The organism is Mesorhizobium ciceri WSM4083, assembly GCF_000519305.1.
GTDB classification, from domain to species: Bacteria; Pseudomonadota; Alphaproteobacteria; order Rhizobiales; family Rhizobiaceae; genus Mesorhizobium; species Mesorhizobium ciceri_B.
Genome location: NZ_JAFG01000004.1, coordinates 227,131 through 336,406, shown reverse-complemented (window position 1 = coordinate 336,406; position 109,276 = coordinate 227,131). Strand labels below are relative to the sequence as shown.

Sequence of the window (109,276 nt, the reverse complement as noted above, 5' to 3'; positions counted from 1 at the left end):
CTTCACGGCTTCGTGGCGCCGGTCGAGCTCGTCGAAGAAGCGCTGGTCGCGCAGCGGCCACGCCCGCTCGATGGCCAGCTCGTCCATCACCTTGTTGAACGAATAGGCATCGTCGATGTCCTTTGCCGTGACCTCGATGACGAAGGTGCCGGCATAGGGGATGCTGGTCAGGATGCCTTCCTGCACCAGTTCGCGCATCGCCTCGCGCAGCGGCGCGCGGCTGACGCGCATCTGTTCGGAAATCCGCAGCTCGTTGAGCTTCTGGCCGGGTGCGAGCTGGCCGGTCAGGATCGCGCGGCGCAGCAGCGCGACGATCTCGGCGCGGCGCGTCGTGTCCGCGATCGGACTGAAATCCGCTTTCGCCATTCGGCCACTCCCAAGGAAACCGAAATCAAGACAAGCAGATTGTCGACAATCTAACAAGAGGTCATCTTCGGATTCTTGGAGCCGCTGGCATATTGCCCTCTTCGGTCTCAGGCGGCGCGGCCGTAGAAGCCGAAGCGCTCCTCGGGGCTGAACATCACGCCGGGCTTCTCGTAGTATGAAAACACCGCGATCATGCGCTCGCGCTCGCCTTCGACCGTGGTGACGCGATGCGCGGTGTTCTTGCCGCGGAAGACATTCAGCGTGCCGGGCTTCATGCGCAGGATCCTTGCGTCGGGGTCGCGCCCTTCGAGCAATCTGGCGACGCCGTCATAATTGGGATTGTCGTCCGACCTCAGATCGGTGCGGTATTCGAGGTCGCCGCCACGCTCCGCCGCCTGCAGCAGCAGCGTCGTCGTGAATTCGGAACGGTCGAAATGCCAGTTCAGCGCCTCGCCGGCGCGATAGGCCATGACGTTGGTGCGCGCCAACGGATCCTGCATGACATGCAGCCTGGTCTTGCCCATCGTCGCGGCCAGGAAGCGCAGCAGCGGCTCGTATTCATAGATGGCGAGCACGACGCTGCCCGGAATCTGGTCGGCACAGACGGTATGGCTGATGGTCTCCACCTTGCGTAGCGCCGGATGGTCGGGTGCAAGCTCGGGAATGTCGGGCTTGAAGTAGATGTTGTGCATGCGCTTGTGCACATGCGATCGCGCGGCCATCACCGGCTGGATCTCGCGCACGGCTTTTTCAGCCATGCCGGGGCGTAAAAACCCTTCGAGATTGAACATGCCGTCGGCTTCGAGCGCGGCGACGGATTGTTCGACAAGGCGCTGCCATGCGGCGCTGCCTTCGCGGTCGAGCGGATAGCGGTCGAGATCGAGGATGTCTTTCATCGTCATGGCTCCGAAGGTTTCGAGCCTATGAGAAGGCAAAAAAATCTTTCTCTCAACGCGGAAAATAATTAGGATTGAGCAAGAAAAACTTATGGAGCCTGGTTTGGAACGGTTGCCACCGCTGAATGCGATCAAGGCTTTTGAAGTCGCCGCCCGCGCCGGCAGTTTCACTTTGGCTGCCTCTGAACTCGGCGTGTCCTCAGCGGCGGTCAGCCAGCAGATCCGCAATCTCGAAACCTGGTTCGGCAAACAGCTGTTCGTGCGCAGCGGCAACCGCATCGCGCTCACCGACGCCGGCCACGCCATCTATCCGCAGACGGCGAAGGCTTTGGGCGACATCGCCGCCATAGGCCAGCGCATGCTGGAGGGGGGAGTCCGGCCGCGTCTGGTCGTCAGCGTGCCGTTCTCGCTGGCCGAACTGTGGTTGGCGCCGAGGCTGGCGGTACTTCTCGATGCCTTTCCGCAGATGGCGATCGACGTCCGGGTCGAGGACGATCCGGTCGACCTGATGCGCCAGAACATCGACCTGCGCATCAGCTATGGCGACTATCACTATCCCGGATTGAAACTCGTCCGTCTCGTCCATGACGACGTCCTGCCGGTCTGCGCACCGGAATTCTGGCACCGGCACGGCAATGGCGATCCCAGTCTGGAGGATTTGCACGAGAGCCAGTTCATCCACACCAATTGGGGACCGAACTATGCCTCGCACCCAACCTGGGCGGACTGGTTCGCGGCCTCCGGCGGCAGCCGCTCACCCGACCCGTCGCACGGGCGGCGCGTCGGCCTGTCCAGCCTGGCGATCGCCTCGGCAAGGCTGGGTCTGGGTATCGCCCTTGGCCAGCGGGTCATGGCGCGCGCCGATCTGGAGGCCGGGCGGCTCATAGCGCTCTCCTCAGTCTCGGTGGGCCTCGGCCATCCCTATTGCGCGTTCATGCCGCTAGCCAAGGCCAACCGCAGCGATGTCGCCAGTCTGGTGGACCTGCTCATGAAAGCGGCGCCCGCGACCTGTGGAAGGCCGGGGCGCCGCGCTGAAGCCGGATCCTGACGGGGGTGTTCAGGTGGCCGGCTTTTCCGGTATCGGCGATACAGGCGCTCCTGGTCCGATCTTCTGCAGATTGCCGGTGATCACCTGGTCGCCCTCGGCGACGCCGCTGAGGATGGCGACCTGATCGCCGCTCGTCGGTCCGAGCGAAACCAGCCGCTGGTCGACCGTGTTGCCCTTGCCGACGACATAGAGATATTTGCCGAGCTGGCTCGAGCCCAGCGCCGTCTGCGGCACCATCAGCGCGTCGGCCTGCTCTCTCACATGCAGCCGGACACGAACATATTGGCCCGGCAGCAGCGTGAACTTGCCATTGCCGATTGTCGCGCGCGCCGTGATCGTGCCGGTCGAGCGGTCGACCGAATTGTCGATGAAGGTAAGCTCGCCCTTTTGGCTTGCCTCGGTCTGGCCGGGGAGCAGGACCTCCACTTCGATCGGGCCGTTGGCACGGGCTTGCTCGATCTCGGCCAGATCCGTCTCGCTCGGGTTGAAGGTGACGTAGATCGGGTCGAGCTGCACCAGCGTGTTGAGCACCGTGCCGGCAACGCTGACCAGCGTTCCGACCGAAGCCTGGTTGCGGCCGAGGCGCCCGCCAAACGGGGCCCGGATTTCAGCGTAGCTCAGATTGAGCTCTGCCGTGCGGACCGCCGCCTGGTTGACCGCCAGCGACGCCTGTGCTTCGCGCAAGGTGCTGGTGCGCTGGTCGAAGCCGTCCTTGGCGAGGTAGCCGCTCTTGGCAAGCTCGGTGCCGCGGCCGAGATTGGACCGGGCATAGTCGAGCGTCGCCGTATCGCGCTGCACTTGCGCCTTGGCCTGGTCGAGAGCCGCCTGGAAGTCGTCAGGCGAGATCTTGTAGAGAAGATCGCCTTGCCGGACGTCGACGCCGTCAGAAGCGGTCTGCTCTTGCAGGTAACCAGGAATCCTGGCCTGCAAGGTGATGCTGCGGATCGGTTCCGTCCGCGCGGCATAGTCCAGGTAGATCGGGATCGTCTTCTTGACGACACTGACCACCGGCACCGGCATGACGAATGCCGCCGGAGCAGGCGTCGCCGCGGCCGTGCCGGCATTGAGGCTGAGATTGCCCATGTCGAGCAGATGGACGCTGGCCACCGAGATCGCTCCCAGCGCGACAGCCGTTCCCAACGCGATTTTCCATTTACGCATGATCAGTCTCCAATCTTATTCGGCCGCTTCCGCCAGGGGACGGAATGCGGGCTCAGTCGTTGGTTCATTGTCTTGAGAGGCGGGCTTGTCATTGCCGCGGCGTTCGCGCAGCTGTTCGATGACCGCGTAGAACACCGGCACGAACACCAGCGACAGGATGGTCGCCGCGACCATGCCGCCGAATACGGTGGTGCCGATCGACTGCCGGCTTGCCGCGCCCGCACCCGTCGCAAACATCAGCGGCAGTACGCCGAGGATGAAGGCGAAGGCCGTCATCAGGATCGGCCGCAGCCTCAGCCGTGCCGCCTCCATCGCCGCGTCGACGATGCTGAGGCCTTCCTCGCGCCGTCGCCTTGCGAACTCGACGATCAGGATCGCGTTCTTGGCCGCCAGGCCGATCAGCATGACGAAACCGATCTGCGAGTAGACGTCGATCTGCATGCCACGCAGCAACAAGGCCACGAAGGCGCCGAACAGGGCCAGTGGCACCGCCAGCAGCACCATGAACGGCATCGCCCAGCTCTCATACTGCATCGCCAGGATCAGGAAGACGAAGACGATGGCGAGGCCGAAGACGACGGACGCGATCGATCCTGCCTTGAGCTCCTGGAAGGTGATGCCGGTCCATTCGAAACCGAAATCCCTTGGCAGTGCGGTGGCGGCGGCCCGTTCCATCGCGGCAACCGCCTGGCCCGAGGAAAAGCCGGGTGCGGCACCGCCATTGATCGAGGCCGAGGCATTGTTGTTGTAGTGCGGCACGGTCTCGGGGCCGACGAAGGGCACGAGTTTGCCCAGCGTCGAGAGCGGCACCATGCCGCCGGAGGCATTGCGCACATAGAGCCGCGAAATGTCGGCTGCACCCGCACGTGCATCCTTGTCGGCCTGGATGGTCACCCGGAAGGTGCGGCCGAACAGGTTGAAGTCATTCACGTACAGCGAGCCGAGATAGATCTGCAGCGTGTTGAAGACGTCGGGCAGGTTAAGGCCGAGGAGTTTCGCCTTGCTGCGGTCGAGGTCGTAGTTGAACTGCGGCGTCGAGGTCGAGAACGGCGAGAACAGCTGCTGCGGGTTGATCTCCGGCTGCTTGCGCGCCTCGGCGATCACGGCTTGCGTGGCATCGTTGAGGGCTGAACTGCCGCGGCCGGTGAGATCCTCGACGACGAATTCGAAGCCGCCCGTGGTGCCGATACCCGGTATCGACGGCGGATCGAAGCTCAGCGCAAAGGCTTCCGGGATTTGCATCAGCTTGCCGCGCACGTCGGCGACGAGCTTCGACGCGCTCTGGTCGGGGCCGCGTTCTTCCCAGGGTTTGAGGATGGCGAATTCGACCGCCGAGTTCGACTGCGCCGCACTGGTCAGGAAGTTCAGGCCGCTGATCGAGCCGACGATCTCGACGCCGGGCGTCGCCTGCAGGATATCGCGCGCCTTCTGCGCCACCGCGTCGGTGCGTTCCAGCGACGCGCCGTCGGGCAACTGGATGACGACGAAGAAATAGCCCTGGTCCTCGACCGGAAGGAAGGTCGAGGGCAGGCGCTGCCAGACGAAGTAGGTGGCGACCAGTCCGGCCGCGAACAGGCCTAGCATGATCCAGCGCAAGCGGATGAGGATGCGTACGCCATTGGCGTAGGCGTGCGACAGCCTGTCGAAGCCGGTGTTGAACCAGCGGAACGGGGCGAACTGCGTCTCGCCGCGATGCCGCAGGAAGGCCGCACTGAGCGCGGGACTGAGCGTCAGCGAGTTGAAGGCCGAGATGCCGACGGAAATCGCCACCGTCAGCGCGAACTGGTTGTAGAGCTTGCCGGAGACGCCGGGAATGAAGGCGACCGGCACGAACACCGCCATCAGCACGGCGGTGGTGGCGATGATCGGTCCGGTGACCTCGCGCATCGCGGCCTTGGTCGCCGCAAGCGGCTTGAGCCCGGCCTCCAGCTGTCGTTCGACATTTTCAACCACGACGATGGCATCGTCGACGACCAGGCCGATCGCCAGCACCATGCCGAGCAGGGAGAGCATGTTGAGCGAGAAGCCGAGCATCTCCATGACGACCAGCGTCGCCACCAGCGACACCGGAATGGCGATGGTCGGGATGATCGTCGTGCGCCAGCTTTGCAGGAAGAGGAACACCACGGCGACGACCAGCACCAGCGCTTCGCCGAGCGTGATCAGCACGTCATGCATCGACGCCGAGACGAAGCGCGTCGTGTCGTAGTGCATCGCATAGGAGACGCCCTTCGGGAACCGGCCCGACAGCTCCTGCATCTTGTCCTTGACGCGTTGCTGCAGATCGAGCGCGTTGGATCCAGGCATCTGGTAGACGGCAAGCACCACGGTCGGGTCCTTGCCGAAGAAGGCAGACGACGAATATTGCAGCGCGCCAAGCTCGATGCGGGCGACGTCGCGCAGCCTGACCAGCGAGCCGGTATCGGTGTTGGCGCGCACGACGATGTCGCCGAATTCCTTGGGATCGCTCAACCGGCCGACGGCGTTGACCTGCATTTCGAAGGCGGTGCCGGCGGGTGCCGGCGACTGGCCGATCTTGCCGGCCGCCACCTGGACGTTCTGTTCGGCGATGGCATTTTGCACATCGACGGCGGTGATGCCGAGATTGGCGAGCTTGTCGGGATCGAGCCAGACGCGCATCGAATAGCGCCGTTCGCCGAAGATCTGCACATCGCCGACGCCGGGCAGGCGCTTCAGCGGATCGACGACCTGCAGGTAGGCAAGGTTGCTCAGCGCTACCGGATCGACCGAACCGTCGGGCGAGGTCAGGTTGACGATGAGGACGAAGTTCGGATTCTGTTTCTTGATCGTCACGCCGCCCTGGTTGACGATCGCCGGCAGCGACGAAGCCGCCTGCGAGACGCGGTTCTGGACGTCGACGGCGGCGGTGCTCAGCGAATAGCCGACATCGAAGGTGATGGTGATGGTCGAGGAGCCGTCATTGGAGCTCGTCGACGACATGTAGGTCATGCCTTGCACGCCGTTGATCTGTTGTTCCAGCGGCGTCGTCACCGTGTCGGCCACCACTTGCGCGCTGGCGCCCGGATAATGGGCGCTGACCACGACCTGCGGCGGTGTGATGTCGGGAAACTGCGAGACGGGCAGCAGGAAATAACAAATCGACCCGGCGAGCACCATGATGATGGCGATCGCCGAGGCGAAGATCGGACGGTGGATGAAGAAATTTACCATGAGATGCAAGCCTCCCCGGCTGCTCTTGCCCGCCCGAAGGCGCTGGCAACCCTGGACAGCCTTTGGCCGGGCTTGTCACCGAGGCCGTCCCGCGAACGCAGCAACGGCACCTCGTGGCGCTGCGCATCGGCGAGCGAGCGCAGCATCGTCTCGAAGGCGCGCGGGTCGACGCCGTCGGCTTTCATGACCAGCCGGATCATCGGATCCCGGACGGCCTCATCTATGGTAAGATCGCGGCGCTGTGGCATGGCCGGCTCCTTGTCTGTCGATTCGCAGCCCGTGCTCGCGAACCGTTTTCATCTCTTCACCGGCCGAGGCCGCATGATTGGCAGTTTCTTGTCCCTCTCGTCCGGCAGGGCCAGTTCACGGCCTTGTTATTGACGGTGGACGATATAGGTGTTACCAGTAAGTAACATTCTGGAAGTTACAGACCGGTAACACCCTAGTCAAGAGGTGGCCGAGGGTTTTTTGGAAACGAAAGGAGATCATGATGACAGACGGCATCGTGGAGCGCCCTCGTCCCCGGGATCGGATCCTGGAGACGGCACGCGACATGTTCCACAAGCATGGCATCAAGGGCGTCGGCGTCGACGCCATCACCGAAGCTGCCGGCACGAACAAGATGACGCTCTATCGTCACTTCGAATCCAAGGACGAACTGATCGTCGAATGCCTGCGCGCCAATGCGGCCAAGGCTGGCGCCATGTGGAATGCATTCGAGGCTGAATTTCCTGGTGACAAGCTTGCCCAGCTGCATGCCTGGGTTCGCAAGGCGGCTGCCATGCTCAATGCTGACGGCCGCGGCTGCGACATGGCCAATGCCGCTGCTGAGCTGACCGAGCCGGACCATCCGGCCAGGCTGGTGATCAAGGAGCTCAAGGAAGCCCAGCGCGCGCGCCTTGTGACGCTATGTCGGGATGCCGGCATTGGTCAGGCTGAACTGCTTGCCGATACGCTGTCGCTGCTGTTCGAGGGCGCGCGTGTCAGCGTGCAGACCGTGGGTACCGAAGGTCCGAGCACGCAGTTCGTGCGCATGGCCGAAGGGCTGATCGTTTCGTTCCGGGGCGCTGCCGCCGGTTGAGATCTGCTACGATTGTTGGCGGTTTACGGCTCTATGAAGGAGGGCCGCCCACGCATTTACCCAGGCGGCATGGGAATTCCGACGGCTGAACGAAAAAAGCCCGCTGCCGGGAGGAGGTGGCAGCGGGCTCGATTTTCGAATGTGGCGCGGGAGGAGGTGCACCCCATTCAGCGTCGGCATCGCATCTGGGAGGAGTAGATGGCCGACAACCAGAACCTACGAGTTGCCCAACGATTCGGCAACAAAGAAACTTGCATAGCTGCTGTGCAGATTTGCGGCAGCTACCCCGGCTTGTCGTACAAATAGGAAGAAAATTGTTCCATGCGAGATGGAGCCATCGGTCCTGACGAAGCGGGGCGAGCCCTCGCCGGGCGCTCAAATGTCCGGCTCGATCGCCTGCAAAATTTTTGCGATCGTGATCTGCGCATCACCGCGCTCCGACTTGATCACGGCCGCGTTTGATACGACCCCTCCCAGCACCGCCAGTGCACGCTCCGTAGCCCGCCGGGCCGACACTGTGTTCGCCAGCAATTCCAGGAGACCAAGGCCCGGCGACAATGTCTGCGGCTGCCACCGCGCGCCAGCCTTATATTGGCTCATGACGACAAGGCCGACAGGCAATGGTTCCTCGCCCACATGTCCTCCTATGTCCTCGACTGCTACATCATGCTGGCGTGCCGTCGGACTGGCGCGCATCGATAGCGGCTTGGCGAACGGGTGGACACGGCCGGTTTCGTCAAGTACCGCGAACTCGTCCGAATAATAACTGGCCCCGGCCTTGACGAGTGCTGCGACCAGGCTGGATTTGCCGCTTTGCGTCTTGCCGGGAATGAGGATCGCACGGCCTTTCCAACCAACGACGCCGGCATGGACGAAGATGCGCGTCGGCGCGAATTCGGCGACCGACAGCCGGCTCCATGATTCAAACGCATCGAGCATGTCGTCCACCCTGTGTGAGCGGGCAGCCTGCGAATGGTCGAGATAGAGCATATTGAAAGCACGAATCCGCGATCCGGGCTTGGTGCCCCCGAGGATCATTGAAAAATACCGTTCGACGACATCGGCATCGGACGGCTCGGCGTCGCGCGGCAACCGGGATCGTAACATTGGCAGCAAGGCCGGATCGCTGACGCGCACGCCGAGAGTGACGCCGTAGCTGGTGAAGGCAAAGCCGTCGACCCACGTCAATTTGTTGAGATTGTCCCAGCACGGCGTCAGCGCCTGGCTTGCAAGGCGTGGCAAGGTCGAGACATCAGACATGAACGCTAAACCTTGTCATCTTCCACCAATGTAGCTGCCGGACCAAAGGTTCGCGCAACGCGTCCCCAGGCCGACGCTGTGAAACTCGCCAGTTGATAGGGCAGACGTGTAGACGCGTCGAACGGGCCGTCGCGATCGGCGGTCGCCCGGATCGCGTTCGGCCAGCGCTGAACAAGCTCACCTGGAAAAAGCCTCGGATCGGCGATCGCGTCGCCGAGCGGCCGCACCGCCTGTCGCGCGGCGAATGGCGCCCGCCATTCGTTGAGCACGGTCTTCGCGATCCAGCGCGGCATATCGGCGATGCGGGATGAGGTCGGGACGTGCTCAATACGGGCGCCAAGCAGATCGCCTGCAAGCTGCAGGACGCAGGCGATCCACCGCCTTACATGCGGCTCCTCGCCAAGGCACAGATCCCAGTTGAAATCGCCGGTCGCGCTCTCCAGCATCGCCGCTATGTCGGTGAGCCACAACGGCCGCCAGCCGCCGTGGCGCAGAAAATGCAGGATGGCCAAGCGCAGATGGTCCTCCAGCGCCGGCACACGCACCGTGCCACCCGAAAGCCTGACGGGGATCGAGCGCCCGTAGACGGCCGCAAGCGAAGGACAGCGATACTTCTTGAGGTCCGCGTGCAGGTCGACCGTTGCAGCGAGACCCGACGACATCTCCACCTGAAAATTGTTGGGCAGGTGCACGAGGCCTTGATTGTCGTGGCGCAAGGTGCCGGAAATGTGCTTGCCGAGCAGCGCGGCGGCTTCTGCATGACGGCCGGGCGGCGCGCAAAGATCCAGATCGCCGAACGGCCGCAAATGGGGCGCGGCGTAATATCGGGCGATGGCCCAGCCCTTGAAGACCAGGGGTTCGAGCCCCGCGGCAGAAAATTCTGTGGCCAGCGCGTCGAGCGATTCGCCCTTGACCGATGCCTGGATGGCGAAATGGTGATGGGCATTGCGCAATTCGGATGCGCCTTCGGCTGCTTTCAACGCCGCATCGCGCGATATGCTGCGCCACACGAAACCCGCTGTGCCCGACCCGATCAGCAACGGCGCCAATCGCGACAATTGTTCGGCTGCAATGGCCGGCGAGGGCGGTTCCTCGCGCCATGTGCCAGCAAGAACCGTTGCCAGCAAAGCGCCGTCATGGAGGCGAGGGCTGGAGTTCTTCTGCGAAACGATCATCGAAGCCGGTTCTTGGAGGGGCGCCCGCTTGCCTTTCCATGCAATGCAGGTTCTATTAGTATCACTTTATACAGGGGGAACATCCATGCAACTGCCAAAGAGCCGTACGCAGGATATCGTCGTTCGCAAGCTGGCGGACGAAACGCTTGTTTATGATCGCAAAACTCTTCAGGCGAGCTGTCTGAATTCTTTGGCCGCCGAGGTCTGGGAACGTTGCGACGGAGAGACTTCGGTTGTGGCCATCGCGACGTCGATTTCATCCGGTCGCGACGAACCTGTGGAGGAGAGTGCGGTCTGGGCCGCGCTGGAGCGACTGAGCGGCTCCAACCTCCTGGAGCATCCCATTGCCGCCCCGACCTTTGTTGATGGCAGAACAAGCCGAAGGGGAGCCTTGAGGGCGATCGGTCTCGGCACGGCCGCTGCGATCCCTGCGGTGACGACCATTATGCTGCCGTCAATGGCTGAAGCAGCCTCCTGCGTTCCAAGCGGCGGACCCTGCGATCTGAACAACCCTGGCGCCTGCTGTTCACTGACCTGCGTCAATCATCAGGACGGCCCCACCTGCCAATAGCGGAAGAGGCGCAGCGGGCATTTGCCCTTGTCACTGCACCGGCACGTTCTCCTTGAAAATCAGCCGCGGTTCGATGAACTTCTTGGTCAGATAGGGCGCTGCCGACGCGATCGAGCCGAGCAGTCTGATGACCGACTGTTCCGCGATCAGCCTGGCATTCTGGTCGATGACGACATCGAGCAGGTCGTCGACGAGATGACCGCGCGTGTCCTTGGTCAAGTCGTGGCAGATGAACACCGGCTTGCGGTTCGGCCTGGCCTCCCGGATCGCCTTTGCAACGCCCGAATGTCCAGCTCCGACGCAATAGATGCCGAGCGGTTCCGGCTCGTCGTGCAGCGCCTTCATGGTCTCGGTGTAGCTGGCATCGGGCTCGTCGTTGACCTCGACGGCGCTGCTGACGGTCAGATTGGGAAACTCCTCGTTGAGCACCGAGCGGAAGCCCATTTCGCGTTCCTCGTGGCCGCGATAGGAACGTGAGCCGACGACCATCGCCAGATGGCCGGTGCGGCCGCCAAGGAAGCGTCCCATCAGCAGCGCCGCCGTTCGTCCCGCCACCCGGTTGTCGATGCCGACATAGGCCGCGCGCGGCGCCGCCGGAACATCGGACACCAGCGTCACCAGGCGCATGCCGGCGTCGACGATGTCGCGCAGGATGTTGCGCGTACGCGGATGATCGACAGCGATCACACCGACGCCATTGGCCCTGAGCGACAGGTTTTCGACAGCGCTCTGCAGTGCGTTCGGCGAGATACCGGCGAGGTTGTGGATCCGGCACGAGGCGACAAGCGGCAGACGCGCGGCGTAGTCCTCGATGTGCCCCGCGAGATCGCGCATGAAGGCATTGCTGCCGATCGGCAGCAGGAATTCGAGGTGGGCGGGCCGCGAGGGTAGCGTCACCTGATCGGCGACCGGCAGGTAGCCGAGTTGCTTGGCCGCCTCCATGACGCGCTGGCGGTTGGCCGCACTGGCACCCGGCCGGTTATTCAGCACCCTGTCGACCGTTGCGGTCGACAGCCCGCAATTGCGGGCGATATCCGAGACGGTGGCTTTCATGCCGCTAACCTATACGCCCTGCAATGCCGCGCCGGACAAGCGATGCGATCTGAGGCAACGGGTGATTGCCGCCCATCACCCGACAATCAGTGCGATGGCTTGCCGTCGGCGATGGCATCGCGGATTTCCTTGTCCGACATGCCGGTGATGATCCGTTCGACCTCCGCCACGCTGGTCTTCTTCGGGTCGATGTCGTCGGCGACCACCTTGCCCCGGCGCATGACGACGATGCGGTCGACCACCTGGAAGACATGGTGGATGTTGTGGGCGATGAAAATGCAGGAATGGCCGGAATCGCGGGCGTTGCGCACGAAGCTCAGCACACCCTGTGTTTCGGCGACGCCGAGATTGTTGGTAGGCTCGTCCAAGATGATCAGGTCGCTGTCGAAATGCATGGCGCGTGCGATCGCCACCGCCTGGCGCTCGCCGCCTGACAGCGAGCCGATCGGCGTCGTCGGCGGGATGTTCTTGGAGATGCCGACCTGCTTGAGCAGGTCGCGAGCGACCGTGTTCATCGCGTCCTGGTCCATCCGGTTGAGGAAGCGCGGCGGCTTGATCGGCTCGCGTCCGAGGAACAGATTGCGGGCGATCGACAGTTGCGTGACCAGTGCGGAGTCCTGGTAGATCGTCTCGATGCCGTGGGCGATGGCGTCGCTGGTGCTGCGCAGGCTCACCTTCTTGCCACGGATGAAGATATCGCCGCTGGTCAGCGGAACGGCACCTGAAAGCACCTTGATCAGCGTCGACTTGCCTGCGCCATTGTCGCCGAGCAACCCGACGATCTCCCGTTCATTGACATGGAAATTGGCATCCTCCAGCGCCTGCACACGGCCGTAGGACTTGCGGATGTTCGTCATGCGGATCAGTGGCTCGGCCATGATTCAAGTCCCCGCCTGATGCCGGCGTTCCAGCCATGAATGCAGGGCCATCATGCCAAGGATGATGGCACCGATGAAGATGTTGTAGGCAAGACCGGGCACGCCGATCAGCACGATGCCGTTGCGCATCACGCGCAAGATCAGGATGCCGAGCACGGTGCCGATGATCGTGCCCCGCCCGCCGGTCAGGGCGGTGCCGCCGATCACCACCATGGCGATGACTTCCAACTCATAGCCGGTACCGCTGTTGGGGTTGGCGGCGGAAGTGCGCAGCGAAGAGATGACGCCGGCAAGCGAGGCCATGACCGACGACAGCACGAACAGGCCGATCTTGACGCCGCTGACATTGACGCCGCGCGCCCTTGCAGCGTTCGGGTTGCCGCCGGCCGCCTGGATCCAGTTGCCGGTGCGGCTTTGCGTCAGCACATAGCCGAGCCCGATCGCCGCGGCAATGAACCAGAACAGCGACATGTAGATGCGAAACGAGCCGATGAAGAAATCGCCAACCAGCACTTCCGCCAGCCAGCTGCCTTCCGCGCTCCAGGTGCGCTGCGGAAAACCATCGGTGACGAAAAGCGCGGTACCGCGCACCACCAGCAGCATGCCGAGCGTCACCAGGAAGGATGGGATCTTGAGCTGCGTCACGAACCAGCCATTGACCAGCCCGATGAAGGCGGCGACCAGCAGCGCGGCGACAAAGCCGACCTCCAGCGAGGTCAGGCCGCTGTTGAACAGGGTCCACATCAAGACCGGCGAGAAGCCGAACAGGGAACCGACCGAGAGGTCGAACTCGCCCGATGTCATCAACAGCGTCATCGCCAGCGCGATCAGGCCGAGCTCGACCGTGAAGGCCAGCGTGTTGGAGATGTTCTGCGGCGACAGGAAGTCGTGGTTGAAACTCCAGAAAACGGCGATCTCGACGACGAGCAGCACGAAAGGGCCGAATTCCGGCCGTGCGATCAGGCGTTGGACGAGCGAATGATTTTCCACAGGCAATCCGCGACATGAGTGGAAGGCTGAGCGTTGCACATCGCGTGCGAAGGGCTCGGCGAAATGGAGAGCCAGTCGCGACCGTTGGGCGGCCGCGACTGCTAGGATTGGATGTTATTTGCCGGACAGGATGTCGTCGTAGATCTGCGCGGTGTCTTTTTCGTAGAGCGCGCCGGTGATGACGTTGAAGCCCGGAGGAATGCCGCCGGCGGCCATATTGGCCAGCGAAAGCGCGACATAGCTGGTCGCCTGCGGGTCCTGCCACTGGCCGGCATTGACGTAGCCGTTCAGCACTTCCTGGGTGGTGTCGAGCGAGTTGCCCCAGCCGACAACCGGGATTTCGCCCGGCTTGATGCCGACCTGGTCGAACACCCGCTTGATCGAGCCGGTGACGAGATCGCCGAGGCCGATGATCGCCTTGACCTTGGCCTTGTTGGCCGTGAGGTAGTCGACCATGCGGTTGATCACTTCAGCCTGATCAAGCGTGGCTTCCGTGATTTCATAGGTGATGCCGAGCGGCTCGAAGACGCTCTTGATGCCTTCTTCTTCCTGCACGCCATAGGTGGCGCCGGGGATTTCGACCGGCATCCAGACGAAGTCGCCTTTCTTCACCAGGCCTTTGTCGACCAGATACTGCGCCCAATGCTTGCCGAAGGTGACATTGTCGCCGCCGACATAGGCGTTGAAGTCGGCTTTCGGATCAGGCGTGTTGAAATTGATGATCGGCACTTTCGCCGCACGCGCTTCCTTGACGATCTCGATCAGGCTGCCCGGATCGGGGCTCGTCGTGACGATGCCATCGGCCTTGGCGGAGAGGGCGGCGCGAACCGCTTCCTGCTGCGAGGCGACATCGCCGTTGTGGAACGAGGTGTTGACCGTGTTGCCGGTGTCCTTGGCCCACTGCTTGGCGCCGGCCAGGAAGTAGGTCCAGACCGGATCGGCCGGACCGCCATGCGAAATCCAGTAGAACGTCTTGGCCTGTGCCGCTGCTGGTACCACCATCAGCGCCACCAACAGGCCGTATAGAACGAGTCTTAGCCGTGTCAGCATTTGATTTCCTCCCGTTTGTAGATCGTCAGTTCAAAATCCGTCCCTTGTCCGCGTCTTTTGCCAGCGCCGGTTGAATGCGTCAGAGCATCCCCTTTTTCGACGGATGGCAAGCCTCCATCTGACAAGCCTCCATCTGCAGGTGTAGTGGGCGCCTGACGGGGCGTCATCAGCGGTCCCATCAGATTGCATCAGTTGAGGTGATTTTCCGACTGTCGGATAATTGGCCTGATTGTTTCGGGTCGCGCGAACGCGGCCTGCGCCGACAAGGGTCACGCCGGCGACCATCCTACGCCCACGGGACCAGGTCCGCAGCGCTTGGCAGGGCGTCGACGACACCAGTTGCTAGATCAGATCGGCTCTGGCCAGCTCCCGCATCAGATGGCTGGCGCCATAGGTCCAGTGCGGACAGTCGGGCGAGAGCCGCACCCGGTTGACCAGCGCACCGAATTTCTCCGACGAGATGGTGACGATGTCGCCGACCTTGTGGGTAAACCCCTTCCCCTTCTCGCCGCGATCCTTGGACGGAACGAACATGGTGCCGAGATAGAGCGCCAGCCCGTCCGGATACTGGTGGTGCGGCCCCATGGCCGCGGCGACCAGTTCCTCCGGCGAGCGGCTGATCTCCGCCATCGAGCTTGCGCCCTCCAGCGAGAACCCGTCCTCGCCCTCGACCTTCAGGCGCACGACGGCGCGCTTGACGTCATTGATGGAGAATGTGTCGTCGAACAGGCGGATGAAGGGGCCGAGCGAGGCCGAGGCATTGTTGTCCTTGGCCTTGCCGAGCAGCAGCGCCGAACGCCCTTCGACGTCGCGCAGATTGACGTCGTTGCCGATGGTCGCGCCGACGATCCTGCCGCTGGAGGCGGCGATCATGGCGATCTCGGGTTCCGGATTGTTCCAGGTCGACACCGGGTGCAGCCCGACATCGGCGCCGAAGCCCACCGAGGCCATCGGCTGGCACTTGGTGAAAATCTCGGCATCGGGGCCGATGCCCACTTCCAGATATTGCGACCAGGCGCCGCGCGAAATCAGCTTGGCCTTGATCTCCATCGCTTCGGGCGAACCGGGCTTCAGCTTCGACAGATCGTGGCCGATCAGTCCTGCGATGTCGGCGCGGATGGCATCGGCTTTTTCAGCCGAACCGCGCGCCTGTTCCTCGATCACCCGTTCCAGCAGGCTGACGACGAAGGTGACGCCCGATGCCTTGACCGCCTGCAGGTCGACCGGGGAGAGCAGGTAGGGTTTTGCTGGATCGCGCCCGGTTTCAAAACTGTTGGCGGCGATGTCATCGAGCGATCCGATCGGTCTGCCCTCGGCCGAGCGGACATGCGCAGCCGGGTCAGCCATCTCGCAAAGGTCGCGCATGGTTGGTGCCGTTCGCGACGTGATGTCGAAAACTGTGCCATCGCGCACCGCGACGACCAGCGGGTATGCGGTATCGCTGCTTCTGGCGCGTCCGACAAAAAGGCCCTCGGTGGGAAGGTGGGTCGGGTTCGTCATAGCGCTCTATCCTCTGAGTGATCGACAATGTGGCGAAGTGGTCGTCAATGTGAGCTGGCCGGATCGGCGCGGCACTTTCACCGGATTCCCGTCAAAGGTCTATCCCGTCGCGGGCGATCGGAACTCGGGTCTCCGATCGTGTCGGCGGCAGTCCACAGACGAAAGCCGGAGTGCTCTTTCAAAATTGTGAAATTCTGACTAGGATTTTCACCAATCGCAGCGCATCCAGGTGACCTTTGGCGACAGCATTCTCCGATCCGATCTGGCGCAAGCCACAGGCAGCTTCCACGTTTCAATCGCTTCCCAATGGCGAACGTGTCGATCTCGCCATCGTTGGCGGTGGCATCATGGGCTTGTCGACCGCCTTGCATGCCGCCCGGCTTGGCATGTCGGTGCAGGTGCTGGAGGCCGGCGAGATCGGCCAGGGCGCATCGGGCCTCAATGGCGGCCAGGTCATTCCCGGCCTGAAATATGATCCGGAATGGTTGCTGGAGCACTTTGGTCCGGAGCGCGGCGAGGCGCTCGTCAATTTCGCGGCGTCGACCGCCGATGCGGTGTTCGAGTTGATCCGCGACGAGAAACTGGCGGTGCCGTTCGTTCGCAATGGCTGGATCCAGGCTGCGCACACCGAGGCCGCACTGAAGGCGGCGGTAAACCGTGATCGGCAATGGCGGGCGCGTGGTGCCGACGTCCGGTTGCTCGATGCGGCGGAGATCGCGGCCAAGACCGGTGCACAGGGTTATCTCGGTGGCTGGCTCGACCGCCGCGCCGGTGTGATCGATCCGCTCGCCTACACGTCGGAACTCGCCCGTGTCGCGACCGCGGCTGGAGTGAGGATAGCCGAGCGCCAAAGGGTCGTGCGGCTCGCCAATGCCGCCGGTGTTTGGCGCATTTTGACCGAAAATGGCTTGGAACTCCAGGCAAAGGTGGTCGTGCTGGCGACAAACGCCTACACGGACAGTCTGATCCCCGGTCTCGCCCAGACGATCGTGCCGCTGCATTCCTTTCAGATCGCCACGGCGCCGTTGCCGCCCAACCTGGCGGCCACGATCCTGCCGGAAGGGCAGGCGGTGTCGGACTCCAGGCGCATCCTCGTCTATTACCGCAAGAGCGCCGACGGCCGGCTGGTGCTTGGCGGACGGGGTCGCATGGCGCTGCCGACGAGCGCCAGCGACTGGGCGCATCTCGAGCATGCGCTGGTACGGCTCTATCCCTCGCTGTCCGGTGTCGCCATCGAGAAGCGCTGGTTCGGCCGGGTGGCGATGACGCCGGACCACCTGCCGCACGTTCACGAGCCGGAGAAAGGCCTGCTCGCCGTGGTCGGCTGCCAGGGGCGTGGTGTCGGCCTGATGACCGCGCTTGGCGAGCGCATCGCCGGCTATCTCCAAAGTGGCGACGCCAGGCAATTGCCCTTCCCGGTCTCGCCGATCCGGCCGATCCCGTTTCACGCCTTCCGCCAGATCGGCGTCGCCGCGACCATCGCCTGGTACCGGCTGCTCGATGCGTTGGAGCGCTGACCAAAGCAATTCCTGTCAATGGGGTTCCGTTTGGGATTCCGCTTGACAGTTTCATGAATATGAAAAAATCTAGGCTAATTTCAAATTTCCGATAGGCAGGTCGATGTCGACCCTAGTTGCAACATCAGCGCCAGAGGCCCGGTCTTCTCAGGGCTTCCGGGTCGCCATGCTGCTGCCGGGCGCTCTGGTCACCTTCCTGCTGATCCTGTTTGCGCTTGGCCTAGTTCTTTTTCTCGCCTTCCGCGGCAATGACGGGTCGCTGCTCGGCGCCGGCTTCACCGTGGCGAATTTTGTCACCGTGGCGTCCGATCCGCTGTACTGGACGGTGACGCTACGCTCGCTGATCATTGCCGGCTTGGTGACGCTGGCGACCGTCGTCACCGCTTATCCCGTCGCCTACTACCTTGCCTTCCACGCCGGCCGGCGGCGCGGCCTGCTGCTGTTCCTGGTGACGCTGCCATTCTGGACCAGCTATCTCCTGCGCGTCTTCGCCTGGAAGATCGTGCTCGCCTACAATGGCGTTTTGAACTCGGCGCTGATCGAAAGCGGCATCTGGTCCGAGCCGACATTGGCCTTTCTCAACACGCCGGCCGCCGTCGTCGTCACGCTGGCGCACGCCTATGCGCCTTTCGCCATCCTACCGATCTACGTGGCGCTGGACACCATCCCGAAATCGCTGATCGAGGCCGCTTCCGATCTCGGCGCGCGTCCATTCACCTCTTTCCGCCGGGTCGTGCTGCCCAATTCGATGCCGGGCGTGCTGGCGGCAGCCCTTGTCGTCTTCGTGCCGACGGTCGGCGACTATGTCACGCCCGCTCTCGTCGGCGGTCCGGCCAGCACCATGATCGGCACGCTGATTCAGGCGCAATTCGGCAAGGCCAATGACTGGCCGTTTGGCGCCGCACTCTCCGTCGCCGTCATGCTGGTCATCCTGTGCGTGGTGCTGGTCGCGCGCTTCGCCGACCGCAGATTTGGCAGCCGCACATGAGCATTGCACGCACGCAAGGAGGCGGCCGCTGGCTCGGCGTCTACGTCGTCGCCTATCTGGTCTTTCTCTATCTGCCGGTGCTGCTGATCCCGCTGTTTTCCTTCAACAACTCGATCCAGGCAGCGTTTCCGCTGCAAGGCTTCACCTTGCAATGGTACGCGACTTTGTTCGGCAATTCGGCGCTGACCGGCGCGCTCTTGAACAGCCTCGTCATCGGCGCCATTGCCGCCACGGGTGCGACGCTGTGCGGCATCACCGTATCCTACATGGACCTCTATGGCCGCTCGCCGCTGGCCGCCACCATCAGCGCCATCGCGCGGCTGCCGATCCTGATCCCGGGCGTCATCGTCGGCATATCGCTGCTGATCCTCATCAACCTCATTGGTCTGGGGCCATCGCGCATCGCCATCGTTCTCGGCCACATATTGGTGGCGCTGCCGACGACCGTCGTGATCATGCGCAGCCGTTTCGCCGCCATCCCGAAAACCATTCGCGAGGCGGCTCTCGATCTCGGTGCTTCCGACTGGACGACGTTCCGGCGGGTCATGCTGCCGCTCAGCCTGCCGGCCATCGTCTCGGCCTTCATGCTGGCCTTCCTGATCTCGTTTGACGAATTCATCGTCGTCTTCTTCCTGGCCGGCACCGAGCCGACGCTGCCGCTCTACATCTGGAGCCAGCTGCGTTTTCCAAAGTCGCTGCCGACGGTCATGGCGCTGGGCACGTCGATCCTGGCGGTTTCCTTTGTCATCGCCGCGGCAGCCGAAATCCTGCGCCATCGCGGCCTGTCCGCGACGGCGCCAAGGCCCGCGGATCCATCACAACCAAAACAAACCAAGAGAGGAGAACTGCAATGGCATTCGACGTGAAATCGATCTCTGGAAAGACTGTTTGCGCTGGATTGACGGCGTTCGCGATGGCGCTGTCGTCGACCGTCGCTTTCGCCGGCGACAAGCTGCAATATTTCACCTGGTCGGGCTATGAACTGCCCGATTTCAACAAGAGCTTCCTCGCCGCACACCCCGATGGCGTCGAGGCCTCCATCTTCGGCGACGACGACGACGCCTTCACCAAGGTCAAGGCCGGCTTCCGCCCCGACATTGCGCATCCCTGCTATGACAAGGTGGCGCGCTGGAACAAGGAAGGCCTGCTGCAGCCGATCGACACCAAGCGCATCAAGAATTGGGATTCGATCTTCCCGGTGTTCAAGAACCTGCCCGACCTGCAGGCCGGCGACGGCAAGGTCTGGATGGTGCCGTGGGACTGGGGCAACACCTCGATCCTCTACCGCACCGATCTGGTCAAGAACCCGGAAGCGAGCTGGAACCTTCTATGGGACAAGCAGTATGCCGGTCGCATGGCGACGATCGATGCAGTGCACGACACGCCTGTGGTGGCCGCACTGCTCGCCGGCGTCAATCCGTTCGACATGACGCCGGAGCAAATGGACAAGGTGGCCGAGAAACTGCGCGAGCAGCGCCCGCTCCTCTCCAACTACACCACCGACATGACCTCGGTCGAACAGGCGCTGGCCAGCGGCCAATTGGTCGCCGCCATGACCTGGAACGCGTCGGCAACCTCGTTGAAGAAGCAGGGCGTGCCGGTCGAGTTCATGAAGCCGAAGGAAGGCATGCTGACCTGGGCCTGCGGCTTCGTCATGCTCAAGGACGCCAAGAATGTCGATCTAGCCTATGACTTCATCAACAGCCGGCTGGAGACGGATTCCGGCAAATATTTGATCGAGGCCTACGGCTATGGCAGTTCGACCAGTTCGGCCTTCGCGGCGGTGCCGAAAGAGGAGCTGGAGAAATTGCAGCTGCCGTCCGATCCGGAAGTGATGCTGAAGACCACCATCTTCACCGGTCCGATGAAACAGAATGACGACCTCGCCAAGATGTTCGAAAAGGTCAAGGCTGGGGGGTGAGTTGAGGTTCTTCCCTTCTCCCCTTGTGGGAGAAGGTGTCGCCGAAGGCGACGGATGAGGGGTGTTCCAGGGAACGCCAACGTCTCACTCCGCTGGAACACCCCTCATCCGTCTCGGCGCTGCGCGCCGATCCACCTTCTCCCACAAGGGGAGAAGGAAAAACACGAGGACTAACGCATGGACATGCTGGACGAAGTAGCGGCAAAGCCAAAGGACGACGCCGACGTTCGCGTCGGCCGGCGCGTGCGGGCGCTGCGGCTCGAGCGCAACCTGTCATTGGCCGATCTTGCTGCAAAAGCCGGGGTGTCGATCGGTGCGTTGAGCCAGATCGAGCGCGGCATGTCCTCGCTGCGCGTCAAGGTGATCTGGCCGCTCGCCGCCGCCCTCGGTATCGAGCCGTCGGCGCTGATCGCCGACGGCAACGATGCCGTCAACGACCTCTATTGCGTGCGCGCCGACAAGCGGCGCGCGATTCCGGTCAAGTCGGAAGGCATCGCCAAGGCGCTGCTGTCGCCCCCGGGCGCGACGCTGACCGGCATGCTGGTGACGGTGGAAGCAGGCGGCGGCACGGCCGAGGCCTATGCGCATGCCGGCCATGAATTCGGCTTCGTGCTGGCCGGCGAGGTCGAACTGGTGGTGGATTCGACAAATTACGTGCTGAAGGCCGGCGACAGTTTTGCGTTCAAGAGCACGCTTTTGCATGCCTTCCGCAATCCGGGCGCCGAGCGCTGCCAGATACTCTGGGTCAACACCACGAAGCCGTCCGAGGTTCGCGATGGCGCCTGATCAACTCGTCCGGCTGCAGTCGGTCTCAAAGATTTTTCCCGGCGGCATCGTCGGGCTCGACACTGTCGATCTCGACATTATCAGCGGCGAGTTCATCACGCTGCTCGGGCCGTCGGGTTGCGGCAAGACCACCAGCCTGCGCGTCATAGCCGGCTTCGAGAGCCCGTCGAGCGGCAAGGTTTTGCTCGACGGCCGCGATATCACGGCACTTCGGCCCTTCGACCGGCCTGTCAACACGGTGTTCCAGGACTATGCGTTGTTTCCGCATATGAATGTCGCCGAAAATGTCGGCTTCGGCCTCTCACTGCGCAAGCTTTCAGGCAGCGAGCAGGCAAAGCGCGTCGGCGACGCTCTCGACATGGTCGGTCTCGCTGACAAGCTCCGCGCCCGCGTCTCCGAACTGTCGGGCGGCCAGCGCCAGCGTGTCGCGCTGGCGCGCGCCATCGTCTGCGAGCCGCGCGTGCTGCTGCTCGACGAGCCGCTGTCGGCGCTCGACGCGCATCTGCGCGAACAGATGCAGGTCGAACTGAAGCGGCTGCAGTCGCGGCTCGGCACCACCTTCGTCATGGTCACCCACGACCAGACCGAAGCCTTGTCGATCTCCGACCGCATCGTCGTCATGAACAAGGGCCGCATCGAGCAGATCGCGCCGCCGGCCACACTTTATGACCGGCCCGCCACGAAGTTTGTGGCGAGCTTCATCGGTACCATGAATCTCCTGCAATCACGGTTTGTCGGCCGCGATGGCGATCGCTTGCGTTTCACCGCCGGCACCCTGCCGCTGGAGGCCATTTCTGAAACCGGCGAGGCACCTGCCGAGGGCGCCACCCGCACCATCGGCGTGCGTCCGGAGGATTTGCTGGCGATGACCGAGGCTGCGCCCGGCACCGCACCGGCGCGCGTCAACAGCATCGTCTTTCACGGCCGCACGCTGCGCCTGCATGCCGAACTCGGGGAGGGCGCCCCTGTTGTCATCGATGCGCCGCGCCAGGCCGAAGGTTTTCAATTCAGCGCCGGCGACGTGGCGCATATCAGCCTGCGGCGTGGTGCCAACTGCCCTGTGCTGCCAGGTTAGTCTCAGCTACGTTAAAAACCGAAGCATCCGTTCGCGCCGCTCCGTGACTACAAGCACTACGCCGATTGGGCGACCAACTTCGAGGTCAAGGGCATCATCGGCTACGGGCCGTCGTCGCCCTGATGATCTGCCTATGTGGACCTGTCAGCCGGCTGTGAACAAAAGACCATGGAACTAAGTAGGAATTGACTCGACGGGGAATATATTCCTAGTTTGGCGAATGCCGGAACTGAGCAGCCGACCGCGCCGAAATGTGCAGACCCTGTGCCTTGCGCACGAAGTCGGGCAACTCATTCGTGTTCGATGCCGGCACTGCAATATCACTCGGCACTATCTGCCCGGTGACCTTGCAAAGCTAGTCGGTGACATTCCCTTTTGGGACGTCGAACGGCATATGCGGTGCGAGCGCTGCAAGCTTCGCGAGCTTGATGCCAGCATTATTTTGCCGAGCGCCGCTGAACGCTTGAAAATTCGGGTCAGGCGCCTTGTCGAAATCCGCATGGTTCGCCGGGTGATCTGGCGAGACGACGATTAAGAAAGCGGCTGATTAGTCGATCCTGCGGCCTAGAACAGAGACCCTTGAGTTGGCACCTGCTGCGGAAACTTGATCTGCGTGGCGGGCTTCTCAACAATCACCAATGCATCGTCCGGCGCTGTCTGCTGCAAACGCCTCGCTTCTGCCCACGGCGCTGTAAGCCAGGCCTGGGCATCTTCCGGCGTGGTCAGGATCACGGGCATAGCCTTCTCATGGATCGGCGCGATGACGGCGTTAGGCTTGGTTGTCATGAAGGCAAATAGCTCGAAGTCGCCAGGACCATCCTTGACCTTTCTAACGCCTTGCCAACGGGTCCAGAAACCAGCGAAGAAGAACAGCGGCCGGCTCTCGTGACGCGCAAACCAATAATTGCGCTGGATGCCTGTGTCTGGGTCTTTGTCGTTCGGGGTAGGGCTAGGTTCGGCAAAGCTGGTTACCGGCACGACGCATCTATGCTCGACGCCGACATACTGCTGCCAATGCGAATATTGCGGATTGCGCACGTTAGTGATGCCGTAGTCCGCCTTGCCTTTCATGCGATCTGGCGGCGTCGGCAAACCCCAAAGCAGTTTCGCCAACTCACGCTTTCCGTCCGCCGTGTTGCGAACGACTAGGCCAGGCTGATTGGGATAGACGTCAAGCGAAGGCTCAAGGTTGCCGCTGAGGTCGCGCATTGTGCGTGTCCATTGGCGGACCGCCTCTTGCGTCGTGGTAATATTGTAGAGGTTGCACATTCACCTAGAATTACGGAATTGGCTTGTGTCCGCAACCGGATGTGCGGGAGCGCGGTCCGCGCGATATCATCATTGTCAGCTAAGAGCGACCAGTCGATGGCAGGCCAGCAAGTCGTTCCCTACTTGCAGTGCGTCTGACAGGAGGAACACGAATGACCATCGCGGAAATTGCCAAGGATTTCACCGAGCTGCTCAAGCAGGGCGATAACGAAGCTGCTGCCGAGAAGTACAATGCCGATGATATCGTCAGCCTCGAAGCCATGGCGGGGCCGATGGCCATCGCCAATGGCAAGGAGGCTCTCAAGCAGAAGGGCCAGTGGTGGCAGGAGAACAACGAAGTGCATGGCGGCTCGGTCGAGGGCCCCTATGTCAACGGCGACCAGTTCGCGGTGCGCTTCAAGTTCGACATCACGCCCAAGGCTACCGGCGAGCGAGTCACCATGGATGAAGTTGGCCTCTACACGGTCAAGAACGGCAAGATCACCGAAGAGCGCTTCTATTATTGAGGCGGAAGCCACCGGGAGACTGCTCTCTTCGCTGCCGGGTTGAAAACAAGCATGACGGCCAAGACAATGTGCTGGCCGTCATGTGGGAAGATCAGATCGTCTTCACATACTGCGCAAGCTGATCGGCCACCGTGCCCCAGCCGTCGAAGAAACCCATCTCTTCATGGTTGTTGCGGGTCGCCTCGTCGCGATGGATGGCGGTGGCGGTGTAGCGCGTGCCCTTGCCGTCCGGCTGCAAGGAAATGACAGCGGTGATGAAGGGCTCGCCTGACGGCCGGTAGCCCGGCAACAATGCATCCGTCCACACCAGCCGTTCGTTCGGCACGATTTCGAGATAGCAGCAATGGCGGTCGTTGACCTCCTTGCCGTCGGGCGACTGCATGCGCGTGCGGAACAGCCCGCCCGGCCTGAGGTCGATCTCGCAGTCGGTGATCATCCAAGGCCTAGGCGTGAACCATTGCTTGACATGCTCAGGCGTCGTCAAGGCGCGCCACAGCAATTCGCGCGGCGCATCGATGACGCGCTCGAGCACAAGGTCCAGCCTGGGATCCGGCTTGAACGGATAGCTCATTTTTCTGTCTCCTTGAGGCTCATCACATAGTCGTCGAACTGGTCGAGGCGGCGCTCCCACAGCGTGCGCTGTTCGGCCAGCCAGTTTTCGGCAAGCTTCAGCGGCTCGGGCGCCAGTTGATAGGTCCTGACCCGGCCGGTCTTTTGCGAGCGCACCAGCCCGCAGCCTTCGAGAATTTTGAGATGTTCGATGAAGGAGGGCAGCGCCATGTCGAACGGTTGGGCAAGCTCGCTGACTGAGGCAGGGCTGCGGTTCAGCCGCTCCACCACGCGTCGCCGCGTTGGATCGGACAGTGCGCGAAAGATGCCGTCGATCGGCGGAGGGCTGGGAGTTCCGGTCTGAAGGCTTGTCATGGTCGGGCCCTGGGCACCGTCAAAAAGCGGCTCGACAACACTTAGGGAAAATCCTTAGTATTTGCAAGCACAAAAGCAAGGCACGCCGGAGAGCGCTGGCAAAGCGCGCAGAGCGTCCTTAATCTGCGGTCAGATTCGAAATCCGAAGGGCCACTGTTTTGACGATCACCATGTACGGCATCACCACCTGCGACACGGTCAGGAAGGCACGGGTCTGGCTGGATGGCCATGAAATTGCCTGCCGGTTTCACGATTTCAGGGCAGAGGGACTGGACGCGAAGCGGCTCGATGGCTGGGTTGGCAAGGTCGGCTGGGAAAAGTTGCTCAACAAGGCGAGCACGACGTTCCGCGAACTGGCGGACAAGGACAAGCAGGGCCTCGACGAAAAGAGGGCCAAGGCGCTGATGCTGGCCAAGCCGACCATGATCAAGCGGCCAGTGCTGGAGGTTGGGGATCGGGTGCTGGTTGGATTCAAGGCTGATGTTTATGAAGCGGCGGTGGGAAAGTAGGGCCGCCTCTCGTTCCGCGGTGTTCCGTCGCGCCCCCCTCTGTCCTGCCGGACATCTCCCCCTCAAGTGGGGAGATTGGCAGCTTCGCCGCTCCGCCATTCCTGTCACGTTCGTGATTTGCGAAAACGGCGATGACAGCAGATCTCCCCACTTGAGGGGGAGATGGCCGGCAGGCCAGAGGGGGGCGCTGTCCCGCCTGCTTGCGCAGGTTCCGAGCGCCCTCAACCCGCGCGCAAGTATCCCGCCAGGGCCACCGCATTGTTATGCGCTTCATCATGGGCGCCGTAGAGCAGCGTCACCTTGCCGTGGCGGAGCAGGCCGCGCAATTCACCCACCGCCTCGCCACTCCCATCCAACTCAACGCTGTACCGCTCCTGAAACTCCACCCAGCGCGCCGGCTCGTGTCCGAACCACTTTCGCAGCTCGTCGCTTGGCGCGATGTCCTTCAACCACAGCGTCAGCGCGGCGTCCTCCTTGCTGACGCCGCGTGGCCAGATGCGGTCGACCAGAACCCGCTGCCCGTCATCGGGAGCGGGTGGCTCGTAGATACGCTTGATCGCGATGTTGAAGGCCATCACACCTCCTGGCTGGAAACCCTCAGGCCCACTCGCCCTTGCGCATGACGGGCACGCGGGCGCCGTCCTTGTGGACGCCATCGATGTCGATCTTGTCCGAGCCGATCATCCAGTCGATGTGGATGAAGCTCTTGTTGCCGCCGCGCGCCGCGATCTCGTCCTGGCTGAGCGAGGCGCCATCGACGAAGCACTTCGAATAGCATTGGCCGAGCGCGATGTGGCAGGCGGCGTTCTCGTCGAACAGCGTGTTGAAGAACAACAGCCCGCTTGCCGAGATCGGCGAGGAATGCGGCACCAGCGCCACTTCGCCGAGGCGGCGCGCGCCCTCATCTGTATCGAGCACCTTCTTCAGCACGTCCTCGCCCTTCGATGCCTTGGCCTCGACGATCCTGCCTTCTTCGAAACGCACCGAAATGTCGTCGATCAGCGTGCCCTGGTAGGACAGCGGCTTGGTCGAGGAGACATGACCCTCGACCCGCCTTGCATGCGGCGTGGTGAAGACTTCCTCGGTCGGGATGTTGGGGTTGCAGGTAATGCCGTTCTTGGCGGTCGAGGCGCCGCCCATCCATTCATGGCCGTCCGCCAGTCCAACCGTCAGGTCCGTGCCCGGCCCGGTGAAGTGCAGCGCGTGGAAATTATGGCCGTTGAGCCATTCGGTGCGGCTGCGCAGCGCCGCGTTGTGCGCCTTCCAATTGCCGATCGGGTCCTCCACATCGACCCGCGACGCAGCGAAGATGGCGTCGGCGAGCTTCACGACCGCAACATCGTCGGCATCGCCCGGGAAGACCTGTTTGGCCCAGGCGAGGTCCGGATAGGCGACGATGTTCCAGTTGATGTCGAAGCCGGTGATCTTTTCCAGTGCCGGCTGATAAGCCATCGAATTGGCCTTGTTGGCACGCGCCACTTTCGCCGGATCCTGTGTGGAGAGCAGCGACGGATCCTCGCCGCGCACGGCAAGCCTGGCCGCATTGTTGGAAAAGGCCTTCGCCATGCCTTCATAAAGCCAGCCGGCGGCTCGGTCGAAGCTCGCATCGGCGCCGAAGCGGTAGCGTGCCAGCGTCATCTCGTCATCGTTGAAGATCGGTGTCACCAGGCCGGCGCCGGCCTTGTAGGCGTGCTCGACGATCCGCCTGGTCAACGGCAGTGCCGCGATCGATGAAGTCAGCACCAGATCCTGGCCTGGCTGCAATTGCAGTCCGACCTTGATGGCGACCTCCGCCAGCCTGTCGAGCTTCATCGGGTCGATCGATGCGGAAACGCCGCGCGAATGTGTGGTCATGATCCTGCCTGTCGTAGTTTGATGTCCGACCTACCATAGAGCGGCGGCGCGGTGCTTTCCACCGCGATCGCGCCGGCGGGTTCAGCGTTTGCGGACCCGAACTGCACCATGGTTGCCTCGATCTCTTCCCTGATCCAGAGCTTGAAATCCCGGACCTTGCGGCTTTCCGCCTTGACGGACGAGGTCACCAGCCAATAGCCGAGCCCGCTCTGGGCGCGGATTCCGAAAGGCGCCACCAGCCGCCCATCGGCCAGCGCATCGGCGGCGAGCAATTGCCAGCCCAGCATCACGCCATGGCCGGCGATCGCCGATTCCAGGCACAGCATCGGGTCGGTGAAACGCGCACCCTTGAGGAAGGTGACAGGTGGGACACCGGCCGTCTCGAACCAGCTTTCCCAGTTGATCATCGCCCGCTCGTCGGTGATCGCGCAGGTCTGGGCAAGATCCTCGATCGATTTCAGTTTTTGGGCGATCGCCGGCGCGCAGACCGGGAAGACTTCCTGCGCCAAGAGCAGTTCCGTTCGCCCGCCCGGCCATTTGCCGTCGCCAAGCCGGATGGCGATGTCGATGTCCGAGTGATCGAGGTTGGCCAGCCGCACCGAAGCGTCGATGCTCAGCAGCACGTTGGGATGCCGGTCGAAGTGGCGAGACAGTCTGGGCAACAGCCACTTCGAGGCAAAGGCCGGCGCCACCGAAACCACCAATGTGCATTGTGTAGCCTCGTCGGCCAGCGCCACGGCCTGGGAAAGCTCACGAAATCCAGCACCGAGGCGGGCCGCGAATACGGTGCCGAATTCGGTCAGCACCAGACCGCTTGCCGTTCGTTCGAACAGCGACTGGCCAAGCTGTTTTTCGGTACGGCTGATCTGCTGGCTGACGGCGCTGACGGAAACGTTGAGTTCACCGGCCGCCGCCGCCAGCGATCCGAGACGGGCAACGGTTTCGACGGCGCGAAGGCCGTTGAGATGGACGCGGTTGAGCATAGCCATTTGAGTTTTTCTAAACCGATCCGGCTGAAATCTCAATTGAAAGGCATGTCGAAACGGCAGATTTTGTCGGGAGAGACAGACCTGTGGAGCCGGAAATGCTGGGGATTTTGTCGTCGTCGCTGAAGGTCTTTTTCACTGCGAGCAGGCCGTATGAGCCGCGCCGGGACGGCGAGGCGCAGAGATGGCTGATCGATCCGCTTTCGCATCCGGTGCTGAACACCATGTCGGAGCGCGAACTGGGCGATGTGCCGTTCAGGCTGACGGCACGGCGGACAGTGCACGAGATGGCTCCATTGCACGCCGGCGGTCGCTGCTGAGCGGGCGCCAAGCGTTCCGACATAGGAAGTCGAGGCGAGCACGTCCCGCGTACGCACTGGCCCAACAGATGGCGATTGTTTCAGCGATCCCTGCACTTATTGTGCAGTGCAATGACATCCACCTCGACAGCGCTCCGTTTCGCTTTCGCCGGCATGATTGCCATGGCTGTCGCCATGGGCATCGGCCGTTTCGTCTACACGCCGATCCTGCCCGGCATGATGCAGGAATTGCATCTGTCGCCTGCCGATGCCGGCTGGATCGCCTCTGCCAATTATCTCGGCTACCTCGTCGGCGCGTTGGCGGCGGCGGGCGGCTGGGCGCATGGGCGCGAGCGCCTGCTGATGCTGGCGGGGCTTGGCGCCAGTGCGGTCCTTGCCGCGCTGATGGGGCTGACCGAAGCGATGGCGGCCTTTCTCGCCATCCGCTTTCTGGCCGGTCTGGCCAGCGCCTTGGTCATGGTGTTCATGGCCAGCATCGTGTTCAGCCATATCGCGGCTGCCGGTCGCAGCGACCTGCAGGCCTGGCATTTCGGCGGCGTCGGGCTCGGCATCGCGGCATCGGCGGCGATGATGGCGGTGCTGGTCGCCGAGCATTCGGGCTGGGCGGCAGGCTGGCTGTGGTCGGCGGCGATTTCGGCCTGTGGTTTCGTCCTCGTCGCTCTGTTGGTCAATGAGGATCCGCTCGGCAGCGGCGAAGTCGCCCGCGAGCCGGCACTGCGGATGGACCGGTCGTTGGTCAAGGTCATCATCGCCTACGGCCTGTTCGGCTTTGGCTATGTGGTAACGGCGACATTCCTGGTCGCCATCGTCCGGCAAGGCGGCGGCAGCCGCGTCTTCGAGGCCATGGTGTGGATGGTCGCCGGTCTTGCGGGCTTTCCCTCGGTCTGGCTCTGGCAGAAGATCGCGGCCCGGACCGGCCTCTATGCCGCCTATGCGCTGGCGTGCTTCATCGAAGTTGCCGGCGTCACCGCCAGCGTCGCCATCGGCGGAGCCACCGGGCCGCTGCTTGCCGGCGTGCTGCTCGGCGGCACCTTCATTGCCATCACCGCCTTCGGCCTGCAGGCCGCCCGGCAGCAGGCGCCAGAGGCGCCGCGCCGGATCTTTGCCCTGATGACGGCTGCGTTCGGCCTTGGCCAGATCATCGGCCCTGTCGCCGCCGGATTTCTGGCGCAGATGTCCGGCGATTTCTTCCTCGCCTCGATCACCGCCGCAATCGTGCTGGTCGTCTCCGGCGCCGTCACATGGTCGGCTGCGCCAAAATCGCCATGATTGTGGGCTTGCTGTGCCGGGCATCGGGCACGGGCATTTTCTTTCCCACTAATGTGTGACTTTATGCCCGCTGTCGTCAGCTGATTTGCGCCTAGATCGAGGAATTCGCCACAGTGTTCGTATCCTTTTTCCCGCAGCCGAAGCTGTTCTTCACTTCGGCCGCCGTCTGGAGCCTTGCGGCGATCCTGTTCTGGTTCTTCGGTGGTGAACAACTAGGTGCTGTTTTAGGATTGCCGCCCGCCGCGGCCGGCGCGCCGCCCATCATCGGCATCGCCATCCTCGTATCGAAGCCGTTCCTCTGGTTCTATCTCTATTTCGCGTTCTGCGTGCTCGTCTTCTATGCATTCTGGAGCTGGTATTCGCCGCATCCATGGCAGCGCTGGTCGATCCTGATGACCGCGGTCATCCTGTTCTTCATCTATTTCAATGTGCAGGTCAGCGTCGCCGTCAACGCCTGGTACGGGCCGTTCTTCGATTATGTCCAAGGACTGATGTCAGGGACTGGAAAGTCGACCAACAGCGAATTTTATATCGGATTGGCCGATTTTTCGTGGCTGGCGCTGGTCGGCATGAATGTGCAGGTGGTCAATGCCTTCATCGTCAGTCACTGGATCTTCCGTTGGCGCACGGCGATGAACAACTACTTCGTCGAGAACTGGGGCAGGCTACGCCATATCGAAGGTGCCTCGCAGCGTATCCAGGAAGACACGATGCGGTTCTCGCAGATCATGGAAGATCTCGGCTCCAGCTTCGTCCAGTCGATCATGACATTGATCGCATTCCTGCCGGTCATGATCCAGCTACAGGCCCATATCACCGAGCTGCCGATTATCGGCGCGATCCCGCAGCCATTGGTTGTCGCGGCCCTTGCCTGGTGTCTGTTCGGGACGATCTCGGTCATGGTTGCCGGTCTGAAACTTCCAGGGCTGCAGTTCCGCAACCAGCGTGTCGAAGCCGCCTACCGCAAGGAACTCGTCTACGGCGAGGATCACGCGGACCGAGCCCAGCCGGCCACCACTGCCGAGCTGTTCGAGAATGTTCGTCACAATTATTTCAGGCTCTATTTCCACTACATCTATTTCAACGTCGTCCGTTACACCTACCTGCAGGCCGACAACATTTTCTCGCTGCTGATCCTTGGTCCCTCACTGGTGGCGCACAAGATAACGTTCGGCGCGCTGAACCAGATTTCGAACGCATTCGGCAAGGTGACGGGGTCGCTGCAATTTCTGCTCACCTCCTGGTCGACCATCGTCGAGCTGCAATCGGTCCACAAGCGCCTGCGCGCCTTCGAGGCGACGCTGCAAGGCGAGCCGCTGCCTGAAATCGATCAGCGCTATCTGGCAAGGCAGGGCGCCGAGGATCCGGCCTAAAGCCGAGATTTCGGAAATCGGACCGGGTTGGCGGCTCAGCCGCCGACTGAGACCTGCCTTTGGCCGGCATCCTGGCGCGAAACATAACCGCGAAAACTGATGCATTCGACTTCGGCCTTGACGCAGACCTCGCCGGCAAAGCGCTCAAGCGCGTTCCAGTAGGCGCCGTCATTCATCAGCGCGAAGTGGAAGCCGAGCTCCAGCGGAATGCGTTTTCCCGCATACTGCTTGTCGAAGGCGGCGCGGAAGGCAGCATAGGTCCGGTTGGCGAACTCGTCCGCCTGGCTTGGCCGCTCGAAGCCGCCGGAATGTCTGACATAGAGGTTGTAGTCCATGGCAATCACCGGCCGCGACTTCGGTCCTTCGGGGACCTGCGGTAGCGAAAAGTGCATGATGCCGTTGCTGGCCGTCGGTCGGGCAGGGCCTTGCGAGACGCCGCTGGCATCGAATTGATAGCCGGCCGCCGGCAGCGCTTCGTACAGCGCCTTGCCAGTCGACAGATACGGCGCGCGAAAACCGACCACCGCATGCCGCGCGAAATCGCGCCAGCCCTCAGGCTCGGGCGCAATGCCGTTGATGGCATAGGCGTTCTCGAGAATATGCTCGAACGAACTGAACTCTTTCAGCCAGTCGGCCTTGCTCCAGTCCTTGCCGTCGAAATGGCCGCAGCCATGGCTGGCGATGTCGTGGCCTTCATGGGCGGCAAGCCCGATCTGTTCGAGCCGCTCGGTGACTTCCTGTTTCGAGGCGGCAAAGCCGATGTTGGATTTGCCGGCGCCTTTGCCGGGTGCGGTGTATTCCTTGCGTGTCTCCGTCGACAGCAGGAAGACGCAGGAGAGAAAATAGGTGAAATGCGCGCCGGTGCGCTCAGCCAGTGCCCGGCTGCGTTTCCACTGCGAAATGTCGCGGGCGCTGTCGAACGAGATGATGACGACCTGTTTCGGCTTTGCCGGCGCCGGTGGCGCGGGCGGGTCGGCCAGAGCCACGCCAGTGGTGGCGAGCGCGGCAAGCGAAAAGGCAACAACGCGGAACGGACGAAGCATAGGCAATCTGATCTTCACTCTGGGAACGTCTGCAAGCCGGCTATCGCCTAAATGTGGCGTGGGTGCGATTGGCCTTTTCGGCTGCCTATCCGAGGCAAACATCCGTTTGCCCCGGGCAATAGGCGATTTTCCGGTTGAACCCCTTCCATGCCGGCAAAATTTCGCTAAAACGCGGGCTGACAAAGCCCGACCGGGCAGGAATGGTTTGATTTGATGTCCGACGACAGTTTTATCCGTGAAGTCAACGACGAGATCCGTCGCGAACAGGCGCAGGCTCTGTGGGACCGTTTTGGCCCCGCCCTGATTGTCGTTGCGATCCTCGTCGTGCTCGGCACCGCCGCCTTCGTCGGTTATCGCTATTGGGACGAGACGCGCGCCAACCGCTCGGGCGATGCGTTCTCGCAGGCGCTGAAGCTTGCCAATGACGGCAAGAACGATGAAGCGCTGACCGCGCTCGATCAGTTGGAGAAGGATGGCTACGGCGCCTATCCGCTGCTCGCCCGCATGCGCGGCGCGACCGTCAAAGCCAACAAGGGCGATGTCCCCGCCGCCGTCAAGGATTTCGACGAAGTCGCCGCCGACACCGCCATTCCCCAGGGCATTCGCGACATGGCGCGGCTCAGGGCAGCACTGCTGCTCGTCGACCATGGCTCCTTCGCCGATGTCTCCAGCCGTGTCGAAGCGCTCACATCCGACACCAACACGCTGCGCCATACGGCGCGCGAGGCACTCGGGCTTTCCGCCTGGAAGGAAGGCAAGACGCAGGATGCGCTAAAGCTGTTCGACCAGATCGCCGCCGACGACGGCGCGCCGCGCAACACCCGCGAGCGCGCAACGTTGATGTCCGAGCTGATCCGCGGGTCGGGCAGTGCGTCGTGACCTTCAAAGTCGCCATCATCGGCAGACCTAACGTCGGCAAATCGACTCTTTTCAATCGGCTGGTGGGAAGGAAGCTGGCGCTCGTCGATGACACGCCAGGCGTCACCCGCGACCGTCGCGTCCATGCCGCCAAGCTTTACGACCTGCATTTCGACGTCATCGACACTGCCGGCTTCGAGGACGCGGGCGCCTCGACCTTGCCCGGCCGCATGCGCGCGCAGACCGAGATCGCCATCCGCGAAGCCGACCTGATCTTCTTCACCATCGACGCCAAGTCCGGCCTTTTGCCTGACGACAGGACCTTCGCCGAGATCGTGCGCAAGTCCGGCAAGCCGGTCGTGCTGGTCGCCAACAAGGCCGAGGCCAAGGGCGCCCAGGGCGGCATGCTGGAAGCCTGGGAACTCGGACTTGGCGAACCGATCCCGGTTTCGGCCGAGCATGGCCAGGGCATGCCCGACCTGCGCGATGCCGTGATCGGCGCGCTCGGCGAAGCGCGTGCTTTCGGCGAAGAAGAAGATGGCGAAGACGAAGACGTCGCTTCGGGCGAGGTGCTGATCGGCGAGGATATCGCCGATCCGGACGCCGAGCATACCTATGACGACACCAAGCCGATGCGCATCGCCGTCGTCGGCCGTCCCAATGCCGGCAAGTCGACGTTGATCAACGCGCTGATCGGTGAAGAGCGGCTGCTCACCGGACCGGAAGCCGGCATCACCCGTGATTCGATCTCGGTCGATTGGGATTGGCATGGCCGCCGCCTGAAACTGTTCGATACGGCCGGCATGCGCCGCAAGGCCAGGATCCACGAAAAGCTGGAAGTGATGTCGGTGCAGGACGGTCTGCGCGCCATCCGCTTCGCCGAGATCGTCATCATCGTGCTCGACGCCACCATTCCCTTCGAGAAGCAGGATCTGCAGATCGCCGACCTGATTATCAGGGAAGGCCGGGCGCCGGTGATCGCCTTCAACAAATGGGATCTGATCGACCATCCCCAGGAGCTTCTGGCCGAACTGCGCGAGAAGACGGAGCGGCTTCTTCCCCAGGCGCGCGGCCTCCAGGCCGTACCTGTCTCCGGCGAGACCGGGCGCGGCCTCGACAAGCTGATGGATGCCGTCATCAGGACGCACAAGGTGTGGAACAGCCGCGTCTCGACCGGCAAGCTCAACCGCTGGCTGGAAGGCATCCTGGCACACCACCCGCCGCCTGCCGTGGCCGGGCGCCGGCTGAAGGTCAAATACGTCACCCAGGCCAAGACCCGGCCGCCGGGTTTCGTCGTCCAGTGCTCGCGGCCCGATGCGATGCCGCAATCCTATGTCCGCTATCTCTCCAACAGCCTGCGCGAAGCCTTCGACATGCCCGGCGTGCCGATCCGCATCGCGCTGCGCACGTCGGACAATCCATTCGCCGGCAGGTCGAACAAGCGCAAATAAGCGGTCGGGCGCTGGATACCTGTTCCGGCTGTCTAAGCGACCTCCTTCAACCGCTCGTCCCGTGGCAGCGCCTGCAACGCCGCCTGCAACAATATGTCGGCCAGCCGCGCTGCCACCGGATCCAGTTCCGCATCCTTCTGGTGCAGCACCAACGCCATCTTGGGCAATGCCGGCAGCCCGGCGATCTCCGGCGTCATCGCGCTGACGCTGGCCGGCAGGCCGATGTCGGTGCGGATCGTCAGCCCCAGCCCTGCCGCAACCGCTGCCCAGATGCCGCCAAGGCTCGGGCTGGAAAAGGCCATCCGCCACGACAGCCCGGCGCGGTCGAGCGTTTCGGTTGCCACCGTGCGCAGAAGGCATGGTGCTTCGAGCGCCACCAGCGGCAGCGGCTCACCGTCGCGCAGGCTGGTCTCGATGCGCTTTGCCGGCCCGATCCAGCGCATCGGCACATCGGCGACATGCTGGCTGTAGGGCAGCGTTTCGCCGCAGTGCCAGGCGAGCGCGATGTCGAGGCTGCCTGACATGACCCTTTCGGCAAGGTCGTGGCTGCGTGCGATCCTGGCTTCGATCTTCACCTTTGGGTGCGCCCGGGCGAAGCGGCCGAGCACGTCCGGCAGCACCGCCTCGCCGAAATCTTCCTGCAAGCCGAGCCGTACCCAGCCTTCCAGCTCGACATCATGGATGGCGGATGCCGCCTCGTCATTCAATTCGATCAGCCGGCGCGCATAGCCGAGCATGGTCTCGCCGGCCTCGGTCAAAGCGAGGCCGCGTCCTGATTTGCGGAAGATCGGCGTCGCCGCCTGTTCTTCCAGTTTCTTCAATTGCGCGCTGACCGCCGACGTCGACCGGCCAAGCCGGTCAGCGGCCTTGGCAAAGCTGCCCAGTTCCATGCCGGTGACGAAACTGCGCAGGACGTCGAGGTCGAAAGTTACGCGTCGCATGTCTGAAGTCCCGATTTTCAGGATTGTAAGTTCAAAACTTCCTGATTTTCAGGATGAAATTATGGCGGTAGGGACAGATCGTCAAGGCCGGACCACTGGCCAGCACGGGAAATGAAATCATGTCCGCCATCGTCAATTGCACCGATCGGCAGTCGCCGAAGCTCCTGGAAGATACCGGTTCCGCCGCGAGGGTTTTCAAGCCGGGCCATCGCTGGAAAGTCCTGGGCATCGGCGTTGCCGCCAATGCCGCCTTCTCGGCTACGTTCTCCGGCATCCCGGCGACGGCGGTCGTTCTTCGCCAGGGCTATCATTTGGGCAATGCCGAGCTCGGCCTGGCGCTCGGCCTTCTCGGGCTGGGGGTCGCGCTCAGCGAGCTGCCCTGGGGCCTGCTTACCGATCGCTGGGGCGATCGCCGCGTGCTCCTGATCGGGCTCGGCGCGACGGCGGCGTGGCTCCTGGTCATGGCGATGCTGGTTGTGCCGACAAAGGCCGGTACTCCCGATGTCGCGCTGCTCTCCGCGAGCCTGCTCATCGCCGGACTGCTCGGCGGCAGCGTCAACGGTTCGAGCGGCCGCGCCATCATGGGCTGGTTTCGGGAAAACGAGCGCGGCTTCGCCATGAGCATCAGGCAGACGGCGGTGCCGCTTGGCGGCGGCCTTGGCGCGCTCGTGCTGCCCTCGCTTGCGCTGGCTTTCGGCTTTGGCGCGGTGTTCGGGGTGCTGGCGGGCGCATCCGCTCTGTCTGCCCTGTTCGCGTGGCGCTGGCTGCACGAGCCGCCGACGACGGGCAAGGGTCATCTCGCTGCGGCTTCTGTGGCCGGACCGGCGCCGCTGCGCAATCGCGACGTCTGGCGTATCGCGACCGCCATCGGCCTGCTCTGCTTTCCGCAGGTGGCCGTGCTCACCTTCGCCTCCGTGTTCCTACATGATTTTGTCGGACTGGGAACGGCAGCCATCAGCGCGAGCCTCGCCGCCGTGCAGATCGGCGCCATGGTCATGCGCATCTGGAGCGGCCGCTTCACCGACCGCCACGGCAACCGCCGCCAATTTCTTCGCTTGTGCAGCGCGTTCAGCGCCCTTGCCTTCGCTCTGCTTTGGCTGCTGGTCCTGTTCGGCCCAACCGTTCCGGGCGGCCAGTTCATCTGGTTGGCGGTCCTTCCAGTCGTGCTTATTGCCGCAGGCATCTCGGTCTCCGCCTGGCACGGCGTCGCCTATACCGAGCTTGCCACCCTTGCCGGCGCCGGCCATGTCGGAACCGCGCTCAGCCTTGCCAACACCTTTGTTTTCGTCGGCTTCTTCCTGGTGCCGGTGGCCATTCCGGGGCTCTTGCACCTCTGGTCCTGGTCGGGCGTCTGGCTGGCGGCCGCCATCTGCGCGCTGATCGCCCGGCCGATCTTCCTGCGCCCGGCCTGAAGGGTCGGCCGTAAAATCGCCCGACTTCGCAACCACGACCTCGGGCCGACCGGGAAAACCCGATCGAACCCGTTAACGTCCCATCAAGGTTAATGCATCATTTTGCTCTCCAGTGGGGTCTGTAGCGTTCCTGGAGAGAGTTCCGTGCATCGACGTGTGTTGAAGCGGCTGGTTGCCGCCGCCGGTGAGAGAAAACGTGGCTTTCTGGGTCCGCTCGTCATCGGTTTCGGCATCTGGATCGGCTTTCCGACCGTCGCCGCCTACCAGGACATGACGAGCCTGGTTTCCGGCCTCGAAGCATCGAGCACGCGCTGGAATTCCTATGTCGAGAAATCCGTAGCCGGATCGACCCATGCGGCCGAGATGCCCTTTGTCGATTCCGATGTCACCGGCTCCATCTCCGGATCGGGTGTCCACCTGGCCGGTGTCGGCAACGTGTCGTTTCGCGGCAAGGGCGGCAAGGTCAGCGCCACGCCCGATGAGGACCGCGTCGTGCGCGCCGAGAAGAAAGGGCGCATCGTCCAGATGTCTCCCGTCGCACCGCCGAAGAACTTCAACGCCGGCTCGATCTTCGAGCGCACCTCCTCCTTGCTGCGGCCCAGCATGGACAGCGGCCTGAAAATGGCTTTCGCCAAGCCGCAGATCAAAGGCAAGGAAATCCAGATCGCAGCCGCATTCCATGCGCGCGAGGACAAGAAACCGGATCCCGGCATGCCGGCCATGCTGGCGGCGCTGGTCAACAACGACCATCCGGATGTGCTGGCGACCGCCTATGCGCAGTCCGAGCCGGACTATGCCAAGGCATCGCCCTTCGAAGCCCTGCTTCAGGACGAGCAGCCTAATGAGGGCCGCTTCATTCCGCCGATGGCCAAGGGCGATCATTCGTGGATCCAGAACCCGCTGCCGGCTAGTGTCTTCTCCAAGAAGGAGCAGGCATGCCTTGCCAACGGCATCTATTTCGAGGCGAGGAGCGAATCCGTGCGCGGCCAGGCCGCCGTCGCCCAGGTCATCCTCAACCGCGTCCGCAATCCGACCTATCCGAATTCGATCTGCGGCGTCGTCTACCAGAACGACAGCTGGTTCAACCGTTGCCAGTTCTCCTTCGCCTGCGACGGCAGGAAGAAGCGCGTCGATAGCCCTGCCGCCTACAAGACCGCCCAGGAGATCGCCATGGCCGTCACAGCTGGCAAGATCTTCATTCCGGAAGTCGGATCGTCGACCCACTACTACGCCCAATATGTCCATCCCGGCTGGGCGCGCACGATGCAGAAGATGACCAAGATCGGCCTGCATATCTTCTATCGTACCTATGGCGGCGGCTGGAGCTGAGCGCGGAACAGTCGCCGATCTTTGGCGCGGCACGCAGCCGATCAAACAGCCATTGCCCGGGGGATTCGCGCCATGCATCCTCGTCATCATGGCGGGCACGATGTCGCACCTTTGTAATCCATTGATTTTATTGCCTAAAATACATGGCAATGAACTTCCGCCCGTGGCTTGACGGGCGCAAACCCTCTAACTATGTTGCCGGCGACTTTAGAAGCGGACGGACGGTGACGGTCTGACCGGGCAGGGGGGTTGCGATGGCCGACAAGAATGGGCCAGACGGAACCGGAGAAACCGGCCGCGGCAATCAGCATGAACCCGAAATCCGCGACGACGATCTTGAGCGCCGCCGCCGTGACCTTGAAGCTTCGCTTGCGACAAGGCGGCCGGGCCGGCTTGAGGGGAAAGACGACGCGAAAGCGAGCAGTGTGGCCGGTTATGGTCAGGCGCTCAAACTCTCCAGCGAGTTTATCGCCGGGGTGGTGGTAGGTGCCGGCATCGGCTGGATCATCGACCGTCTGGCGGGGACATCGCCATGGGGTCTGATCGTATTTCTGCTGCTCGGTTTTGGCGCCGGAGTGCTCAATGTGATGCGTTCCGCCGGCGTTGTGGCAGAATTCGGACAGGGCGATAAATCGCGCCGTGGCCAAGACGACAAGAAATGACCGCGCACCATGTGCGGTAATGGTAACGAGGCCGTACGCGGCATTGACGGGGTTTGAACGTGGCAGCTGACAAGGTCGATCCGATCCACCAGTTCCATATCAACAAGCTGATTCCGATCGACATCGGCGGCTATGACCTGTCTTTCACCAATTCGGCGCTGTTCATGGTCGCGACCGTGATCGTCGCGGCTGGATTCCTTTTTCTCACGACATCGAGCCGCAGCCTGGTTCCCGGGCGGCTTCAGTCGGTTTCCGAGATGGCCTATGAGTTCGTCGGCAACATGTTGCGCGACGCCGCGGGCACGCAAGGCATGAAGTTCTTCCCTCTCGTGTTCTCGCTGTTCATGTTCGTGCTCGTCGCCAACCTGCTTGGCCTGTTCCCGTATTTCTTCACCGTCACCAGCCACATCATCGTCACCTTCGGCCTTGCCGTGCTGGTGATCGCAACCGTGGTCGTCTACGGCTTCATGAAGCATGGTTTTGGCTTCCTGAAACTGTTCGTGCCGCATGGCGTGCCGGTCTTCCTGCTGCCGCTGGTGGTGCTGATCGAAGTGATCTCCTTCGTGTCGCGCCCGGTCAGCCTCTCGGTTCGTCTGTTCGCCAACATGCTCGCCGGCCACATCACGCTGAAGGTGTTCTCCGGCTTCGTCGTCAGCCTGAGCGCGCTCGGCGCGGTTGGCGTCGCCGGCTCGATCCTGCCTCTGGCGATGGCGGTGGCGCTGACGGCACTGGAATTGCTGGTCGCCTTCCTGCAGGCCTACGTCTTTGCCGTGTTGACCTGCATGTATCTCAACGACGCCCTGCACCCCGGGCACTAGGTCCAAAAGTTTCCGGCCCAAGAATTTCCAACATTGGCGCCGGATGGAATCGCAACGGAATTTTAGATCCAAAGGAGTTGAACAAATGGACGCAGAAGCAGCAAAGTACATCGGCGCCGGCATCGCTTGCCTGGGCATGGGTGGCGCGGGCATTGGCCTCGGCAACATCTTCGGCAGCTACCTGGCGGGCGCTCTGCGCAACCCGTCGGCTGCCGATGGCCAGTTCGGCCGTCTGATCTTCGGCTTCGCCGTGACCGAAGCTCTGGGCATCTTCTCGCTTCTCATCGCGCTTCTGGCCCTGTTCGGCTGAGCACTCGGGAAGATTGGACAGGCCGGCCGCGCAAGCGGCGGGCCTGAATTTCGGGGATAGTCCATGTTCGTGACATCTGCCTTTGCGCAAGAGTCCGCGCCATCAGCCGATACCAGCCACGCTGCGACGGAAGGCGAAACGCATTCCGGCACCAGCGTGCCTGCTGAAGCGCATGGCACGTTTCCGCCATTCGATCCGGCGACGTTCCCGTCGCAGCTTCTGTGGCTGGCGATCACCTTCGGGCTGTTCTATCTCTTCCTGAAGCGGGTGGTGATGCCGCGCGTTGGGGGCATCATCGATGTCCGCAACGATCGCATCACGCAGGACCTCGACCAGGCGGCCAAGTTGAAGGGCGAGGCCGACGCCGCCGTTGCTGCATACGAGCAGGAACTGGTGGAAGCCAAGACCAAGGCCAACGCGATCGGCCAGCAGGCCAACGACGCGGCCAAGGCCGAGGCCGAGACCGCTCGCAAGAAGGTCGAGGCCGCGCTCGACGCCAAGCTTGGCGAAGCCGAGGCCCGCATTTCTTCCATCAAGGCCAATGCCATGAAGGAAGTCGGCAGCATTGCCGAGGACACCGCTTCGGCGATCGTCGAGGCTCTGGTTGGCGGCAAGGCCAGCAAGGCCGAGATCGCGGCCGCGGTCAAATCCGTGGCCCGGTGAGGAGCGCATCATGGACGCCACATCTCTCGCAACGCTCTGGGCCACGGTTGCCCTGGTCATCTTCCTGGGCATTGCCGTCTACATCAAGGTGCCTCGCCTGATCGCCAAGGCGCTCGATGCCCGCGCCGCCAGGATCAGCAATGAGCTGGACGAAGCGCGCCGGCTGCGCGAGGAGGCCCAGCAACTGCTTGGCCAGTACCAGCGCAAGCGCAAGGAAGCCGAGCAGGAGGCCGCCGACATCGTCGCCGCCGCCAAGCGCGAAGCCGACATGCTTGCCGCCGAAGCGCACAAGAAGACCGAGGACTATGTTGTCAGGCGCACCGCGCTTGCCGAACAGAAGATCGGCCAGGCCGAGCGTGACGCCATCAGTGAAGTCCGCGCCAGCGCCGTCGATATCGCCGTCGAGGCAGCACGCGCGCTGCTTGCCGGCAAGATCGACGCCAAGGCTGGTGCAGATCTGTTCAAGGCATCGCTTGCGGACGTGAAGTCGAAGCTGAACTAGGCGGTTCGTCTAGCCCCCCATCGAAAGCCGCCCGGGCAACCTGACGGCTTTTTTGTTGTGGCGCGGATAATCTCCCCCCTCGAGGGGGAGATGTCGCCGAAGGCGACAGAGAGGGTCGGCTCGACTGAGCGCAACGCCGTTTTGCAGCGAAGAAAAGCCAGCGCTTCACGCGCGGCGACCCCCTCTGGCCTGCCGGCCATCTCCCCCTCAAGGGGGGAGATCAGCTATCCAATCCGACAAAACTCTCTTCTTCCACCACTTCAGCGCCACCCAGCCTGAACGGTGAAAACGATACGCGATGCAGCCGCGCCACCGGGCCATGCGCTTCGATCGCGGTGCGATGGCGAACCGTGGCGTAGCCCATATGGACTTCGAACCCGTAGCGGTCGTGATGGTTGCCGCAGCCGCACATCATGCGGTCGCGCATCACCTTGGCGACGATCGAGGCGGCCGCGATCGATTGCGAACGCTGGTCGCCCTTGATCAGCGCGCGCCCTTCACAAGGCAGCCCCGGTGGCACGTCGCGTCCGTCAGCGAGGGCGAGCTTCGGTCGGACCGACAGCCCGACCAGTGCGCGGCGCATGGCTTCCAGGCTTGCCTTGAGGATGTTGCTGCCGTCGATGCCCTCGGCGCTGATGGAGGCCATCGACACCGCCTGCGCGGAGCCGAGAATTCGCAGGAACAGCGCTTCACGCTGCAAATGGCTGAGACGTTTGGAATCGTCGAGCCCGTCGGGAATGTTGGCGGGATCGAGCACCACGGCCGCGGCGACCACCGGCCCGGCCAGAGGGCCACGGCCTGCCTCGTCCATCCCGGCGACGGGCCACAGACCTTCGGCCATCGCCTTCGTCTCGAAGGAGAAGTCGGGCTTCTCTATGATCTCAAAGAGAGGCGGAGAATCGGAACGCGCGCGAGCCATGTTGCGGCGAGGTTCGCATCGGCTCCGATTCTCCGCAAGTCCCTCCGGGTCGGGTGGGGCGCCGGACCGGGAGGGCACCGTCTGCAGGCCGGGGCAGGCCGGACGGGATTCTGGTGCGCGACGGATCAACCACCGCGACGAATTGTCTCTTCAAAGCAGCGTCAGCTGCACCTGGTCTTTCCCGGCGGCAACGAACTGGTCGGTCCGCAGCGTGCGCCGTTCGGCATTGAGGCCGAGCCGCTTGGCTGTGATCTCGAAGCGCCGGCCGATCTGCCAGGCATAGGGACCGGCGCCCTTCATGCGCTTGCCCCATTCCGAATCGTAGTCCTTGCCGTCGCGCATCGAGCGGACCAGCGACATCACATGGCGGTAGCGGTCCGGATAGTGGCGCAGCAGCCAGTCCTTGAAGATCGGGCTGACCTCCAGCGGCAGCCGCAGGATCACATAACCCGCTTCACGCGCGCCCGCCGCACGTGCGGAATCGAGGATGCGTTCCATCTCCGGATCGGTCAGGCCCGGAATGATCGGCGCCACCATGACCGACGCCGGAATGCCGGCATCCGAAAGCTGCCGGATCGCTTCCAGCCGCTTGGTCGGCGTCGACGCGCGCGGCTCCATGGTGCGCGCCAGCATGCGGTCGAGCGTCGTCACCGACAGCGCCACCTTGGCGAGCCCGCGTTCGGCCATGCGCGACAGGATATCGATATCGCGCGTCACCAGAGCGGACTTTGTCACGATGCCGACCGGATGGCCGCGCGCTTCCAGCACTTCGAGGATTTCGCGCATGATCCGGTATTGCTTCTCGATCGGCTGGTAGGGGTCGGTGTTGGTGCCGATGGCGATGGTGCGCGGCTGATAGCTGTCCTTCGAAAGCTCCTTGTCGAGCAAGCGCGCCGCATCAGGCTTGGCGAACAGCTTTGATTCGAAATCCAGACCCGGCGACAGGCCCATGAACGCGTGCGTCGGGCGGGCAAAGCAATAGACGCAGCCATGCTCGCAGCCGCGATAGGGGTTGATGGAACGGTCGAAGGAAATGTCGGGCGATTCGTTGCGGGTGATGATGGTGCGCGGCTTCTCTACCTGCACTTCGGTCTTGAAAGGCGGCAGTTCTTCCAGCGAATTCCAGCCATCGTCGAACACGTGCCGGCTGACCGGCTCGAACCGGCCGGACGGATTGATGCCAGCCGACCTGCCGCGGTTGCGGTCCGGGCGGACACGCATGCCGCTCTGCTCGACCATCGCGTTGGCCATCTCGGCTCTTCCTGCTCCGAAAGCTGCAATGTCGGCGCGCACGATCTGTTCCATTTTCGCCCGCTCCCAAGGACTGTCCGTGTTGTGTCGAATCGCTCTGTTCATGAAATTATTCCTATTTCGTTGATGAGAACAAAGCAAGAACTTTCTATGGTGCGATGCAAAAACTGGCGCTGTCCGGCGCTTTCCGCTATTCGGCTAAGGATGCTCAGTGTTCTCATCGAAACCCGCAATGACGAGGAGGGCCTCGCCCGCACGCTCGCCTCGCTGGTCGGCGGAGCGGTCGAAGGCGTGGTGCGTGAAGTCATCGTCTGCGACACAGGCTCCACCGACCAGACACATCGTGTGGCCGAGCATGCCGGCTGTCAGTACGTGACGGACGGTGTCGCTGCCGGAATCCGGCAGGCAAAAGGAGACTGGCTACTGTTGGTGGAGCCCGGCGCGCGGCTGATGGAGGGCTGGATCGATGAGGTTGTTGCCCATACGGCCAGGCAAACCATGGCGGCACGGTTTTCGCGCACGCGAGCCAGCCGCACGCCGTTCCTGGCCCGGGTCTTTTCGGGAAACCGCGCCTTGGCCGACGGATTGCTGATCAGCAAGCGTCAGGCGGCGGCCGCGGCCAAGAGTGCCGGCAGCGCCGAGGCCATCGCCCGCGGCCTCGCTACGAAGCGGCTCGACGCCGAGATCTGGATGGCGCCGGCCAAGCAGGAACGCCGCTCCTCGACATGATTTTTTGCAGCTGCTCAGGTCATTGTGCATTGCACAAAATCTGACGCGGGGTTAGCTTCCGTTCAAGCGGGAATTGGGTTTGGGACATGCCGAGTGGCGAGCACCGATGCGGCATCGGTGGTGCTCTCATAGCCGAGGACCCAATGAAGCTTTCACCCCCCGACACATCCGGCGCGGCCAGTCTCGAGGCTATTGCGCGCAACGGCAGTCTGTTGCGACGCATCGCGGTGCGCATTCCGACCTATCTCAAGGATCTTCGCGAAAACCCTGCCTGGCTGCCGATGTTCGTGCTGGCGCGCACCATGCCCGGCCGCCGCATGCATTGGCTCGGCGCAAAACGCGTCCGCCCGGTCGCCAATGCCGCGGATACGATGTTTGCCGGTGTCGAACGGGGAGCGGTCGTCGATGCGCTGCGCTCCGACGGGCTGTTCTCAGGCCTGGTCCTGCCGCCTGATATCCATGAAGAGATCGCTGACTTCGCCGGGCGCACGCCTTGCTTCGGCAATTTCGACCGCCGTCTCGAATTCATGCCGGGGGAACATGCCGAGGCCGAGAAGCGCTTTGGCCGCTCGCTGCTCAGCGGGCATTTTTTCGAGCGCAGCCTCGACTGCCCGGCGGCGCTTGCCATCCAGCGCGATCCGCTGCTTCTGGATATTGCCGCGCACTATCTCGGCGGTCAGGCAAAACTGATCACGACACGCGTCTGGTGGAGTTTTCCCACGGGTGCCGCTTCCGATGCCGACAAGAACCTCGCCTCGCTTGGCAAGTATCATTTCGACCTCGATGATTGGCGCATGCTGAAATTCTTCTTCTACCTCAAGCCGGTCGACGCCGACACCGGTCCGCATGTCTATGTCAGGGGCAGCCACAAGCGCCGTAGCCTCAAGCATCAGCTCACGCTTCTGGTTGGCCATCCCGCGCAACAGGTGCTGGATGTCTATGGCGAGCAAAGCCCGGTGACGCTGACCGGCGAGGCCGGCCTCGGCTTCGTCGAGGACCCCTTTGGCTTCCACATGGGCACCGTGCCGGCACGCACGCCGCGGCTGATGATGGAAGTCGGCTTCGGCGTGTCGCCACCGTCGCGCCGGCGGTTTCATGGCGAGCCGGTTATCCGCTGAGAGCTGTCTATCCGAAGCTCATCTCGACAGGCATCCAGTGTGTGCGGCGCCTGTCTTGGCGCTGCGCTTTGCTTTCGGCGTCGAAGTCGACACGAACCGGCTCCCGATTGAACCGCTCCCTGTCGTCCAGGGCGTTGATGATGACGATCGCCCTGGCGTCGTCTCTGGCGATTGCATCGTCATCTCCGGTGATTGCGGCGACGTAGACACCGCACTCCCGGCAGATCAGATAGTCGGCCGTCCTCAGCCCGAACTGATATCTCTGCAGGCGCGCCTCGTCCTTGACCGAGATGATCAGTTTGCCGGCCGCATCGGCAGCCGCGCGCGAACCATGCCTGACACAGAACGAGCACTGGCAGGCACGAACTTCGATTTGCGGCGGGTCCAGCTCGGTTGAAAATCCAAGGCGTATGTTGCCGCAATGGCATCCACCGGTATGCACGGTCATCGTAGCTGCCTTGTCGTAAACGGCGGTGATCGCCTTCAAGCAGGGTACTTATGCAGGGTCCGGTTTGGAATGGGGTTTCGAAGGCGCCGATGCCGTTCTGCCTGGCAAACGCGGTGTGAAGCCGGCGCTTTGCCTCAGCTTACGGAGCCGATTTGCCGCGCCGCAAATGCTCGTCCAGGCGCGGCATGATCTCGACGAAGTTGCACGGCATGTGCCGGTAGTCTAGCTGTGCCTTCAGGATGCCGTCCCAGGCGTCCTTGCAGGCGCCTGGCGAACCCGGCAGCACGAAGACGAAGGTGGCGTTGACGATGCCGCCGGTGGCCCGGCTCTGGATCGTCGAGGTGCCGATCTTGTCGTAGGAGATGCGGTGGAACACTTCCGAAAAGCCGTCCATGCGCTTTTCGAAGATTGGCTCCAGCGCGTCCGGCGTCACGTCACGACCGGTGAAGCCGGTGCCGCCGGTGGTGATGACGACATCGATATTCTTGTCCCGCGACCACGCCAGAACCGTGTCGCGGATTTTCTCACGGTCGTCGGTGACGATATTGCGGGCCGCCAGGATGTGGCCGGCCTCGGTGATGCGGTCGGCCAGCGTCTGGCCGGATTTGTCGTCGGCGAGGCTGCGCGTATCTGAAACGGTCAGCACCGCGATGCGCACGGGAACGAAGGAGCGGCTCTCGTCAATTCTGGCCATCAGCTCCCTCCGATGCGATGCTTCGCGTCGCCGCGACGAACCAGTCGGGCTGGCGGCCGCGGATTTCGGCGGCGGCGCGCTTGGCGACATTGCCGGTTTCGAACAGGCCGAAGCAGGTGGCGCCGGACCCGGACATCCGTGAAAAACCCGATCCGGCCTTGTTCAGCCAGGAAAGCGCCCTGCCGATCGCGGGCTGCATCGCCAGCGCGGCGGGCTCGAGATCGTTGCGGGTGATCTCCAGCCAATTGCGCAGGCTGTGGAAATCGATGCTGCGCGGCAGCGGCGGCAAGGCTTCGTTGTCACGACGCGAAAGCGCTGCGAAGACCTCGGCCGTCGAGACCGGCATGCCTGGATTGACCAGCACCAGCCCAAGCGCCGAGAAATCCGGCACCATCGACAGCTCGTCACCGATGCCGCGTGCGACCAGAGGTCTGGCCGCCAGGCACATCGGAACATCGGCGCCGAGCGAGAGGCCGATCCGCGCCAGCTCTGCGCCATCGATATCCAGGCCCCATGTCTCCACCAGCCCGCGCAGCACCGTCGCCGCGTCGCTCGAACCGCCGCCGACGCCGGAGGCAACCGGCAGGTTCTTTTCCAGCCGGATAGCGACCGGCGGTGTTCTCTCGTGCCCGGCCGCCTGTCGCAGGGCATCGCGCGCCCTAGGCACCAGATTGCTTGCATCGAGAGGAACGGCCGGGGCGTAGCGGCCGGAGACGGTAAATTCATCGCCGTCGGCGGGCGCGATTTCGACCCTGTCGCCAAACCGCGTGAACACCGCCAGGCTTTCGATCAGGTGATAGCCGTCAGGCCGCCTGCCGGTGACATGCAGCGCAAGATTGATCTTGGCGTGCGCGTGCCAGCTACGCGACCCGATGTCGGTTTCCACAATGGTCTGCGAAATGGTGCTCAGTCCTTGGCCAGCCGGTACTCGCCGGTCTTCGGATCCTTGACTAACGTTCCGATCGCGCCGTTGGCTGCCTGCTTTTCGGTGCGCCGCACCTTGGCGGTCACGCGCTCGGCTTCCCTAATGAAGGTGCGGTAGCCGAAATAGGCGGCGACGCCAACGACGGCGAAGAAAATGATCTGCGGCATGCCAAAACTCCTCCCACGCTGGGCCGGCGAAGGCGGCCGGTCGGGTCGGTTAAGCTCTCATGCTAAACGGTTTTGCCCGGTTTTCAAAGCCCGAAGCGAGACCACAATGCGCGCTCTTCCGCCGCATCGATCACGCCGCTGGCGGCAGCGGCTGCGATATCGGGCGCTGAAAAGCCCTTGCTTGAGCCGAACAGGCCGAAGCGGCTGAGGAAACCGCGCGGCGCCGTGATCAGCCTGAGCTGGGTTTTTGCCCCGAAACGGGTCTTGAGCACCGTGCGCATATCGCCGAGCGCATCGACCAGGCCGAGTTCGAGGCCCTTGATCCCTGTCCAGAACAGGCCGGTGAACAGGTCCGGGTCGTCCTTCAGTTTCGTGCCGCGCCGCTCCTTGACGAGGTCGATGAACGTGCCGTGCACCTCGAGCTGCAGCGCCTTCAGCCGCTCGACATCTTCCTTTTTCTCGGGCTTGAACGGGTCGAGCACCGCCTTGTTCTGGCCGGCAGTGTGGACACGTCGTTCGATTCCGATCTTCTTCATCAGTTCCGGGAAGCCGAACGAAGCTGAGACGACGCCGATCGACCCGACGATGGAGGACGGGTCGGCGAAGATCTCGTCGCCGGCGACCGCGATCATGTAGCCGCCCGACGCCGCGACGTCCTCGACGAAGACCAGCACCTTTTTGTTCTTTTCCGTGGCTAGGTCACGGATGCGCTTGAAGATCAGCCGCGACTGCACCGGCGAGCCGCCGGGCGAATTGATCGAGATGGCGACCGCCGGCGCGTCGTAGGAAAACGCCTTCTCGATGAGGCCGGCGGTGGAGGCCAGCGACAGGCTCGGCCGGAACTGGCCACCGCCTGCCATGATGGTGCCGTGCAGCCGGATGACCGGAATGGTGACGACGGTGGAGCGCCAGGATTTCGGCAACAGGCGGTTGATGAGTCGTTTCACGAGGGCGCGGTCTCCGGTCGATGGGTTGCAGGCATGTAGGGATTTCCCGGCCAACGGCAATGTGGCCGGGCGGAATAGCTCAATCTCCGAACAGCGAGGCGAGGCCGTTGGTGATCATTTCGCTGCGCTCGTCGGGCCCGTTGCCTGATTGCGCGTGCAGCATCAGGGGCGGGCGGATGGCAAGCTTTCCCCGTGCCCCGAGCGCTGCCCGCAAGACGATGCGGATTGCCGCCGCGTCGGGGCGAGGGTGGACGGCGAGCATCTCGGCATCGCCGAAGCGCCCCGTGATCGCATCGAGAATGGCGCCGAGCTGTTCGGGCCGGGCGATCACGGCGAGCCCGCCGCGCGGCCCGACCACCGCCGCCGCACTGCGGATCCAGCTCTCGAACACCCCGTCCTCCATGACATGGGCCTCTTTTCTGAGGCGATCGGGGGAGGCGCGGTCCCGGGGAGCGTTGAAGGGAGGGTTCATGATGGCGAAGTCGAAATCATTGTCGGCGAGGCCGGCGGCCGCCCGCGCCCGGCCCGATACGGTGACATCGGCGACCAGCACGGAGGCGCGATCGCTGAGATGGGCATTGCCGGGATGGGCAAGCGTGGCCGCCGCGAAGGCCGCCATTTCCGGCGCGCGTTCGACAAGCACCGCCTCGGCGGCCGTGCAGCGCGACAGCACCGCCAGGCCGGCGGCCCCGGCACCGGCACCGAAATCGGCGAGACGACCGGCAAAGGAGGACGGCACGGATGCCGCCAGCATCATCGCATCCATGCCGGCGCGATGGCCGCCTTGCTTGGGCTGCACCAGCCAGAACCGGCCGCGATGGAAGGCATCGACCGTGTGGGCCGGCGTGTCCGGGACAAGGGCGGCGGGCGCGGCGGACATTATTTTCCGCGGATTTCGTTGGCGATGCCGGCATCCCTGAGGATACGCCGCGCCGCATCGGCCTGGTTCGCGTCGATCATGACGCGCTTCTGCAAAAGACCGATCGACCCTTCGAGAATGCTCATATTCTGGTCGGCGACAAAGCAGGCGATGCCGGCGTCGCGCATCAGCGATTCAACAAAGGAGATGATCACGGCATCGTTGGTGCGGACAAGTTCTATCATCGTATGAAACTCGCAGTTTGCGCTATTGATGTAAACGGGCAGGGGATTCCGAGGCAGAGCCGCTCCCTTGGGGGTCGTTGACATTCTGTCGCCGACGCCGCGCCAATTCGCCACTTGCCGTGGCCATGTCCGCCGCCCTAGAGTCCAAACAGGGACTAAGGGTGCCGTCGCACGCTCTATACCAAGACGGGAGTGATTGTCGTGGGTGTCGTTCTCAACATCGAAAACGGGAAGCGGGAGCCCGCCTCCATCAAGGATCTGATCGATCTGACTGCCGCCGATATGGGGCGCGTCAATGAATTGATCCTGTCCAAGGCCGGCTCCGACGTCGAGATGATCCCGGAGGTCGCCAACCACCTGATCTCGTCCGGCGGCAAACGGCTGCGGCCGATGCTGACACTCGCCGCAGCCCAGATGTTCGGCTATGCCGGCGAAGGCCACGTCAAGCTCGCCACCTCCGTCGAATTCATGCACACGGCGACGCTTCTGCACGACGATGTCGTCGACGAGAGCGGCATGCGGCGCGGCAAGAAGACCGCCCGCATGATCTGGGGCAACCAGGCAAGCGTGCTGGTCGGCGACTTCCTGCTCGGCCAGGCTTTCCGCATGATGGTCGATGTCGGCTCGCTCGAAGCGCTCGATATCCTGTCGAGTGCTGCTTCGATCATCGCCGAGGGCGAGGTCATGCAGCTTGCCGCCGCCAAGAACCTCGAAACCACCGAGGACGAGCATTTCGCCGTCATCAAGGCCAAGACCGCCGCACTGTTTTCGGCTGCTGCCGAGGTCGGGCCCGTCATCGCCCAGGCGACGCGCAACGATCGTGCCGCGCTGCGCTCCTACGGCATGAATCTCGGCCTTGCCTTCCAGCTGATCGACGACGCGCTGGACTATGGCGGCACCAGCAAGGATCTGGGCAAGAATGTCGGCGACGATTTCCGCGAAGGCAAGGTGACCTTGCCGGTCATCCTCGCCTACCGGCGCGGCACCAAGGCCGAGCGCACTTTCTGGAAGCGCGCCATCGAGGACAATGTCACCGATGACGCCGGCCTGGAAAAGGCGACTGGCCTGATGACTCGCCACGGCGCCATTGCCGACACGATCGGGCGCGCCCGCCATTTCGGCGAGATCGCCCGCGACGCGCTGGCGCCGCTGGAAGCGACGCCGCAGAAATCGGCGCTGATCGACGTCATCGATTTCTGCATCAGCCGGGTGAACTGAAGGCTGGCTTTCGCGACGCTCCCTCCGACCTGTGCTGGGGAGGAAAGTTTTGCGAATTCGGTCCCGCCGTCTCGACAACCCGCCCTGCCGCAAATTATCTATAAAACATGGCAAAGGGCACGGACGACACCATCGCGGTGCGCATCAGCAAGGTTCTGGCGGACCGCATCATCTCGGGCGCGATCGAGCCGGGGGCCAGGCTTCGGCAGGATCATATCGCCGAGGAATTCCAAACCAGCCATGTTCCGGTGCGCGAGGCCTTCCGCCGCCTCGAGGCGCAAGGGCTGGCTATCGGCGAGCCGCGCCGCGGCGTGCGTGTCGCGTCTTTCGATCTGGGCGAGGTCAAGGAGGTCGCCGAAATGCGCGCCGCCCTTGAAGTGCTGGCGCTGCGCCACGCCGCGCCGCATCTGACATCGGCCATTCTCGATCTCGCCGAGGAGGCGACCAAGGCCGGCGACAAGTCCCGCGATGTCAGGTCGTGGGAAGAGGCCAACCGCGCCTTCCACCGCTTGATCCTGGCGCCATGCGGCATGCCGCGCCTGCTCGCCACCATCGATGACCTGCACGCGGCAAGCGCCCGTTTCCTGTTCGCGGCATGGCGCTCGGAGTGGGAGACGCGCACCGATCAGGACCATCGCGCGATCCTCTCCGCCTTGCGGCAGGGAAACACCGAATCCGCGGCCGTCACACTGGGGCGGCACGTCCAATGGATTGGCCGTAAGCCGGTCAGGACGGCCTCCGGGACGACGCGCGAAGCTTTTGCCATCGTAGGTTAGACGGCCTCCGCCAAAGCCAGGGCTTGCAATCCCCGGGGAAGTGTGGATTCGATAATAGATCGAAAACAGAAATTATCTATAATTTGAAGTCGATCAAAGGAATCCCAATGACAGACGTCGCATTCTCACCCGGCAAGCCGTCGTTCAGTCCGCTCCGGCTCCAGGATCGTTCTCTTGCCTGGCAGGTTGGAGCCGTCGTGCTCGGCACGCTTTTCCTGGCGCTGTCGTCCTACATCGAAGTGCCGATGGTGCCGGTCCCGGTGACCATGCAGACCTTCGCCGTGACATTGGTCGGCGCGCTCTATGGCTGGCGGCTTGGCGCGCTCACCATCGTCGCCTGGCTGGTCGAGGGTGCGGTCGGCTTTCCGGTTCTGTCCGGAGGGGCAGCGGGTGCCGCGCATTTCGTCGGGCCGACGGCTGGCTATCTCTTCGCCTTCCCGCTTGTCGGCGCCTTGGTCGGCTGGCTAGCAGAACGCGGCTGGAACGGCAAAAGGGTGATGCTTGCCTTTGTCGCCATGCTGCTTGGCAACCTTGCCTGCCTTGTGCTGGGCACAGCATGGCTTGCCGTCATGATTGGAGCCGAACAGGCCGTTACCTTCGGCTTCCTGCCGTTCATCGTCGGCGGCTTGCTCAAGTCAGCGCTGGGTGCCGCGACCCTCATGGCCTTTCCCGGCGGCAAGGCCAAGCCGGCCAATCCGTGACGATCAAGCTGCGCGCCCATCACCTCCTTTGCCTGCTCACCTATGTGGGCAAGGGATACAGCCCCGCCTTCACCGCCAATTATGATCGCGTCGCGGAGCGCCTGAGCCGGGGCGAGGACATCCTCCTCGTTTCCGGCCCCGATGATGTCTGCGCTCCATTGCTCGACGAGACGGAACCTCACTGCCTCAACGAGAGCGTCGTCGAGCGGGACCGGCTCGCCGGGCTGGATGTAGAGGAATTACTGGCGCGGCCAATCCGGGTCGGCACCCACCTCGATCTCGACACGGGGACCTTAGCCCGGATGCGGCAGGCGTTTTCGGCTGGCCTTGTACGCAAGGCCTGCGGCGGCTGCGAATGGAACGAACTGTGCAGCACGATAGCGGCCGGTGGATATAGCCACACGCTGGTGCAGCGGTCCGTCGCGCCAGCCGAGGGTTGATATAGGCGCCGAGCTCAAGGGTCGGATCTGTGATATCTTCGGCGCCGCGCAGGGCCATGGCTGAAATTCAAGATCGGAAAACTGGTGCCTGTCGCCATGGTTTGTTAATCGGGTGCCCGGATTGTGAATTCGAGGCGGATTGAAGCGCGACCCCAAAAAGGCCATGCTTTGCCTGGAAAGATCGAGTCTACGCCGATCCCGCTGACGCGGAGATGGCGCCTGGCTGAAAGGGATACGATGCGGCAAGGACGTGCGCGCTGGCTGACAAGGCTGGCAATTGTGACAGGCATGGCGATCTCGACTTTGCCGGCCTATGCCAAGCAAACCACCGAACCGGTCAAGATCACTTCGTTTTCGGGCGCTTATCTGGCAGCCCGGATCGCCGAAGGCGATAACGACCTCGACAGCGCCATCGCCTACTACAAGCAAGCATTGGCCTTCGACCCGAGCGACACCGGCCTGCAGCAGAGCCTGATGCTGTCGCTGATCGCGCAAGGGCGCTTCGACGAATCCCTGGTCTATGCCGACAAGCTCAAGGAAGTGCCTGACGTCGAGCGTTTCTCGCGCCTGGCGCTCGCGGTCGATTCCTTCCACAAGAAGGATTTCACCAAGGCGCAGTACTGGCTCAAGCTATCGCTGGAATCCGATCTCGACCGGCTGATCTCCGGGGTGATGTCCGGCTGGGCGCAGCAAGGCGCCGGCGAGCCTGCCGATGCGATGGCGTCCATCGACAAGCTGCAGGGGCCGGATTGGTTCGGCCTGTTCAAGTCGTTCCACCGTGCCTTGATTGCTGATGCATCCGGCATGCCGGAAAAGGCCGAGGCGATCTATGCCGCGACCATGCAGGACACCGCCGCCGGTGGTGCCGCTCCCGAAACCTGGATGCGCAACGCCCAGGCCTACGCCTCGTTCCTGGCCCGCAAGGGCGATAAGACCAAGGCCCTGTCGGTGCTCGACCAGGCCGAGACGTTTTCGCCAGGCAAGCTGGAAATCGTCGCCTTGCGCGACCGAATTGCAAAAGGCGACAAGATTGCGCCCCTGGTGGCCGGCCCATCCGATGGCGCCTCCGAAATCCTGCTCGACCTCGCCACCGCGCTCAACCGTGGCGGCGGCGAACCGTTCGTGCGCCTCTATCTGCAATATGCGCTCGCTTTGAAGCCTGACAGCGACGCAGCCCTTGTGCAGCTCGCCGCCGTGTCCGAGCAGTTGAAGGACGGCGAGGGCGCCATCGCACTCTATCGGCGGATCCCCGCCACCTCGCCGCTGAAGGAGCTTTCGGACCTGCAGCTCGGCCTCAACCTTGCCGATCTCGACCGTCACGAAGAAGCGATCACCCATCTGAAAGCCTTGGTCGACGCCCATCCCAATGACATGCGCGGCTATCTGGCGCTCGGTGGCGTCTATTCCTCGAAGGAGGACTTCCGTTCGGCCGCTACCCTCTACGACAAGGCTGTCGAGGTGCTGAAGACGCCGACCGCGGCCAACTGGAACATCTTCTACCAGCGCGGCATCGCCTATGAGCGCCTGAAGGAATGGCCCAAGGCCGAGCCGAACTTCCGCAAGGCGCTGGAACTGTTCCCCGACCAGCCGCAGGTGCTGAACTATCTCGGCTATTCCTGGGTCGACATGAACATGAACCTCAAGGAAGGCCTGGCGATGATCCAGAAGGCCGTCGACCTCAGGCCGAGCGACGGCTACATCGTCGATTCGCTGGGTTGGGCCTATTTCCGCCTCGGCAGGTTCGATGACGCGGTGCGCGAAATGGAACGTGCCGTTTCGCTGAAGCCGGAAGATCCGGTTCTCAACGATCACCTCGGCGATGCCTACTGGCGCGTCGGCCGCAAGCTGGAAGCCACCTTCCAGTGGAACCAGGCCCGCGACCTGAAGCCGGATCCCGATGTGCTGGCCAAATTGCAGCAGAAGCTGATGAAGGGCCTGCCGCCGATCGAATCCAACACGGCGCAGGAGACCCCGAAGGTCAAGCCAGAGCCGGTGCCCGCCCCGAAGGGATGAAGTTAGCCATTTGAATTCAATGCAAACGGGGCTCTTTTCGGAGTCCCGTTTTCGTTTGAACCGTATTCGGCTGGCTGCCTCAGAAGAGCTTGCGATAGACGACGAAGCCGGAGTGTTCGGCGACCTTGTCGTAAAGCTTCATCGCCGTGTGATTGGTCTCATGCGTCAGCCAGTATACCCGGCCTGAGCCGGCCGCCTGGGCGCGCTCGTAGACGCCCTCGATCAGCGCCCGTCCGATGCCTTTGCCACGCGAAGCCTGCGTGGTGAAAAGGTCCTGCAGATAGCAATTGGGCGCAATTGCCGTGGTGCTGCGATGGAAGAGATAGTGCACGAGGCCGAGAAGCTGTCCCTCGCCTTCGGCCACCAGCGCGTGGACCGGCTCATAGGCATCGAAGAAACGAGACCATGTCATCTGGGTGATCTCACCCGGTAGGGCCGTTTCGCCCGAACGGCCATAAAATGCATTGTAGCCATCCCACAGCGGCAGCCATTGCTCGAAATCCTGTCGCGCAACAGGGCGGATGACGATCGGGCTGGGCATGGCTGAAACCTGTTGTTCGTTGCTGCACAGGCGAACAGAGCGCAGGCCCCAGAGATGGGCAATGGGTCAGCCCCCTGCAAAGCTTTCAACATTGTCCATAATGCCGGCGCGACCGCATCGGTGCCTTGCTTGACGCTTCGCCGCCGTGTCTCTAGGACGTGCCGGCAAGCTAGCCTGTGCTGTCGAGGCCACCCGTGACAATTGAAATTCCCGCCCATATGCATCCCAGCCGCTCGTTCCAGGGGCTGATCCTGACCTTGCACAATTACTGGGCGGCCTATGGCTGCGTCATCCTGCAGCCCTACGACATGGAGGTCGGCGCCGGCACGTTTCATCCGGCAACGACGCTGCGCGCGCTCGGGCCAAAACGCTGGAACGCCGCCTATGTCCAGCCGTCGCGCCGCCCCAAGGATGGCCGCTATGGCGAGAACCCGAACCGGCTGCAGCATTATTACCAGTATCAGGTGATCCTGAAGCCGAACCCGCCCAACTTGCAGGAGCTCTATCTCGGCTCGCTGGCGGCGATCGGCGTCGATCCGCTGCTGCACGACATCCGCTTCGTCGAGGACGATTGGGAAAGCCCGACGCTGGGCGCCTGGGGCCTTGGCTGGGAATGCTGGTGCGACGGCATGGAAGTGTCGCAGTTCACCTACTTCCAGCAGGTCTGCGGCATCGAGTGCGCGCCGGTGGCCGGCGAACTGACCTACGGGCTGGAACGGCTGGCCATGTATGTGCAGGGCGTCGACAATGTCTACGACCTCAACTTCAACGGCCGCGAAGGCGCCGACAAGGTCACCTATGGCGATGTCTTCCTGCAGGCCGAGCAGGAATATTCGCGCCACAATTTCGAATACGCCAACACGGCGATGCTTTTGCGCCACTTCGAGGACGCCGAGGCCGAGTGCAAGGCGCTGCTCGATGCCGGCGCGCCGGCGTCCAACGACAATCTGCCGATGCACCGCATGGTTTTCCCCGCCTATGATCAGTGCATCAAGGCCAGCCACGTCTTCAACCTGCTCGACGCGCGCGGCGTGATTTCGGTCACCGAACGGCAGAGCTACATCCTGCGGGTGCGCAATCTGGCCAAGGCCTGCGGCGAAGCGTTTCTGAAGACGCAGGCCGGCGGGCTGGCGGCCTGAGTTTCAGGCCCGCTTTATCATCTCGAGGGAAATGTTGATCGGCGGCACGGTGTGACCGCTGGCACCGTCGATGGTGCGCAATGCCTGCCGCACACCCGGCATCGAGAAGGCGCCGTGAGCCTGCGCGGTGAAGCAGGCGCTGAGTGCGAGGATCTGCAGAAGTCTGGATGCCGTTTTCATGATCGTTGAGCCAATAGTTCCCTGCCTGAGCGTGGGTCGCTCCAGCGCTGCGTTCGGTTCATGGAAATCTTTGATCCAAGGACGGGTGGCATCGCCTCGTCCCGACAGCGCAGCCAAAATTTCTGGAAAGGGTGACAGCGGCCAGCCGAGTTGCTATGCCCCGCCCGGACCACTCTCCCGCATGAGCTGACCCCGATGCCTGACCTGCTTCTAGAACTTCGCTCCGAGGAGATTCCCGCCCGCATGCAGCGCAAGGCGGCGGGTGATCTCAGGAAGATGCTGACTGACGGCCTGGTCGAGGCGGGGCTGACCTATGAGGCGGCGCGCGAGTACTGGACGCCACGGCGGCTGACCCTCGATATCCGGGGCCTGACGGCGCGCTCGAAGGACATCCGTGAGGAAATCAAGGGGCCCTCGACATCAGCGCCTGAACAGGCGGTCCAGGGTTTCCTGCGCAAGGCCGGGCTTGCTTCGGTTGCCGAGGCACATGTCCACTCCGATCCGAAGAAGGGCGACTTCTATGTCGCCCATATTTCGAAGCCGGGCAGGGTGGCGGAGGAGATCATCGCCGAACTGGTGCCGGGCATCATCCGCAACTTCCCATGGCCGAAATCGATGCGCTGGGGGCCGGCCTCGGCCAAACCCGGCTCGCTGCGCTGGGTGCGCCCGCTGCAATCGATCCTGTGCACCTTCGGCCCGGAGACCGAGGAGCCGGTGCTGGTCGATTTCGAGATCGACGGCATCCGCTCCGGCAACATCACCTACGGCCATCGCTTCCATGCGCCTGATGCCATCACGGTGCGCCGCTTCGACGACTATGTTTCCAAGCTGGAAGGGGCGAAGGTCGTGCTCGATGCCGACCGCCGCAAGGAGATCATCCTTGCCGACGCCCGCAATCTCGCCTTCGCCAACGGGCTCGACCTGGTCGAGGACGATGGGCTGCTGGAAGAAGTGTCCGGGCTGGTCGAATGGCCGGTCGTGCTGATGGGCGAGTTCGAGGAGGCTTTCCTGGCCATTCCGGCCGAGGTGATCCGGCTGACCATCCGGGCCAACCAGAAGTGCTTTGTCACGCGGCCACAGGGTGTCGACGACGCGCTTTCCAACCGCTTCATCCTCACCGCCAACATCGAGGCGAAGGATGGCGGCAAGGAGATCGCCCACGGCAACGGCAAGGTGGTGCGCGCCCGCCTGTCCGACGCGCTTTATTTCTGGACGACCGACCAGGGCGATTTGCCCGATCTCGACCAGATCGAGGCATCGGCGGAAAAGTTCGGGCTTGACCTCAAGAAGCCCCTCGACCAGCGCATGGCCCGCCTCGACCATCTCGGCGTGACTTTCCATGCCAAGCTCGGCACGCAAGGCGAGCGGGTGGAACGGATCAAGCACCTGGCCGAGGAACTGGCGCCGATCGTCGGTGCCGATCCCGCACTGGCGCGTCGCGCTGCCGTCCTGGCGAAGGCCGACCTCACCACCGAAGTGGTTGGCGAGTTTCCGGAACTGCAGGGCGCCATGGGCCGCAAGTATGCATTGCTGCAAGGCGAGCATGGGAGTGTCGCCGCTGCCGCGGAAGAACACTACAAGCCGCAAGGCCCTTCCGATCGCGTACCGAGCGATCCGGTTTCGATCGCTGTGGCGCTCGCCGACAAGCTCGACACGCTGGCCGGCTTCTGGGCCATTGACGAAAAGCCGACCGGGTCGAAGGACCCCTATGCGCTGCGTAGAGCGGCGCTGGGTGTGGTGAGGATCATACTGGAAAACAGGATCAGACTTTCCCTGGGTGTCGCCATTGCAGCGACGGTGGCCTCGGCGCTCGCCGCCTATGATCGCTTCGGCGAGGGGGCTGAGAGCCGTGGTGTGGTCACGATGCTCGATTCCCGCATTCGCGAATACAAGGGGGCAAGCCAGCTGCTGTCGGAAGCGGGCTTGATCTCGAGATTGTTGAAAGGCGGACTGGCCAACGCAAATTCGCAAACCTTTGGCTCCGCCGATCAGGAACGAGAGTTCTTCGACGGCCAGCGTATGATGGAATTGGAAGCATCGCTTTCGCCATTCGTCGCCGATCTCGTCGCCTTCTTCCACGACCGCCTGAAGGTCTACCTCCGCGATCAGGGTGCGCGCCACGATCTCATCGATGCGGTCATCACGCCACAGTCCGACGACCTGCTGCAGATCGTGCGCCGCGTCGAAGCGCTGGGCTCCTTCCTCGACACGGAGGACGGTAAGAATCTGCTCGCCGGCACCAAGCGTGCGGCCAACATTCTGGCCGCCGAGGAGAAGAAGAAAACGGCGGTCGCCGAAACCGTTGAGCCGGCGCTGTTTCGTGAGAATACCGAGAAATCGTTGTTTGCGGCGGTGAATCAGGCTGAGAAGCAAGCCGGCGAAGCGATTCAAAACGATGACTTTTCCGGCGCGCTGCTGGCGCTTAGCGTGTTGCGCGAGCCGGTTGATTCATTCTTTGAGCATGTTCTTGTAAACGATGAGGATCAGGCGGTGCGTGCCAACCGCCTGGCGCTGCTCGCTCGCATCCGCGCGGCCACCGGTCAGGTCGCGGATTTCTCCAGGATCGCAGGTTAAGGCGAAGAAAATATTCTCTGCTGCCGGCCGTTCGAGCCGGCTTACAGTCATATGGCGATGATCTCTCCGTGGCAGAAGGGACATGTTCCCCAACCCCACGGAGGCTTCCATGAATTCCGATCACGAAATCGAAGTGACAGAAGAAACCCCGGCTCTCGCCGAGGCGCTTGAATCCGCTTCCGAGACCATTCTCGATCATGCCGCCGCCGCAGCGATCGAAGCCGCTGACCTGTCTGATGACGACGAAGACGGCGACGATGAAGAAGGCGAAGAGTCCACCGAAGCTGCCACGCTCTCGGATGACGAAGATGAAGACGAAGAAGATGAGGACGAAGACGACGCCGAGGACAGCGTGAAGGCTGAAGGCGACGAGTCCGAAGAAGACGACGACAAGGAAGAAGCGGCCTGATTCTTTCAGCCGCCGAGTCTATCGATGGCAAGGCGGCGCTGAGGCGCCGCCTTTTCCTATCAGCCTTCCCCGAAGCCGATTTGTCAGCCGCCCCCGGCGGTCAGTTCTCGAGAATACTGACGCGCACGCTGTTTTCGTAGACATCGACTTGGATCAGCGGTTCGCCATTGACGATGGCGCGCTTGGTCGAGGAACTCATCGCGCCGCCGCGCTCCAGCATGCGTTGCAGGTCGGCGCGCTGGTCGTTGGTCCTGAACCAGCCATCGCCCTCGTCGTCGCTGTCGCGGCGGTGGAATTTGTGCCAGTTGGCGCGGTCCTGCCGCACCATCTGCGCGGCATTGTCCAGCGCATAGCCGTCACTCGCCTGATGGTCGCGATCGGAAATGCGCGCGACATAGGATCCCAGCATATCGTCGGCATGAGCCGCCCCGACGCCAAGCAGTGACGCCAGCAATAGGCCTGCTGCGGTTACGATTCCAGATTTTCTCATGGTCCCCCCTTTACCCCTAGTCATGAAATCCCGTCTGCCAGAACCGCCTGACGAAATCCAGACGATGGCGTCTGGCGGCTGACATAAACCGAAACGGGGTTTGCCTGGCAATCGTGCGCCGGGCGCCAGATCGCCGTCAAGTCACGCCATCGATGTCAGGCTGTCTTTGAGCCGGGCTACTTGGTGTAGCCGTTGGGAGGCATGCGCTGACCTGCTGCCTGCGCCGGGGCGCTCGGCGGGGCGGGTTGGGTCTCGGCGTTCCCTGAGGGGGCTGCGGAGGCAGTGGCCGTTGCCGGCGCTGTGCCTGCCACCGGCGCCGTGCCAGCAGCCGGCGCGGCACCTGTCGCTGGTGCAGCGGTTGGCGCCGGTGCTGGAAAATCAGGACCGGTAACACCGCCACGAATGACCATCGGGCCTGGCTGGAAGCCGTGCGGCTTTTCCGGGATCGCCGCCACCTTTTCATAGGTGACGTCGGGCTCTGCTGCGCCAAGTGCCAGCACCGACTGCGCATCCTTGGCTGCTTCGGCGGTTTTAGGCTGGTTGGGGGCACCGACCCTGACGATCGACGGTGTCGAGGACGGCGCACCGGGAAAAACCAGCGACGAGGCCTGAGCCCCACCGGTCACCGCGGCCAGAACGATCCCCATCAGTATGCGCATAGACACTGACATAGCTCCCCTTTTGCCCAGAAGCTGTTCAATAGCAGGCCGCGATTGATGCGGGCTTTCGTGGAAACGTAGCATTTTAGGAATTGATAAATCGCCAATGCCCCGATTTGTCCAACACCGACTTACCCAACAGTGACTTGCCCAACGGCCGCCATCGTACTACGCACCCCGCATCTGTGAGGTGACGAGAGTGGCTGAAATACTTGGCTCGGGCGAGGCGCTGGAGCGGGCGCTGGCGCTGCTCATGGAAGGCGATGTCGTCGCCATCCCGACGGAAACCGTCTACGGGCTCGCCGGCGACGCCACCAACGGCATCGGTGTGGCGCGTATCTTCGAAGCCAAGGGGCGGCCGCGCTTCAACCCGCTGATCGCCCATGTCGCAGACATGGCGATGGCCGAGCGTCTCGCGCTGTTCGATCCGTTGTCGAAGAAACTCGCGCTTGCGTTCTGGCCCGGTCCGCTGACGCTGGTGCTGCCGCAACAACCCGGCAACGGCATCCATCCGCTGGTCACCGCCGGGCTCGATACGATTGCCTTGCGCATGCCGAGGGGCTTTGGCGGCGAGCTGATCGCCAGGCTCGGCCGCCCGCTTGCAGCGCCCAGCGCCAATTCATCCGGCAGGATCAGCGCAACGACCGCGCAAGCGGTGGCCGCCGATCTCGGTGCGCGAATAAAGCTGGTGGTCGATGGTGGCGCGACCCCGGTCGGGCTGGAATCAACGATTCTCAAGGCCGAGGGGGAAAGAATGCGCCTGCTGAGGCCCGGCGGCATCGCCGCCGAGGAGATCGAGGCGGCCATCGGCATGGAATTGTTGCGCGGCGGCACCGCCGGTATCGAGGCGCCGGGCATGCTTGCCTCGCACTATGCGCCAAGTGCCGCGATGCGGCTCAATGCCGGAACGGTCGGCGAGGGCGAGGCCTTGCTCGGCTTCGACGGCCAGAGGGCCCAAGGCTGGCACCGCGCCGAAGCCTTCCTCAATTTGTCCGAAACCGGTGACCTGCGCGAAGCGGCGAGCAATCTGTTCGCCTATATGCAGGAGCTCGACCGCAGCGGCGCGCAAACCATCGCCGTCGAGCCTATTCCCTTCGACGGGCTCGGCGAAGCGATCAACGATCGGCTGTCGCGTGCCGCCGCCCCTCGTGACATCGCGCAGCCCACACCATAGTTTTCCCCCATGACCGAAATCATAGAGACACTCGATTCCGCTCTCATCGATCGCTTCGCCGCCATCGTTGGCGACAAATATGCGCTGCGCGACGAGCGCGATATCGCGCCTTACCTCATTGAGCGGCGCGGGCTCTGGCACGGCGCGACATCGCTGGTGCTGCGGCCGGGCAGCGTTGACGAAGTCAGCCGGATCATGCGGCTGGCGACGGAGACGGGAACGCCGATCGTGCCGCAAAGCGGCAACACCGGATTGGTCGGCGCGCAGGTGCCGGACAGTTCCGGGCGCGAAATCGTCCTGTCGCTGTCGCGGCTGAACCGCATCCGCGAGATCGATGTCCTGTCCAACACCGTGACGGTCGAGGCCGGTGTCATCCTGCAGACGCTGCAGGAGGCGGCCGACGCCGCCGACCGGCTGTTCCCGCTGTCGCTGGCCGCGCAAGGTTCCTGCCAGATCGGCGGCAATCTTTCCTCCAATGCCGGCGGCACCGGCGTGCTTGCCTATGGCAATGCGCGTGAACTCTGCCTCGGTGTCGAGGTGGTGCTGCCGACCGGCGAGGTGTTCGACGACCTGCGCAAGCTGAAGAAGGACAACACCGGCTACGACCTGAAAAACCTGTTCGTCGGTGCCGAAGGCACGCTCGGCGTCATCACCGCCGCCGTGCTCAAGCTGTTCCCGAAGCCGAAGGGGCGCGAAGTCGCGTTCGCCGGCCTGTCGTCACCCGAGGCAGCACTTTCGCTGTTCAGCCTGGCCATGGACCGTGCCGGGGCAGCACTCACCGCTTTCGAACTGATCGGCAGACGGCCATATGATTTCACGCTGGCGCATGCCCAGGGCGTGGTGCGGCCGCTGATCGAGGACTGGCCGTGGTATGTGCTGATGCAGATTTCATCAGGCCGTTCGTCGGAGGATTCGCGGGCGTTGATCGAGGACGTGCTCTCGGCCGGCCTTGAACAGGAATTCGTCGGCGACGCCGTCATTGCCGCGAGCCTCGGGCAGGGGGATGCCTTCTGGAATTTCCGCGAGGTGCTGCCCGAAGCGCAAAAGCCTGAGGGGGCCTCGATCAAGCACGACATTTCGGTGCCTATTGCTTCAATCCCACGTTTCATCGCGCAGGCTGCCGGCGCCGTGGCGTCGGTAAGTGCAGGCGCCCGCGTGGTCTGCTTCGGCCATATGGGCGACGGCAATCTCCACTATAATATCTCGCGGCCAGTCGACGGCGATGATGAGGCGTTCCTCGCTCTCTATCATCCCATGAACAAGGCGGTGCACGATGTGGTGCGCAGCCTGCACGGTTCGATCTCGGCCGAGCACGGCATCGGCCAGTTGAAACGCGACGAACTGATCGCCACCGCGCCGCCGATGGCGATCGATCTGATGCGAAGGGTGAAGGCCGCTTTCGATCCGGCCGGCATCATGAATCCGGGTAAGGTTATCTGATCCTTTCGACATCTTGTGGCTGGTGGGATTCCGATAACCATCCCTGAGATCAGCAAAATTTAACCGACTTTCTTAAGCGGGGCGGTAAGGAGCCCGCGCTACTGTCTCCATACAAACGAGGCTGGAAAAACCGGCCCGGAGAGAACCGGACACCGGCTCTCAGGAGACAGACAGGAAGGCCACTCTATGAACACCGGACTGAAGCCAGTCTGGGCGGGACGCAACATGCGTCTCGACCCATTCCGCCTGCCGCAAGTGGTGAGCTACGCGACTCGCGACGACTACGGCGATGTAACCTTCACCATCGACCAGCGCGGCGCCGTGATCCGCCGCTTGCTCGAGATGAGCGGCCTGCCCGCGATCATCGTTCTGCCCGCCAATGCGTTCCGCGGCGTTGCCGCCCGCGCCATGGAGGATCCGGACGGCAATGTCACGGTGACCCTGGAACTCCTGCACAACGACCCGATGCTGTCGGTGCCGCTGCTGGTGGCCGACGATCTCGACGATGTCGCAGCCGACTGGCGCGCCTGGGCCGACGCTTACCGTCTGCCGATGCTGCTGATCGAATCGGACGGCGTTGCCCGCACTCTGGAAGAATCGCTCGGCGCGGCCATCAAGACGCTGCCGCCGCAGGATCGGCGCAAGGGGCGGATTTCGAACACGCGCCGCCCGCGTTTCCTCGCTCGCCGCAGGGCTGGCGCCCTCGGTCTCAGGCTGGTCATCGACGGCCAGGAGATCATTTCGAGGGATTAGGATGATGGATCTTCCTTCTCCCCCTGTGGGAGAAGGTGGCCGAGCGAAGCTCGGTCGGATGAGGGGTGTTCCAGCTTGGCACTGACGGTACTCCGTCCAACACCCCTCAACCGTCTTGGCGCTGCGCGCCAATCCACCTTCTCCCACAAGGGGAGAAGGGAAAAAGCCCGCTAAACCAGCGGCTTCAGCGCCACCCACACAGCGCCGCCGATCAGGCCGAGAAAGATCAGCCAGCCGACCTGGTTGTTCGACCTGAACAGCCGCAGGCATTGGTCCGGATTGTCGATATCCAGAACCGCGATCTGCCGGGCCATATGGGCGCCGGCGGCGATCAGTCCGGCCAGCGCCACCACCGGCGCCTGCGCCGACGCGAAGGCGATCGCAAAACAGATCAGTGCGCCGCCATAAAGTCCGGCCAGCCACGCCTTGGTGTTGTCGCCGAACAGGCGTGCCGTCGAGCGCACGCCGACAATGGCGTCATCTTCCTTGTCCTGATGCGCGTAGATCGTGTCGTAGCCGATCACCCACAGGATCGAGCCGATGTAGAGCATGACGGCAGGCCCATCGAGATCGCCGAACTCGACCGCCCATCCCATAAGCGCGCCCCAGGAAAAGGCAAGGCCAAGCACCAGTTGCGGCCAGTTGGTTATCCGCTTCATGAATGGATAGATGGCGATGACCGCCAGTGAGCAGATGCCGAGCAGGACGGCAAAGCTGTTGAACTGGATGAGCACGACGAGGCCGACCAGGGCCTGCAGAACGAGAAACAGCCACGCCCGCCGGCGCGTCGCCTTGCCCGACGGCAGCGGTCGCGAGCGCGTGCGCTCCACCTGGCTGTCGATGTCCTCGTCGACGAGGTCGTTGTAGGTGCAGCCGGCGCCGCGCATGGCGATGGCCCCGACCAGGAAAAGCACGAGATACACTGGTGCCGGCAGCAGTGAGAGCAGCGGGTCGCCCGGACGCGGATAGGCGCTTGCCGCCAAGGCTGCCGACCACCAGCACGGCCACAGCAGCAGCTGCCAGCCGATCGGCCTGTCCCACCGCGCAAGCTGCGCATAGGGCCAAATCGAGCGCGGCAGCACGCGGTAGACCCAATGGCCGTTCGGCGCATCGGCGACACGGCCCTGGGCCGCTTTCGACTGGATGTTTTCCATGCCCATGGAGTGGCAGCAGCGGCAGAAACCGTCAAGCGGCAAGCGGAGACGCAGCGCCCGTCAGCCTTTCACGAGGCAAAGATGTCGCGGGTGGCGAACCAGTCCTTGGCCACCTCGACGAAGGCCAGCGCTGCATTCGACACACGCTGATGCGTGTCATAGGTCAACAGGATCCGCTGCATGGGCAGCGGATCGGACAGCGGCTTGCAGATGAGCGGCAGCCCGTCATAGCTGCGGTCGCCGTGCGGGCGGGTGTAGCTGACCGCGACGCCGAAGCCGTTGGCGACCATGCTCCGCTGCAGTTCGAACGAGCTTGTCGTTGTATCGGCCACCGGCGAAAGGCCGCGGCTGCGGAACAGGTCGAGCATGTGCTGCCAGCTGTGCGGCTGGTCCGTCGTGATCAGCGGATAGGCGGCCAGATCGGCAAGGCTGACCGTTGGCCGGTCCGCCAGCGCATGGCCCGCCGGCAACAGCGCGTGCGGGCGAAGCTCGCGCAGCAGGATGCGGGCGAAATGCGTCGGCAGGCTGAGATCATAAGTCAGGCCGAGATCGATGGCCGCATCGCCCAGCCGTCGACCCAGCGTCTCGAACGTCTCGTCGCGAACGACGATTTTGACGGCCGGATAGCGTTCGGAGAAGGCGCGGATCAAAGCCGGCGCGAAGAAAGGCGCGAGATCCTCGAAGCATCCCAGCACCAACTCACCGCTGACAGCCGATTTGCTTGAACCCAGGCCGACGAGTTCGTCCGTTTCGGTGAGAACCTGCCTTGCCTTGGCCACGACGGCACGGCCGAACGATGTCGGCGACACGCCGCTTCCCCGCTGGCGGACGAACAGCTTCTGGCCAAAATTCTTTTCGACCGCGTCGATCGCCACCGAAATCGACGGCTGAGAGACGTTCAGCATCTTTGCCGCGCCGGTGACGCTACCGTGACGCGCCACGGCAACCAGATAGCGCAATTGGGTGAGGGTCACATTCATAGGGATATCCTATGTATCAAATGGAAAGTTATTATTTTACTGAATGAAAGAGGGTTGCGATAGTCGGTTCATTCCAAGAGGAGAACGCCATGGCTTCCGCAACCGACGCCCAGACCATCGATGCAAAGACGATTGCCGACTATCAGCGTGACGGTGCGGTGTGCATTCGCGGTGCCTTCAAGGGCTGGGTCGACACGATTGCCGCCGGCATCGAGCGCAACATGCAGAACCGCAGCGCCACCGCATCCGACATCGCCAACGGCCGCGGCAGTTTCTTCGATGACTACTGCAACTGGGAGCGCATCCCCGAGTTCGTCAGCCTGGTGCGGGACTCACCCGCCGCCGAACTAGCGGCGGCGGTGATGCAGTCGCGCACCGCGCAGTTCTTCCACGATCATGTGTTGGTCAAGGAACCCGGCACGCAAAAGCCGACGCCCTGGCATCAGGACATTCCCTACTATTTCGTCGATGGCCGGCAGACGGTGAGCTTCTGGATACCCATCGATCCGGTGAAGGAGGCGACGCTGCGCCTGATCGCCGGCTCGCACAAATGGGACAAGATGATCCTGCCGGTGCGCTGGCTCGACGACAGCAATTTCTATGCTGGCGAGGGCGACTATCTGCCGGTGCCCGATCCCGACAAGGATCCGTCGATGAAGGTGCTCGATTGGGAAATGGAGCCGGGCGACGCCATTCTGTTCGACTTCAGGACCGCGCATGGCGCGCGTGGCAACCTGACCGCGGCGCGGCGCCGGGCGCTGTCGCTGCGCTGGGTCGGTGACGATGCGCGCTATGTCGAGCGCCCGGGGCGCACCTCGCCGCCCTATCACGGCCACGGCATGCAACCGGGCGAGAGGCTGCGCGAGGACTGGTTTCCGGTGGTCTACCAGGGCTGAGGCGGGCCAGAATATGGGCGCCGCAATTCGGCGCCCATATTCGGCCGGGGTAACGTTCCCGTGCGCAATTCCCATCAATGCGCCCTGATGCCTTGACCCGTCGCCCAGAGAGCAATAGCGGGTGCTCCAAGGGATAGTCGGCATCAAGAGGTGGCCATGAACGTTCTTCTTCTCGGCTCCGGCGGCCGCGAACATGCGCTCGCCTGGAAAATCGCCGCGTCGCCGCTGCTGACGAGGCTCTATGCGGCTCCCGGTAATCCGGGCATCGGCGGCGAGGCCGACCTGGTCAAGCTCGACATCGCCGATCACGCCGCAGTCGCCGCATTCTGCAAGGACAAAAAAATAGACCTCGTCGTGGTTGGGCCGGAGGGGCCGCTGGTCGCTGGCATTGCCGACGATCTGCGCGCGCAAGGCATTCGCGTCTTCGGACCCTCCAAGGCTGCCGCACAGCTGGAAGGGTCGAAAGGTTTCACCAAGGACCTCTGCGCCCGCTACGACATCCCGACCGCCGCCTATGGCCGTTTTAGTGACTTGGCCTCGGCCAAGGCCTATATCGAAAAGGCGGGCGCACCGATCGTCATCAAGGCCGACGGGCTCGCTGCCGGCAAGGGCGTCACCGTCGCCATGACGCTCAGTGAAGCACAGGCAGCCCTCGATGCCTGCTTCGATGGTTCCTTCGGCGCCGCCGGCGCGGAAGTTGTGGTCGAGGAATTCATGACCGGCGAGGAGGCGAGCTTCTTCTGCCTCTGCGACGGTACCACCGCACTGCCCTTCGGCACCGCGCAGGATCACAAGCGCGTCGGCGACGGCGACACCGGTCCGAACACCGGCGGCATGGGCGCCTATTCGCCGGCACCGGTTATGACGCCGGAACTGGTCGAGCGCACCATGCGCGAGATCATCGAGCCGACCATGCGCGGTATGGCCGAACTGGGCGCGCCGTTCTCCGGCGTGCTGTTTGCCGGGCTGATGATCACCGACAAGGGACCGAGGCTGATCGAATACAACACCCGCTTCGGCGATCCGGAATGCCAGGTGCTGATGATGCGGCTAAAGGATGATCTTCTGGTCCTGCTCAACGCGGCGACCGACGGCCAGCTTGCGCATACTTCGGTGCGCTGGCGCGACGAGGCGGCCTTGACCGTGGTTATGGCGGCGAGAGGCTATCCCGGCACGCCGGAGAAAGGCTCGGTCATCCGCGGCGTAGAAGACGCGGCGAGCGACGGCGTCCAGATCTTCCACGCCGGCACCGCCATCAATGGCGGCGCGCTGGTTGCCAATGGCGGCCGCGTCCTCAACGTCACGGCATCAGGCGCCACGGTCGGCGAGGCACAGAGACGAGCCTATGCCGCGCTTGACCGCATCGATTGGCCGGACGGGTTCTGCCGCCGCGATATCGGCTGGCAGGCGGTGGCGCGCGAACAGGGAAACTGAAGTCCGCGTTGGCTTACCGCTGGCCGCGATCGAGTTCGGTGGACGCGGTGCTGAGCGGATCGGCAGCGGCAAACGCAGCGTCGAGTTGTGCGGGGGAACGCCGCTCGGTCCGCTTCCAGGCGACATATTGTACAATGCCGAAACTCGGTCTCCGGGGCACCGTCTTCACGACCGGCATGCGGAAGCCGTCGCGGAAACGGGACCAGCGTGTGCCCAACGCTGCGACCATGTCCTCGAAAGTCGGCGGCGCGGCCACCGACGCATAGGTGATGGTGACATTGCCGGCGAGGCCGGCCTCGCGTGAAACCGGTAGCGGTATTGAGGCGAGATAGTCCGGCGGCACGTCGATAAGCCCACCGAACGGCCATTGCGCGCGCAGCGTGGCGGCGTCTGTCGGCGCGACATTCACGTCTATGTCGTTGGGCGTGCCGGCAACCCTGTAAGGGCAGCGGAAACGGCCGCAATTGGCTTGCGCCGAAAACTGCCACAGTGCGTAGCCTTGCCAGTTGCCCATCGGAAAATGCACGTCGATGTCGTTGGTGTAGCGCGCATACCAGAGCGGCAGCCGCGACAGCAGCCGGTATCGGTAGCTGTTGTCGGCAATGTACTGGGCGGTCTTGCCGTTGGTGTACAGCACCGGGAAACGGCCGATGCGCCGATGCACCTGGCGCACGAACTCCTCGGCATCGTCGAGCGACATCCATTGCGAGGGATCATTGCCCTCGATGTCGAGAGCCATGAGATCGTCTGGTGCGGGCTCGGCGAAATCGAGGAAATTGTTGGCCTGCTCGACCGGATTGCCGGGGCGGGCAAGGTGATAGGCGCCCCATTTCAGGCCGAGTGCCTTGGCCACCACCCGGCGCGTCTGGAACAGTTCGCGTGTCACCGCATGACGTTTCCACAGCGCCTTGCAAAGCTTCACCTCAATGTCGTTCCCCAGGCAGAAATAGGGGGGCGGCATGCCGTCGGAGGCCTTGTTGATGAAGCCGACGACCCGCTTGTCGGTGGCGAGCTGGGCCCAGTCGATGGAATTGTATTCGTAGGCATCGACGACCAGAGCGCGGTCGGCGTTCATCCACGGCTCGGAAAAATCCGAGGCCGTTGCCGCCGTCGAAAGCGCCATCGTCGCCGCAAGAGCGAGGAGCGCTGTGCGGCGAAGAAGGCGCGCCAGTGTTTTCAAAACAGGGAATCCCCGTTGATCAAAGGCAGATGCTGAACCGTCATGGTTAAGGATTTGCTTCGGCGGGAGACACGGCTGAGGTGGTCTTTGGCGGATCGACGATCAGGGTGATATTTACCGGGATTCAGCGACAAGCCGTTTGTAAGCGTTCGCGGCTCTGCGTAGCGCTTCATTCGGTTCCGGCGGATTCAAAATCGCTGCCACCAAGGCGATCTGATCCTCGATTGAAAGGCGGATGACGGCGGCCTGGTCAATGGAGGGCTGCGCCGCTTCGGTGTGAGCAATACCGGTCTGTTCGTTTGGCATTATGGTCACCTTTGGTCGAGCGTTCAACGCCGGTTGAATGGCTGAACTTCAAACGGGTCCGGCGCCGGCTCTTGCCGCAGCGTGCCTTCGGCGGCGCGTTTGCGGTGGTGAGCGAGCGAGCATTGCGGCGAGCACAAAATGCCGCGATCCGACCAGTAGGCGGCACCGTGTTCCAACTGGCCTCCATGATAGCAGAACCCCTCCGCTCGATAGGGCAGGCCGCATTCGATGCAGCGATAGGCGTCCGGTCTTGCAAGCATGGGATAATTCCGTTGCGTGGTTTTAATCGATCGCCGGTCGACTTGATCTGGCGCCGATTGAATTTAATACGTGCCGCGGAGATTGCAAAATCAGCGTGACAAAATTTGACGTTTACGTAAAAAGAAGATGGGAGACCGCTCAAACAGCGGATGGTTTTGCAATGGCGCTGGCTCTAGGGTTGGCAGGGCCGATGCATCGGGAGGAGTAAGCGGCATGTATCGAGCACCGGTCGAGGATATCGCTTTCACGCTCAAGCACGTGGCCGGCATGAAATCGGCGCTTGATGCCGGCAGGTTCGGCGATCTCGGTGAGGATCTGGTCGATGCCGTTCTTGGCGAGGCCGGCCGCTTCGCCACTGAAGAGGTCGCACCGCTCTACACGATCGGCGATCGGCAAGGTGCGGTGCTGAAGGACGCTGCCGTCACCACGCCGCCCGGCTGGAAGGAACTCTATCGCCGCTGGATCGATGGCGGCTGGAACGCGCTCTCCGGGCCTGAGGAACATGGCGGCCAGGCGCTGCCGACCATGCTCGGCGTCGCCGCGCTCGAAATGTGGAACTCCGCCGCCATGGCCTTCGGCATCGGCCCGACGCTGACCATGGGCGCGGTCGAGGCGCTCTACAAACACGCCTCCGAAGACCTCAAGGCGAAATATCTCGAAAAGCTCGTCTCCGGCGAATGGATGGGCACGATGAACCTGACCGAGCCGCAAGCCGGCTCGGACCTCGCCGCCTTGCGCGCCCGCGCCGAGCCGGCGGGCGACGGCAGCTACCGCATCTTCGGCCAGAAAATCTTCATCACCTATGGCGAGCACGATTTCACCGACAACATCATCCATCTGGTGCTGGCGCGGCTGCCCGATGCGCCGGCCGGCACGCGCGGCATATCGCTGTTCCTGGTGCCGAAATTCCTGGTTGGCGACGATGGCGCGCTCGGCGCGCGCAACGACGTCTTCTGTTCCGGCCTGGAGCACAAGCTTGGAATCCATGCCTCGCCGACCTGCACCATGATCTACGGCGACGGCTTTGAAGGTGCCGAACCCGGCGCCGTCGGCTGGCTGATCGGCGAGGAGAACAAGGGCCTCGCCTGCATGTTCACCATGATGAACAATGCGCGGCTTTGTGTCGGCATGCAGGGGGTGGCGGTGGCGGAAGCCGCAACGCAGAAGGCGATCGCCTATGCCAATGAGCGCCGGCAGGGCAAGGCCGCGAGCTACACCGGCACGGGTATGGCGCCTATCGTCCATCACCCCGATGTCCAGCGTAACCTGCTGACCATGAAGGCGTTGACCCAAACCGCACGCGCCATCAGCTATTCCTGTGCCCACGCCATCGACATGGCCCGTGTCTCCGCCGGTGACGAGGCGGCACACTGGCGCGACCGCGCCAATCTGCTGACGCCGCTGGCAAAGGCGTTCTCGACCGATATCGGCGTCGAGGTTGCCTCGCTCGGGGTCCAGGTGCATGGCGGCATGGGTTTCATCGAGGAGACGGGAGCGGCCGCCTTCTATCGTGATGCGCGCATCGCACCGATCTACGAGGGCACCAACGGTATCCAGGCGATCGATCTGGTGATGCGCAAGCTGCCGCTCGGCGGCGGCGACCATGTGCATGGTTACATCGCCGAACTGGCTGATATGGCCGCAGCGGTGCGGACCTCGAACGTGCAGGGTTTCGGCCGCACCGCCGACGCTCTCGACGCAGCGTTCGGCGATCTGACGCAAGCGACCCGCTTCCTGCAAAAACTGGCGGCCGAAGGCCGGCAGGACGAGGCGCTGGCGGGTGCCACGCCCTATCTCAGGCTGATCTCGCTTGCCGCCGGCGGCGCCTATCTGGCGCGGGGTGCTTTGGCCGATCAGGGCCGCATCGCCCTGTGCCGTTTCTTCGCCGAAAACCTCCTCGGCGAGGTCGGCGCTTTGCGGGCGCGCGTCATCGATGGCGCCGAAAGCCTCGCCGCCGCCGGCAAGTCGCTGATATCAGCCTGAATTCTCACAGCGCTCACCAGGGAAAAAGACCGTGACAGACCATATCCTCGTCGAGCGCCAGGGCGCCATCCAGATCATCCGCATGAACCGGCCGGACAAGAAGAACGCGCTGACGCGCGCCATGTATGCGAAAATGTCAAAAACCCTGGCCGAGGGCGACGCCGACCCGGCGATCCGCGTCCATGTCTTTCTCGGCGTGCCCGGCGCCTTTTCCTCCGGCAACGACCTTGCCGACTTCATGGTCGTCGCCACCGGCGGCGACGGCGGCACCGAAGTCTGGGATTTCCTGATGGCGCTGGCCAAGGTCGAAAAACCCATGGTCTCCGGCGTCGACGGCATCGCGGTCGGCATCGGCACGACGCTCAACCTGCATTGCGACCTGACCTTCGCCACGCCACGCACCGTGTTCAGGACGCCTTTCGTCGACCTTGGCTTGGTGCCTGAGGCGGGATCGAGCCTGCTGGCACCGCGCATCCTCGGGCAGCAGGGTGCCTTCGCGCTGCTCGGCCTCGGCGAAGGCTTTCCGGCTGAACGGGCGAAGGCTGCCGGCCTGATCTACGAGGTGGTCGAGGAAGCAGCGCTGGAGGCCTCGGTGCTGGCGGCGGCCGGCCAGATCGCGGCCAAGCCGCCGCAGGCGCTGAAGATCGCGCGAGACCTGATGCGCGGCTCGCGCGACGACCTCGTCGCCCGCATCGGCGAGGAAAGCGAGCATTTTCGCGAGCGCCTGAAATCGGATGAGGCCCGCGCCGCGCTCACCGCGTTCATGACCAGAAAGAAGGCCTGAGCCTCTTCTTCAGGGATAAAGCCTCGTCTTGTCCCAGGCGCCTTTCGCGTCGCGGCTGAAGACGAGCCGGTCGTGCAGGCGGAACGGCCTGTCATGCCAGAACTCGATGGTGCTGGGCACGATTCGGAAGCCGGACCAGTGCTTTGGCCGCGGTATCTCGCCGATCGGGTAGCGTGCCGTGTATTCGGCCACTGCCTTCTCCAGCGCAAAGCGGCTTTCCAGCGGCCGCGATTGTTTCGAGGCCCAGGCGCCGATGCGGCTGCCGCGTGGCCGTGTCGCATAGTAGGCGTCGGCTTCGGCGTCGCTGACGATCTCCACCGGTCCGCGAATGCGCACTTGCCGGCGCAGCGATTTCCAATGGAAGCACATCGCCGCCTTCATGCTGCCAAGAATCTCCTGGCCCTTGGCGCTCTCGAAATTCGTGTAGAAGACAAACCCGCTTTCATCGAATCCCTTGAGCAACACCATACGCACATCCGGCATGCCGTCGGCATCGACGGTCGCCAGAGCCACGCCGTTGGGGTCGTTCGGCTCGCTTTTCGTTGCGTCGTCCAGCCATGCGGCAAAGAGGCGAAACGGCTCGGCCGCCTCGGTAAAGTCACCGCTTGTTAACTCAGTGTCACTCATAGTTTTTCTCAAATTGTCACGAAGCGAAGATTCTTACAAAACCAAGATTCTTTACGAAGCAAGGGGAGGCTGCCGATTGTCGCGTATCGCGCAAGCTTTTGACAGCAGGCAATGGAGCGTTATCGCTTCGGCCAGCGCGAAAGCCGCGATCGTGGCGGTCGCCTTGCCGCTTGCCGCGTGTGGCGCCGGCGGCTTCAGCCTGGAAAAAGCCGAAGTCGACCGCTCGATCCTGACCAGCAGCACGTCGGCCTCGGCCGCGCCGGCCAATCTGGATCGCGACTCCGACCAGACGACGATCGGCAATGCGGTATCCTCGGCCGATATCGAGCAGCTCGGCGGGCAGGCCGTGCCGTGGGCCAATGCCGGCACCGGCTCGCGCGGTTCCATCACCGACCTGGCGGAATTGAAGGACAACGGCCAGACCTGCCGCCGCTTCAAGGCCTCGCGCGAAAGCTTTGACGGCGTTGCCATGTTCGAAGGCGAACTGTGCCTGGCCAGCGCCGGCGGCTGGCGCATGCAGGACTTCAAGGCACTCTGATTTTCGGCGTCCGATATGATGCTCCAGGACTGGAATTTCTTCCTATGCGAGCGCATATAGGAGGCAACCAGAGACTCAACTCTTCTCCAGGGCGGTAAGCATGCGCGACCCCTATGAGGTGCTGGGCGTTGCCAGGAACGCACCGGCCAAGGACATAAAGTCGGCGTACCGGAAACTCGCCAAGAAGCATCATCCGGACCAGAATCCGAATGATCCAAAGGCGAAGGACCGTTTTGCCGCGGCCAACCAGGCCTACGAGATCGTCGGCGACGAAAAGAACCGCGCCGCTTTCGATCGCGGCGAGATCGACGCCGACGGCAAGCCGCGATTCCAGGGCTTTGAAGGCGCTGCCGGTGGCGGCGATCCCTTTGGCGGGTTCCGCCGGCAGCAGGGTCCGGGCGGTTCGCGGTTCGAATTCCGCTCCGGCCGACCGGGTGGTGATCCGTTCGACGGCAACAGCGACATCTTCAGCCAGATTTTTGGCGACACTTTTTCGGGCGCGCGCGGGCCCGGCACGGGCGATCGCCGCCAGCAGGCGACAGCAGCCGATCTGAACGTGACGCTCGACGTCACCATCGAGGAAGCGGCGACCGCCGAAAAGGTCACGGCGATGTTCCCCGACGGCCGCAAGGTGGCGGTCAAGCTGCCGGCCTATGTCGAGGATGGCCTCACCATCCGCCTCAAGGGCCAAGGCGAGCAGGGGCCGGGCCAGCCAGGCGACGCGCTGGTCAAGATCCATCTGCGCCGACATCCACGCTACCGCATCGAGGGCCGCGACCTGCACGCCGATCTGCCGGTGGCACTGGCGGACGCGGTGCTCGGCGCCAAGGTGCCGGTGGAGACGCCGACCGGCAGGCTCGCGGTCAACGTTCCGGCCTGGTCGAGCTCCGACAAGGTCCTGCGGCTGAAGGGCAGGGGCCTGCCGGAAAAGGCCGGCGGCCACGGCGATCTCTATGCCCATGTGCGGATCATGCTGCCGGAAGGCGGTGATAGCGCGCTCGAAGCGCTGTTGCGCAGCCAAAAAGGCTGATCGGCGGCTTTTGTCCCCCGAACTGTCCGGTTTGGACGCTTGAAGGGGCTCTGTGCCTGTGCGATAGGGCAACCCACAAAGCTGAAATCTTGCGGAGAGCGCTCACATGGCGGGTGGACAGGGCCTAATGGCCGGCAAGCGCGGCCTCATTCTTGGCGTCGCCAACAATAGGTCGATCGCCTATGGCATCGCCAAGTCGTGCGTCGACCATGGCGCCGAGATCGCGCTGACCTATCAGGGCGAGGCGTTCAAGAAGCGCGTCGAGCCGTTGGCGGCGGAACTGGGCGCCTTTGTCGCCGGCCATTGCGACGTCACCGATCCGGCGAGCCTGGACGAGGTTTTCGCCAATGTCGCCAAACATTGGGGCAAGCTTGATTTCCTCGTCCACGCCATTGCCTTCTCCGACAAGGACGAGCTGACTGGCCGCTATGTCGAGACGACGCGCGACAATTTCCTGCGCACCATGGACATTTCGGTCTATTCCTTCACCACCATCGCCAAGCGCGCCGAGGCGCTGATGACCAATGGCGGCTCGTTGCTGACGCTGACCTACTATGGCGCCGAAAAGGTCATGCCGCACTACAATGTCATGGGTGTCGCCAAGGCGGCGCTCGAGGCCAGCGTGCGCTACCTGGCGGTCGACCTCGGCGCCAAGAAGATCCGCGTCAACGCCATTTCGGCCGGCCCGATCAAGACGCTTGCCGCTTCCGGCATCGGCGATTTCCGCTACATCCTGAAGTGGAACGAGTACAATTCGCCGCTGAAGCAGACGGTGACACAGGAGGAAGTCGGCGATTCCGGCGTCTATTTCCTGTCCGACCTGTCGCGCGGCGTCACCGGTGAAGTGCACCACGTCGATTCGGGCTACCACGTCGTCGGCATGAAGGCCGTCGACGCGCCTGATATTTCGACGGTCAAGGACTAACACCCCGCCAACCGTCGTCCGTCCCGATCCCGCACCGGAAGACTTGATGTACCCGCTGGTTTATATCGCGCGCCACGGCCAGACCGCGTGGAACGCCGAATTCCGGCTTCAGGGGCAGGCTGACACCGATCTCAACGCTCTTGGCCGCGAACAGGCGACCGGCAACGGGCTTCGGCTAGCCGCGTTGGTCCCAGATCCCTGGGAATTCGATTTCGTCGCCAGCCCGATGAAACGGACGCGCGAAACGATGCAGCGTATTCGCGCCGCGATGAAGCTCGATCCGGGTGCCTATCGAACCGATCCGCGCCTCGTCGAAGTCAATTTCGGCGATTGGCAGGGATTTACCTTTCCCGAGCTCGAGACACGGTATCCCGGAGCGAGCACGACGCGTGCTCTGGACAAGTGGAACTTTCAGCCGCCCGGCGAGGGCGCCGAGAGCTATCAGATGCTGCTCGAACGGGTGAGGCCATGCTTCGACGCAATCGAACGCCAGACGATATGCGTGACCCATGGCGGCGTCATGCGCACCTTGTTTCGCTTCGTTCTGGGGCTGGCCGAGGACGAGGCAGCGAACCTGGAAATACCGCAGGATCGCCTGCTCAAGCTCGAAGGCAAGAGTCTGGAGTGGCTTTAATGCATGTCGCCCAAAAGTGGCCCCAGTTTGGGAGAACGGCATGCATAAAACAAAGACCTAAAGCGGGCCGCCTGAATCCGTTCAGACGCGACACGCTTTAGGCCATTTGGCAGGCGGCTCGGCGAAAGCTGAACCGCAAACACTGCATTCAATTGAGGTTGGAAGCTCTAGTTGGCAGAGCTGTCCGGCAGTTCCATGTCGGTGACGATGTTTTCGCCATTGGTCACATCGTAGGCAATGACGATGTCCATGCCCGGCTTCAGCGCGTCGAGATCGGTCTCGGCGTTCAGCTTGTAGGACTTGCCGTCATCCAGCGTCAGCGTCGCCGTGTCCTTGTCGATCTTCTTGATCAGGCCTTCGGTCTGGCCGGCGAAAGCGGCGGTGGAAAGCAGCAACGTGGCGGCAATGGCGCCAATCAGGGTACGCATAATCGTTCCTCTTTATCATTGCGCCGGCATGACGGCGGGCGTTCAACGGCGGATGGAGCAGAGCAGAAACCAACCGAATGTGTCAAAACTAAATCCGCCAGATCACAGTTTGACCCCTGTGAAAAACGCCAATAGAACGCAATCTTCAGCCGGCTCCGATGCCGGGCAGGGTCATTTCATGTCTCACAACACGTTCGGCCACCTTTTCCGCGTCACCACCTGGGGCGAAAGCCATGGCCCGTCGCTCGGTTGCGTGGTCGACGGCTGTCCGCCCGGCATCCGCTTCACTCGAGCAGACATCCAGGCCGAACTCGACAAGCGCCGGCCGGGGCAATCACGTTTCGTGACGCAGCGTCGCGAACCAGACGAGGTCAAGATCCTGTCCGGCTTCATCTTCGACGAGGATGGCGAGACGATGATCACCACCGGCACGCCGGTGTCGATGCTGATCGAGAATGTCGACCAACGTTCAAAGGATTATGGCGAGATCGCCCGCCAATACCGACCAGGCCATGCCGACTACACCTATGACGTGAAATACGGGGTGCGCGATTATCGTGGCGGCGGCCGCTCCTCGGCCCGCGAGACGGCAGCCAGGGTGGCGGCCGGTGCCTTGGCGCGCAAGGTAGTTCCGGGCGTGGTGGTGCGCGGCGCGCTGGTGTCGATGGGCGAAAAATCCATCGATCGCGCCAACTGGAACTGGAATTTCATCGGCGACGCGGAAAATCCGTTCTTCACCCCAGATCCGGCCTCCGTACCCGTCTTCACCCAGTATCTCGACGGCATCCGCAAGGCGGGCTCCTCGGTCGGGGCGGTGATCGAAATCGTCGCCGACGGCGTTCCACCAGGCCTCGGCGCGCCGATCTATGCCAAGCTCGATCAGGACATCGCCTCCGGCCTGATGTCGATCAACGCGGTCAAGGGCGTCGAGATCGGCAACGGCTTCGAGGCCGCCCGCATCACCGGCGAGCAGAATGCCGACGAGATGCGCATCGGCAATGACGGCAAGCCGGTGTTCCTGTCCAACAATGCCGGCGGCATCCTCGGCGGCATCTCGACCGGCCAGGCGATCGTCGCCCGTTTCGCCGTCAAGCCGACCTCGTCGATCCTGACGCCGCGAAGGTCGATCGACAAGGACGGCAGGGACGTCGAGATCATGACCAAGGGCCGCCACGATCCATGCGTCGGCATCCGCGCCGTGCCGATCGGCGAAGCAATGGTTGCCTGTGCTATCGCCGATCATTATCTGCGGCATCGGGGACAGACGGGAAAGGGAGGGGAATAGGGCAGTAAGGCAGTAGGGCAGTATGTTAAGTAGCTCGCCGAAACAGCCAAATTTTTCCTTTTCCCTACTGCCGTACTGCCCTATTCCCCTACTGCCCTGCGAACGAAGCGAGTACCCATGCCTTACGACCAGAAGAAAATCGTCGAAGCCCTGCGTGCTTTCGAACGCGGCGAGATCGTCGTCGTCATGGATGATGACGGGCGCGAGAACGAGGGCGACCTGATCGTTGCCGCCGTCCACTGCACGCCTGAAAAGATGGCGTTTATCGTGCGCCACACCTCCGGCATCGTCTGCACGCCGATGCCGCGCGAGGAAGCCAAGCGGCTGAACCTTGCGCCCATGGTCGCCGACAACGATTCCGCCCACACCACCGCTTTCACCGTCAGCGTCGATTTCAAGCATGGCACCACGACGGGCATCTCGGCCGAAGATCGCACTTTGACCGTTCGCAATCTTGCCAACGGAAATGTCGGCGGCTCGGATTTCGTCCGCCCCGGCCACATCTTCCCGCTGATCGCGCGCGAAGGCGGCGTGCTTATGCGCTCCGGCCATACCGAAGCAGCGGTCGACCTGTGCAAGCTCGCCGGCCTGCCGCCGGTCGGCGTCATTTCCGAGCTGGTCAATGATGACGGCACCGTCAAGCGCGGCCCGCAGGTGCAGGCTTTCGCCGAGGAGCATGGGCTGAAGCAGGTTTCGGTCGCCGATCTCATCGCCTACCGGCAGCGCAAGGAAACGCTGGTCGAACGCGTCGCGTGCTCGGAAATCGACACGCTCGGCGGCAAGGCACAGGTCTTCACCTACACGCTGCCCTGGGACTCCATGCATCACGTCGCCATCGTCTTCGGCGACATTCGTGACGGCGAGGAGGTCCCGGTGCGTCTGCATTCCGAGGATGTGGTGACCGATGTCTTCGGCACCAGCCACCGGCTCGACGCCATCATGAAATCGATGGGCGAGCGCAGGCGCGGCGTCATCGTCTATCTCAGAGAAGGCTCCGTCGGCGTTGCGCATCAGGAGCGCAAACGACCGGCAAGCGGCGACCGCGAGGATCACGAAGAGGCTCGCCGCCGCGAAAACGAGTGGCGCGAGATCGGGCTCGGCGCGCAGATCCTCAAGGATCTCGGCATCTCCTCGATCAACCTGATCGCCTCGCGCGAACGCCACTATGTCGGCCTCGAAGGTTTTGGCATCCATATCGCCAAGACCGAGATCCTCTGAGCCTCCCGCCGACCCGGTTGCCGAAGAAGACGGATGAATGCGTCTCTGCCTTCCAGCCAGCGCAGCGAGCGGCTGTTGCTGCGCCGGCCGACAGAGGCTGATCTGGATTTCCTGATCGACCTCTTTTCGCGCCGGGAGCTTGTTGCGCATCGCCCCGACCCTGTCCCGGATACAGCCCAGCAGAGCGCCGCACGGCTGACGCGCGACATCGGTCATTGGGACAAGCACGGCTTTGGCCGCTGGGCGGTCGAGGCGGATGGAAAGTTGATCGGCTTCGGCGGCGTCACGGTATCGGCGGATTTCGACGGTCTGAACCTGTCCTATCATCTTCATCCGGCGAGCTGGGGACATGGCTATGCCACGGAATTGGTGATGGAAGCACTGCGCACCGCGTTCGGCCCCTTGCGTGCCGATCGGGTTGTCGGCCTCGTCCGCCCCGCCAATCCGGCCTCGCGACGGGTGCTGGAGAAATGTGGCTTCGCCTTCGAAAAAGAGGTGATGCTGCACGGGGCGCCAACGATACTTTTGGCATTGGCGCACCCAAGAAGTGCCAATGTTTCAGGCCCGGCCGCCTAGAGCGGCGCGACCCCGCCGGAACTATTCCGCGGCAATCGCGGCTGCTTCGCATCCGTCCATCTCGCACTCAGTCGTGGCAAGGGTGCGTTGGCCAAGCAGCACCGTGGCCAGCGCGATCGTGCCTGAAGCCACCGAGACCCAGAACCCGCTCTGGGCGCCGAACGCATCGACCATCGCGCCGGCCGCGAACGAGCCCAGCGCCATGCCGATGCCGATGCCGGTCATGACCCAGGTGATGCCTTCGGTCAGCATCGCTTCCGGCACGTGCCGCTCGATCAGGCCGAAGGCGGTGATGAAGGTCGGCGAGATCGCCACACCGCTGATGAACACGGTCAGCGCCAGCAGTGGCACGGTGTCGGCGGTGAGCGGCAACAGCGTGCCGAGCGCTACGAGGGCGACTGCGATGGCCAGCTGGCGTTGCAGCGGCGCCTTCAGGCTGAGCGCGCCGACGATGATGCCGAGCACGAACGATCCCAGAGCATAAACGCCGATGACAAGGCTGGCGGCGCCCGGCTGGCCAAGCTCCTTGGTGATCGCCACGGTGGTCACTTCCGTCGTCGCGAAGGTTGCGCCGACGAAGATCAGGGCAAGCGTGATGATCTGAACCGGCCGCAGGCGGATCGCCGAGCCGCTTGAGCCATGGTCCACCGGCCGCACTTGCGGCTCCGTCGAGCGTTGCAGGATGAAGGCCGCTGATCCGAATGCGAGAAATAATGTGCTCACCAGAACGCCAGCTTCCGGGAATAAGGCGGCACTCAGGCCGACCGATAGCGATGCCCCGGCGATATAGACCAGTTCATCGGCCACGGACTCGAAGGCGAATGCGGTGTTCATCTGCGGCCGCCCCCGGAAAATCTCCGTCCAGCGCGCCCGCACCATCGCCGGTATGCTTGGCATGGCGGCGGCCAGCAGTGCCGACACGAACAGCGTCCACACCGGCCAGTCCTGGTTAGCCGCCGCTATGAGGACGGCGAAAGCCAGCACCGCGATGATGGTGGTGGGCACGACGATTCGTGTCTGGCCCAGGCGGTCCACCAGTCTCGATATTTGCGGCGCGACAAAGGCGTTGGCCAGCGCGTATGTCGCCGAGACGGCTCCGGCCAGCCAGTATTCGCCACGCGCCTGCGACAGCATCGCCACGATGCCGATGGGCGCCATGGCGATCGGCAGGCGCGCTAGGAAGCCGGCGGTCGCAAAGCCCTTGGCGCCGGGGGCACGAAAGATTTCCGCATAGGGATTTTGCATCGGTTGGTTCCTCGACAAAGGACGATTGGACAATTACATACGGAGCGTATGATTATTAGATAGAGCATACGCCGCGTATGTCAATTGGCATACGAAGCGTATGTGAATAGGTCCAGGACACATGCACAAACCCCGCAAGGAGATGATCGCCGAGACGCGCGCCAAGCTGATCGCGGCGGCCCGCCACGCCTTTGGCACAACAGGCTATGCGGAAGCCTCGATGGATGATTTCACCGCTTCGGCCGGGCTGACGCGCGGCGCGCTCTATCATCATTTCGGCGACAAGAAGGGGCTGTTGCAGGCGGTCATAGCCCAGATCGACGGCGAGATGGCGGCGCGCATCAATGAGGTCGCGTCGAGAGCGCCGACCCGCTGGCAACATTTCGTCGACGAGTGCTCGACCTATATCGAGATGGCGCTGGAGCCGGAAATCCAGCGCATCATGTTCCGGGATGGCCCGGCCGTGCTGGGCGATCCGGCGCAATGGCCGAATTGCAGTGCGTGCATCGCTTCAATGACCGACCATCTGACCGCGCTGCAGGAGGAGGGGGTCGTTGTCTCCAGCCTCGACCCCGAGACGGCCTCGCGACTGATCAACGGAGCGAGCAGCCAGGCAGCGCAACGGATCGCCAATTCGAGCGACCCCGAAGCGACGTCGAAGAAGGTGGTGACGGCGTTCAAGCAACTGCTCGAAGGCCTGCTCAAGAAGCCGGATCCGCAGTCGAATTGAAGTTCCCACCGGAGCTTTCGTGCCGGCAACTGTTCCCGATAGGAATTTTTTTTTCTTGACTCGGTGGCCTCAGCTATGGTACATTTTTGCCTATGGTGCTGATTTGCGCCAGTGACCCGCCGCACAGGCGGGTTTTTCGTTTGATGCTCCGTCAGCCAACGCGCCGGCGAAAGGCTACGAAAGAAAACCGTCAGCCCGAATTCGTCGCCCTTCGGCGCCAGGGGCCGGCAATTGACAATCGCCGGGTTGAGTCCATCCTCTTCTACCATCTCTGAGGCGGAGATTCGGGGCATATGTGGGATTTCGAGATCGGCCGGTCGGTGTCCATCATGCTACGGACCTGGCCGTTCATCGTCTTTCGCATGATCGTCTATTTCGGCATCACGCTGGCCTACATCATGGCGACCGGCACCGGAGCCTCGGTCGGCTATGGCGTCGGCCATATCTCCACCGATCCCGACGGGCCCATGTCCTTTGCCCTGTGGGGCGGCGTGGTCGGGTTTGGCATCGTCTCGATCGCGGTCTACTGGATCCGCGAATACATCCTTTATGTCGTCAAGGCCGGCCACATCGCCGTCATGGTTCATCTGATCGACGGCCGCGACATTCCCGGCGGCCAGGACCAGATCGCCTACGCCAGGGAAGTCGTCACCCAGCGTTTTGCCGAGGCCAACATCCTTTTCGTCGTCGACCAACTCGTCAAGGGTGCCATCCGCGCCATCACCGGCCTGCTCGGCGGCATCGCCGCCTTCCTGCCGATACCGGGCCTGAGCGGCCTGGTCTCCTTCATCAACACGGTGATCCGCCTGTCGCTGACCTATGTCGACGAGATCATCCTCGGCTACAACATCCGCATCAATTCAGCCTCGCCCTTCGAGACGGCGCGCCAAGGCGTCGTGCTCTATGCCCAGAACGGCAAGGTCATGGTCAAGAACGCCGTCTGGCTGGCGGTCATCATGTGGGGCGTGTCGTTCATCATCTTTCTGATGATGCTGGCGCCTGCCGGCGCGATTCTGTTCCTGATGCCTGGCCAGCTCGCCGGCTGGGCTTTTGTGCTCGCCATCGTCTTCGCCTGGGCATTCAAGGCGGCGTTCATCGAACCCTTCGCCATCGCCTGCCTGATGCAGGTCTATTTCAAGACCATCGCGGGCCAGGTGCCGGATCCGGCCTGGGACGCCCGGCTGGCCGAGGCGTCGTCGAAGTTCAGGGAGCTCAAGGACAAGGCGCTCGCCTCCTTCGGCGGTTCGCGTTGGGATACGGCCGGCGCCACACCCTGATCGGCTGGGCGGGTAGTCTCCGGCGCAGCTGAAACGGTGTTGAGGCGCGCCACGGCGGATTTGAGCTGTGTCTCGCCTTGCCCGGAAAAAGTCTCGCTCATGATCAGCTCCGGCAGCGGCAGCCGCCGTCCCCAGCCATGCGTTTCAAGGTCCGGTTTGGGAGCGAACTCGGAAACACGGCCGACGCAGAGATAGGCGATCGGCGTTACGTGATCCGGAATGGCCAACAGCCGCCTTAGCGCCTGCGCTTCGATGATGCTGACCCAGCCTACACCGACGCCCTCGGCACGCGCGGCCAGCCAGAAATTCTGCACCGCGCAGACGGTGCTGTAGAGATCCATCTCCGGATTGTGCCAGCGTCCCAGCGGCGAACCCTTCGAGCGCTGCCGGTCGCAGGTGATGCAGATGTTGAGCGCGCTTTCGCAGATGCCTTCCAGCTTGAGCTTGCGGTAGAGCGCCTGTTTTTCCGCCTCGATCGCCGGCAGTTCCTGTTCGCGCGCGGCCAGGAACAGGTCGCGCACCCTTTCGCGTCGCTCGATGTCACGAATGACAATGAAATTCCATGGCTGCATGAAGCCGACCGATGGCGCGTGATGGGCGGCAAGCAGCAGCCGTGCCAGCACGTCGTCATCGATCGCGGTGGGCAGGAAATGGCCGCGCACGTCGCGCCGCGTGAACATGGCGCGATAGACCGCATCGCGCGCATTCTGGTCAAATCCACCGTCAATGGCGGCGGTCATGTGTTCCGGCATCGCTTGTCCCCTTGCGATTGCAGATTCAAAACTGTCAGGGCGTACTTTGTGCGTCCAAATGGACGCACGTCGCTCTGATGCCACCCGCTTGACCATGCGGATGACGATGCCTGCCAGGCCGGTCTTCTGGCTTGGGATCAACCCGCGTCCGGTGCCTTCCCGTCATCGACAGTGGCATTTACCGGCGCGGTCCCCCTCACAGCGTTGGGCACGCCACGGAATTCAACCGTGTTCCCGATTCTCCCGCTTGCGGCGGGCACCAGGCAGTACCCAGGGACCTTACGCCGAAGCGCTGGCGAGGCCAATGCCTGCGGCGACGCGAATGGACGCAGTCGCGATTTTCCCCAGTCATCGGCCGCCCGTGCATGGCCTTTGTCGATCCGGGTCACTAGATTAGGACGATGACCACCCGTCTCTACACGCATCCGATCTTTCTCGAACACCTCACACCGCCCGGCCACCCGGAGCGGCCCGACCGCTTGCGTGCCATCGAGCGCGTGCTCGATGAGGAAGCCTTTGCCGGGCTCGATCGTATCCAGGCGCCGGAAGGCGACGAGGCCACCATCCTCTACGCGCATCCCGCCGATTTCGTCGCCCGCGTGCGCGCCGCCATCCCCGACGAGGGAATTGCCCGCATCGATGCCGACACGACTGCCAGTCCGAAGAGCTGGCAAGCGGCGGTCACCGCGATCGGCGCCGCCAACGCCGCCGTCGACGACGTCTTTTCGGGCCGCGCCGACAACGTCTTCGTCGCCGCCCGGCCACCCGGCCATCATGCCGAAAAGACCACGGCCATGGGCTTCTGCCTGTTCAACACGGCGGCGATCGCGGCGCGTTATGCGCAGAAGAAACACGGTGTCGAGCGCGTCGCCATCGTCGACTGGGACGTGCATCACGGTAATGGTACGCAGGATATTTTCTGGGACGATCCGTCGGTGCTCTACTGCTCGACACACCAGATGCCGCTTTATCCCGGCACCGGAGCGAAGACCGAAACGGGCGCCGGCAACATCGTCAACGCACCGCTGGCGCCGCAGACCGGCAGCGAGGTGTTTCGCGATGCCTTCCTGTCGCGCGTCCTGCCCGCGCTCGACAATTTCGCGCCCGACCTGATCATCATTTCGGCGGGGTTCGACGCGCACCACCGCGATCCGCTGGCCGAGATCAATCTGACCGAGGATGATTTCGATTGGGCGACCGGCCAGTTGATGCAGCGCGCGGCACGCCACAGCGGCAACCGGCTCGTCAGCCTGCTCGAGGGCGGCTACGATCTGCAGGGATTGGCATTTTCGGTCGCCGCCCATGTCGGGCGACTGATGAAAGGATGAATGATGGCTGGTGAGACCAACGAAGACATCAAGGCGATGAGCTTTGAGCAGGCACTCGATGCGCTGGAGAAGATCGTCGATGATCTGGAGCGTGGCGACGTGCCGCTCGACCAGTCGATCAGGATCTATGAACGTGGCGAGGCGCTGAAGGCCCATTGCGACCGGCTGCTGAAGGCCGCCGAGGACAAGGTCGAGAAGATCAGGCTGTCGCGCGACGGCAAGCCGGTTGGAACGGAGCCGCTCGACGCGGATTGAGGCCCGGTCCGAACATAGGCTCGCCTCACCGGTTTTTGGACATGATCATGATCGAGGATATAACTCGTCCCGATTGAAACAGCTCAAGGACAAGAGGAGATACGGAAGCGATGTGCAGAAACATCAAGACCCTGTTCAATTTTGATCCGCCGGCAACCAATGACGAGGTTCGCGACGCGGCCCTTCAGTTCGTCCGCAAGCTGAGCGGAACGACGCGGCCCTCGAAGCAGAACCAGCACGCCTTCGACCATGCCGTCGAAGCCATCGCGGCGTCGGCGCGCGAACTGCTCGATTCCCTGGAAACCCACCAGCATCCGCGTAATCGCGAAGAGGTGGCGGCCAAGCTGCGGGCAAAGGCAGCCATTCGCTTTGCCTGACGCGGTCAGGCGGCCTTCGACGGCCGACAAGGAGAGTCCATGAGCTTCTTCCCCGGGAAAGACCCTGAGGCAGGCGACGCCTTTGCCAGCGACCAGATCGAGCTGATGGTCATTCCGAACGCCAAGGACATCGGTGGTTTTCAGGTGCGCCGCGCCCTGCCGACGGCAAAAAGGCGGCTGGTCGGGCCTTTCATCTTCTTCGACCGCATGGGTCCGGCGATCCTGCGCGCCGGTCAGGCACTGGATGTCCGTCCCCATCCGCATATCGGACTGTCGACGGTCACCTATTTGTTCGACGGCAAGATCCGGCATCGCGATTCACTCGGCACCGAAATGGTCATCCAGCCCGGCGACGTGAATTTGATGACCGCCGGCCGCGGCATCGTCCATTCGGAGCGTACGCCGGAGGAACTGCGTGGCGCGCCGATGTCGGTATCCGGCCTGCAGACATGGCTGGCGCTGCCGGACGACAAGGAAGAGGTGGCACCGGTTTTCGAGAACACAGGAGCGCTCAGGCTTCCCGAGATCGATGCCGAAGGCGTCTACGGGCGCCTCATCATCGGCGATTTCCAGGGGTTGCGGTCTCCGGTCAGAGCCGACTCGGAGACGCTCTACGCCGACCTGCGCCTGGCGCCCGGCGCCAGCGTGAAAATCCCTGCCGATGCGGAAGAGCGCGCCATTTACACGCTGGAGGGCGAGGTGTCGATTTCGGGTGATGTGTTCCCAGCCGAACGGCTGCTGGTGTTCCGTCCCGGTGACGAGATCGTCGTGTCGTCGCAGACCGGGGCGCATTTCATGCTGTTCGGCGGCGCCTCTCTTGGTTCGAAGCGTTACATCTGGTGGAATTTCGTCTCCTCATCCAAGGAGCGCATCGAACAGGCGAAAGAGGAATGGAAGACGGGCCGCTTCGACATCGTTCCCGGAGACGAGGAAGAGTTTATTCCACTGCCTGAAAGCTGATGCCTGTCGCCCAAAAGTGGCAGAACGAAATGCATAGACAAAAGACTAGGGCCTGATCCGCGTCACTGACACACATTTACTTTCGCCGGCCGGCGGCCTATTCGCCCATCAACCGAAAGCCCGAGCACCGTGAACGCAACGCCGCATACGCCGCTTCTCGACAAGGTCCGCATCCCGGCCGACCTGCGCACGCTTTCCGAAAGCGAACTGCCGCAATTGGCGTCCGAGCTTCGCGCCGAACTGGTCGACGCCGTGTCCCGCACGGGTGGTCATCTGGGCGCCGGGCTTGGCGTGGTCGAGCTGACAGTGGCGCTGCACTATGTCTTCAACACCCCCGATGACAGGCTGATCTGGGATGTCGGCCACCAGGCCTATCCGCACAAGATCCTGACCGGCCGCCGCGACCGTATCCGCACGCTGCGCCAGGAAGGTGGCCTGTCCGGCTTCACCCGCCGCGCCGAGAGCGAGTACGATCCCTTCGGCGCCGCCCACTCCTCGACATCGATATCGGCCGGCCTCGGCATGGCCGCCGCCCGCGATCTCTCCGGCGGCCGCAACAATGTCATTGCCGTCATCGGCGACGGCGCCATGTCTGCCGGCATGGCCTATGAGGCGATGAACAATGCCGGCGCGCTCGATGCACGGCTGATCGTCATTCTCAACGACAACGACATGTCGATCGCGCCGCCGACCGGCGCCATGAGCGCCTATCTGGCGCGTCTGGCTTCGGGCAAGGCCTATGTCGGCCTGCGCGATTTTGGCAAGAAACTGACGTCCTATCTCGGCAAGCGCGCGGATCGCGCGATCACAAGGGCGGTCGAGCATGCACGCGGCTACGTCACCGGCGGCACGCTGTTCGAGGAACTGGGTTTCTATCACATCGGCCCGATCGACGGCCACAATCTGGAGCACCTGATCCCGGTCCTCAGAAATGTCCGCGACAATGGCGAAGGCCCGGTGCTCATCCATGTCGTCACCCAGAAGGGCAAGGGCTACGCGCCGGCGGAGGCCGCCGCCGACAAGTATCACGGCGTCAACAAGTTCGACGTCATCACCGGCGCGCAGGCCAAGGCGCCGGCTAACGCACCGGCCTACACCAAGGTGTTCGCCGAAAGCCTGGTCCAGGAGGGCCGCGAGGACGACCGTATCGTCGCCGTCACCGCAGCCATGCCGAGCGGCACCGGTCTCGACCTGTTCGGCGAAGCGTTCCCGTCGCGCACCTTCGATGTCGGCATCGCCGAACAGCACGCGGTGACCTTCGCGGCGGGCCTTGCCACCGAAGGCTACAAGCCGTTCGCAGCCATCTATTCCACCTTCCTGCAGCGCGCCTACGACCAGGTCGTCCACGACGTCGCCATCCAGAAATTGCCGGTGCGCTTTCCCATCGACCGCGCCGGCTTCGTCGGTGCCGATGGCGCCACCCATTGCGGCGCCTTCGACACCACCTTCCTGGCGACATTGCCGGGTTTCGTGGTGATGGCGGCTGCCGACGAGGCGGAGCTGCGCCACATGGTACGCACCGCGGCAAGCTATGATGAGGGCCCGATCGCCTTCCGCTATCCGCGCGGCAATGGCGTTGGCGTCGACATGCCGGAGCGTGGCTCTGTGCTCGAAATCGGCAAGGGCCGCATCGTCAGGGAGGGCACCAAGGTAGCATTGCTTTCCTTCGGCACACGGCTGCAGGATTGCCTGATCGCCGCCGAGGAGCTGGGGGCTGCCGGGCTGTCCACGACGGTCGCCGACGCCCGTTTCGCCAAGCCGCTCGACGAGGATCTGATCCGGCGGCTGGCCCGCTCGCATGAGGTTCTGGTGACGGTGGAGGAGGGCGCCGTCGGCGGCTTCGCCAGCCACGTGCTGCAGTTCCTCGCCCATGAAGGCCTGCTGGAAAGCGGCCTGAAGGTGCGCCCCCTGGTGCTGCCCGACGCGTTCACCGACCACGCCAAGCCGGAAAAGATGTATGCCGATGCCGGGCTGGACGCAGCCGGCATCGTGCGCACCGTATTCGTCGCGCTCGGGCACACAGTCCGCGCCCAACGCGCCTGAATCAAAGTCTCAACGGCTTGAATCAGTTTGCCGGCCAACGATCTTAACGCATTGTTTACGCTGCTGTTTGGCGCTTTGCTTACTGTGTCTGTTGGCCGTTTTTCAATGGCGCCCTGCTAGATCGTGATCAGGCAGGGAGACAACAACAATGAAAACGCTTCTGTGCGGTGCAGCGCTTTGCGCCGTCATCGTCGCGCCGGCCACAGCCGAAACGCGCTATGATCGCAGCCTCGAAAAGGCGGCCATGGGCATCGTCGCCGGCAAGATGGGCGACATCCGCGGCGGCTTTTCCTTCAAGCAGGTGCCGCAATTGGTGGTTCTGCCGGCCCCTGTTCCCGCGCCTGCGGTTGCCATCGAGCCAGCACGCGAGCAAGCTTCGGGCGGCCGCGAGGATGGCTTGTCTCCAGCCGTCGAGCGCCCGGTTTCGCGAACCGTATTCTAAGCTGAAGACCAGCAAGCCTTGATCGGGACTGCCCGATCGTTTTCGTCGCGCTTGCCGCTTTGCGGGCGATCTAAAAAGCGTCGGCAATGCTACTCCGCCGCCACCAGTTCCGCTTGTTGCGCCGGCTTCTCGGGGCGCCAGGATTGCGCCGCGTGGCGGGCGCGGTCCGCCAAGGCGGCAAGGCGTCCGCGCAGGTTTCGTCCACCCACCACTGACGACAAGGTCACCGAATGCGTCGCAAAGCGGCGCTTGAAATCCTCCCCGCCGCAGAGAAAATCGATCGTGGTCAAGCCCCGGTCAAACGACCACTGGATGTAATCCATCATCAAGACCATGCCCGGCGAGGCCCGTTCGAAGGCCGGATCATAGGTGGTGACGAAAGCCATCATCGTTCCATGCTGCTCGAAATTGATCGATATGGCGATGATCTCGTCTTCGCGTTCGAGCACGAAGATGCGCAGCAATCCAAGCTTGGCCAGAACGGATATGAGTGCCGCCAGCGCGGGGGAACCTTCGTCGAAGAGGTCCGAAACGCGGCCGTGTTTTGCAAGCCACAACCGCTTCAGCGCGGCGACGCGCTCCAGCACCGGCTCGAGGGCTTCGTGCGCATCCATCAGGCGGAAACGCAGCGCGCCGCCTTCCTCCATGAATTTGTAGCCACGGCGATAGTTTTGCCGGGTTTTCTTCGACTGGCTTTCAAACCATTGTGCGCCGCGTTGCCCGGCGCCGGAAACTCGATAGCTGACCTCGCTGCGGTGGCTTGGCTGCAAGATATTGCCCTGGCCTGGGGCGGCGGGACCGAGCAGGGTCCGGAATCGGGCATCGGGCAACAGACGATTGAGGTAGGCAAGATCGAAGCCGCCATCATCGAGGATATGTTGCCAGAGTTGCGGCAGGATCTGTGGCTCGGCATCGGGAGCAACCAGGACATCGCCATAGTCGCAGTGATCCTTCGCCGCCCACTCCAGCATACGGATGCCCGAGCGCCAGAAGGTCGCGAGCGCAATGACGGCCTCGAGACGCTCGCCGCTCCAGACCAGGCCGATCCTGAGACCGCGACGGTCCTGATGCGGTGTGGTGTGCCACCAGGCCGAGATCCAGTCGGGGTGCTGGAAAACCAGGCCGCCGGCGCGTTGCCAGAGCGCTGCCCAGGCGGGCGCGATTTCTGCCAGTCGCGCTGACGAGGTCGCAATTTCGATCCGGTGCGTTCGCGGCATCCGGAACACGGCGGGTCCGTTCATGGCTTCCCCCTTTGCGGCGATTGCTGTGGCTCGGGCTTGTCGGTGCGGAAGTGTCTGGCGATCTGCCGCCACATCCGCTTCAGCGGCATGACATAGAGGCCTGCGAGCGACTGGTAGTCGCGCACGTTGCGTTCGATCAAACCGAACTTGAAGTCCTCGTCGGGTCTCGGAACGCATAGCGTTCCGAAGAGCCGATCCCAGAACGAGAAGAGCAGCCCGAAGTTCTTGTCGTAGTGGCGAGGGTCGGTGCTGTGGTGCAATTGATGCCAGTGCGGACACAGGATCAGATTGTTCAATGGTCCAAACGAGATCTTGAAATGCGTGTGCCTGACGAAATCCATCATCAGGATGTTGCGTATGATGTAGACGTTGACGCCGAAGACCGTCAGTTCGACGAGGTTCAGCGACACCAGCGACCAGATCCCGAAGCAGATGCCGGGAATGATGCCGTCCCAGGCCCGGTTCATCAATTCGTCGAGCGGGTGGACGCGATCCTTGGTGATGCCGACCATCACCTCGGCCGAATGGTGCACCTTGTGCAGTTCCCACAGCACCGGGTAGCGGTGCTGGGCGACGTGATAGAGATAGTACGAAATGTCGTAGGCAAGCAGCATGGTGATGGTGAAGATCGTCACCGTCACCGGCCCTGCCGGCCCTTCGATCAGGGGCGGCTGGATCGCCAGCAGCGTGGAAAGCAACCAGTTCGTCGCATAGCCGACGGCGCTGACGAAGACGACGCCGGCGGGCAGCATGAGGAATGGCATCAGCGCCTTCCGCGTCACCCAGAACAAAAGGTCGGCTTTCGCCGAAGGATGCGTGATGACCTCATGCGGGACCGCGAACTCGAAGAACTCTTTCCAGCTCTTTTTCTCGACCGTGCGCCAGTAGGCGACCAGGGCGCTGACCAAAGCAGTCAGCAACAGAAGTCCGGTCGCCAGCAGGCCGGCGCCGGAAATCCGGTCAAGAACCTTGTAGACGATATCGCTGGCCATTTCCAAGGTTGCCGCCTCTTCATCCGGGTTTTCCGGTCGTCGCGGTCATAACATTGAAGTCCTCAAGCAAATGCGATGAAAATTGGTTAAGAAATCATGAGGCTTTCTAGGCTTCTGGTATTTACCCGCAGGCGGCGAGACGTCATGCTTCGGCGGTCATCCGTCTCAACGGGCGTAACGCATGGATATTCATAAGGATGGTCGGCGGGACGGAACGCCTCACCATCGTCGCGGTCCAAGATGCTCGGCGTGACGATGGCAACGGGAGACGAAATGCTTCCAGCCGGCGCTCTTGCCATCGTCGTCGGCTTTCGCCATGAAGGCCGATGAATTCCCTTCTGCCAGCCAGCGCACGCCAGCGGCTCGACGACCTGCTCGTCCAGCGCGGGCTGTTTGCCAGCCGCTCGCGTGCCCGCGACGCGGTCGAGCGTGGCACGGTAACCGTCGACGGCGTCATTGCGCGCAAGCCTGGTCAAAGCGTTTTGCCGGAATGCCTCGTTACCATCGATGATCCGGCGCAAGGCTATGTGTCGCGCGCGGCACTCAAGCTGATCGGCGGGCTCGATCATTTCGGCCTCGACCCTGCCGGCTGTGAAGCGCTCGACATCGGTGCCTCGACCGGCGGCTTCACCCAGGTGCTGCTCGAGCGCGGCGTGGCCCATGTCACCGCCGTCGATGTCGGTCATGGCCAGATGCATCCTGATATCGGCGGCGACCCGCGTGTGACGGTGATCGAAGGACTGAACGCCCGCGACCTCGCCGCCGCCGATCTCAGCGGGCGTATTCCGGATTTCATCGTGTCCGACGTCAGCTTCATCTCGCTGAAACTGGCGCTGCCGCCGGCGCTTGGTCTGGCGAAGGCTGGCGCCAAGGCCATGTTTCTGGTCAAGCCGCAATTCGAGGCGGGCCGTGATGCGATCGGCAAGGGTGGGCTGTTGAAAGACCCCTACGACGCCTCCCGCGTCGCCGGCCTGCTGCAGGATTGGCTGGACTCCGTTCCCGGCTGGCGTTCGCTGGGGCTGCATTTGTCGCCGATCGAGGGCGGCGACGGCAATCGCGAATTCCTGCTCGGTGGGATCAAGGACCGATGAGCGCGCGTTTCAGCATCAGGAAACTTGGCGCTCAGGGCGACGGTATCGCCGAGACCGAGACAGGCGATCTGTTCATTCCCTTCACACTGCCCGGTGAAACGGTCACCGCCGCGCGCGAACGGGATCGCGCCATGCTGATGGCGGTGCTGGAAGCATCGCCGCTGCGCATCGATCCCGCCTGCCGCCATTTCTCGGAATGCGGCGGTTGCGCGCTCCAGCATTTCGAAGCCGAAGCCTATCGCCAGTGGAAACGCGAAAAAGTGGCGCACATCCTGAAGGGCAAGGGCATCGATTGCGAGATCGGCGAACTGGTCGCCTGCGCGCCGCAGACGCGCCGCCGTGTCGTGCTTGCCGCCCGGCGCACCGACACAGGCATGCTGCTCGGCTTCCATCGCCATCTGTCGCCGGAGATCGTCGGCATATCGGAGTGCCCGATCTCGCTGCCGGAGATCGTTGCCGCGCTCGATCGCTTGAAGGCGCTCGCCGAATTGGTCTGCGCAACCACCAAATCCTTCCGGCTGGCGGTTACCGTGACCGGTTCGGGCCTCGATGTCGCGGTTCACGAATCCGGCAAGCTCGGGGAGAACCAGCGCCGTATCGCGGCCAATTTCGTCATGGCGCAGGGCTTTGCCAGGCTGTCCATCGATGACGAAATCATCATCGAGCCGAAAAAGCCGGTGGTGATGTTCGGCAGCGTCGCTGTCGCCGTGCCGCCCGGCGCGTTCCTGCAGGCAACCGAGGCCGCCGAACAGGCGATGGCCGATATTGTTGGCGGACATCTGAAGCGTGCCAAGAAGGTGGCGGATCTTTTCGCCGGTTGCGGCAGTTTTGCTCTTCGCCTGGCCGCGAAGTCGGAAGTCCATGCGGTGGAGGGCGATGCGGCAGCCCTTTCGGCCCTCGACCGTGGATCGCGTTTCGCCACTGGCTTGAAGCGGGTGACGGGCGAACGCCGCGACCTGTTCCGCCGGCCGCTGACGTTCAAGGAGTTGAATGCGTTCGACGGTGTGGTGTTCGACCCGCCGCGCGCGGGCGCCGAGGATCAGTCGAAGCAGATCGCCCGCTCGGATGTTCCCTACGTTGCCGCCGTATCCTGCAATCCGGTGACGCTCGCGCGCGACCTGCGCATCCTCATCGACGGCGGCTACACCCTGAAAAGCGTGACGCCGATCGACCAGTTCCTGTGGTCGCCGCATGTCGAGGCCGTGGCGCTGCTGGAGAAGCCGAAGAAGAGGCGATAACCGGGAGGCTTCGGCTCCTACGAACTTGGCGACAGTCGTTTCGACGTGCCGCCGCGTTGGTTGATCGACACCCAGGTGTTTGGGTTCTGCTGCGACTGGCGTTTCACGAAGTAATAGCCCGTCGCGTTCCAGGGCCTGATCTCATTGACCAGATTGTCCAGGACAAGATCGCCCTTGTCGGTTTTCACCGTCAGAATGGTGTGACCTTCATTGTCCAGGTCGCGCACCACGGTCATCAGCAGCGCCTGCCGGGGGAAACCCGCTGCCAGAAGAAGCTTGCGCTTGTAGAGCGCGTAGATTTTGCAGTCGCCCTTGCCGTCCACGGGGTAATCCCAGTGGTCCGCCATCGTGCCCCAATGATCGAAATTGCTGACGGGTTTGATGGCGCTGTTCGCCTTCTGATTTATTCGCTTGAGGATGCGCAGGTTCTGCGCGGTGAGCTTGACATTCGCCGCCGGCAGAGCGGGCACCTTGCACTCCTTTGGCCGGCGATGGCAGAAATCCACCCAACCGTAGGGGACGCTGGTGCTTCCACCAACTGCGGCGGATTGCGTCGATCGGGACTTGAACAATGTCGACTGTGCCGCCGCTGGACTGGCTTGCAGCAATGTCGCGCCAATCAACGCAACGAAGCCAACCAGGAACGAGGAGGTCAGGACGCCGGGGGAATGCCGCATTGCCAACACCACCGCAACCAGAGGGCCGGCACTGCGTTCGTGCGGAAACGGCAGCCCAGGAAGTTAATCACTTAACAATTTCCTAATGCCGATTGTGTTCACTTCAAGGTGGGGCGAGGATTCAAGGTGGAAAACGCAAGCATCAGCCGGCGCATTCGGTCTGACTCGGGCGCCAGCGACGGACCTTTGTCATGCTTCCTGCACGCTGTCATATCCCGCCGTCTTTGCAGCCTTGAGGAAATTACGATCAAAGGTTGCAAAGCCAACGCAATGAGCTGATTTCCTCAGATGCAGAGCATCTGCGAGATCCATTCCCTTCTTCGCGAGGTCGAGTGCGGACGACACCACCGCGCTGTCCTCGACCTCTACTGTTGGGAGCCCGCCAAATGTCCGCAGCGCATGCACGATGTCGGGCGCCGCATAACCGTAAGCGCTGCGCAGTACCCATTCGACCTCGAGCATTACCGCAACGGCGACGAAGACCCGTTGGCCGGAGGCGTCCCATGCTCTGAGGACGACGGTTGTGAGGCTTGTAGGATCCGCGCCGTCACTGTTGAGCTTGTCGCTAAAAGCGGGCACATTGCACTGTGGAATAAGGGGGGACTGAAAATGATTTCATCAGGATTCGTTGCCGAGATTTTGGGCGCAGCTCTCATGATGGCGCTCTCGGGTGCGCTCGTCGCCTGGATTTTGCGAAAGATCGCTCGAATCGGGCTATTGCCATCTTATGCACTTGGCATCGCGGCCATGACGTTTGTCGCAGCTGCGCTGTATGTCTCCGGCCACGATGGGACCGTCGACTACCTGAGTGCTTGGATCAAATATGCGATTGGTGGCGTCATCGGCTTCCTGGTTCTCTACACGACTTCGCGCCGGTCTATCAGCAAGGCATAACGGCCCAGCCAGAGGGGGCCGATCGCTTAAACCCGCGTGCCGCCCACCGTCATCTGGTTCATTCTCAAATGCGGCTGGCCGACACCGACCGGGACGCCCTGTCCGGCCTTGCCGCACATGCCGATGCCGGTGTCGAGCTTCATGTCGTTGCCGATCATCGAGACGCGGTGCATGGCGTCCGGACCGTTGCCGATCAGCATCGCGCCCTTGATCGGCTGCGTCACCTTGCCGTTCTCGATCATGTAGGCCTCGGTGCAGCCGAACACGAATTTGCCCGATGTGATGTCGACCTGGCCGCCGCCGAAGGAGACGGCATAGATGCCGTTCTTGACCGAGGCGATGATTTCGTCCGGCTCCATGTCGCCCGCCGTCATATAGGTGTTGGTCATGCGCGGCATCGGCTGGTGGGCGTAGCCTTCGCGGCGGCCGTTGCCGGTCGCCTTCATGCCCATCAGTCGGGCGTTCTGGCGATCCTGCATGTAGCCGACCAGCTTGCCGTCCTCGATCAGCACATTGCGGGCCGAAGGTGTGCCTTCGTCGTCGACTGTCAGCGAGCCGCGCCGCTCGGGCATCGTGCCGTCGTCGACGACGGTGACCCCCTTGGCGGCGACCTGCTGGCCGAGCAGGCCGGCGAAGGCCGAGGTCTTCTTGCGGTTGAAATCGCCTTCCAGCCCATGGCCGACGGCCTCGTGCAGCATGACGCCCGGCCAGCCGCTGGACAAGACGATGTCGAAAGTGCCGGCCGGCGCCGGTATGGCCTCGAGATTGACCAGGGCTTGCCTGAGCGCCTCCTTGGCGGCGTGCTTCCAGCTGTCCTCGACCAGGAATTCGCCAAACGCCTTGCGGCCACCCATGCCGTAGGAGCCGCTCTCCTGGCGGTCGCCATTGCCGACCACGACGGAGACGTTGATGCGGACCAGCGGGCGGATGTCGCGCACCACCTGGCCGTCTGCGCGCACGATCTCGACATGCTGCCAGGAGGCGGCGAGCGATGCCGAAACCTGCCGCACGCGCGGATCCTCGGCGCGCAGCCAGGCGTCGATTTCCTGCAAGAGCTTTGCCTTGGCCTCGAAGGAAGGCGAGGGGATCGGGTTCTCTTCGCCATAGAGATGGCGGTTGGTGCGTGCGGGTGCCGCGGCAAGCGTGCCGGAATAACCGCCCTTGACGGTTGACACCGCGTCGGCCGCGCGCAGCAGCGAAGCTTCGGACAGGTCGCTGGAATGCGCATAGCCGCTGGCTTCGCCGGCAACCGCACGCAGGCCAAACCCTTGGTCGGTGTTGAAGTTGGCGGTTTTCAGCCGGCCATTGTCGAACATCAGCGCTTCGCTCTCGCTGTATTCGAGGAACAGCTCGCCGTCGTCGGCGCCGTTGATGGTCTCGGCGACGATCTGCTTGATGCGATCGTCTGAAATGTCGAATTGGCCGATCAGGCTGTTCATGGCGCGTCCGTTCACAGGAGGAATGGGTCTTTGCCACGATGTAGGCGCGAAGGCGCGCCGAGACAATCGCTCGGCTGCATTGTGAAGACAAAAGCGGTTTGCCAGCAGCCCGCCGACGTCACTTCTGGTTGATGAAGCCGGTGATGTCGCAGGATTTCAGGGGAGGGCGGCGAAGCCGTCGGCAAAACCCTTGAGGTCGACCGGGATGCCGATGCCTTCTTCCGGGGTCTGGAAGACGATGAAGGTGGCCGACGTGCCGGTCTTCAGCGTGTCGAGAAGCGGCTTTTCGAGGATAACCTCGGCATAGCAGCCGTCCTGGAAGCAGCGCACGAAATAGGCGCGGCCGATGTCCTTGCCGTCGACATTGAGGCCGAGCCCGTTGGGCAAAAGCACGCCGAGCGGCGCCAGCACGCGCAGGATCTCCGCCTTGTTGTCGGCGGTGCGCAGCACCACGACCGACAGCCCCATCTCCGGACGGTCCTCGGCGACGACGTTCTGCATCATCACGCATTGTTCCGAGGTGGCACCGGCCGGCGTGTCGCAGATGATCGACCATGCGCCATGTGTCGAGCGCACGGTACCGCTCGGTTGCGCGGCGTTCGCCGTGCCGGACACGATCGCGGACAAGCCGATGCCAGACAGGGCGGCGAAAAAGATGACCTTCGCCCAGTTTCTCGAAAACCGAGAGTTTCTCGAAAGCCAGTAATTCATGACGGCTCCATTGCGAATCACGGCACTTTAAGCCGCGCCAAAGCCAAGTAAAGGACGAGACCGCACCAGGTCTGCCCCGAAAAAGCCAATACGGCGCTTTTCCCTGCCAATTTCGCCCGAATTGCGACGTTCGGCACGTGCGGCCCGCGGGAATGCCGCTGTCGGCTCAATGTAGGCGATTCGGAGCTGCCGCGGCTGCCTCCAAAGGCACATCCGGGCTTGCGCGCAAAAATGCCGCACGGTTTCGTCCGCTCCTTTCTTGCGGAGGGAAAAAGAGTATGGTTTGAACCAGCTTGAAACTGTCGGGATTCCCGTCCCGGCATTGTTCGTTATTCTCGTGGGTACCGCAGCGAGGAACTGGGAGACGATGAGGGCGATGAGAAATTTCCTGGCAAACGCCAAGGTTCCAGCAAGTGCCAAGTTTCTAAGTGCTTGTGCCGCTGTCACGTTTTTCGCCGGCGCGTCCGCCCGTGCCGACCAGCCCAAGAACTGGGAGACAACCTTCCAGGCGCCGGCGACCGACATGATGCGGCAGATCGAATGGTTCGGAAACTACACGATGTGGTTCATCGTCCCGATCACCATCCTGGTGCTGCTTCTGCTCGCCTACTGCATCGTCAGATTCCGCGCGAGCGCCAACCCGGTTCCGTCCAAGACCAGCCACAACACGTGGATCGAGTTGATCTGGACGATCGGGCCAGTCGTCATCCTGCTGCTCATCGCCATTCCCTCGTTCCAGCTGCTGACCGCGCAATACACACCGCCGGAAGAAGCAAAGCTGACCGTCAAGGCGACCGGCAACCAGTGGAACTGGGACTACGAGTACCAGACCGACAACACGCTCTCTTTCAACTCCGCGATCCTCCAGGACGCCGAACGCGCCGCAGCCGGCAAGGAGGACCGCAAGGTCTATCCGCGCCTGCTGGCCGTCGACAACGAGCTGGTGGTGCCGGTCAACACCATGACCCGGGTGCTTGTCACCGCGACCGACGTGATCCACTCCTTTGCCATGCCGTCGTTCGGCATCAAGATCGACGCCGTTCCGGGCCGCACCAACGAGACCTGGTTCAAGGCGGAGAAGGAAGGTATTTTTTACGGCCAGTGCTCGCAGCTTTGCGGCAAGGACCATGCCTTCATGCCGATCGCCATTCGCGTCGTCTCCGATGCGCAGTTCAAGACCTGGCTGGCGGCAGCCAAGACCGATCTGCCCGGCGCCAACAAGACGCTGATGGCCGAGGTCGACGGCCAGAACAAGGTAGCGGCCGCCGGCAACTGATGCCGCGGGTTAGCAAGATTTAGGGAACGGAGCGGAACATGGCAGACGCTGCAGCTCACGACGGGCACGACCACAAGCCTTATCACGGCTGGGTCCGCTGGGTTTATTCGACCAATCACAAGGACATCGGCACGCTCTACCTGATTTTCGCGATCATGGCCGGCATCATCGGCGGTGCCTTGTCGGTCGCCATCCGCATGGAGCTGCAGGAACCTGGCATCCAGATATTCAGCGGCCTGGCGCAGATGGTCTATGGCATGAACGGTGACGCCGCGATCGACGGCGGCAAGAGCATGTACAATGCTTTCGCCACCGCGCACGCCCTGATCATGATCTTCTTCATGGTCATGCCGGCGCTGATCGGCGGTTTCGCCAACTGGATGGTCCCGATCATGATCGGCGCCCCCGACATGGCGTTCCCGCGCATGAACAACATCTCCTTCTGGCTGCTGCCGCCGGCCTTCATCCTGCTGCTCACCTCGATGTTCATGCCGAGCGCCCCGGGTGCCTACGGTGTCGGTGGCGGCTGGACGCTCTATCCGCCGCTTTCGACCTCGGGCCAGCCAGGACCGGCCATGGATCTGGCGATCCTGTCGATCCACATTGCCGGTGCCTCGTCGATCCTCGGCGCCATTAACTTCATCACCACCATCTTCAACATGCGCGCGCCTGGCATGACGCTGCACAAGATGCCGCTGTTTGCCTGGTCGGTGCTGATCACCGCCTTCCTGCTTCTGCTGTCGTTGCCGGTTCTCGCCGGCGGCATCACCATGCTGCTCACCGACCGCAATTTCGGCACCACCTTCTTTGCGCCGGACGGCGGCGGCGACCCGATCCTGTTCCAGCACCTGTTCTGGTTCTTCGGTCATCCGGAAGTGTACATCCTGATCCTGCCGGGCTTCGGCATTATCAGCCACGTCATCTCGACCTTCTCGAGGAAGCCGGTGTTCGGTTACCTCGGCATGGCCTACGCCATGGTGGCGATCGGAGCCGTCGGCTTCATCGTCTGGGCGCACCACATGTACACGACCGGCCTGTCGCTCGACACGCAGCGCTATTTCGTCTTCGCCACCATGGTCATCGCGGTGCCGACAGGCGTGAAGATCTTCTCCTGGATCGCGACGATGTGGGGCGGGTCGATCTCGTTCAAGACGCCGATGCTGTGGGCGCTGGGCTTCATCTTCCTGTTCACCATCGGCGGCGTCACCGGCGTCCAGCTGGCCAATGCCGGCCTCGACCGCTCGCTGCATGACACCTATTTCGTCATCGCCCACTTCCACTACGTGCTGTCGCTGGGCGCGGTGTTCGCCATCTTCGCCGGCTGGTACTACTGGTTCCCGAAGATGACCGGCTACATGTATTCGCCCGTCATCGCCAACACCCACTTCTGGGTCACCTTTGTCGGCGTGAACCTGATCTTCTTCCCGCAGCACTTCCTCGGTCTCGCCGGCATGCCGCGCCGCACCATCGACTACCCCGATGCGTTTGCCGGCTGGAACTATGTGTCGTCCATCGGCTCGTATATCTCGGCCATCGGCGTCCTGATCTTCCTCTATGGCGTGTTCGAGGCCTTCCAGAAGAAGCGGATCGCCGGCGCCAACCCATGGGGCGAGGGCGCAACGACGCTCGAATGGCAGCTGCCTTCGCCGCCGCCCTTCCACCAGTGGGAACAGCTGCCGAAGATCAAGTAAGGCTGCTGCCCGCTCGAATACGAAACCGCCGGTCCGCCGGCGGTTTTGGCCAACGGATGATGGACTTAAGTACGCATGGCCCTTGTCGACGACCCATTGATTGACGAAGCGGGCTTTCGCATGTCGGAAGCGACGGCGGGCGATTTCTTCGCGCTGCTGAAGCCGCGCGTCATGTCGCTTGTGGTGTTCACCGCCTTTGTCGGCCTGGTCGCCGCACCCGTGACTATCAACCCTCTGCTGGCGGTGATCGCCATCCTGGCTATTGCGATAGGTGCTGGCGCCTCCGGCGCGCTCAACATGTGGTACGATGCCGACATCGATGCCGTGATGACCAGGACCGCCAGCCGCCCGGTCCCGGCCGGTCGCATCCGGCCGCACGAAGCGCTGACCTTCGGGCTGGTGCTGTCAGTGCTGTCGGTGATGACGCTGGGCGTGCTGGTCAACTGGCTGGCGGCGACGCTGCTGGCCTTCACCATCTTTTTCTACGCCGTCGTCTACACGATGTGGCTGAAGCGCTGGACGCCGCAGAACATCGTCATCGGCGGGGCCGCCGGCGCCATTCCGCCTGTAATCGGCTGGGCCGCGGTGACCGGGACGGTCAGTCTCGAGAGCATTGTCCTGTTCCTGATCATCTTCCTGTGGACGCCGCCGCATTTCTGGGCGCTGGCGCTGTTCAAGTCCGAGGACTACGCCAAGGCCGGCATTCCGATGATGCCCAACGTCGCCGGCCACGCTTCGACGCGCCGCCAGATTTTCGCCTATGCGCTGGTGCTTGCCCCGGTCGGCGTGCTGCCGTGGCTGCTCGGCTACACCACGCCGTTCTATGGCGTGGCCGCCTTGCTGCTCGGGGTCGGTTTTGTCTGGTACGCGTGGAAAGTGCTTGGCATGGCCGACGATGACCGCGTCATGAAACCGGCCAAGGCCCTGTTCGCCTATTCGCTGCTTTATCTCTTCGCCATCTTCGCTGCCTATCTGGCCGACAGCGTTGTCGAACGCGCGCTTGCCATGGGTGGAGCATGACCATGATCGAGGAAAAGCTCGAGACCGTCACGTTGACCGACCGTCAGAAGAAGGCGCAGCGCAGCCGTTCCATCGCCATCGGCGTGGCGCTGGCGCTGCTGGTGGTCATTTTCTACATCGCGACGATCGTGAAGTTCGGTCACAATCTGGGCACGATGTGATGAGCGTCGAGACATCCAGGAAAGCGGCGGGCAAGAACAGCAACGTCATCGTCGCGGCTATCTGCCTCGCCTTCTTCACCGGCATGATCGGCATGGCCTATGCCGCGGTGCCGCTCTACAAGATGTTTTGCCAGGCGACCGGCTATGGCGGCACGACGCAACGTGCCGAGAAGCAATATGCCGGCCGCGTGCTCGACCGCGAGATTACCGTCCGCTTCGATGCCAACATCGCCGGCGTGCCGTGGGAGTTTCAGCCGGTCCAGCGCTCGATGACGATGAAGATCGGCGAGACCGTGCAGGCGCACTATCAGGCGACCAACAAGTTCGATCGTCCCGTGACCGGCCGCGCCACCTTCAACGTGCAGCCTGAGCTGGCGGGACCCTATTTCAACAAGGTCGAGTGCTTCTGCTTCACCGACACGACGCTGAAGCCCGGCGAGACGCTGGACATGCCGGTCCTGTTCTACGTGGACCCCGACATCGTCAATGTGCCGGAACTCAAGGACGTGAAGACGATCACGCTGTCCTACACGATGTTCCCGGTCGAGAAGATCAAGCCGGTCGCCTCCTCGGAGCCGGCCGATGACAACAGCAAGACAATTTCGAATACCGAAGCAAATCTCGGGGGTTGATATGGCAGACGCGCACGCAAAACCACAGCATGACTATCATCTCGTCGACCCGAGCCCATGGCCTTTCCTGGGATCGGTAGGGGCGCTCGTCATGGCCTTTGGCGGTGTCGCCCTGATGGAATATCTGAAGGGCGGGTCGTTCCCGATCTTCGGCTTCAACATCGCCAATCCGTGGCTGTTCTTCATCGGGCTCGTGATCGTCCTCTACACCATGTTCGCTTGGTGGTCGGACACGATCAAGGAAGCGCATGAGGGTCATCACACGCGGGTCGTGTCGCTGCACCTGCGCTATGGCATGATCATGTTCATCGCCTCGGAGGTGATGTTCTTCGTTGCCTGGTTCTGGGCCTATTTCGATGCCAGTCTTTTTGCCGGTGAGGCACAGAACTACGCGCGCGCCACATTTACTGGTGGCGTCTGGCCGCCGAAGGGCATGGAGGTTCTCGATCCCTTCCATCTCCCGCTCTACAACACCGTCATCCTGCTGTTGTCGGGCACCACGGTGACCTGGGCGCACCATTCGCTTCTTCACGGCGACCGCAAGGGGCTGATCAACGGCCTGGTGCTGACCGTCGGCCTCGGCATGCTGTTCACCATGGTGCAGGCCTATGAGTACATGCATGCTCCGTTCGGCTTCAAGGATTCGATCTATGGCGCCACCTTCTTCATGGCGACCGGCTTCCACGGGTTCCACGTCATCATCGGCACCATCTTCCTGTTGGTCTGCCTGATCCGGGCGATGAAGGGTGATTTCACCCCCAAGCAGCATTTCGGCTTCGAGGCGGCCGCCTGGTACTGGCACTTCGTCGACGTGGTCTGGCTGTTCCTGTTCGCCTCGATCTACGTCTGGGGATCGGTCGGCGCTGTGATCGAAGGCCACTGATCCGCCCAAGAGGATTTTCATTTCTGGAGGCGGCCGCGGCAACGTGGCCGCCTTCTTCTTTTTGGCGCAATGATCGCTGATCGATAGCCAATGCGACTGACAATCTTCCGGACCATTTGCGCATTGATGATCGCGGCACTCCCGGCCTTTGCCGGCGAGAAGGTGGACCTGGTGCGTGTCCACAAGGCCGAACGCCGGTTGGAGTTGATCGGCGACGGCAAGGTCCTGCGAAACTACGGCATCGCGCTTGGCGGCGACCCTGTCGGGCACAAGCACCAGGAGGGCGATCAACGCACGCCCGAGGGGAACTATGTCCTCGACTGGCGCAACCCGAACAGCATCGCGCACAAATCGATCCATATCTCGTACCCAAATGCCCACGATGAGGCCGCCGCCAAGGCGCGCAATGTCGACGCGGGCGGCATGATCATGATCCATGGTCAACCGAATGGTTATGGCTGGTGGGGCTGGCTGCTTCAATTGGTCGACTGGACCGACGGCTGCATTGCGGTTACGGACTCCGATATGGACGAAATCTGGGCGCTGGTGGCCGATGGCACACCGATCGAGATCGAGCGGTAGGCAATGAGTGGCAAGATGAACTGGTTGCCGGTCGATCTGAAATCGAGCGGTAAGCAATGAGCGACGACGCTTCCATGAGTGAAGACAAGGCGATCTGGCCGCCGATCGATCCGATCTCGGCCGGCCTGCATGGCCGCTGCCCGCGCTGCGGCGAGGGGCGGTTGTTCTCCGGCTTCCTCACCGTCGGCAAGCGATGCGTCAATTGCGGCCTCGATTATTCCTACGCCGATGCCGGCGACGGGCCGGCGGTGTTCGTCATCCTGATCATGGGCTTCCTCATTGTCGGCCTGGCGCTCTGGGTTGAAGTCACGCTTAGCCCGCCGCTCTGGCTGCATCTGCTGGTCTGGATTCCGCTGGCTGTCGTGCTGTGCCTGGCGGCGCTGCGGCTGATCAAAGGCGTTCTGCTGACGCTGCAATACGCCAACAAGGCGGCCGAAGGCCGGTTGGATCGCGGCGAATGAGCGAGGCATCCGTTAAGGCCGACGGCCGATCCCGGCCTAGGACGGCATTGCTGCTTGGCCTTGGCCTGATGCTGTTCCTGATCCTGCTGGCGCTCGGCACCTGGCAGGTGCAGCGCCTGTCTTGGAAGGAAGGTCTTCTCCAGACCATCGACCAGCGCACCCATTCAGCGCCGCGGCCGCTGGCCGAGGTCGAGAAAGAGTTCGCCGCCACCGGGGACGTCGATTATACGCCTGTCACCGTCACCGGCACGTTCCTGCATCAAGGCGAACGCCATTTTTACGCGACCTGGGAAGGTGACGCCGGCTTCAACGTCTACACGCCCCTGGCGCTCGACGATGGTCGCTTCGTCCTGATCAATCGCGGCTTCGTGCCTTACGATCTGAAGGACGCCGCCAAGCGCGCCAAGGGACAGGTGACTGGCAGAGTGACGGTCACCGGCCTCGCTCGCAACCCCCTGCCGGCGAAGCCGTCGATGATGCTTCCCGACAACGACGTGGCGAAGAACATCTTCTACTGGAAGGACCGCGACGTGATGGCGGCGAGCGCGGGCCTGCCGGCTGGGTTCACGCTGGTGCCGATCTTCATCGACGCAGACAAGACGCCAAATCCAGGCGGATTGCCGGTTGGCGGCGTCACCATCATCGACCTGCCGAACAGCCATCTGCAATATGCTGTCACCTGGTACGGGCTTGCCGCGGCGCTCGCCGCCGTGCTCATCCTGCGGCTTCGCCGTCCCGCGAAAGAGGAATGAACGCGACTGACGCCCCCTTTCTACCGATGCCCTTGACAGGGCGGGGGTGCGCACCTCATTTCGGCTCTGATCAACCGGCCCGGATTTAATGCTTCAGACAACCACCAAACCACCTCTGACGATCCGGCTCTGCCAGCCGCGCGGTTTTTGCGCCGGTGTCGACCGTGCCATCCAGATCGTCGTGCTGGCGCTGAAGAAATATGGCGCGCCGGTCTATGTCCGCCATGAGATCGTGCACAACCGCTACGTCGTCGAGGGGCTGCAGAGCCTTGGCGCCGTCTTCATCGAGGAACTCTCCGAGATCCCGGCCGAACATCGGCAGTCGCCCGTCGTGTTCTCGGCGCATGGCGTGCCGAAATCGGTGCCGGCGGATGCGAAGGCGCGCAATCTCTTCTATCTCGATGCCACCTGCCCGCTGGTGTCGAAGGTCCACAAGCAGGCCATGCGCCATCAGCGGCTCGGCCGTCATGTGCTGTTGATTGGTCACGCCGGACATCCCGAGGTGATCGGCACCATGGGCCAGCTCCCGGACGGCGCGGTGACGCTGATCGAAACCGAAGCCGATGCCGCAAAGCTCTCGCCCGCCGATCCGCAGGCGCTCGGCTTCGTTACCCAGACCACGTTGTCGGTCGAGGACACCGCCGGCATCATCCGCGCCTTGCAGGATCGCTTTCCGGCGCTGCAGGCACCAGCGGCGGAATCGATCTGCTATGCCACCACCAACCGCCAGGAAGCCGTCAAGGACACCGCGCCGGGCGCCGATCTCTATCTGATCGTCGGCGCGCCGAATTCCTCCAATTCGCGACGTCTTGTCGAGGTGGCGGAACGTGCCGGCGCCACCATGTCGCTTCTCGTGCAGCGCGCCGCCGAGATTCCGTGGAACGACATCGGCAACATCTCGACGCTCGGCCTGTCGGCCGGCGCGTCGGCGCCCGAAATCATCGTCGACGAGATCATCGACGCGTTCCGGCAGCGCTTCGATGTCACGATCGACCTGGCCATCACGGCCACGGAAACGGAGGATTTTCCGGTCATGCGGGTATTGCGCGATGTCGAACTGACGCGGGCCGACATGGCCTTCGTCAACGGAGCCGCGTAAGCCACATGGCGGTCTACACCGACGTTGCGGAAGGCGAACTCGGCGCATTCCTGAAGCACTATCCGGTCGGCGATCTCTTGTCCTACAAGGGCATCGCCGAAGGCACCGAGAACTCGAACTTCCTGCTGCACACCTCCAGCGGCTCCTACATCCTGACACTCTATGAGAAGCGCGTCGAGAAGGCGGATCTGCCGTTTTTCCTCGGGCTGATGGGCCATCTCGCCAACAAGGGCGTGTCCTGCCCGCTGCCGGTGACCGCGCATGACGGCAGCGTCATCGGCACGCTCGCCGGCCGGCCGGCGGTCATCATCACCTTCCTGGAAGGGCTTTCGTTGCGGCGGCCAACGGCGACGCATTGTGCCGAGGTCGGCAAGGCGTTGGCGCAGTTGCATCTGGCCGGCGCCGATTTTTCGATGACGCGTCCGAATGCCCTGGCCATCGACGGCTGGCGCAAGCTCTGGGACGCAGCCCGCAACCGCGCCGACGAGGTCGAGCCGGGCCTAGCCGCCGAGGTCGATGCCGACTTTGCCGATTTCGAGCGCAACTGGCCGAAGGACCTTCCCAAAGGCATTATCCACGCCGATCTTTTCCCCGACAACGTCTTCTTCCTCGGCGAGAAACTCTCCGGCCTAATCGACTTCTATTTCGCCTGCGACGACCTCTACGCCTACGATGTCGCCACCTGTCTCAACGCCTGGTGCTTCGAGAAGGATTTTTCCTTCAACCTCACCAAGGGCAAGGCGCTGCTAGCCGGCTACCAGAGCCTCCGGCCCCTGAGCGGCCAGGAGAAGGCTGCGCTGCCGATGCTGGCGCGCGGCTCGGCGTTGCGCTTCATGCTGACCCGGCTGTACGACTGGCTGACCGTTCCCGATGGCGGGCTGGTGATGAAACGCGACCCGACCGAATACATCAGAAGGATGCGGTTCCACCGGGCGATCAAATCTCCTTCGGAATATGGATTGGCCTGATATCATGAGCAAACAGGTTGAGATCTTCACGGACGGCGCCTGCTCGGGCAATCCCGGCCCCGGCGGCTGGGGGGCGATCCTGCGCTTCAACGGCACCACCAAGGAGCTTTCCGGCGGTGAGGCCGAGACGACCAACAACCGCATGGAACTGTTGGCCGCCATTTCGGCGCTGAATGCGCTGAAAGAACCTTGCACGGTCGAGCTTCACACCGACAGCAAATATGTCATGGACGGTATTTCCAAGTGGATCCACGGCTGGAAAAAGAACGGCTGGAAGACCGCCGACAAGAAGCCTGTGAAGAACGGTGAACTCTGGCAGGCGCTCGACGAGGCCAACAAGCGCCACAAGGTCACCTGGAACTGGGTCAAGGGCCATGACGGCCATGTCGAGAACGAGCGCGCCGACGAACTCGCGCGCGAAGGCATGGCGCCGTTCAAGAAAGGCCCGTTCAAGTCCGCAGCCGCGCCAAAGCCCGCTGCGCCCGCCAAACAACCGGCAATCGCGAAGGTGCGGCGCTCGACCCAGAGCTATTGAATTTCCGGCGCGGCTCGGCGCGTATCACGTTATCCACGGCCGGCGGCCGATCGACAGGCTGCCTTGACCAGCGTCCGGCGGACGCGAGGCTGGAGGCTCCTTTGGTGGCGCTGCAGTTGCTCCAGAATATGGATGGGAGTAATATTTCCTACCATAGAGCAAAATGCGATGAGGAAACGGCGTGGGAAACGTGGAAAAAATGAGCGTGGCCGTGACCCTGCAACAGGCAGCCGTCATGCGTGAGGCGGTCGAGGCGGGCGAGTATGCCACTGCAAGCGAGATTGTGCGTGAAGCGGTGCGGGATTGGCTGGCCAAGCGTGAACTTCGGCATGACGATATCCGCCGGCTAAGGCAGCTGTGGGATGAAGGCAAGGCAAGTGGGAGGCCGGAGCCTGTGGATTTCGACGCGTTGCGAAAGGAAGCTCGGCAAAGGCTGGCGGAAGCCTCGCGGGATGACCGTTAGGCTGGTCTGGTCACCCGCGGCCAAGGCGGACCTCATCGATGTCTACGTGATGATAGGCAGCGAAAACGTACGAGCGGCCGATCGCTATTATGATCAACTGGAAGCGCGGGCCTTGCAGCTGGCAGACCATCCGCGCATGGGTGTTAGGCGACCCGATATCAGGCCTTCCGTACGGATGCTGGTGGAGGCGCCGTTTGTGCTGCTCTACGAAACGATTCCGGACACGGACGATGGCCCTGTTGAGTGGGTTGAAATCGTCCGTGTGGTGGATGGGCGGCGGGATCTGAACCGTTTGTTCTAGCTGTTTAGCGGATCAGCAGCGCCGTGCCCCAAAGCCCGAGTGCGAACACCGTGTGCGACACCAGGTTCAGCGCACGGATCTGCATCGGGTTGGGCCGCTTCGAGGCGGCCCAGCCGGCGCCCATGCCGGGTGCCAGCAGGAACCAGCCGGCGCCGACGGTGACGATGCCGAGGATGAAGGCCGGCAGAAATGTCGGCGCGGCAAG

Annotated in this window: 120 protein-coding genes, 1 pseudogene and 1 riboswitch (2 of these 122 running past the window's edge); of the genes and pseudogenes, 72 read left to right on the top strand and 49 right to left on the bottom strand. The window is 63.1% G+C overall.

Features of this window, described 5'->3' with window-relative positions; all coding sequences use genetic code 11:
* Both MESCI2_RS0107555 and MESCI2_RS0107550 read right to left on the bottom strand, forming a co-directional pair.
* Nucleotides 1–366: the 5' portion of a GntR family transcriptional regulator gene (locus tag MESCI2_RS0107555; RefSeq protein WP_027036037.1), read on the bottom strand. The gene continues 327 nt to the left of window position 1, outside the view; the window shows 366 of its 693 coding nt (coding positions 1–366); the start codon lies at nt 364–366; the stop codon falls past the left edge of the window.
* Nucleotides 367–473: 107 nt separating this feature from the next.
* Entirely contained in the window at nt 474–1,262 is a 789-nt protein-coding gene (locus MESCI2_RS0107550) for a HalD/BesD family halogenase (protein WP_027036036.1), read from the bottom strand.
* 103 nt (nt 1,263–1,365) lie between these two features.
* Between MESCI2_RS0107550 and MESCI2_RS0107545 the strand changes: the two genes are divergently transcribed.
* Nucleotides 1,366–2,310, top strand: a complete 945-nt coding sequence (locus MESCI2_RS0107545; RefSeq protein ID WP_027036035.1) for a LysR substrate-binding domain-containing protein — start codon at nt 1,366–1,368, stop codon at nt 2,308–2,310.
* A 9-nt stretch (nt 2,311–2,319) separates the two neighbouring features.
* Here MESCI2_RS0107545 and MESCI2_RS0107540 read toward each other — a convergent pair whose 3' ends face one another.
* The 3 genes from MESCI2_RS0107540 to MESCI2_RS0107530 are packed head-to-tail and all read right to left on the bottom strand — an operon-like array spanning nt 2,320 to nt 6,911.
* The gene (locus MESCI2_RS0107540; protein ID WP_027036034.1) at nt 2,320–3,471 is read right to left on the bottom strand and encodes an efflux RND transporter periplasmic adaptor subunit; all 1,152 of its coding nucleotides are present in this window, start codon (nt 3,469–3,471) and stop codon (nt 2,320–2,322) included.
* Nucleotides 3,472–3,486: 15 nt separating this feature from the next.
* Complete coding sequence (locus tag MESCI2_RS0107535; RefSeq protein ID WP_027036033.1) at nt 3,487–6,663, bottom strand: efflux RND transporter permease subunit; 3,177 nt, start codon at nt 6,661–6,663, stop codon at nt 3,487–3,489.
* Nucleotides 6,657–6,911: a hypothetical protein gene (locus MESCI2_RS0107530; protein ID WP_027036032.1), complete on the bottom strand. Its 255-nt coding sequence runs from the start codon at nt 6,909–6,911 to the stop codon at nt 6,657–6,659. Before MESCI2_RS0107530 ends, MESCI2_RS0107535 begins: the two co-directional genes overlap by 7 nt.
* A 242-nt stretch (nt 6,912–7,153) precedes the next feature.
* On the opposite strand from MESCI2_RS0107530, the gene MESCI2_RS0107525 reads away from it, so the two are divergent.
* On the top strand, nt 7,154–7,744 hold the full coding sequence (locus tag MESCI2_RS0107525) for a TetR/AcrR family transcriptional regulator (protein WP_027036031.1): 591 nt from the start codon (nt 7,154–7,156) through the stop codon (nt 7,742–7,744).
* A gap of 375 nt (nt 7,745–8,119) precedes the next feature.
* Here MESCI2_RS0107525 and MESCI2_RS0107520 read toward each other — a convergent pair whose 3' ends face one another.
* Complete coding sequence (locus MESCI2_RS0107520; RefSeq protein ID WP_027036030.1) at nt 8,120–9,004, bottom strand: hypothetical protein; 885 nt, start codon at nt 9,002–9,004, stop codon at nt 8,120–8,122.
* Between the two features lie 5 nt (nt 9,005–9,009).
* Nucleotides 9,010–10,179 (bottom strand): nucleotidyltransferase family protein, encoded by a 1,170-nt coding sequence (locus MESCI2_RS0107515; protein ID WP_027036029.1) that lies wholly within the window; start codon nt 10,177–10,179, stop codon nt 9,010–9,012.
* An 85-nt stretch (nt 10,180–10,264) separates the two neighbouring features.
* Here MESCI2_RS0107515 and MESCI2_RS0107510 point away from each other — a divergent pair, with 85 nt between their 5' ends.
* Nucleotides 10,265–10,750 (top strand): PqqD family protein, encoded by a 486-nt coding sequence (locus MESCI2_RS0107510; RefSeq protein ID WP_027036028.1) that lies wholly within the window; start codon nt 10,265–10,267, stop codon nt 10,748–10,750.
* 30 nt (nt 10,751–10,780) lie between these two features.
* Here the strand turns inward: MESCI2_RS0107510 and MESCI2_RS0107505 are convergent, their stop codons facing one another.
* The 5 genes from MESCI2_RS0107505 to MESCI2_RS0107485 all read right to left on the bottom strand — a co-directional run bounded on the left by MESCI2_RS0107505 (nt 10,781) and on the right by MESCI2_RS0107485 (nt 16,221).
* The gene (locus MESCI2_RS0107505) at nt 10,781–11,803 is read right to left on the bottom strand and encodes a LacI family DNA-binding transcriptional regulator (RefSeq protein ID WP_027036027.1); all 1,023 of its coding nucleotides are present in this window, start codon (nt 11,801–11,803) and stop codon (nt 10,781–10,783) included.
* 86 nt (nt 11,804–11,889) lie between these two features.
* Complete coding sequence (locus MESCI2_RS0107500; protein ID WP_027036026.1) at nt 11,890–12,681, bottom strand: ATP-binding cassette domain-containing protein; 792 nt, start codon at nt 12,679–12,681, stop codon at nt 11,890–11,892.
* A gap of 3 nt (nt 12,682–12,684) precedes the next feature.
* The gene (locus MESCI2_RS0107495; protein ID WP_027036025.1) at nt 12,685–13,671 is read right to left on the bottom strand and encodes an ABC transporter permease; all 987 of its coding nucleotides are present in this window, start codon (nt 13,669–13,671) and stop codon (nt 12,685–12,687) included.
* Nucleotides 13,672–13,785: 114 nt separating this feature from the next.
* A complete protein-coding gene (locus MESCI2_RS0107490) occupies nt 13,786–14,721 on the bottom strand; it encodes a substrate-binding domain-containing protein (RefSeq protein ID WP_013532868.1) in 936 nt (311 codons plus the stop codon).
* Nucleotides 14,722–15,063: 342 nt separating this feature from the next.
* Entirely contained in the window at nt 15,064–16,221 is a 1,158-nt protein-coding gene (locus MESCI2_RS0107485) for a fumarylacetoacetate hydrolase family protein (protein WP_027036024.1), read from the bottom strand.
* A gap of 236 nt (nt 16,222–16,457) precedes the next feature.
* Between MESCI2_RS0107485 and MESCI2_RS0107480 the strand changes: the two genes are divergently transcribed.
* From MESCI2_RS0107480 to MESCI2_RS0107455, 6 genes are all read left to right on the top strand, one after another.
* Entirely contained in the window at nt 16,458–17,738 is a 1,281-nt protein-coding gene (locus MESCI2_RS0107480) for an NAD(P)/FAD-dependent oxidoreductase (protein ID WP_027036023.1), read from the top strand.
* 103 nt (nt 17,739–17,841) lie between these two features.
* A complete protein-coding gene (locus tag MESCI2_RS0107475; protein WP_027036022.1) occupies nt 17,842–18,726 on the top strand; it encodes an ABC transporter permease in 885 nt (294 codons plus the stop codon).
* A complete protein-coding gene (locus MESCI2_RS0107470; RefSeq protein WP_027036021.1) occupies nt 18,723–19,592 on the top strand; it encodes an ABC transporter permease in 870 nt (289 codons plus the stop codon). Before MESCI2_RS0107475 ends, MESCI2_RS0107470 begins: the two co-directional genes overlap by 4 nt.
* The gene (locus MESCI2_RS0107465; RefSeq protein WP_027036020.1) at nt 19,577–20,647 is read left to right on the top strand and encodes an ABC transporter substrate-binding protein; all 1,071 of its coding nucleotides are present in this window, start codon (nt 19,577–19,579) and stop codon (nt 20,645–20,647) included. Before MESCI2_RS0107470 ends, MESCI2_RS0107465 begins: the two co-directional genes overlap by 16 nt.
* A 177-nt stretch (nt 20,648–20,824) precedes the next feature.
* Entirely contained in the window at nt 20,825–21,433 is a 609-nt protein-coding gene (locus MESCI2_RS0107460; protein ID WP_027036019.1) for a cupin domain-containing protein, read from the top strand.
* Nucleotides 21,423–22,508 (top strand): ABC transporter ATP-binding protein, encoded by a 1,086-nt coding sequence (locus MESCI2_RS0107455; protein ID WP_027036018.1) that lies wholly within the window; start codon nt 21,423–21,425, stop codon nt 22,506–22,508. The genes MESCI2_RS0107460 and MESCI2_RS0107455 overlap by 11 nt, the downstream gene beginning before the upstream one ends.
* A gap of 564 nt (nt 22,509–23,072) precedes the next feature.
* Here MESCI2_RS0107455 and MESCI2_RS0107445 read toward each other — a convergent pair.
* A complete protein-coding gene (locus MESCI2_RS0107445) occupies nt 23,073–23,777 on the bottom strand; it encodes an SOS response-associated peptidase (protein ID WP_027036016.1) in 705 nt (234 codons plus the stop codon).
* Nucleotides 23,778–23,929: 152 nt separating this feature from the next.
* Here MESCI2_RS0107445 and MESCI2_RS0107440 point away from each other — a divergent pair, with 152 nt between their 5' ends.
* The gene (locus tag MESCI2_RS0107440) at nt 23,930–24,283 is read left to right on the top strand and encodes a nuclear transport factor 2 family protein (RefSeq protein WP_027036015.1); all 354 of its coding nucleotides are present in this window, start codon (nt 23,930–23,932) and stop codon (nt 24,281–24,283) included.
* Between the two features lie 91 nt (nt 24,284–24,374).
* On the opposite strand, the gene MESCI2_RS0107435 is transcribed toward MESCI2_RS0107440, so the two are convergent.
* Together MESCI2_RS0107435 and MESCI2_RS0107430 are read right to left on the bottom strand one after the other, a co-directional pair.
* Nucleotides 24,375–24,854 carry an SRPBCC family protein gene (locus tag MESCI2_RS0107435; protein ID WP_027036014.1) on the bottom strand — a complete coding sequence of 160 codons (480 nt, stop codon included), beginning with the start codon at nt 24,852–24,854 and terminating at the stop codon, nt 24,375–24,377.
* Complete coding sequence (locus MESCI2_RS0107430) at nt 24,851–25,207, bottom strand: ArsR/SmtB family transcription factor (protein WP_027036013.1); 357 nt, start codon at nt 25,205–25,207, stop codon at nt 24,851–24,853. Before MESCI2_RS0107430 ends, MESCI2_RS0107435 begins: the two co-directional genes overlap by 4 nt.
* Before the next feature lie 158 nt (nt 25,208–25,365).
* On the opposite strand from MESCI2_RS0107430, the gene MESCI2_RS0107425 reads away from it, so the two are divergent.
* On the top strand, nt 25,366–25,716 hold the full coding sequence (locus MESCI2_RS0107425; protein ID WP_027036012.1) for an ArsC family reductase: 351 nt from the start codon (nt 25,366–25,368) through the stop codon (nt 25,714–25,716).
* Nucleotides 25,717–25,937: 221 nt separating this feature from the next.
* Here MESCI2_RS0107425 and MESCI2_RS0107420 read toward each other — a convergent pair whose 3' ends face one another.
* From MESCI2_RS0107420 to MESCI2_RS0107410, 3 genes are read right to left on the bottom strand one after another with little or no spacing between them, the layout of a single operon-like run.
* Complete coding sequence (locus MESCI2_RS0107420) at nt 25,938–26,291, bottom strand: DUF488 domain-containing protein (protein WP_027036011.1); 354 nt, start codon at nt 26,289–26,291, stop codon at nt 25,938–25,940.
* A 22-nt stretch (nt 26,292–26,313) separates the two neighbouring features.
* Complete coding sequence (locus MESCI2_RS0107415) at nt 26,314–27,570, bottom strand: aminopeptidase (RefSeq protein ID WP_027036010.1); 1,257 nt, start codon at nt 27,568–27,570, stop codon at nt 26,314–26,316.
* On the bottom strand, nt 27,567–28,559 hold the full coding sequence (locus tag MESCI2_RS0107410; protein WP_027036009.1) for a LysR substrate-binding domain-containing protein: 993 nt from the start codon (nt 28,557–28,559) through the stop codon (nt 27,567–27,569). Before MESCI2_RS0107410 ends, MESCI2_RS0107415 begins: the two co-directional genes overlap by 4 nt.
* A 95-nt stretch (nt 28,560–28,654) precedes the next feature.
* On the opposite strand from MESCI2_RS0107410, the gene MESCI2_RS0107405 reads away from it, so the two are divergent.
* The 3 genes from MESCI2_RS0107405 to sbmA all read left to right on the top strand — a co-directional run bounded on the left by MESCI2_RS0107405 (nt 28,655) and on the right by sbmA (nt 31,518).
* Nucleotides 28,655–28,876 carry a hypothetical protein gene (locus MESCI2_RS0107405; protein WP_027036008.1) on the top strand — a complete coding sequence of 74 codons (222 nt, stop codon included), beginning with the start codon at nt 28,655–28,657 and terminating at the stop codon, nt 28,874–28,876.
* Between the two features lie 111 nt (nt 28,877–28,987).
* Nucleotides 28,988–30,145, top strand: coding sequence for a YbfB/YjiJ family MFS transporter (locus tag MESCI2_RS0107400; protein WP_027036007.1), 1,158 nt, complete (start codon nt 28,988–28,990; stop codon nt 30,143–30,145).
* A 113-nt stretch (nt 30,146–30,258) separates the two neighbouring features.
* Nucleotides 30,259–31,518, top strand: coding sequence for a peptide antibiotic transporter SbmA (gene sbmA / locus MESCI2_RS0107395; RefSeq protein ID WP_027036006.1), 1,260 nt, complete (start codon nt 30,259–30,261; stop codon nt 31,516–31,518).
* Between the two features lie 35 nt (nt 31,519–31,553).
* Here sbmA and MESCI2_RS0107390 read toward each other — a convergent pair whose 3' ends face one another.
* Nucleotides 31,554–32,561 (bottom strand): polysaccharide deacetylase family protein, encoded by a 1,008-nt coding sequence (locus MESCI2_RS0107390; RefSeq protein WP_081738633.1) that lies wholly within the window; start codon nt 32,559–32,561, stop codon nt 31,554–31,556.
* 213 nt (nt 32,562–32,774) lie between these two features.
* Here MESCI2_RS0107390 and MESCI2_RS0107385 point away from each other — a divergent pair, with 213 nt between their 5' ends.
* Entirely contained in the window at nt 32,775–33,440 is a 666-nt protein-coding gene (locus tag MESCI2_RS0107385) for a tetratricopeptide repeat protein (RefSeq protein ID WP_023808683.1), read from the top strand.
* Nucleotides 33,437–34,870 (top strand): ribosome biogenesis GTPase Der, encoded by a 1,434-nt coding sequence (gene der / locus MESCI2_RS0107380; protein ID WP_027036004.1) that lies wholly within the window; start codon nt 33,437–33,439, stop codon nt 34,868–34,870. Before MESCI2_RS0107385 ends, der begins: the two co-directional genes overlap by 4 nt.
* 32 nt (nt 34,871–34,902) lie before the next feature.
* On the opposite strand, the gene MESCI2_RS0107375 is transcribed toward der, so the two are convergent.
* The gene (locus MESCI2_RS0107375; RefSeq protein ID WP_027036003.1) at nt 34,903–35,811 is read right to left on the bottom strand and encodes a LysR substrate-binding domain-containing protein; all 909 of its coding nucleotides are present in this window, start codon (nt 35,809–35,811) and stop codon (nt 34,903–34,905) included.
* Nucleotides 35,812–35,930: 119 nt separating this feature from the next.
* On the opposite strand from MESCI2_RS0107375, the gene MESCI2_RS0107370 reads away from it, so the two are divergent.
* From MESCI2_RS0107370 to MESCI2_RS0107340, 7 genes are all read left to right on the top strand, one after another.
* Nucleotides 35,931–37,223 carry an MFS transporter gene (locus tag MESCI2_RS0107370; protein ID WP_027036002.1) on the top strand — a complete coding sequence of 431 codons (1,293 nt, stop codon included), beginning with the start codon at nt 35,931–35,933 and terminating at the stop codon, nt 37,221–37,223.
* Between the two features lie 144 nt (nt 37,224–37,367).
* Complete coding sequence (locus MESCI2_RS0107365) at nt 37,368–38,552, top strand: cell wall hydrolase (protein ID WP_027036001.1); 1,185 nt, start codon at nt 37,368–37,370, stop codon at nt 38,550–38,552.
* Nucleotides 38,553–38,806: 254 nt separating this feature from the next.
* Entirely contained in the window at nt 38,807–39,214 is a 408-nt protein-coding gene (locus MESCI2_RS0107360; RefSeq protein ID WP_027036000.1) for an AtpZ/AtpI family protein, read from the top strand.
* Nucleotides 39,215–39,273: 59 nt separating this feature from the next.
* The gene (locus MESCI2_RS0107355; RefSeq protein ID WP_023808677.1) at nt 39,274–40,032 is read left to right on the top strand and encodes a F0F1 ATP synthase subunit A; all 759 of its coding nucleotides are present in this window, start codon (nt 39,274–39,276) and stop codon (nt 40,030–40,032) included.
* Nucleotides 40,033–40,117: 85 nt separating this feature from the next.
* Complete coding sequence (locus MESCI2_RS0107350) at nt 40,118–40,342, top strand: F0F1 ATP synthase subunit C (RefSeq protein ID WP_006206606.1); 225 nt, start codon at nt 40,118–40,120, stop codon at nt 40,340–40,342.
* A gap of 63 nt (nt 40,343–40,405) precedes the next feature.
* Nucleotides 40,406–41,005, top strand: a complete 600-nt coding sequence (locus MESCI2_RS0107345) for a F0F1 ATP synthase subunit B (protein ID WP_027035999.1) — start codon at nt 40,406–40,408, stop codon at nt 41,003–41,005.
* Nucleotides 41,006–41,015: 10 nt separating this feature from the next.
* Nucleotides 41,016–41,507 (top strand): F0F1 ATP synthase subunit B, encoded by a 492-nt coding sequence (locus MESCI2_RS0107340; protein ID WP_027035998.1) that lies wholly within the window; start codon nt 41,016–41,018, stop codon nt 41,505–41,507.
* 220 nt (nt 41,508–41,727) lie between these two features.
* Here the strand turns inward: MESCI2_RS0107340 and MESCI2_RS0107335 are convergent, their stop codons facing one another.
* Both MESCI2_RS0107335 and MESCI2_RS0107330 read right to left on the bottom strand, forming a co-directional pair.
* Nucleotides 41,728–42,426, bottom strand: a complete 699-nt coding sequence (locus MESCI2_RS0107335; protein WP_027035997.1) for a ribonuclease HII — start codon at nt 42,424–42,426, stop codon at nt 41,728–41,730.
* A 150-nt stretch (nt 42,427–42,576) separates the two neighbouring features.
* A complete protein-coding gene (locus MESCI2_RS0107330) occupies nt 42,577–43,731 on the bottom strand; it encodes a PA0069 family radical SAM protein (protein WP_023808673.1) in 1,155 nt (384 codons plus the stop codon).
* A gap of 150 nt (nt 43,732–43,881) precedes the next feature.
* Between MESCI2_RS0107330 and MESCI2_RS0107325 the strand changes: the two genes are divergently transcribed.
* Nucleotides 43,882–44,406, top strand: coding sequence for a glycosyltransferase (locus MESCI2_RS0107325; protein WP_027035996.1), 525 nt, complete (start codon nt 43,882–43,884; stop codon nt 44,404–44,406).
* A gap of 143 nt (nt 44,407–44,549) precedes the next feature.
* Nucleotides 44,550–45,524, top strand: coding sequence for a hypothetical protein (locus tag MESCI2_RS0107320; RefSeq protein ID WP_027035995.1), 975 nt, complete (start codon nt 44,550–44,552; stop codon nt 45,522–45,524).
* Between the two features lie 7 nt (nt 45,525–45,531).
* Here the strand turns inward: MESCI2_RS0107320 and MESCI2_RS01000000134460 are convergent, their stop codons facing one another.
* From MESCI2_RS01000000134460 to MESCI2_RS0107285, 7 genes are all read right to left on the bottom strand, one after another.
* Nucleotides 45,532–45,972, bottom strand: coding sequence for a GFA family protein (locus MESCI2_RS01000000134460; protein WP_032900550.1), 441 nt, complete (start codon nt 45,970–45,972; stop codon nt 45,532–45,534).
* 139 nt (nt 45,973–46,111) lie between these two features.
* Entirely contained in the window at nt 46,112–46,666 is a 555-nt protein-coding gene (gene moaB / locus MESCI2_RS0107310; protein ID WP_027035994.1) for a molybdenum cofactor biosynthesis protein B, read from the bottom strand.
* Nucleotides 46,653–47,552 (bottom strand): 4-(cytidine 5'-diphospho)-2-C-methyl-D-erythritol kinase, encoded by a 900-nt coding sequence (locus MESCI2_RS0107305; protein WP_027035993.1) that lies wholly within the window; start codon nt 47,550–47,552, stop codon nt 46,653–46,655. The genes moaB and MESCI2_RS0107305 overlap by 14 nt, the downstream gene beginning before the upstream one ends.
* Nucleotides 47,553–47,572: 20 nt before the next feature.
* Entirely contained in the window at nt 47,573–47,758 is a 186-nt protein-coding gene (locus MESCI2_RS0107300) for an NfeD family protein (RefSeq protein WP_027035992.1), read from the bottom strand.
* Nucleotides 47,759–47,841: 83 nt separating this feature from the next.
* On the bottom strand, nt 47,842–48,705 hold the full coding sequence (locus tag MESCI2_RS0107295; protein ID WP_027035991.1) for a S49 family peptidase: 864 nt from the start codon (nt 48,703–48,705) through the stop codon (nt 47,842–47,844).
* Nucleotides 48,706–48,784: 79 nt separating this feature from the next.
* Nucleotides 48,785–49,585 carry a tRNA1(Val) (adenine(37)-N6)-methyltransferase gene (locus MESCI2_RS0107290; RefSeq protein WP_027035990.1) on the bottom strand — a complete coding sequence of 267 codons (801 nt, stop codon included), beginning with the start codon at nt 49,583–49,585 and terminating at the stop codon, nt 48,785–48,787.
* Entirely contained in the window at nt 49,585–49,809 is a 225-nt protein-coding gene (locus MESCI2_RS0107285) for a DUF2007 domain-containing protein (protein ID WP_027035989.1), read from the bottom strand. The genes MESCI2_RS0107290 and MESCI2_RS0107285 overlap by 1 nt, the downstream gene beginning before the upstream one ends.
* A 201-nt stretch (nt 49,810–50,010) precedes the next feature.
* Here MESCI2_RS0107285 and MESCI2_RS0107280 point away from each other — a divergent pair, with 201 nt between their 5' ends.
* From MESCI2_RS0107280 to MESCI2_RS0107260, 5 genes are all read left to right on the top strand, one after another.
* Complete coding sequence (locus MESCI2_RS0107280; RefSeq protein WP_027035988.1) at nt 50,011–51,027, top strand: polyprenyl synthetase family protein; 1,017 nt, start codon at nt 50,011–50,013, stop codon at nt 51,025–51,027.
* Nucleotides 51,028–51,134: 107 nt separating this feature from the next.
* Nucleotides 51,135–51,803: a GntR family transcriptional regulator gene (locus MESCI2_RS0107275; protein WP_027035987.1), complete on the top strand. Its 669-nt coding sequence runs from the start codon at nt 51,135–51,137 to the stop codon at nt 51,801–51,803.
* Nucleotides 51,804–51,910: 107 nt separating this feature from the next.
* Nucleotides 51,911–52,504 (top strand): biotin transporter BioY, encoded by a 594-nt coding sequence (locus MESCI2_RS0107270; RefSeq protein ID WP_027035986.1) that lies wholly within the window; start codon nt 51,911–51,913, stop codon nt 52,502–52,504.
* Complete coding sequence (locus tag MESCI2_RS0107265; RefSeq protein WP_027035985.1) at nt 52,501–52,944, top strand: DUF1284 domain-containing protein; 444 nt, start codon at nt 52,501–52,503, stop codon at nt 52,942–52,944. Before MESCI2_RS0107270 ends, MESCI2_RS0107265 begins: the two co-directional genes overlap by 4 nt.
* Before the next feature lie 237 nt (nt 52,945–53,181).
* Nucleotides 53,182–54,957 (top strand): tetratricopeptide repeat protein, encoded by a 1,776-nt coding sequence (locus MESCI2_RS0107260; RefSeq protein ID WP_027035984.1) that lies wholly within the window; start codon nt 53,182–53,184, stop codon nt 54,955–54,957.
* 79 nt (nt 54,958–55,036) lie between these two features.
* On the opposite strand, the gene MESCI2_RS0107255 is transcribed toward MESCI2_RS0107260, so the two are convergent.
* The gene (locus tag MESCI2_RS0107255) at nt 55,037–55,498 is read right to left on the bottom strand and encodes a GNAT family N-acetyltransferase (RefSeq protein ID WP_023808656.1); all 462 of its coding nucleotides are present in this window, start codon (nt 55,496–55,498) and stop codon (nt 55,037–55,039) included.
* Between the two features lie 218 nt (nt 55,499–55,716).
* Between MESCI2_RS0107255 and MESCI2_RS0107250 the strand changes: the two genes are divergently transcribed.
* Nucleotides 55,717–56,637 carry a glycine--tRNA ligase subunit alpha gene (locus MESCI2_RS0107250; protein ID WP_056581147.1) on the top strand — a complete coding sequence of 307 codons (921 nt, stop codon included), beginning with the start codon at nt 55,717–55,719 and terminating at the stop codon, nt 56,635–56,637.
* Between the two features lie 3 nt (nt 56,638–56,640).
* Here the strand turns inward: MESCI2_RS0107250 and MESCI2_RS1000000138425 are convergent, their stop codons facing one another.
* Nucleotides 56,641–56,817, bottom strand: a complete 177-nt coding sequence (locus MESCI2_RS1000000138425; protein WP_197031526.1) for a hypothetical protein — start codon at nt 56,815–56,817, stop codon at nt 56,641–56,643.
* Between the two features lie 195 nt (nt 56,818–57,012).
* On the opposite strand from MESCI2_RS1000000138425, the gene glyS reads away from it, so the two are divergent.
* On the top strand, nt 57,013–59,391 hold the full coding sequence (gene glyS, locus MESCI2_RS0107240) for a glycine--tRNA ligase subunit beta (RefSeq protein WP_027035982.1): 2,379 nt from the start codon (nt 57,013–57,015) through the stop codon (nt 59,389–59,391).
* Nucleotides 59,392–59,500: 109 nt separating this feature from the next.
* Nucleotides 59,501–59,800: a hypothetical protein gene (locus tag MESCI2_RS0107235; protein ID WP_027035981.1), complete on the top strand. Its 300-nt coding sequence runs from the start codon at nt 59,501–59,503 to the stop codon at nt 59,798–59,800.
* 100 nt (nt 59,801–59,900) lie between these two features.
* Here MESCI2_RS0107235 and MESCI2_RS0107230 read toward each other — a convergent pair whose 3' ends face one another.
* The gene (locus MESCI2_RS0107230) at nt 59,901–60,290 is read right to left on the bottom strand and encodes a hypothetical protein (protein ID WP_027035980.1); all 390 of its coding nucleotides are present in this window, start codon (nt 60,288–60,290) and stop codon (nt 59,901–59,903) included.
* A gap of 176 nt (nt 60,291–60,466) precedes the next feature.
* Nucleotides 60,467–60,949, bottom strand: coding sequence for a hypothetical protein (locus MESCI2_RS01000000134455; RefSeq protein WP_346558003.1), 483 nt, complete (start codon nt 60,947–60,949; stop codon nt 60,467–60,469).
* Between the two features lie 199 nt (nt 60,950–61,148).
* Here MESCI2_RS01000000134455 and MESCI2_RS0107220 point away from each other — a divergent pair, with 199 nt between their 5' ends.
* From MESCI2_RS0107220 to MESCI2_RS0107210, 3 genes are all read left to right on the top strand, one after another.
* Nucleotides 61,149–62,123 carry an L-threonylcarbamoyladenylate synthase gene (locus MESCI2_RS0107220; protein WP_027035979.1) on the top strand — a complete coding sequence of 325 codons (975 nt, stop codon included), beginning with the start codon at nt 61,149–61,151 and terminating at the stop codon, nt 62,121–62,123.
* Between the two features lie 9 nt (nt 62,124–62,132).
* Nucleotides 62,133–63,563, top strand: a complete 1,431-nt coding sequence (locus MESCI2_RS0107215) for an FAD-binding oxidoreductase (protein WP_027035978.1) — start codon at nt 62,133–62,135, stop codon at nt 63,561–63,563.
* Nucleotides 63,564–63,749: 186 nt separating this feature from the next.
* On the top strand, nt 63,750–64,316 hold the full coding sequence (locus tag MESCI2_RS0107210) for a DUF6101 family protein (RefSeq protein ID WP_023808648.1): 567 nt from the start codon (nt 63,750–63,752) through the stop codon (nt 64,314–64,316).
* 170 nt (nt 64,317–64,486) lie between these two features.
* Here the strand turns inward: MESCI2_RS0107210 and ubiA are convergent, their stop codons facing one another.
* Both ubiA and MESCI2_RS0107200 read right to left on the bottom strand, forming a co-directional pair.
* Nucleotides 64,487–65,470 carry a 4-hydroxybenzoate octaprenyltransferase gene (ubiA, locus tag MESCI2_RS0107205; protein WP_027035977.1) on the bottom strand — a complete coding sequence of 328 codons (984 nt, stop codon included), beginning with the start codon at nt 65,468–65,470 and terminating at the stop codon, nt 64,487–64,489.
* Nucleotides 65,471–65,538: 68 nt separating this feature from the next.
* Nucleotides 65,539–66,450, bottom strand: a complete 912-nt coding sequence (locus tag MESCI2_RS0107200) for a LysR family transcriptional regulator (protein WP_027035976.1) — start codon at nt 66,448–66,450, stop codon at nt 65,539–65,541.
* 89 nt (nt 66,451–66,539) lie between these two features.
* Here MESCI2_RS0107200 and MESCI2_RS0107195 point away from each other — a divergent pair, with 89 nt between their 5' ends.
* Together MESCI2_RS0107195 and purD are read left to right on the top strand one after the other, a co-directional pair.
* On the top strand, nt 66,540–67,346 hold the full coding sequence (locus MESCI2_RS0107195; RefSeq protein ID WP_027035975.1) for a phytanoyl-CoA dioxygenase family protein: 807 nt from the start codon (nt 66,540–66,542) through the stop codon (nt 67,344–67,346).
* Nucleotides 67,347–67,502: 156 nt separating this feature from the next.
* Complete coding sequence (gene purD / locus MESCI2_RS0107190) at nt 67,503–68,780, top strand: phosphoribosylamine--glycine ligase (RefSeq protein WP_027035974.1); 1,278 nt, start codon at nt 67,503–67,505, stop codon at nt 68,778–68,780.
* A gap of 13 nt (nt 68,781–68,793) precedes the next feature.
* On the opposite strand, the gene MESCI2_RS0107185 is transcribed toward purD, so the two are convergent.
* From MESCI2_RS0107185 to MESCI2_RS0107175, 3 genes are all read right to left on the bottom strand, one after another.
* Entirely contained in the window at nt 68,794–69,903 is a 1,110-nt protein-coding gene (locus tag MESCI2_RS0107185; RefSeq protein WP_027035973.1) for a glycoside hydrolase family 25 protein, read from the bottom strand.
* Between the two features lie 171 nt (nt 69,904–70,074).
* Nucleotides 70,075–70,266, bottom strand: a complete 192-nt coding sequence (locus MESCI2_RS01000000134450) for a DUF1778 domain-containing protein (RefSeq protein ID WP_032900478.1) — start codon at nt 70,264–70,266, stop codon at nt 70,075–70,077.
* 23 nt (nt 70,267–70,289) lie between these two features.
* Complete coding sequence (locus MESCI2_RS0107175; protein WP_027035972.1) at nt 70,290–70,526, bottom strand: hypothetical protein; 237 nt, start codon at nt 70,524–70,526, stop codon at nt 70,290–70,292.
* Nucleotides 70,527–70,740: 214 nt separating this feature from the next.
* On the opposite strand from MESCI2_RS0107175, the gene MESCI2_RS0107170 reads away from it, so the two are divergent.
* Both MESCI2_RS0107170 and MESCI2_RS0107165 read left to right on the top strand, forming a co-directional pair.
* On the top strand, nt 70,741–72,510 hold the full coding sequence (locus tag MESCI2_RS0107170; RefSeq protein WP_027035971.1) for an acyl-CoA dehydrogenase: 1,770 nt from the start codon (nt 70,741–70,743) through the stop codon (nt 72,508–72,510).
* A gap of 31 nt (nt 72,511–72,541) precedes the next feature.
* The gene (locus MESCI2_RS0107165; protein ID WP_027035970.1) at nt 72,542–73,294 is read left to right on the top strand and encodes a crotonase/enoyl-CoA hydratase family protein; all 753 of its coding nucleotides are present in this window, start codon (nt 72,542–72,544) and stop codon (nt 73,292–73,294) included.
* Nucleotides 73,295–73,303: 9 nt separating this feature from the next.
* On the opposite strand, the gene pdxH is transcribed toward MESCI2_RS0107165, so the two are convergent.
* A complete protein-coding gene (gene pdxH / locus MESCI2_RS0107160) occupies nt 73,304–73,921 on the bottom strand; it encodes a pyridoxamine 5'-phosphate oxidase (RefSeq protein ID WP_027035969.1) in 618 nt (205 codons plus the stop codon).
* 76 nt (nt 73,922–73,997) lie between these two features.
* Here pdxH and MESCI2_RS0107155 point away from each other — a divergent pair, with 76 nt between their 5' ends.
* The 4 genes from MESCI2_RS0107155 (at nt 73,998) to MESCI2_RS0107140 (ending at nt 77,048) form a co-directional block, all read left to right on the top strand.
* Complete coding sequence (locus tag MESCI2_RS0107155; RefSeq protein WP_027035968.1) at nt 73,998–74,459, top strand: RT0821/Lpp0805 family surface protein; 462 nt, start codon at nt 73,998–74,000, stop codon at nt 74,457–74,459.
* A 100-nt stretch (nt 74,460–74,559) separates the two neighbouring features.
* On the top strand, nt 74,560–75,489 hold the full coding sequence (locus MESCI2_RS0107150) for a DnaJ C-terminal domain-containing protein (RefSeq protein ID WP_027035967.1): 930 nt from the start codon (nt 74,560–74,562) through the stop codon (nt 75,487–75,489).
* A 106-nt stretch (nt 75,490–75,595) separates the two neighbouring features.
* Nucleotides 75,596–76,414 carry an enoyl-ACP reductase FabI gene (gene fabI, locus MESCI2_RS0107145; RefSeq protein WP_023808634.1) on the top strand — a complete coding sequence of 273 codons (819 nt, stop codon included), beginning with the start codon at nt 75,596–75,598 and terminating at the stop codon, nt 76,412–76,414.
* A gap of 46 nt (nt 76,415–76,460) precedes the next feature.
* Nucleotides 76,461–77,048, top strand: coding sequence for a histidine phosphatase family protein (locus MESCI2_RS0107140; RefSeq protein ID WP_027035966.1), 588 nt, complete (start codon nt 76,461–76,463; stop codon nt 77,046–77,048).
* Nucleotides 77,049–77,215: 167 nt separating this feature from the next.
* Here MESCI2_RS0107140 and MESCI2_RS0107135 read toward each other — a convergent pair whose 3' ends face one another.
* The gene (locus MESCI2_RS0107135) at nt 77,216–77,476 is read right to left on the bottom strand and encodes a DUF1344 domain-containing protein (RefSeq protein WP_027035965.1); all 261 of its coding nucleotides are present in this window, start codon (nt 77,474–77,476) and stop codon (nt 77,216–77,218) included.
* Nucleotides 77,477–77,654: 178 nt separating this feature from the next.
* On the opposite strand from MESCI2_RS0107135, the gene aroC reads away from it, so the two are divergent.
* From aroC to MESCI2_RS0107120, 3 genes are all read left to right on the top strand, one after another.
* Nucleotides 77,655–78,761, top strand: coding sequence for a chorismate synthase (aroC, locus tag MESCI2_RS0107130; RefSeq protein WP_027035964.1), 1,107 nt, complete (start codon nt 77,655–77,657; stop codon nt 78,759–78,761).
* Nucleotides 78,762–78,878: 117 nt separating this feature from the next.
* Complete coding sequence (ribB, locus tag MESCI2_RS0107125; RefSeq protein ID WP_027035963.1) at nt 78,879–79,979, top strand: 3,4-dihydroxy-2-butanone-4-phosphate synthase; 1,101 nt, start codon at nt 78,879–78,881, stop codon at nt 79,977–79,979.
* A 33-nt stretch (nt 79,980–80,012) separates the two neighbouring features.
* Nucleotides 80,013–80,555, top strand: coding sequence for a GNAT family N-acetyltransferase (locus MESCI2_RS0107120; protein ID WP_027035962.1), 543 nt, complete (start codon nt 80,013–80,015; stop codon nt 80,553–80,555).
* A 21-nt stretch (nt 80,556–80,576) separates the two neighbouring features.
* Here the strand turns inward: MESCI2_RS0107120 and MESCI2_RS0107115 are convergent, their stop codons facing one another.
* Nucleotides 80,577–81,800, bottom strand: a complete 1,224-nt coding sequence (locus MESCI2_RS0107115; RefSeq protein ID WP_027035961.1) for an MFS transporter — start codon at nt 81,798–81,800, stop codon at nt 80,577–80,579.
* A 121-nt stretch (nt 81,801–81,921) separates the two neighbouring features.
* On the opposite strand from MESCI2_RS0107115, the gene MESCI2_RS0107110 reads away from it, so the two are divergent.
* Complete coding sequence (locus tag MESCI2_RS0107110) at nt 81,922–82,530, top strand: TetR/AcrR family transcriptional regulator (protein WP_027035960.1); 609 nt, start codon at nt 81,922–81,924, stop codon at nt 82,528–82,530.
* 293 nt (nt 82,531–82,823) lie between these two features.
* Nucleotides 82,824–83,807, top strand: a complete 984-nt coding sequence (locus tag MESCI2_RS0107105) for a hypothetical protein (protein ID WP_027035959.1) — start codon at nt 82,824–82,826, stop codon at nt 83,805–83,807.
* Between the two features lie 122 nt (nt 83,808–83,929).
* Here the strand turns inward: MESCI2_RS0107105 and bluB are convergent.
* Nucleotides 83,930–84,547: pseudogene (gene bluB, locus MESCI2_RS1000000138770) on the bottom strand (5,6-dimethylbenzimidazole synthase); the annotation flags it as partial.
* A 111-nt stretch (nt 84,548–84,658) separates the two neighbouring features.
* A riboswitch (cobalamin riboswitch) is annotated at nt 84,659–84,838 on the bottom strand.
* Nucleotides 84,839–84,960: 122 nt separating this feature from the next.
* Between bluB and MESCI2_RS0107095 the strand changes: the two are divergent.
* The 6 genes from MESCI2_RS0107095 to MESCI2_RS0107070 all read left to right on the top strand — a co-directional run bounded on the left by MESCI2_RS0107095 (nt 84,961) and on the right by MESCI2_RS0107070 (nt 89,964).
* Nucleotides 84,961–85,887 carry a histone deacetylase family protein gene (locus MESCI2_RS0107095; RefSeq protein WP_027035957.1) on the top strand — a complete coding sequence of 309 codons (927 nt, stop codon included), beginning with the start codon at nt 84,961–84,963 and terminating at the stop codon, nt 85,885–85,887.
* Nucleotides 85,888–85,890: 3 nt separating this feature from the next.
* Nucleotides 85,891–86,142, top strand: coding sequence for an exodeoxyribonuclease VII small subunit (locus tag MESCI2_RS0107090; RefSeq protein ID WP_027035956.1), 252 nt, complete (start codon nt 85,891–85,893; stop codon nt 86,140–86,142).
* Between the two features lie 110 nt (nt 86,143–86,252).
* Nucleotides 86,253–86,519 (top strand): DUF2277 domain-containing protein, encoded by a 267-nt coding sequence (locus tag MESCI2_RS0107085; RefSeq protein ID WP_027035955.1) that lies wholly within the window; start codon nt 86,253–86,255, stop codon nt 86,517–86,519.
* A 39-nt stretch (nt 86,520–86,558) separates the two neighbouring features.
* Nucleotides 86,559–87,479 (top strand): pirin family protein, encoded by a 921-nt coding sequence (locus MESCI2_RS0107080; protein ID WP_027035954.1) that lies wholly within the window; start codon nt 86,559–86,561, stop codon nt 87,477–87,479.
* A 129-nt stretch (nt 87,480–87,608) separates the two neighbouring features.
* The gene (gene dxs / locus MESCI2_RS0107075; protein WP_027035953.1) at nt 87,609–89,522 is read left to right on the top strand and encodes a 1-deoxy-D-xylulose-5-phosphate synthase; all 1,914 of its coding nucleotides are present in this window, start codon (nt 87,609–87,611) and stop codon (nt 89,520–89,522) included.
* 148 nt (nt 89,523–89,670) lie between these two features.
* A complete protein-coding gene (locus MESCI2_RS0107070; RefSeq protein WP_027035952.1) occupies nt 89,671–89,964 on the top strand; it encodes a hypothetical protein in 294 nt (97 codons plus the stop codon).
* 89 nt (nt 89,965–90,053) lie between these two features.
* Here MESCI2_RS0107070 and MESCI2_RS01000000134445 read toward each other — a convergent pair whose 3' ends face one another.
* Both MESCI2_RS01000000134445 and MESCI2_RS0107060 read right to left on the bottom strand, forming a co-directional pair.
* Nucleotides 90,054–91,205 (bottom strand): GNAT family N-acetyltransferase, encoded by a 1,152-nt coding sequence (locus tag MESCI2_RS01000000134445; protein ID WP_032900475.1) that lies wholly within the window; start codon nt 91,203–91,205, stop codon nt 90,054–90,056.
* Nucleotides 91,202–92,197 carry a sterol desaturase family protein gene (locus MESCI2_RS0107060; protein ID WP_032900474.1) on the bottom strand — a complete coding sequence of 332 codons (996 nt, stop codon included), beginning with the start codon at nt 92,195–92,197 and terminating at the stop codon, nt 91,202–91,204. The genes MESCI2_RS01000000134445 and MESCI2_RS0107060 overlap by 4 nt, the downstream gene beginning before the upstream one ends.
* A gap of 326 nt (nt 92,198–92,523) precedes the next feature.
* On the opposite strand from MESCI2_RS0107060, the gene MESCI2_RS0107050 reads away from it, so the two are divergent.
* Entirely contained in the window at nt 92,524–93,288 is a 765-nt protein-coding gene (locus tag MESCI2_RS0107050; protein WP_027035950.1) for a TlyA family RNA methyltransferase, read from the top strand.
* A complete protein-coding gene (locus MESCI2_RS0107045; RefSeq protein WP_027035949.1) occupies nt 93,285–94,526 on the top strand; it encodes a class I SAM-dependent RNA methyltransferase in 1,242 nt (413 codons plus the stop codon). Before MESCI2_RS0107050 ends, MESCI2_RS0107045 begins: the two co-directional genes overlap by 4 nt.
* Before the next feature lie 17 nt (nt 94,527–94,543).
* On the opposite strand, the gene MESCI2_RS01000000134440 is transcribed toward MESCI2_RS0107045, so the two are convergent.
* Together MESCI2_RS01000000134440 and MESCI2_RS01000000134435 are read right to left on the bottom strand one after the other, a co-directional pair.
* Nucleotides 94,544–95,203, bottom strand: coding sequence for a transglutaminase-like cysteine peptidase (locus MESCI2_RS01000000134440; RefSeq protein ID WP_050596490.1), 660 nt, complete (start codon nt 95,201–95,203; stop codon nt 94,544–94,546).
* A gap of 189 nt (nt 95,204–95,392) precedes the next feature.
* Nucleotides 95,393–95,665 (bottom strand): hypothetical protein, encoded by a 273-nt coding sequence (locus tag MESCI2_RS01000000134435; RefSeq protein ID WP_430981657.1) that lies wholly within the window; start codon nt 95,663–95,665, stop codon nt 95,393–95,395.
* A gap of 147 nt (nt 95,666–95,812) precedes the next feature.
* Here MESCI2_RS01000000134435 and MESCI2_RS0107030 point away from each other — a divergent pair, with 147 nt between their 5' ends.
* Nucleotides 95,813–96,097 (top strand): hypothetical protein, encoded by a 285-nt coding sequence (locus MESCI2_RS0107030; protein ID WP_027035948.1) that lies wholly within the window; start codon nt 95,813–95,815, stop codon nt 96,095–96,097.
* 26 nt (nt 96,098–96,123) lie between these two features.
* Here MESCI2_RS0107030 and tldD read toward each other — a convergent pair whose 3' ends face one another.
* Both tldD and MESCI2_RS0107020 read right to left on the bottom strand, forming a co-directional pair.
* On the bottom strand, nt 96,124–97,536 hold the full coding sequence (tldD, locus tag MESCI2_RS0107025; RefSeq protein ID WP_027035947.1) for a metalloprotease TldD: 1,413 nt from the start codon (nt 97,534–97,536) through the stop codon (nt 96,124–96,126).
* Nucleotides 97,537–97,692: 156 nt separating this feature from the next.
* Nucleotides 97,693–98,247, bottom strand: a complete 555-nt coding sequence (locus tag MESCI2_RS0107020) for an invasion associated locus B family protein (protein WP_013532781.1) — start codon at nt 98,245–98,247, stop codon at nt 97,693–97,695.
* Between the two features lie 376 nt (nt 98,248–98,623).
* On the opposite strand from MESCI2_RS0107020, the gene coxB reads away from it, so the two are divergent.
* The 14 genes from coxB (at nt 98,624) to MESCI2_RS0106950 (ending at nt 109,071) form a co-directional block, all read left to right on the top strand.
* Nucleotides 98,624–99,523: a cytochrome c oxidase subunit II gene (gene coxB / locus MESCI2_RS0107015; protein ID WP_027035946.1), complete on the top strand. Its 900-nt coding sequence runs from the start codon at nt 98,624–98,626 to the stop codon at nt 99,521–99,523.
* A gap of 38 nt (nt 99,524–99,561) precedes the next feature.
* Nucleotides 99,562–101,214 (top strand): cytochrome c oxidase subunit I, encoded by a 1,653-nt coding sequence (gene ctaD / locus MESCI2_RS0107010; RefSeq protein WP_027035945.1) that lies wholly within the window; start codon nt 99,562–99,564, stop codon nt 101,212–101,214.
* Between the two features lie 75 nt (nt 101,215–101,289).
* Entirely contained in the window at nt 101,290–102,234 is a 945-nt protein-coding gene (locus tag MESCI2_RS0107005; protein ID WP_027035944.1) for a heme o synthase, read from the top strand.
* A 2-nt stretch (nt 102,235–102,236) separates the two neighbouring features.
* A complete protein-coding gene (locus tag MESCI2_RS0107000) occupies nt 102,237–102,395 on the top strand; it encodes a hypothetical protein (RefSeq protein ID WP_081738658.1) in 159 nt (52 codons plus the stop codon).
* Nucleotides 102,395–103,027 carry a cytochrome c oxidase assembly protein gene (locus MESCI2_RS0106995; RefSeq protein WP_027035942.1) on the top strand — a complete coding sequence of 211 codons (633 nt, stop codon included), beginning with the start codon at nt 102,395–102,397 and terminating at the stop codon, nt 103,025–103,027. Before MESCI2_RS0107000 ends, MESCI2_RS0106995 begins: the two co-directional genes overlap by 1 nt.
* A 1-nt stretch (nt 103,028) precedes the next feature.
* Complete coding sequence (locus MESCI2_RS0106990) at nt 103,029–103,910, top strand: cytochrome c oxidase subunit 3 (RefSeq protein WP_027035941.1); 882 nt, start codon at nt 103,029–103,031, stop codon at nt 103,908–103,910.
* A gap of 90 nt (nt 103,911–104,000) precedes the next feature.
* Nucleotides 104,001–104,492 (top strand): L,D-transpeptidase family protein, encoded by a 492-nt coding sequence (locus tag MESCI2_RS0106985; RefSeq protein ID WP_027035940.1) that lies wholly within the window; start codon nt 104,001–104,003, stop codon nt 104,490–104,492.
* Nucleotides 104,493–104,566: 74 nt separating this feature from the next.
* Nucleotides 104,567–104,953 (top strand): DUF983 domain-containing protein, encoded by a 387-nt coding sequence (locus MESCI2_RS0106980; protein ID WP_027035939.1) that lies wholly within the window; start codon nt 104,567–104,569, stop codon nt 104,951–104,953.
* The gene (locus MESCI2_RS0106975; protein WP_027035938.1) at nt 104,950–105,705 is read left to right on the top strand and encodes an SURF1 family protein; all 756 of its coding nucleotides are present in this window, start codon (nt 104,950–104,952) and stop codon (nt 105,703–105,705) included. Before MESCI2_RS0106980 ends, MESCI2_RS0106975 begins: the two co-directional genes overlap by 4 nt.
* 88 nt (nt 105,706–105,793) lie before the next feature.
* A complete protein-coding gene (gene ispH / locus MESCI2_RS0106970) occupies nt 105,794–106,804 on the top strand; it encodes a 4-hydroxy-3-methylbut-2-enyl diphosphate reductase (protein ID WP_023808604.1) in 1,011 nt (336 codons plus the stop codon).
* A 5-nt stretch (nt 106,805–106,809) separates the two neighbouring features.
* A complete protein-coding gene (locus MESCI2_RS0106965; RefSeq protein WP_027035937.1) occupies nt 106,810–107,772 on the top strand; it encodes a homoserine kinase in 963 nt (320 codons plus the stop codon).
* Between the two features lie 4 nt (nt 107,773–107,776).
* Nucleotides 107,777–108,307: a ribonuclease HI gene (rnhA, locus tag MESCI2_RS0106960; protein WP_027035936.1), complete on the top strand. Its 531-nt coding sequence runs from the start codon at nt 107,777–107,779 to the stop codon at nt 108,305–108,307.
* 181 nt (nt 108,308–108,488) lie between these two features.
* Nucleotides 108,489–108,770: a ribbon-helix-helix domain-containing protein gene (locus MESCI2_RS0106955; RefSeq protein WP_027035935.1), complete on the top strand. Its 282-nt coding sequence runs from the start codon at nt 108,489–108,491 to the stop codon at nt 108,768–108,770.
* On the top strand, nt 108,760–109,071 hold the full coding sequence (locus MESCI2_RS0106950; protein WP_027035934.1) for a type II toxin-antitoxin system RelE/ParE family toxin: 312 nt from the start codon (nt 108,760–108,762) through the stop codon (nt 109,069–109,071). Before MESCI2_RS0106955 ends, MESCI2_RS0106950 begins: the two co-directional genes overlap by 11 nt.
* Before the next feature lie 4 nt (nt 109,072–109,075).
* Here the strand turns inward: MESCI2_RS0106950 and MESCI2_RS0106945 are convergent, their stop codons facing one another.
* Nucleotides 109,076–109,276, bottom strand: the end of a protein-coding gene (locus MESCI2_RS0106945; RefSeq protein ID WP_027035933.1) for a DUF2938 domain-containing protein. It continues 276 nt past the right edge of the window; only the last 201 of its 477 coding nucleotides appear in the window; the start codon falls outside the window, past its right edge; it ends in the stop codon at nt 109,076–109,078.

Bases quoted from the DNA above. Each gene is read 5' to 3' on its own strand.
- MESCI2_RS0107330 (WP_023808673.1), bottom strand. From the start codon at position 43,731: ATGGAACAGATCGTGCGCGCCGACATTGCAGCTTTCGGAGCAGGAAGA.
- MESCI2_RS0107430 (WP_027036013.1), bottom strand. From the start codon at position 25,207: ATGACAAGCCTTCAGACCGGAACTCCCAGCCCTCCGCCGATCGACGGC.
- MESCI2_RS0107110 (WP_027035960.1), top strand. From the start codon at position 81,922: ATGCACAAACCCCGCAAGGAGATGATCGCCGAGACGCGCGCCAAGCTG.
- MESCI2_RS0107270 (WP_027035986.1), top strand. From the start codon at position 51,911: ATGACAGACGTCGCATTCTCACCCGGCAAGCCGTCGTTCAGTCCGCTC.
- MESCI2_RS0107525 (WP_027036031.1), top strand. From the start codon at position 7,154: ATGACAGACGGCATCGTGGAGCGCCCTCGTCCCCGGGATCGGATCCTG.
- MESCI2_RS0107170 (WP_027035971.1), top strand. From the start codon at position 70,741: ATGTATCGAGCACCGGTCGAGGATATCGCTTTCACGCTCAAGCACGTG.
- MESCI2_RS0107030 (WP_027035948.1), top strand. From the start codon at position 95,813: ATGATTTCATCAGGATTCGTTGCCGAGATTTTGGGCGCAGCTCTCATG.
- fabI (WP_023808634.1), top strand. From the start codon at position 75,596: ATGGCGGGTGGACAGGGCCTAATGGCCGGCAAGCGCGGCCTCATTCTT.
- MESCI2_RS0107550 (WP_027036036.1), bottom strand. From the start codon at position 1,262: ATGAAAGACATCCTCGATCTCGACCGCTATCCGCTCGACCGCGAAGGC.
- MESCI2_RS0107405 (WP_027036008.1), top strand. From the start codon at position 28,655: ATGCTGGGGATTTTGTCGTCGTCGCTGAAGGTCTTTTTCACTGCGAGC.
- MESCI2_RS0107235 (WP_027035981.1), top strand. From the start codon at position 59,501: ATGAATTCCGATCACGAAATCGAAGTGACAGAAGAAACCCCGGCTCTC.
- MESCI2_RS0107000 (WP_081738658.1), top strand. From the start codon at position 102,237: ATGATCGAGGAAAAGCTCGAGACCGTCACGTTGACCGACCGTCAGAAG.
- MESCI2_RS01000000134440 (WP_050596490.1), bottom strand. From the start codon at position 95,203: ATGCGGCATTCCCCCGGCGTCCTGACCTCCTCGTTCCTGGTTGGCTTC.
- MESCI2_RS0107095 (WP_027035957.1), top strand. From the start codon at position 84,961: ATGACCACCCGTCTCTACACGCATCCGATCTTTCTCGAACACCTCACA.
- MESCI2_RS0107420 (WP_027036011.1), bottom strand. From the start codon at position 26,291: ATGGCCTTCAACATCGCGATCAAGCGTATCTACGAGCCACCCGCTCCC.
- MESCI2_RS0107410 (WP_027036009.1), bottom strand. From the start codon at position 28,559: ATGGCTATGCTCAACCGCGTCCATCTCAACGGCCTTCGCGCCGTCGAA.
- MESCI2_RS0107275 (WP_027035987.1), top strand. From the start codon at position 51,135: ATGGCAAAGGGCACGGACGACACCATCGCGGTGCGCATCAGCAAGGTT.
- MESCI2_RS0107535 (WP_027036033.1), bottom strand. From the start codon at position 6,663: ATGGTAAATTTCTTCATCCACCGTCCGATCTTCGCCTCGGCGATCGCC.
- MESCI2_RS0107175 (WP_027035972.1), bottom strand. From the start codon at position 70,526: ATGCTTGCAAGACCGGACGCCTATCGCTGCATCGAATGCGGCCTGCCC.
- MESCI2_RS0107115 (WP_027035961.1), bottom strand. From the start codon at position 81,800: ATGCAAAATCCCTATGCGGAAATCTTTCGTGCCCCCGGCGCCAAGGGC.
- MESCI2_RS0107085 (WP_027035955.1), top strand. From the start codon at position 86,253: ATGTGCAGAAACATCAAGACCCTGTTCAATTTTGATCCGCCGGCAACC.
- MESCI2_RS0107250 (WP_056581147.1), top strand. From the start codon at position 55,717: ATGCATCCCAGCCGCTCGTTCCAGGGGCTGATCCTGACCTTGCACAAT.
- MESCI2_RS0107140 (WP_027035966.1), top strand. From the start codon at position 76,461: ATGTACCCGCTGGTTTATATCGCGCGCCACGGCCAGACCGCGTGGAAC.
- MESCI2_RS0106990 (WP_027035941.1), top strand. From the start codon at position 103,029: ATGGCAGACGCGCACGCAAAACCACAGCATGACTATCATCTCGTCGAC.
- MESCI2_RS01000000134455 (WP_346558003.1), bottom strand. From the start codon at position 60,949: ATGCGCATACTGATGGGGATCGTTCTGGCCGCGGTGACCGGTGGGGCT.
- MESCI2_RS0107400 (WP_027036007.1), top strand. From the start codon at position 28,988: ATGACATCCACCTCGACAGCGCTCCGTTTCGCTTTCGCCGGCATGATT.
- MESCI2_RS0106985 (WP_027035940.1), top strand. From the start codon at position 104,001: ATGCGACTGACAATCTTCCGGACCATTTGCGCATTGATGATCGCGGCA.
- MESCI2_RS0107510 (WP_027036028.1), top strand. From the start codon at position 10,265: ATGCAACTGCCAAAGAGCCGTACGCAGGATATCGTCGTTCGCAAGCTG.
- MESCI2_RS0107120 (WP_027035962.1), top strand. From the start codon at position 80,013: ATGAATGCGTCTCTGCCTTCCAGCCAGCGCAGCGAGCGGCTGTTGCTG.
- MESCI2_RS0107350 (WP_006206606.1), top strand. From the start codon at position 40,118: ATGGACGCAGAAGCAGCAAAGTACATCGGCGCCGGCATCGCTTGCCTG.
- MESCI2_RS0107345 (WP_027035999.1), top strand. From the start codon at position 40,406: ATGTTCGTGACATCTGCCTTTGCGCAAGAGTCCGCGCCATCAGCCGAT.
- MESCI2_RS0107050 (WP_027035950.1), top strand. From the start codon at position 92,524: ATGAATTCCCTTCTGCCAGCCAGCGCACGCCAGCGGCTCGACGACCTG.
- MESCI2_RS0107415 (WP_027036010.1), bottom strand. From the start codon at position 27,570: ATGACCACACATTCGCGCGGCGTTTCCGCATCGATCGACCCGATGAAG.
- MESCI2_RS0107135 (WP_027035965.1), bottom strand. From the start codon at position 77,476: ATGCGTACCCTGATTGGCGCCATTGCCGCCACGTTGCTGCTTTCCACC.
- MESCI2_RS0107070 (WP_027035952.1), top strand. From the start codon at position 89,671: ATGAAAACGCTTCTGTGCGGTGCAGCGCTTTGCGCCGTCATCGTCGCG.
- MESCI2_RS0107150 (WP_027035967.1), top strand. From the start codon at position 74,560: ATGCGCGACCCCTATGAGGTGCTGGGCGTTGCCAGGAACGCACCGGCC.
- MESCI2_RS0107320 (WP_027035995.1), top strand. From the start codon at position 44,550: ATGAAGCTTTCACCCCCCGACACATCCGGCGCGGCCAGTCTCGAGGCT.
- MESCI2_RS1000000138425 (WP_197031526.1), bottom strand. From the start codon at position 56,817: ATGAAAACGGCATCCAGACTTCTGCAGATCCTCGCACTCAGCGCCTGC.
- MESCI2_RS0107215 (WP_027035978.1), top strand. From the start codon at position 62,133: ATGACCGAAATCATAGAGACACTCGATTCCGCTCTCATCGATCGCTTC.
- MESCI2_RS0107540 (WP_027036034.1), bottom strand. From the start codon at position 3,471: ATGCGTAAATGGAAAATCGCGTTGGGAACGGCTGTCGCGCTGGGAGCG.
- glyS (WP_027035982.1), top strand. From the start codon at position 57,013: ATGCCTGACCTGCTTCTAGAACTTCGCTCCGAGGAGATTCCCGCCCGC.
- tldD (WP_027035947.1), bottom strand. From the start codon at position 97,536: ATGAACAGCCTGATCGGCCAATTCGACATTTCAGACGATCGCATCAAG.
- MESCI2_RS0107360 (WP_027036000.1), top strand. From the start codon at position 38,807: ATGGCCGACAAGAATGGGCCAGACGGAACCGGAGAAACCGGCCGCGGC.
- MESCI2_RS0107090 (WP_027035956.1), top strand. From the start codon at position 85,891: ATGGCTGGTGAGACCAACGAAGACATCAAGGCGATGAGCTTTGAGCAG.
- MESCI2_RS0107390 (WP_081738633.1), bottom strand. From the start codon at position 32,561: ATGCTTCGTCCGTTCCGCGTTGTTGCCTTTTCGCTTGCCGCGCTCGCC.
- ubiA (WP_027035977.1), bottom strand. From the start codon at position 65,470: ATGGAAAACATCCAGTCGAAAGCGGCCCAGGGCCGTGTCGCCGATGCG.
- MESCI2_RS0107255 (WP_023808656.1), bottom strand. From the start codon at position 55,498: ATGCCCAGCCCGATCGTCATCCGCCCTGTTGCGCGACAGGATTTCGAG.
- MESCI2_RS0107385 (WP_023808683.1), top strand. From the start codon at position 32,775: ATGTCCGACGACAGTTTTATCCGTGAAGTCAACGACGAGATCCGTCGC.
- MESCI2_RS0107530 (WP_027036032.1), bottom strand. From the start codon at position 6,911: ATGCCACAGCGCCGCGATCTTACCATAGATGAGGCCGTCCGGGATCCG.
- MESCI2_RS0107500 (WP_027036026.1), bottom strand. From the start codon at position 12,681: ATGGCCGAGCCACTGATCCGCATGACGAACATCCGCAAGTCCTACGGC.
- MESCI2_RS0107375 (WP_027036003.1), bottom strand. From the start codon at position 35,811: ATGCGACGCGTAACTTTCGACCTCGACGTCCTGCGCAGTTTCGTCACC.
- moaB (WP_027035994.1), bottom strand. From the start codon at position 46,666: ATGGCCAGAATTGACGAGAGCCGCTCCTTCGTTCCCGTGCGCATCGCG.
- MESCI2_RS0107490 (WP_013532868.1), bottom strand. From the start codon at position 14,721: ATGCTGACACGGCTAAGACTCGTTCTATACGGCCTGTTGGTGGCGCTG.
- MESCI2_RS0107260 (WP_027035984.1), top strand. From the start codon at position 53,182: ATGCGGCAAGGACGTGCGCGCTGGCTGACAAGGCTGGCAATTGTGACA.
- MESCI2_RS0107230 (WP_027035980.1), bottom strand. From the start codon at position 60,290: ATGAGAAAATCTGGAATCGTAACCGCAGCAGGCCTATTGCTGGCGTCA.
- MESCI2_RS0107445 (WP_027036016.1), bottom strand. From the start codon at position 23,777: ATGTGCAACCTCTACAATATTACCACGACGCAAGAGGCGGTCCGCCAA.
- MESCI2_RS01000000134445 (WP_032900475.1), bottom strand. From the start codon at position 91,205: ATGAACGGACCCGCCGTGTTCCGGATGCCGCGAACGCACCGGATCGAA.
- pdxH (WP_027035969.1), bottom strand. From the start codon at position 73,921: ATGAGTGACACTGAGTTAACAAGCGGTGACTTTACCGAGGCGGCCGAG.
- MESCI2_RS0106980 (WP_027035939.1), top strand. From the start codon at position 104,567: ATGAGTGAAGACAAGGCGATCTGGCCGCCGATCGATCCGATCTCGGCC.
- MESCI2_RS0106950 (WP_027035934.1), top strand. From the start codon at position 108,760: ATGACCGTTAGGCTGGTCTGGTCACCCGCGGCCAAGGCGGACCTCATC.
- MESCI2_RS0107020 (WP_013532781.1), bottom strand. From the start codon at position 98,247: ATGAATTACTGGCTTTCGAGAAACTCTCGGTTTTCGAGAAACTGGGCG.
- rnhA (WP_027035936.1), top strand. From the start codon at position 107,777: ATGAGCAAACAGGTTGAGATCTTCACGGACGGCGCCTGCTCGGGCAAT.
- MESCI2_RS0107340 (WP_027035998.1), top strand. From the start codon at position 41,016: ATGGACGCCACATCTCTCGCAACGCTCTGGGCCACGGTTGCCCTGGTC.
- MESCI2_RS0107435 (WP_027036014.1), bottom strand. From the start codon at position 24,854: ATGAGCTATCCGTTCAAGCCGGATCCCAGGCTGGACCTTGTGCTCGAG.
- ispH (WP_023808604.1), top strand. From the start codon at position 105,794: ATGCTTCAGACAACCACCAAACCACCTCTGACGATCCGGCTCTGCCAG.
- MESCI2_RS0107080 (WP_027035954.1), top strand. From the start codon at position 86,559: ATGAGCTTCTTCCCCGGGAAAGACCCTGAGGCAGGCGACGCCTTTGCC.
- MESCI2_RS0107465 (WP_027036020.1), top strand. From the start codon at position 19,577: ATGGCATTCGACGTGAAATCGATCTCTGGAAAGACTGTTTGCGCTGGA.
- MESCI2_RS0106965 (WP_027035937.1), top strand. From the start codon at position 106,810: ATGGCGGTCTACACCGACGTTGCGGAAGGCGAACTCGGCGCATTCCTG.
- coxB (WP_027035946.1), top strand. From the start codon at position 98,624: ATGAGAAATTTCCTGGCAAACGCCAAGGTTCCAGCAAGTGCCAAGTTT.
- MESCI2_RS0107335 (WP_027035997.1), bottom strand. From the start codon at position 42,426: ATGGCTCGCGCGCGTTCCGATTCTCCGCCTCTCTTTGAGATCATAGAG.
- MESCI2_RS01000000134435 (WP_430981657.1), bottom strand. From the start codon at position 95,665: ATGCTCGAGGTCGAATGGGTACTGCGCAGCGCTTACGGTTATGCGGCG.
- ribB (WP_027035963.1), top strand. From the start codon at position 78,879: ATGCCTTACGACCAGAAGAAAATCGTCGAAGCCCTGCGTGCTTTCGAA.
- MESCI2_RS0106975 (WP_027035938.1), top strand. From the start codon at position 104,950: ATGAGCGAGGCATCCGTTAAGGCCGACGGCCGATCCCGGCCTAGGACG.
- ctaD (WP_027035945.1), top strand. From the start codon at position 99,562: ATGGCAGACGCTGCAGCTCACGACGGGCACGACCACAAGCCTTATCAC.
- aroC (WP_027035964.1), top strand. From the start codon at position 77,655: ATGTCTCACAACACGTTCGGCCACCTTTTCCGCGTCACCACCTGGGGC.
- MESCI2_RS0107520 (WP_027036030.1), bottom strand. From the start codon at position 9,004: ATGTCTGATGTCTCGACCTTGCCACGCCTTGCAAGCCAGGCGCTGACG.
- MESCI2_RS0107455 (WP_027036018.1), top strand. From the start codon at position 21,423: ATGGCGCCTGATCAACTCGTCCGGCTGCAGTCGGTCTCAAAGATTTTT.
- MESCI2_RS0107185 (WP_027035973.1), bottom strand. From the start codon at position 69,903: ATGGCGCTTTCGACGGCGGCAACGGCCTCGGATTTTTCCGAGCCGTGG.
- MESCI2_RS01000000134460 (WP_032900550.1), bottom strand. From the start codon at position 45,972: ATGACCGTGCATACCGGTGGATGCCATTGCGGCAACATACGCCTTGGA.
- MESCI2_RS0107105 (WP_027035959.1), top strand. From the start codon at position 82,824: ATGTGGGATTTCGAGATCGGCCGGTCGGTGTCCATCATGCTACGGACC.
- MESCI2_RS0107045 (WP_027035949.1), top strand. From the start codon at position 93,285: ATGAGCGCGCGTTTCAGCATCAGGAAACTTGGCGCTCAGGGCGACGGT.
- MESCI2_RS0107460 (WP_027036019.1), top strand. From the start codon at position 20,825: ATGGACATGCTGGACGAAGTAGCGGCAAAGCCAAAGGACGACGCCGAC.
- MESCI2_RS0107060 (WP_032900474.1), bottom strand. From the start codon at position 92,197: ATGGCCAGCGATATCGTCTACAAGGTTCTTGACCGGATTTCCGGCGCC.
- MESCI2_RS0107470 (WP_027036021.1), top strand. From the start codon at position 18,723: ATGAGCATTGCACGCACGCAAGGAGGCGGCCGCTGGCTCGGCGTCTAC.
- MESCI2_RS0107200 (WP_027035976.1), bottom strand. From the start codon at position 66,450: ATGAATGTGACCCTCACCCAATTGCGCTATCTGGTTGCCGTGGCGCGT.
- MESCI2_RS0107300 (WP_027035992.1), bottom strand. From the start codon at position 47,758: ATGCCGCAGATCATTTTCTTCGCCGTCGTTGGCGTCGCCGCCTATTTC.
- MESCI2_RS0107290 (WP_027035990.1), bottom strand. From the start codon at position 49,585: ATGTCCGCCGCGCCCGCCGCCCTTGTCCCGGACACGCCGGCCCACACG.
- MESCI2_RS0106995 (WP_027035942.1), top strand. From the start codon at position 102,395: ATGAGCGTCGAGACATCCAGGAAAGCGGCGGGCAAGAACAGCAACGTC.
- MESCI2_RS0107005 (WP_027035944.1), top strand. From the start codon at position 101,290: ATGGCCCTTGTCGACGACCCATTGATTGACGAAGCGGGCTTTCGCATG.
- MESCI2_RS0107370 (WP_027036002.1), top strand. From the start codon at position 35,931: ATGTCCGCCATCGTCAATTGCACCGATCGGCAGTCGCCGAAGCTCCTG.
- purD (WP_027035974.1), top strand. From the start codon at position 67,503: ATGAACGTTCTTCTTCTCGGCTCCGGCGGCCGCGAACATGCGCTCGCC.
- MESCI2_RS0107440 (WP_027036015.1), top strand. From the start codon at position 23,930: ATGACCATCGCGGAAATTGCCAAGGATTTCACCGAGCTGCTCAAGCAG.
- MESCI2_RS01000000134450 (WP_032900478.1), bottom strand. From the start codon at position 70,266: ATGCCAAACGAACAGACCGGTATTGCTCACACCGAAGCGGCGCAGCCC.
- MESCI2_RS0107475 (WP_027036022.1), top strand. From the start codon at position 17,842: ATGTCGACCCTAGTTGCAACATCAGCGCCAGAGGCCCGGTCTTCTCAG.
- MESCI2_RS0107210 (WP_023808648.1), top strand. From the start codon at position 63,750: ATGAACACCGGACTGAAGCCAGTCTGGGCGGGACGCAACATGCGTCTC.
- MESCI2_RS0107485 (WP_027036024.1), bottom strand. From the start codon at position 16,221: ATGACGAACCCGACCCACCTTCCCACCGAGGGCCTTTTTGTCGGACGC.
- MESCI2_RS0107285 (WP_027035989.1), bottom strand. From the start codon at position 49,809: ATGATAGAACTTGTCCGCACCAACGATGCCGTGATCATCTCCTTTGTT.
- MESCI2_RS0107325 (WP_027035996.1), top strand. From the start codon at position 43,882: ATGCTCAGTGTTCTCATCGAAACCCGCAATGACGAGGAGGGCCTCGCC.
- MESCI2_RS0107515 (WP_027036029.1), bottom strand. From the start codon at position 10,179: ATGATCGTTTCGCAGAAGAACTCCAGCCCTCGCCTCCATGACGGCGCT.
- MESCI2_RS0107195 (WP_027035975.1), top strand. From the start codon at position 66,540: ATGGCTTCCGCAACCGACGCCCAGACCATCGATGCAAAGACGATTGCC.
- MESCI2_RS0107505 (WP_027036027.1), bottom strand. From the start codon at position 11,803: ATGAAAGCCACCGTCTCGGATATCGCCCGCAATTGCGGGCTGTCGACC.